Source organism: Colwellia ponticola (assembly GCF_005885605.1).
In the GTDB taxonomy this organism is placed as follows: Bacteria; Pseudomonadota; Gammaproteobacteria; order Enterobacterales; family Alteromonadaceae; genus Colwellia; species Colwellia ponticola.
This window is the reverse complement of sequence record NZ_SZVP01000009.1, coordinates 1-115,343: the sequence shown is the minus strand read 5'-3', so window position 1 is coordinate 115,343 and position 115,343 is coordinate 1. Positions and strand designations below refer to the sequence as shown.

At 38.7% G+C, this 115,343-nt stretch carries 101 protein-coding genes (1 of these 101 running past the window's edge); 76 read left to right on the top strand and 25 right to left on the bottom strand.

Annotated features, from left to right (window positions below):
• The 39 genes from FCS21_RS10710 to FCS21_RS10520 all read left to right on the top strand — a co-directional run.
• A protein-coding gene (locus FCS21_RS10710) for a sensor histidine kinase (protein WP_138623211.1) crosses the window boundary here: on the top strand, positions 1-460 show its 3' portion. The gene continues 863 nt to the left of window position 1, outside the view; the window shows 460 of its 1,323 coding nt (coding positions 864-1,323); its start codon lies beyond the left edge, outside the window; its stop codon occupies positions 458-460.
• A complete protein-coding gene (locus FCS21_RS10705) occupies positions 460-1,800 on the top strand; it encodes a sigma-54-dependent transcriptional regulator (protein ID WP_138623209.1) in 1,341 nt (446 codons plus the stop codon). The genes FCS21_RS10710 and FCS21_RS10705 overlap by 1 nt, the downstream gene beginning before the upstream one ends.
• Positions 1,801-1,980: 180 nt before the next feature.
• Positions 1,981-2,349, top strand: a complete 369-nt coding sequence (gene fliE, locus FCS21_RS10700) for a flagellar hook-basal body complex protein FliE (protein ID WP_138623207.1) — start codon at positions 1,981-1,983, stop codon at positions 2,347-2,349.
• 193 nt (positions 2,350-2,542) lie between these two features.
• A complete protein-coding gene (gene fliF / locus FCS21_RS10695; RefSeq protein ID WP_138623253.1) occupies positions 2,543-4,234 on the top strand; it encodes a flagellar basal-body MS-ring/collar protein FliF in 1,692 nt (563 codons plus the stop codon).
• Complete coding sequence (gene fliG, locus FCS21_RS10690) at positions 4,227-5,285, top strand: flagellar motor switch protein FliG (protein ID WP_138623205.1); 1,059 nt, start codon at positions 4,227-4,229, stop codon at positions 5,283-5,285. Before fliF ends, fliG begins: the two co-directional genes overlap by 8 nt.
• Before the next feature lie 142 nt (positions 5,286-5,427).
• Entirely contained in the window at positions 5,428-6,219 is a 792-nt protein-coding gene (gene fliH / locus FCS21_RS10685; protein ID WP_138623203.1) for a flagellar assembly protein FliH, read from the top strand.
• A gap of 141 nt (positions 6,220-6,360) precedes the next feature.
• Positions 6,361-7,710, top strand: coding sequence for a flagellar protein export ATPase FliI (gene fliI, locus FCS21_RS10680; protein ID WP_138623201.1), 1,350 nt, complete (start codon positions 6,361-6,363; stop codon positions 7,708-7,710).
• A gap of 79 nt (positions 7,711-7,789) precedes the next feature.
• Positions 7,790-8,233 (top strand): flagellar export protein FliJ, encoded by a 444-nt coding sequence (gene fliJ / locus FCS21_RS10675; protein ID WP_138623199.1) that lies wholly within the window; start codon positions 7,790-7,792, stop codon positions 8,231-8,233.
• 206 nt (positions 8,234-8,439) lie between these two features.
• Complete coding sequence (locus FCS21_RS10670; protein WP_138623197.1) at positions 8,440-10,509, top strand: flagellar hook-length control protein FliK; 2,070 nt, start codon at positions 8,440-8,442, stop codon at positions 10,507-10,509.
• A 135-nt stretch (positions 10,510-10,644) separates the two neighbouring features.
• Complete coding sequence (gene fliL / locus FCS21_RS10665; RefSeq protein ID WP_138623195.1) at positions 10,645-11,193, top strand: flagellar basal body-associated protein FliL; 549 nt, start codon at positions 10,645-10,647, stop codon at positions 11,191-11,193.
• A gap of 144 nt (positions 11,194-11,337) precedes the next feature.
• On the top strand, positions 11,338-12,402 hold the full coding sequence (gene fliM / locus FCS21_RS10660) for a flagellar motor switch protein FliM (protein ID WP_138623193.1): 1,065 nt from the start codon (positions 11,338-11,340) through the stop codon (positions 12,400-12,402).
• Positions 12,403-12,452: 50 nt separating this feature from the next.
• Positions 12,453-12,848, top strand: coding sequence for a flagellar motor switch protein FliN (fliN, locus tag FCS21_RS10655; RefSeq protein WP_138623191.1), 396 nt, complete (start codon positions 12,453-12,455; stop codon positions 12,846-12,848).
• Between the two features lie 52 nt (positions 12,849-12,900).
• On the top strand, positions 12,901-13,521 hold the full coding sequence (fliO, locus tag FCS21_RS10650; protein WP_138623189.1) for a flagellar biosynthetic protein FliO: 621 nt from the start codon (positions 12,901-12,903) through the stop codon (positions 13,519-13,521).
• Between the two features lie 129 nt (positions 13,522-13,650).
• Positions 13,651-14,409: a flagellar type III secretion system pore protein FliP gene (gene fliP, locus FCS21_RS10645; RefSeq protein WP_138623187.1), complete on the top strand. Its 759-nt coding sequence runs from the start codon at positions 13,651-13,653 to the stop codon at positions 14,407-14,409.
• Between the two features lie 95 nt (positions 14,410-14,504).
• Positions 14,505-14,774, top strand: a complete 270-nt coding sequence (gene fliQ, locus FCS21_RS10640; RefSeq protein WP_138623185.1) for a flagellar biosynthesis protein FliQ — start codon at positions 14,505-14,507, stop codon at positions 14,772-14,774.
• A 33-nt stretch (positions 14,775-14,807) separates the two neighbouring features.
• On the top strand, positions 14,808-15,590 hold the full coding sequence (fliR, locus tag FCS21_RS10635; RefSeq protein WP_138623183.1) for a flagellar biosynthetic protein FliR: 783 nt from the start codon (positions 14,808-14,810) through the stop codon (positions 15,588-15,590).
• On the top strand, positions 15,591-16,721 hold the full coding sequence (flhB, locus tag FCS21_RS10630; RefSeq protein WP_138623181.1) for a flagellar biosynthesis protein FlhB: 1,131 nt from the start codon (positions 15,591-15,593) through the stop codon (positions 16,719-16,721). It abuts the gene before it with no gap.
• A 192-nt stretch (positions 16,722-16,913) separates the two neighbouring features.
• Positions 16,914-19,016, top strand: a complete 2,103-nt coding sequence (gene flhA / locus FCS21_RS10625; protein ID WP_138623179.1) for a flagellar biosynthesis protein FlhA — start codon at positions 16,914-16,916, stop codon at positions 19,014-19,016.
• Positions 19,017-19,075: 59 nt separating this feature from the next.
• Positions 19,076-20,641, top strand: coding sequence for a flagellar biosynthesis GTPase FlhF (gene flhF, locus FCS21_RS10620; RefSeq protein ID WP_138623177.1), 1,566 nt, complete (start codon positions 19,076-19,078; stop codon positions 20,639-20,641).
• A gap of 46 nt (positions 20,642-20,687) precedes the next feature.
• The gene (locus FCS21_RS10615) at positions 20,688-21,530 is read left to right on the top strand and encodes a MinD/ParA family ATP-binding protein (protein ID WP_138623175.1); all 843 of its coding nucleotides are present in this window, start codon (positions 20,688-20,690) and stop codon (positions 21,528-21,530) included.
• 51 nt (positions 21,531-21,581) lie between these two features.
• Positions 21,582-22,301, top strand: a complete 720-nt coding sequence (locus tag FCS21_RS10610) for an RNA polymerase sigma factor FliA (RefSeq protein WP_138623174.1) — start codon at positions 21,582-21,584, stop codon at positions 22,299-22,301.
• A gap of 163 nt (positions 22,302-22,464) precedes the next feature.
• Complete coding sequence (gene cheY, locus FCS21_RS10605) at positions 22,465-22,848, top strand: chemotaxis response regulator CheY (RefSeq protein WP_118056182.1); 384 nt, start codon at positions 22,465-22,467, stop codon at positions 22,846-22,848.
• Positions 22,849-22,923: 75 nt separating this feature from the next.
• Complete coding sequence (locus FCS21_RS10600; protein ID WP_138623172.1) at positions 22,924-23,667, top strand: protein phosphatase CheZ; 744 nt, start codon at positions 22,924-22,926, stop codon at positions 23,665-23,667.
• Between the two features lie 13 nt (positions 23,668-23,680).
• Positions 23,681-25,843, top strand: a complete 2,163-nt coding sequence (locus tag FCS21_RS10595; protein ID WP_138623170.1) for a chemotaxis protein CheA — start codon at positions 23,681-23,683, stop codon at positions 25,841-25,843.
• 136 nt (positions 25,844-25,979) lie between these two features.
• A complete protein-coding gene (locus tag FCS21_RS10590) occupies positions 25,980-27,107 on the top strand; it encodes a protein-glutamate methylesterase/protein-glutamine glutaminase (protein ID WP_138623168.1) in 1,128 nt (375 codons plus the stop codon).
• Positions 27,100-27,846, top strand: coding sequence for a flagellar motor protein (locus tag FCS21_RS10585; RefSeq protein ID WP_138623166.1), 747 nt, complete (start codon positions 27,100-27,102; stop codon positions 27,844-27,846). The genes FCS21_RS10590 and FCS21_RS10585 overlap by 8 nt, the downstream gene beginning before the upstream one ends.
• Entirely contained in the window at positions 27,843-28,880 is a 1,038-nt protein-coding gene (locus tag FCS21_RS10580; RefSeq protein ID WP_138623164.1) for a flagellar motor protein MotB, read from the top strand. Before FCS21_RS10585 ends, FCS21_RS10580 begins: the two co-directional genes overlap by 4 nt.
• 46 nt (positions 28,881-28,926) lie before the next feature.
• Entirely contained in the window at positions 28,927-29,718 is a 792-nt protein-coding gene (locus tag FCS21_RS10575; RefSeq protein WP_138623162.1) for a ParA family protein, read from the top strand.
• On the top strand, positions 29,715-30,464 hold the full coding sequence (locus FCS21_RS10570; protein ID WP_246047169.1) for a chemotaxis protein CheW: 750 nt from the start codon (positions 29,715-29,717) through the stop codon (positions 30,462-30,464). The genes FCS21_RS10575 and FCS21_RS10570 overlap by 4 nt, the downstream gene beginning before the upstream one ends.
• 57 nt (positions 30,465-30,521) lie before the next feature.
• Complete coding sequence (locus tag FCS21_RS10565; protein ID WP_138623159.1) at positions 30,522-31,016, top strand: chemotaxis protein CheW; 495 nt, start codon at positions 30,522-30,524, stop codon at positions 31,014-31,016.
• Between the two features lie 192 nt (positions 31,017-31,208).
• Positions 31,209-31,676, top strand: coding sequence for a DUF2802 domain-containing protein (locus FCS21_RS10560; protein ID WP_138623157.1), 468 nt, complete (start codon positions 31,209-31,211; stop codon positions 31,674-31,676).
• Positions 31,677-31,877: 201 nt separating this feature from the next.
• Positions 31,878-32,675, top strand: coding sequence for an MlaA family lipoprotein (locus FCS21_RS10555; RefSeq protein WP_138623155.1), 798 nt, complete (start codon positions 31,878-31,880; stop codon positions 32,673-32,675).
• A gap of 84 nt (positions 32,676-32,759) precedes the next feature.
• A complete protein-coding gene (ribH, locus tag FCS21_RS10550) occupies positions 32,760-33,224 on the top strand; it encodes a 6,7-dimethyl-8-ribityllumazine synthase (RefSeq protein WP_138623153.1) in 465 nt (154 codons plus the stop codon).
• 72 nt (positions 33,225-33,296) lie between these two features.
• Complete coding sequence (nusB, locus tag FCS21_RS10545) at positions 33,297-33,713, top strand: transcription antitermination factor NusB (RefSeq protein WP_138623151.1); 417 nt, start codon at positions 33,297-33,299, stop codon at positions 33,711-33,713.
• A gap of 38 nt (positions 33,714-33,751) precedes the next feature.
• Complete coding sequence (gene thiL, locus FCS21_RS10540) at positions 33,752-34,714, top strand: thiamine-phosphate kinase (RefSeq protein ID WP_138623149.1); 963 nt, start codon at positions 33,752-33,754, stop codon at positions 34,712-34,714.
• A gap of 37 nt (positions 34,715-34,751) precedes the next feature.
• Complete coding sequence (locus tag FCS21_RS10535; protein ID WP_138623147.1) at positions 34,752-35,225, top strand: phosphatidylglycerophosphatase A family protein; 474 nt, start codon at positions 34,752-34,754, stop codon at positions 35,223-35,225.
• Positions 35,226-35,818: 593 nt separating this feature from the next.
• Entirely contained in the window at positions 35,819-36,181 is a 363-nt protein-coding gene (gene hpf / locus FCS21_RS10530; RefSeq protein ID WP_113667266.1) for a ribosome hibernation-promoting factor, HPF/YfiA family, read from the top strand.
• Between the two features lie 505 nt (positions 36,182-36,686).
• Entirely contained in the window at positions 36,687-37,949 is a 1,263-nt protein-coding gene (locus FCS21_RS10525; protein ID WP_138623145.1) for an efflux RND transporter periplasmic adaptor subunit, read from the top strand.
• A 14-nt stretch (positions 37,950-37,963) separates the two neighbouring features.
• A complete protein-coding gene (locus FCS21_RS10520) occupies positions 37,964-41,077 on the top strand; it encodes an efflux RND transporter permease subunit (protein WP_138623143.1) in 3,114 nt (1,037 codons plus the stop codon).
• Between the two features lie 87 nt (positions 41,078-41,164).
• Here the strand turns inward: FCS21_RS10520 and FCS21_RS10515 are convergent, their stop codons facing one another.
• Together FCS21_RS10515 and FCS21_RS10510 are read right to left on the bottom strand one after the other, a co-directional pair.
• Complete coding sequence (locus FCS21_RS10515) at positions 41,165-41,314, bottom strand: DUF2986 domain-containing protein (protein ID WP_118056094.1); 150 nt, start codon at positions 41,312-41,314, stop codon at positions 41,165-41,167.
• 58 nt (positions 41,315-41,372) lie between these two features.
• Positions 41,373-41,807 carry a hypothetical protein gene (locus FCS21_RS10510; protein WP_138623141.1) on the bottom strand — a complete coding sequence of 145 codons (435 nt, stop codon included), beginning with the start codon at positions 41,805-41,807 and terminating at the stop codon, positions 41,373-41,375.
• Between the two features lie 176 nt (positions 41,808-41,983).
• Between FCS21_RS10510 and dbpA the strand changes: the two genes are divergently transcribed.
• The 4 genes from dbpA to FCS21_RS10490 all read left to right on the top strand — a co-directional run bounded on the left by dbpA (position 41,984) and on the right by FCS21_RS10490 (position 46,604).
• The gene (gene dbpA, locus FCS21_RS10505) at positions 41,984-43,390 is read left to right on the top strand and encodes an ATP-dependent RNA helicase DbpA (protein ID WP_138623139.1); all 1,407 of its coding nucleotides are present in this window, start codon (positions 41,984-41,986) and stop codon (positions 43,388-43,390) included.
• Positions 43,391-43,481: 91 nt separating this feature from the next.
• On the top strand, positions 43,482-44,615 hold the full coding sequence (zapE, locus tag FCS21_RS10500; RefSeq protein WP_138623137.1) for a cell division protein ZapE: 1,134 nt from the start codon (positions 43,482-43,484) through the stop codon (positions 44,613-44,615).
• Between the two features lie 266 nt (positions 44,616-44,881).
• Positions 44,882-45,673, top strand: coding sequence for a DUF2884 family protein (locus FCS21_RS10495; RefSeq protein ID WP_138623135.1), 792 nt, complete (start codon positions 44,882-44,884; stop codon positions 45,671-45,673).
• 130 nt (positions 45,674-45,803) lie between these two features.
• Positions 45,804-46,604 (top strand): tRNA-uridine aminocarboxypropyltransferase, encoded by an 801-nt coding sequence (locus tag FCS21_RS10490; RefSeq protein WP_138623133.1) that lies wholly within the window; start codon positions 45,804-45,806, stop codon positions 46,602-46,604.
• 144 nt (positions 46,605-46,748) lie between these two features.
• On the opposite strand, the gene serA is transcribed toward FCS21_RS10490, so the two are convergent.
• From serA to FCS21_RS10460, 6 genes are all read right to left on the bottom strand, one after another.
• Positions 46,749-48,002 (bottom strand): phosphoglycerate dehydrogenase, encoded by a 1,254-nt coding sequence (gene serA / locus FCS21_RS10485; RefSeq protein WP_138623131.1) that lies wholly within the window; start codon positions 48,000-48,002, stop codon positions 46,749-46,751.
• A 448-nt stretch (positions 48,003-48,450) separates the two neighbouring features.
• A complete protein-coding gene (gene rpiA / locus FCS21_RS10480) occupies positions 48,451-49,107 on the bottom strand; it encodes a ribose-5-phosphate isomerase RpiA (protein ID WP_138623129.1) in 657 nt (218 codons plus the stop codon).
• A 233-nt stretch (positions 49,108-49,340) separates the two neighbouring features.
• Positions 49,341-50,180, bottom strand: a complete 840-nt coding sequence (gene dapD / locus FCS21_RS10475; protein ID WP_138623126.1) for a 2,3,4,5-tetrahydropyridine-2,6-dicarboxylate N-succinyltransferase — start codon at positions 50,178-50,180, stop codon at positions 49,341-49,343.
• A 79-nt stretch (positions 50,181-50,259) separates the two neighbouring features.
• Positions 50,260-52,896 carry a [protein-PII] uridylyltransferase gene (glnD, locus tag FCS21_RS10470; protein ID WP_138623124.1) on the bottom strand — a complete coding sequence of 879 codons (2,637 nt, stop codon included), beginning with the start codon at positions 52,894-52,896 and terminating at the stop codon, positions 50,260-50,262.
• Positions 52,897-53,013: 117 nt separating this feature from the next.
• The gene (map, locus tag FCS21_RS10465; RefSeq protein WP_138623122.1) at positions 53,014-53,802 is read right to left on the bottom strand and encodes a type I methionyl aminopeptidase; all 789 of its coding nucleotides are present in this window, start codon (positions 53,800-53,802) and stop codon (positions 53,014-53,016) included.
• A 242-nt stretch (positions 53,803-54,044) separates the two neighbouring features.
• The gene (locus FCS21_RS10460; protein WP_138623120.1) at positions 54,045-54,665 is read right to left on the bottom strand and encodes a DsbA family protein; all 621 of its coding nucleotides are present in this window, start codon (positions 54,663-54,665) and stop codon (positions 54,045-54,047) included.
• 513 nt (positions 54,666-55,178) lie between these two features.
• On the opposite strand from FCS21_RS10460, the gene rpsB reads away from it, so the two are divergent.
• The 18 genes from rpsB (at position 55,179) to tilS (ending at position 77,535) form a co-directional block, all read left to right on the top strand.
• Positions 55,179-55,907, top strand: coding sequence for a 30S ribosomal protein S2 (gene rpsB, locus FCS21_RS10455; RefSeq protein WP_138623118.1), 729 nt, complete (start codon positions 55,179-55,181; stop codon positions 55,905-55,907).
• A gap of 132 nt (positions 55,908-56,039) precedes the next feature.
• Entirely contained in the window at positions 56,040-56,888 is an 849-nt protein-coding gene (gene tsf, locus FCS21_RS10450) for a translation elongation factor Ts (protein ID WP_138623116.1), read from the top strand.
• Positions 56,889-57,178: 290 nt separating this feature from the next.
• Positions 57,179-57,922: a UMP kinase gene (gene pyrH / locus FCS21_RS10445; RefSeq protein ID WP_138623114.1), complete on the top strand. Its 744-nt coding sequence runs from the start codon at positions 57,179-57,181 to the stop codon at positions 57,920-57,922.
• A 77-nt stretch (positions 57,923-57,999) separates the two neighbouring features.
• Positions 58,000-58,557 carry a ribosome recycling factor gene (gene frr / locus FCS21_RS10440; RefSeq protein WP_138623113.1) on the top strand — a complete coding sequence of 186 codons (558 nt, stop codon included), beginning with the start codon at positions 58,000-58,002 and terminating at the stop codon, positions 58,555-58,557.
• A gap of 112 nt (positions 58,558-58,669) precedes the next feature.
• A complete protein-coding gene (gene uppS, locus FCS21_RS10435; protein WP_138623111.1) occupies positions 58,670-59,437 on the top strand; it encodes a polyprenyl diphosphate synthase in 768 nt (255 codons plus the stop codon).
• Positions 59,438-59,619: 182 nt separating this feature from the next.
• A complete protein-coding gene (locus FCS21_RS10430; protein WP_138623109.1) occupies positions 59,620-60,483 on the top strand; it encodes a phosphatidate cytidylyltransferase in 864 nt (287 codons plus the stop codon).
• A gap of 48 nt (positions 60,484-60,531) precedes the next feature.
• Positions 60,532-61,779 carry a 1-deoxy-D-xylulose-5-phosphate reductoisomerase gene (gene ispC / locus FCS21_RS10425; protein ID WP_138623107.1) on the top strand — a complete coding sequence of 416 codons (1,248 nt, stop codon included), beginning with the start codon at positions 60,532-60,534 and terminating at the stop codon, positions 61,777-61,779.
• Between the two features lies 1 nt (position 61,780).
• A complete protein-coding gene (rseP, locus tag FCS21_RS10420; protein WP_138623105.1) occupies positions 61,781-63,139 on the top strand; it encodes a sigma E protease regulator RseP in 1,359 nt (452 codons plus the stop codon).
• Positions 63,140-63,458: 319 nt separating this feature from the next.
• Positions 63,459-65,915 (top strand): outer membrane protein assembly factor BamA, encoded by a 2,457-nt coding sequence (gene bamA, locus FCS21_RS10415; RefSeq protein WP_138623103.1) that lies wholly within the window; start codon positions 63,459-63,461, stop codon positions 65,913-65,915.
• A 129-nt stretch (positions 65,916-66,044) separates the two neighbouring features.
• Positions 66,045-66,563: an OmpH/Skp family outer membrane protein gene (locus FCS21_RS10410; protein ID WP_138623101.1), complete on the top strand. Its 519-nt coding sequence runs from the start codon at positions 66,045-66,047 to the stop codon at positions 66,561-66,563.
• An 86-nt stretch (positions 66,564-66,649) separates the two neighbouring features.
• Positions 66,650-67,693 carry a UDP-3-O-(3-hydroxymyristoyl)glucosamine N-acyltransferase gene (lpxD, locus tag FCS21_RS10405; RefSeq protein WP_138623099.1) on the top strand — a complete coding sequence of 348 codons (1,044 nt, stop codon included), beginning with the start codon at positions 66,650-66,652 and terminating at the stop codon, positions 67,691-67,693.
• Positions 67,694-67,863: 170 nt separating this feature from the next.
• Entirely contained in the window at positions 67,864-68,316 is a 453-nt protein-coding gene (gene fabZ / locus FCS21_RS10400) for a 3-hydroxyacyl-ACP dehydratase FabZ (protein WP_138623097.1), read from the top strand.
• A 114-nt stretch (positions 68,317-68,430) separates the two neighbouring features.
• Positions 68,431-69,201, top strand: coding sequence for an acyl-ACP--UDP-N-acetylglucosamine O-acyltransferase (gene lpxA, locus FCS21_RS10395; protein WP_138623095.1), 771 nt, complete (start codon positions 68,431-68,433; stop codon positions 69,199-69,201).
• A 111-nt stretch (positions 69,202-69,312) separates the two neighbouring features.
• Complete coding sequence (gene lpxB, locus FCS21_RS10390) at positions 69,313-70,485, top strand: lipid-A-disaccharide synthase (RefSeq protein WP_138623093.1); 1,173 nt, start codon at positions 69,313-69,315, stop codon at positions 70,483-70,485.
• Positions 70,486-70,668: 183 nt separating this feature from the next.
• On the top strand, positions 70,669-71,346 hold the full coding sequence (gene rnhB / locus FCS21_RS10385; protein WP_138623091.1) for a ribonuclease HII: 678 nt from the start codon (positions 70,669-70,671) through the stop codon (positions 71,344-71,346).
• Positions 71,339-74,905, top strand: a complete 3,567-nt coding sequence (dnaE, locus tag FCS21_RS10380) for a DNA polymerase III subunit alpha (protein ID WP_171035684.1) — start codon at positions 71,339-71,341, stop codon at positions 74,903-74,905. The genes rnhB and dnaE overlap by 8 nt, the downstream gene beginning before the upstream one ends.
• Positions 74,906-75,013: 108 nt before the next feature.
• Entirely contained in the window at positions 75,014-75,970 is a 957-nt protein-coding gene (accA, locus tag FCS21_RS10375) for an acetyl-CoA carboxylase carboxyl transferase subunit alpha (RefSeq protein ID WP_138623089.1), read from the top strand.
• 137 nt (positions 75,971-76,107) lie between these two features.
• Positions 76,108-77,535, top strand: a complete 1,428-nt coding sequence (tilS, locus tag FCS21_RS10370; protein ID WP_138623087.1) for a tRNA lysidine(34) synthetase TilS — start codon at positions 76,108-76,110, stop codon at positions 77,533-77,535.
• Between the two features lie 101 nt (positions 77,536-77,636).
• On the opposite strand, the gene sstT is transcribed toward tilS, so the two are convergent.
• On the bottom strand, positions 77,637-78,863 hold the full coding sequence (sstT, locus tag FCS21_RS10365) for a serine/threonine transporter SstT (RefSeq protein WP_138623085.1): 1,227 nt from the start codon (positions 78,861-78,863) through the stop codon (positions 77,637-77,639).
• Between the two features lie 241 nt (positions 78,864-79,104).
• On the opposite strand from sstT, the gene FCS21_RS10360 reads away from it, so the two are divergent.
• A complete protein-coding gene (locus tag FCS21_RS10360; protein ID WP_138623083.1) occupies positions 79,105-79,674 on the top strand; it encodes a PhnA domain-containing protein in 570 nt (189 codons plus the stop codon).
• Positions 79,675-79,797: 123 nt separating this feature from the next.
• On the opposite strand, the gene fur is transcribed toward FCS21_RS10360, so the two are convergent.
• From fur to FCS21_RS10335, 5 genes are all read right to left on the bottom strand, one after another.
• The gene (gene fur / locus FCS21_RS10355; protein WP_138623081.1) at positions 79,798-80,241 is read right to left on the bottom strand and encodes a ferric iron uptake transcriptional regulator; all 444 of its coding nucleotides are present in this window, start codon (positions 80,239-80,241) and stop codon (positions 79,798-79,800) included.
• A 200-nt stretch (positions 80,242-80,441) separates the two neighbouring features.
• Positions 80,442-80,966 carry a flavodoxin FldA gene (gene fldA, locus FCS21_RS10350; protein WP_138623079.1) on the bottom strand — a complete coding sequence of 175 codons (525 nt, stop codon included), beginning with the start codon at positions 80,964-80,966 and terminating at the stop codon, positions 80,442-80,444.
• Positions 80,967-80,996: 30 nt separating this feature from the next.
• Complete coding sequence (gene ybfE / locus FCS21_RS10345) at positions 80,997-81,278, bottom strand: LexA regulated protein (RefSeq protein WP_138623077.1); 282 nt, start codon at positions 81,276-81,278, stop codon at positions 80,997-80,999.
• A gap of 3 nt (positions 81,279-81,281) precedes the next feature.
• On the bottom strand, positions 81,282-81,503 hold the full coding sequence (locus FCS21_RS10340) for a DUF2788 domain-containing protein (protein ID WP_138623075.1): 222 nt from the start codon (positions 81,501-81,503) through the stop codon (positions 81,282-81,284).
• Positions 81,504-81,772: 269 nt separating this feature from the next.
• Positions 81,773-82,567 (bottom strand): alpha/beta fold hydrolase, encoded by a 795-nt coding sequence (locus FCS21_RS10335; protein ID WP_138623073.1) that lies wholly within the window; start codon positions 82,565-82,567, stop codon positions 81,773-81,775.
• 254 nt (positions 82,568-82,821) lie between these two features.
• On the opposite strand from FCS21_RS10335, the gene seqA reads away from it, so the two are divergent.
• The 5 genes from seqA (at position 82,822) to FCS21_RS10310 (ending at position 89,872) form a co-directional block, all read left to right on the top strand.
• Complete coding sequence (gene seqA, locus FCS21_RS10330) at positions 82,822-83,586, top strand: replication initiation negative regulator SeqA (protein ID WP_138623071.1); 765 nt, start codon at positions 82,822-82,824, stop codon at positions 83,584-83,586.
• 142 nt (positions 83,587-83,728) lie between these two features.
• Positions 83,729-85,390 carry a phosphoglucomutase (alpha-D-glucose-1,6-bisphosphate-dependent) gene (gene pgm / locus FCS21_RS10325; RefSeq protein WP_138623069.1) on the top strand — a complete coding sequence of 554 codons (1,662 nt, stop codon included), beginning with the start codon at positions 83,729-83,731 and terminating at the stop codon, positions 85,388-85,390.
• Positions 85,391-86,311: 921 nt separating this feature from the next.
• Positions 86,312-87,493: a thiamine pyrophosphate-dependent dehydrogenase E1 component subunit alpha gene (locus FCS21_RS10320; RefSeq protein WP_138623067.1), complete on the top strand. Its 1,182-nt coding sequence runs from the start codon at positions 86,312-86,314 to the stop codon at positions 87,491-87,493.
• A 121-nt stretch (positions 87,494-87,614) separates the two neighbouring features.
• Positions 87,615-88,592 (top strand): alpha-ketoacid dehydrogenase subunit beta, encoded by a 978-nt coding sequence (locus tag FCS21_RS10315; RefSeq protein ID WP_138623065.1) that lies wholly within the window; start codon positions 87,615-87,617, stop codon positions 88,590-88,592.
• 29 nt (positions 88,593-88,621) lie between these two features.
• Positions 88,622-89,872 carry a 2-oxo acid dehydrogenase subunit E2 gene (locus FCS21_RS10310; RefSeq protein WP_138623063.1) on the top strand — a complete coding sequence of 417 codons (1,251 nt, stop codon included), beginning with the start codon at positions 88,622-88,624 and terminating at the stop codon, positions 89,870-89,872.
• A 105-nt stretch (positions 89,873-89,977) separates the two neighbouring features.
• Here FCS21_RS10310 and FCS21_RS10305 read toward each other — a convergent pair whose 3' ends face one another.
• Positions 89,978-91,837 (bottom strand): M2 family metallopeptidase, encoded by a 1,860-nt coding sequence (locus tag FCS21_RS10305; RefSeq protein WP_138623061.1) that lies wholly within the window; start codon positions 91,835-91,837, stop codon positions 89,978-89,980.
• Positions 91,838-92,374: 537 nt separating this feature from the next.
• Between FCS21_RS10305 and psrA the strand changes: the two genes are divergently transcribed.
• The 3 genes from psrA (at position 92,375) to FCS21_RS10290 (ending at position 95,377) form a co-directional block, all read left to right on the top strand.
• Positions 92,375-93,007, top strand: coding sequence for a TetR family transcriptional repressor PsrA (psrA, locus tag FCS21_RS10300; protein ID WP_138623059.1), 633 nt, complete (start codon positions 92,375-92,377; stop codon positions 93,005-93,007).
• A gap of 178 nt (positions 93,008-93,185) precedes the next feature.
• On the top strand, positions 93,186-94,568 hold the full coding sequence (locus FCS21_RS10295; RefSeq protein ID WP_138623057.1) for a DEAD/DEAH box helicase: 1,383 nt from the start codon (positions 93,186-93,188) through the stop codon (positions 94,566-94,568).
• A gap of 71 nt (positions 94,569-94,639) precedes the next feature.
• The gene (locus FCS21_RS10290; protein WP_246047168.1) at positions 94,640-95,377 is read left to right on the top strand and encodes a hypothetical protein; all 738 of its coding nucleotides are present in this window, start codon (positions 94,640-94,642) and stop codon (positions 95,375-95,377) included.
• 27 nt (positions 95,378-95,404) lie between these two features.
• On the opposite strand, the gene FCS21_RS10285 is transcribed toward FCS21_RS10290, so the two are convergent.
• A complete protein-coding gene (locus FCS21_RS10285; protein ID WP_138623055.1) occupies positions 95,405-96,319 on the bottom strand; it encodes a diguanylate cyclase in 915 nt (304 codons plus the stop codon).
• Positions 96,320-96,729: 410 nt separating this feature from the next.
• Here FCS21_RS10285 and FCS21_RS10280 point away from each other — a divergent pair, with 410 nt between their 5' ends.
• Positions 96,730-98,697, top strand: a complete 1,968-nt coding sequence (locus FCS21_RS10280; RefSeq protein WP_138623053.1) for a monovalent cation:proton antiporter family protein — start codon at positions 96,730-96,732, stop codon at positions 98,695-98,697.
• Between the two features lie 60 nt (positions 98,698-98,757).
• Here the strand turns inward: FCS21_RS10280 and FCS21_RS10275 are convergent, their stop codons facing one another.
• The 9 genes from FCS21_RS10275 to FCS21_RS10235 form a co-directional block, all read right to left on the bottom strand.
• Complete coding sequence (locus tag FCS21_RS10275; RefSeq protein ID WP_138623051.1) at positions 98,758-99,909, bottom strand: patatin-like phospholipase family protein; 1,152 nt, start codon at positions 99,907-99,909, stop codon at positions 98,758-98,760.
• Between the two features lie 280 nt (positions 99,910-100,189).
• Positions 100,190-100,846, bottom strand: a complete 657-nt coding sequence (locus FCS21_RS10270) for a 3-oxoacid CoA-transferase subunit B (RefSeq protein ID WP_138623049.1) — start codon at positions 100,844-100,846, stop codon at positions 100,190-100,192.
• Positions 100,846-101,574 carry a CoA transferase subunit A gene (locus FCS21_RS10265; RefSeq protein ID WP_138623047.1) on the bottom strand — a complete coding sequence of 243 codons (729 nt, stop codon included), beginning with the start codon at positions 101,572-101,574 and terminating at the stop codon, positions 100,846-100,848. The genes FCS21_RS10270 and FCS21_RS10265 overlap by 1 nt, the downstream gene beginning before the upstream one ends.
• Positions 101,575-101,656: 82 nt before the next feature.
• A complete protein-coding gene (locus tag FCS21_RS10260; protein ID WP_171035683.1) occupies positions 101,657-102,649 on the bottom strand; it encodes a hydroxymethylglutaryl-CoA lyase in 993 nt (330 codons plus the stop codon).
• Entirely contained in the window at positions 102,649-104,709 is a 2,061-nt protein-coding gene (locus FCS21_RS10255; RefSeq protein WP_138623045.1) for an acetyl/propionyl/methylcrotonyl-CoA carboxylase subunit alpha, read from the bottom strand. The genes FCS21_RS10260 and FCS21_RS10255 overlap by 1 nt, the downstream gene beginning before the upstream one ends.
• A 4-nt stretch (positions 104,710-104,713) precedes the next feature.
• On the bottom strand, positions 104,714-105,574 hold the full coding sequence (locus tag FCS21_RS10250; protein WP_138623043.1) for an enoyl-CoA hydratase/isomerase family protein: 861 nt from the start codon (positions 105,572-105,574) through the stop codon (positions 104,714-104,716).
• A 92-nt stretch (positions 105,575-105,666) separates the two neighbouring features.
• The gene (locus FCS21_RS10245; RefSeq protein ID WP_138623041.1) at positions 105,667-107,274 is read right to left on the bottom strand and encodes a carboxyl transferase domain-containing protein; all 1,608 of its coding nucleotides are present in this window, start codon (positions 107,272-107,274) and stop codon (positions 105,667-105,669) included.
• 220 nt (positions 107,275-107,494) lie between these two features.
• Complete coding sequence (locus tag FCS21_RS10240; RefSeq protein WP_138623039.1) at positions 107,495-108,676, bottom strand: isovaleryl-CoA dehydrogenase; 1,182 nt, start codon at positions 108,674-108,676, stop codon at positions 107,495-107,497.
• Between the two features lie 116 nt (positions 108,677-108,792).
• Positions 108,793-109,194, bottom strand: coding sequence for a MerR family transcriptional regulator (locus tag FCS21_RS10235; protein ID WP_138623037.1), 402 nt, complete (start codon positions 109,192-109,194; stop codon positions 108,793-108,795).
• 282 nt (positions 109,195-109,476) lie between these two features.
• Here FCS21_RS10235 and FCS21_RS10230 point away from each other — a divergent pair, with 282 nt between their 5' ends.
• The 5 genes from FCS21_RS10230 (at position 109,477) to FCS21_RS10210 (ending at position 114,990) form a co-directional block, all read left to right on the top strand.
• Complete coding sequence (locus FCS21_RS10230) at positions 109,477-110,676, top strand: acetyl-CoA C-acyltransferase (protein WP_138623036.1); 1,200 nt, start codon at positions 109,477-109,479, stop codon at positions 110,674-110,676.
• A gap of 90 nt (positions 110,677-110,766) precedes the next feature.
• The gene (locus FCS21_RS10225) at positions 110,767-111,924 is read left to right on the top strand and encodes an acyl-CoA dehydrogenase family protein (RefSeq protein ID WP_138623034.1); all 1,158 of its coding nucleotides are present in this window, start codon (positions 110,767-110,769) and stop codon (positions 111,922-111,924) included.
• 163 nt (positions 111,925-112,087) lie between these two features.
• Positions 112,088-112,876 (top strand): enoyl-CoA hydratase, encoded by a 789-nt coding sequence (locus FCS21_RS10220; protein WP_138623032.1) that lies wholly within the window; start codon positions 112,088-112,090, stop codon positions 112,874-112,876.
• Between the two features lie 70 nt (positions 112,877-112,946).
• On the top strand, positions 112,947-114,143 hold the full coding sequence (locus tag FCS21_RS10215; protein WP_138623030.1) for an enoyl-CoA hydratase/isomerase family protein: 1,197 nt from the start codon (positions 112,947-112,949) through the stop codon (positions 114,141-114,143).
• Between the two features lie 76 nt (positions 114,144-114,219).
• A complete protein-coding gene (locus FCS21_RS10210; protein WP_138623028.1) occupies positions 114,220-114,990 on the top strand; it encodes an SDR family oxidoreductase in 771 nt (256 codons plus the stop codon).
• Positions 114,991-115,343 lie beyond the last annotated feature (353 nt).

The window sequence follows — 115,343 nt, the reverse complement described above, 5'->3', positions numbered from 1 at the left end:
CGTACAATTACCGGACAACGAACTGTATATTTTAGGCAATAAGAATGCTTTGTCAGGCGCTATTCAAAACTTATTACATAATTCATTGCAAGCAATGAGTAGTTTAGCTGCAAGCAATACCAATAAAGTGTTTGAGCCACAAATAAATATTCAAGTATATAGCCAAGCCTCATACCTCTATTTAAGCTTTAAAGATAATGGTCCAGGTATTGACGTTAATGTTACTGATAAAATTTTCCAACCTTTTTATACCTCAAGTAGTAAGGGGACAGGTCTTGGTTTAGCCGTAGTTAAGTCAGTAGTGAATGCTCACCAAGGTGAGGTGTCTTTATTAAATGAATCGAGCCATACGGCACAAAAAAATGCTCATCAAGCTAACCCAGGCGCACATTTTGTTATCAAGTTGCCTTTGTTAGAGCAAGGTAATGCAAGGAAGCGCAGTCGAGTAGGAGAGTGCTAATGAGTGAACATAAAATACTGGTTGTTGAAGATGATGCCGATTTACGTGAAGCCTTGGTTGATACCTTATCACTAGCTGATTATCACTGTATTGAAGCTGACTCAGGCGAAGCGGCTTTGATTGCTTTAAAAAAACATCAGGTTGATATTGTCATCAGTGATGTACAAATGGGTGGCATGAGTGGCTTATCTTTACTCAACAGCATTAAAAGTCAGTATGCAAATTTACCGGTATTATTGATGACGGCTTATGGCACCATAGATGACGCGGTACAAGCGATGAAAGATGGCGCGTGCAACTATATTGCCAAACCATTTGCCCCACAAGTATTGCTTAATATGGTTAGCCAATATATTCCGCTAGCGCTGGTTAATACTAACGATCCTATTGTTGCCGATAAGCGCTCATTAGAGCTTCTTGTCTTAGCTAAAAAAGTGGCTAGCACTGATGCCTCTGTTATGATCCTTGGTCCTAGTGGTTCAGGTAAAGAAGTGTTAGCACAGTACGTGCACAATCACTCTAAACGAAGCAGCCAGCCATTTATTGCCATTAACTGCGCTGCCATTCCTGAAAACATGCTTGAAGCAACATTATTTGGTTATGAAAAAGGCGCGTTTACCGGTGCTATTCAAGCCTGTCCAGGTAAATTTGAACAAGCTCAAGGGGGGACTATCTTACTTGATGAAATAACCGAAATGGACTTGAGTTTACAAGCAAAAATTTTACGCGTATTACAAGAACGTGAAGTAGAGCGCTTGGGCGGCAGAAAAGTAATAAGCCTTGATGTCCGTGTTATTGCCACCAGTAACCGAGACTTAAAAACAGCGGTTAATGAAGGTATATTTAGAGAAGATCTTTACTATCGCCTTAATGTATTTCCGCTCAGCTGGTTGCCATTAGCAGAACGAGTTGATGATATATTTGTTTTAGCGCAATACTTAGTTTCTCGTCACTGTCAAAATAATGGCGAACAAATACCTGAATTTTCAGGTGCAGCACGCAGTAAACTTAACGCCTATCATTGGCCAGGTAATGTGCGTGAACTTGATAATGTTATTCAAAGAGCCTTAATTTTACATACGAATCAACTGATTGATGCTAACGATTTACTGATTGAAAATTTTGATACTGCCTTGGTTACAGAAGCTGATACGAGTATTAGTAGTGAAGATAAACTCGGCAGTGAACTTAAACTGCAAGAACATCAAATTATTTTAGATACCTTGCTCGCCTGTCAAGGAAGCAGAAAAGACGTAGCGGATCGTTTAGGCATAAGCCCTCGAACATTACGCTATAAAATTGCCAAAATGCGTGATTCAGGTATTCAAATCCCTGCTTAGTTACTTTTCTAATATTAACTGCTCATTATTCACGATAAAGCTCAGGTTATTATAATCTGAGCTTTATCGTCACAGTGATATCACTCCACTCCCCATGTAAATTATTTCTTTGGCACTATGCTTGCAAGAGCACTGTTATATATTATTTAATGTTAAAATATTGACAAAAGTGAGCGCCTTATGGATATCAAAAGTAATTCTCTTTATAGCCAAATGCAAAGTATGTCATTACAGGCCATGGGTAATAAGCCACCGGCAATTGATGTTGACGCGATTGGTATCAATGGTACGGCTAGTAATACTGTTGGCAAAATTAATGAATCTAGCAGTAATTTTGGCGATATGCTTACTCAAGCACTTAATAGCGTTAATGATTTACAAAAAGACTCTGGTGATAAGAAGAGAGCTTTTGAAATGGGTGACAGTAGTGTTACGCTTGGCGAGGTTATGATTGCGTCGTCTAAATCAGGTATTGCCTTAGATGCAACGGTACAAATACGTAATAAATTTGTTGAAGCATATAAAGAAATAATGAGCATGCCAGTCTAATTTTAGCGGATTAAATAATCAATAGCGGCGTTGCTTTCAATCGCAATAGGCCAGCTATTACTCATTCAAGCGCCTTGCTCTTGGTGATTTACTCTCACTTCAATGTGAGTATAAAAAAATAAATAGCAGTAGTAAGTGGAGAAGTAAAGTGTCTGATACAAACGCAATGATTGCAGCTGATAGTAATGGCGATATGATCGCCAGTGAAGCTGATGGTGCGGGTATAGGAGAGCAAAAATCGGGCTTCTCTGCCTCATTAGGTAATATTGATATTTTACGCCAAATTACCATCGTGGTCGCGTTAGCTATTTGTTTAGCGATTGCGATATTTGTGATCATGCTGGCGAATGAACCTGAATATCGTGTGCTGTCAAAATTACCGACTAAGCAATTAATTACCACCATGGATTTTCTTGATGCCAATCAAGTGAATTACCGTCAAGAAAACAACATTATTTCTGTGCCTATCGATGAGTACCAAGATATAAAATTGTTATTGGCCCGTGAAGGATTAACAGAAGAGCCTTCACAAGGCGAAGATATTCTAATGCAAGATATGGGCTTTGGTGTAAGCCAACGTCTTGAACGAGAAAGATTAAAGTTTGGCAGAGAAAATCAAATAGCTAAAACGATAGAGCAGTTACAAAGCATAAGCCGCGCTAAAGTATTATTGGCTATACCTCGTGAAAATATATTTGCGCGCCGAGAAAAAAGCCCATCAGCAACCGCAGTACTTACTATGCAGCGCGGTAAACTGCTTTCAGAAGAAGAAGTGGATGCGGTTGTCGATATTATCGCCTCTTCAGTTCAAGGTTTAAGTCCTAATCGCGTCACGGTTACAGATCAAAATGGACGATTACTCAATTCTGGCTCACAAGACTCTATTTCATCTCGTTCAAGAAAAGAATTTGAAATAGAACAAAAGCGTGAACAAGAGTACATGGAAAAAATTGACCGTATTTTAATCCCTGTAGTGGGCTTAGGAAATTATACTGCGCAAGTTGATATCACCATGGATTTTACTAATGTTGAAGAAACACAGCGTCGTTATAATTCTGATTTACCGGCGTTGCGTAGTGAAATGAATGTTGAAACTAGCAATGTCGGTGGTGCTTTAGGTGGTATTCCAGGAGCGTTAACCAATCAACCACCTATGGAATCTGCTATTCCTGAAGATGCAACGGGCGGCCAGCAAAAAAGTATACCCAGTAGAAAACATTCTGAGTCAACCAAAAACTATGAACTTGATGAAGCAATAAGCCATACTAAACAGCAAGCCGGTGTTGTGAGACGTGTTAGTGTTTCTGTTGCGCTTGATTATGTCGCTGGAGCTAGCTCAGCACCGGTTGAAGGAGCTCTTGATGGAACAAGCACAAGCTTAGTACCGCGTTCAGCTGCTGAAACCGCTAGTATTCGTCGCTTACTACAAGGTAGTATTGGTTTTGATTTACAACGTGGTGATGTATTAGAAGTGGTCACTATACCTTTTAATCGCCCCGATTTAGGTGCTGACATAGTGTTACCTATCTGGCAACAACCTTGGTTTATTAAAGTACTTAAATTAGTATTAGGTGCCTTAGTTATCATAGTCTTAATTTTAGCTGTGGTTCGTCCTATGCTTAAACGTTTAATTTACCCAGATCAAACGCCTGATGATTACGGTGATAAATCACTTGATGGTCATATTGATTTAGGTGATGAAACCATGGATATGTTAACGTCTGATTTTGATGCCGGTGCAGTAGGTTTTGCACCTGATGGCAGTTTACAGTTACCTGATCTTCATCGAGATGAAGATATATTAAAAGCGGTTCGAGCGTTAGTTGCCAATGAGCCAGAATTATCATCGCAAGTAGTGAAAAGTTGGTTGAACGAAGATGAGTGATGAAAAAAAAGAAGTCGGTGAGTTAGCCGCAGCGCCTGCAGGCTTTGATGTAGAAAAATTAGAAGGTGCTGAAAAAGCGGCCATACTATTACTGAGCTTATCAGAAGAAGATGCGGCACAAATTCTAAAACACCTTGAGCCAAAGCAAGTGCAACAAGTGGGCACCGTAATGGCCGGTATGCAAGATTTTACTCAAGAAAAAATAACCGCTGTGCATAAGTTATTTATTCAAGAAATACAAAACTTCTCTACGATAGGCTTTCAAAGTGAAGAGTTTGTTCGTAGAGCCCTAACCGCAGCACTAGGTGAGGACAAAGCCGGCAACTTAATTGACCAAATAGTGATGGGGGGCGGCGCGAAAGGCTTAGATTCATTAAAATGGATGGACTCTAAGCAAGTGGCTAATATTATTCGTAATGAGCATCCTCAAATTCAAACGATTGTACTTTCTTATCTTGACCCTGAACAATCGGCAGAGATTGTTGGTCAGTTTCCCGATAAAGTACGCTTAGATTTAATGATGCGTATTGCTAACTTAGAAGAAGTACAACCTGCAGCGTTGCAAGAATTAAATGAAATAATGGAAAAACAATTTGCCGGACAAGCGGGCGCGCAAGCAGCTAAAATGGGAGGTTTAAAAGCAGCAGCAGACATCATGAACTATCTAGAATCGAATGTTGAAGGTTTGTTGATGGATTCGATCAGAGAAAACGATGAAGAAATGAGTCAGCAAATTCAAGACTTAATGTTTGTCTTTGAAAACTTAGTTGATGTTGATGATCGCGGTATGCAGGCGATTCTACGTGAAGTGCAGCAAGATGTGTTAATGAAAGCGATTAAAGGTACTGATGAAGTATTGAAAGAAAAAATAATGAGTAATATGTCAAAACGTGCGGCTGAAATGATGATGGATGATTTAGAAGCAATGGGCCCTGTACGTATTAGTGAAGTAGAAACCGCTCAAAAAGAAATTTTATCCATTGCTCGACGACTTTCTGACGCGGGTGAAATCATGCTTGGCGGCGGCGGCGGCGGTGACGAGTTTTTATAGTATAGCGTTAGTTTATGCTAAGCGCTTATCTAGTAAGCCTAGCATTAAACGCTATAATCTAGTCTAACCATTGAGTCTAAACAGTTAAGCTAACGATTGAACTGTAATCATTTGTGTCATTTAAGGTAATAAAGGTATTTTAATGAATAAGCCACCTATTCGCATCATCAAAGGGTCGACAGAAGAGCAAACCGATGTTTGGTCGCTACCTAATGTGCAACATGAGCCCAGCGCGGATGATAAAGAAAAGACAAATGCCTTAGGTAAAAAAAATAATTGGGTATATGAACCGCCTGAACAAGAAGAAGCCGATCCTGTGCCGTTAACGGCACAGGATATCGAAGATATTCGTCAGGCAGCAAGTGAAGAAGGTTTTACCCAAGGCAAAGAAGAAGGCTTTGCTAAAGGTTATGAGGAAGGCAAAGCAAAAGGGTTAGAAGAAGGGCAGGCCGAAGGTATTAAAGTAGGTAATGAAGAAGGCTTAGCACTAGGAAAAGAGCAAATAGAACAACAAAGTGCCCAGTGGCAACAGTTAATTGACCAATTACATCAGCCGCTGGCAAGTGTCGAAAAAAATGTTGAAGAGCAGTTGCTTAACTTAGTTTTGCAGTTAACGGAAGCCGTAGTGTTACATGAAGCAAAAACTAACCCTGACATTTTAATGGCAGCTATTGCTGAGGGGATAAAAAGTTTACCAAGTGGTGATGCTCAAACACAAATATGTTTACACCCAAGTGATATTAAACTGGTTGAAGCACAATTTGGCGCAGAGCACATTGCTGAGCAAGGATGGCGTTTATTACCGGCCCCCCAATTAGCGCAAGGCAGCTGTCAAATCGAAAACAGTACCTCAAATATTGACTTACAAATGAAAGCAAGGTTAAAACAAGTGTTGGAACCTTTCTTGCAGGATGCTTTACATCAACCGGACTAACAAGTTAATAGTTTAGGTACTTATTTGGCTTTATATGTTGGCTTTTATACTTTTGGGTTTACACAATTAAGTCTTATTTTATCGTCTGCTATTTTATCGTCGTATTCTATGGCGTCTCCTACTCTAAGGTAAATAAACACTATGGTTGATAGCTCACGCTTAACCGAACGTTTTAAAAAAAAACAACAATATATTCACGATTTTAAAGCGCCTGTTGCTGGGCGGTTAGTGCGCGTTGTTGGTTTAACGCTTGAGGCTGTTGGTGTTAAAGCGCATGTTGGTAGTCAATGTCTAGTTGAAACGGCACATGGCGATTTACTGGCAGAAGTAGTTGGTTTTGCTCAAGATATTACTTATCTTATGCCAGAAGAAAGTTTACGTGGTGTTATGCCAGGGGCGCGGGTATTACCTATTTCAAGTAAAGCCAGAGTGCCTTTATCAATGGCGTTACTTGGTCGTGTTATTAATGGTGTCGGTAAGCCTCTTGACGGTAAAGGACCTATTAAAGCCGATGAAAATTATCACCACGATAGTAAACCCATGAATCCGTTATCACGACGCGCTATTAGCGAAGTACTTGATGTTGGCGTGCGCTCTATTAATAGCTTTATTAGTATTGGTAAAGGGCAGCGTATGGGACTTTTTGCCGGCTCAGGAGTCGGTAAAAGTGTTTTAATGGGGATGATGACCCGCGGTACAACCGCTGATGTGGTTGTGGTTGGTTTAGTGGGCGAACGTGGTCGAGAAGTAAAAGAATTTATTGAAGAAATTTTAGGTGAAGAAGGACTTAAACGAGCAGTTGTTGTTGCAGCCCCTGCTGATAACTCTCCGCTTATGCGTCTTAAGGGCTGTGAAACAGCCGTGCAAATTAGTGAGTATTTTCGCGATCAAGGTTTAAATGTGTTGTTATTACTCGACTCGTTAACGCGTTACGCACAAGCACAGCGTGAAATTGCCCTAGCCGTAGGCGAGCCACCAGCAACAAAAGGTTACCCACCGTCGGTTTTCTCTAAATTACCTCAACTGGTTGAACGTGCCGGTAATGGTGGTGAAGGGCAAGGCTCTATTACTGCTTTTTATACGGTATTGACAGAGGGAGATGACTTACAAGACCCTGTGGCTGATGCCGCTCGCGCTATTTTAGATGGTCATGTTGTTTTATCACGAGAGTTAGCTGATGCGGGACACTATCCGGCAGTAAATATTGAAGGCTCTATCTCGCGGGTAATGCCGATGGTAACAACCAGTGAACATCAAGAATTAGCAAAACAGTTAAAGCAAATGTATGCCTTGTATCAGCAAAATAAAGATCTTATTGCCATAGGGGCTTATACCAAAGGTAATGACCCTCGCATTGACCAGGCTATAAATGTACTACCGGTAATCAATTTCTTTCTACAACAAAAAATTAATGAAGTGATCCCTTATGAGCAAAGTATTGCGCAACTGCAAGAAATTATTGCCGCTGCACATGCCCACAATAATCGGTGATAACGAGAAACAACTATAACAAGAACCAGGTGTAGTGTTTTTTATAAAACGGTATGAAATCGACTAAAGAGAATGTCCTATGGCAATGAAACAACTTGATACCATTTTAAAATACGAACAAGACAATGAACAACGTTGTGCTGATCAATTAAAAGTTGCTGAAAATGAATATCAACAAAATGTGAACCGGCTGCAAGGCGTGGCCGATTATCGTTTAGAGTACATGAAGCGCCTAAGTCAACGAGCAGAGCAAGGCTTAGACAGCGCTACTTACAGTCATTATCATGCATTTATTGCTAAGCTTGATACCGCCTCTGCACAAGTTGAACTTGCCATGCGACAAGCAAAAGCATTAGTAGAACAAAGTAAAAACATTTGGCTCAAACAACGACAGAAAGTCAAAGCTGTAGAATTATTGCGCGATAAACGTTTGAAAAAAATTGCCGTTGCAGAAGACAAGGCAGAACAGAAAATGTTTGATGAAATTGCGACTCAACAATATATCCGTCGACCATCGCGTTAATAGATTAACTATTGATTAGGTGCTCATAGCACTTGTAAACATGGAACGTTTATTGCTTGATATCATAGTGTTTATTAATATTGCCACCTCTCAGTTGTACCTACAAGTAATGGCGTGGCTGTCGTTTACTATTTTATTTGTTGTATTAATTATATGCAGATTATTTTTCTTATTAAGACTAAATTGATTAAGTTATTGGGGTTATTATGCCATCAGTGAGTGTTCTACCTACTTTTGTATCAAAAGATGCTGATTTAAAAGCAGATTTAACTAGTAAAGAATTATCAGCTAGGTTAACTGATAACAATAAAGGTGCTAATTTTTCTCGTTTAGTTGCTCAGCATCAACTTGAGAAAAATAAAGACCATCAACATAAAGATAGTCAAGGTAAAGATCCTGCAGCGCAAGACAACAAAACGGCGGCAATCGATAGTGCGAATATTACCGCTAGCGGCAAAACCCAGGTTAGTGAACTGAGTGATGAAGAATTTATCGCCAGTCAAGAAGCTGACGAGAACAAATCACTTATTGCCAGTGAGGAAGGTGCTAAACTAAACTCTGGTAATAATGAAGACGCTAGATTAAGTACGAACAATAGCGTCGATAAACAAGAGCTCTTAGCAGATAAAGATAAAGTACTTGCTGAAAAAAATGCTAATGACTTAAGTGGTAAAAGCTCTTTAGCTGAATCAGAAAAGTTTATGTCATTGCTTTATCAAAGCGATAAAGCGTTATCTGTTGATGCAGCTAAAACCAGTAAAGACCTCTTAAATAGTCATTCTGAGCAAACTGTTAACACAGCGTCCCTTAATAGCAAACAAAAAACAGTTGAACCTGCTTTGCTTAATACAGACAATGAAACTGAAAAACTAAAAGCAACAAGCGAGCAGAAGTTAACCGCATTGGCTAAAGACGAGCGCTTAGCAGCGAACCAGTTAACCAATAACACAGCATTAACGTCACAATTAAGTGGTCAAACGTTAAAGGACTATCAGCTGTCATTGCAATCCCCCCAAGGCGCTATCAACAATGGCAGTGAAACAAACGAACAATTAACGACTGCTCCGTTAAACAGTAAAATGACAGAGGTTGCCGCTGGTGTGTCACTCGCCAGTAAAAGTCAACTGACTGAAAATGTTAACTCGGGCTTATATCAACGTCCTGTCGATGCTATTGGTAAAACAAACCTTACCGCCAGTGAGATCCTTGCTGAAGTAGTCAAAACTGAAGGCGCTACAACGAAAAACCCTAATGATAAAATATTAGCAGCCAATAATGAAGCGAATATAAATAAAGTCGGGGAGCCGCTTAAGCCTGATGCAGATGTAACCAAAGAGTCTCTTGCTAAAGTATTAGCAGGCAATAGTGATACGAATATAAATAAAGCAAGTGAGTTGCTCAAACCTGAAGTAAATACAGAGCTTGATAAAACACAGTTAAGTAAAGCGAATATAGACAAGGCTTTAGCCGAGCGCACTTCCTCAGTTTTACAACAATCGCAGGCGCAGCAAGCTCAATTACAAAAAGGCCAAAGCCAACAAGACATATTATCGTCAAGCAGCGAACAACATGTGCCTGACGGAAACAGTGAAGAGTTTATTGATGCTAAATTATTAGCTGGTGACAAACCAAGCGATCAAAATGTGAAAACAGTTGGTCCAGTTGTTGATAATATCACCATGCGCTCAGCGTCTGAATTACAAGCGCAAGCTATACAAAATACGCAAGCAAAACAAAGTAATGAGGCTTATTTTGAGCATCAATCCACTGAAGTACTCAAGCATAATATTGCTAGTGATACCGCACAGATACAAAAAAACAATAGTCAACTTCAACAAGAAACTATCTCTATTTTCAGAAAAGACTTTGCTGAGGCGGTCAAAGAAAAAGTGCTAGTCACTATTAATCAGAAGTTGCAGCGATTTGATATTACTTTAGACCCGCCAGAGTTTGGTAATATGCAAGTGCGTGTTAACTTACAAGGTGAACAGGCGTCGGTTAACTTTATCGTGCAAAATCAACAAGCAAAAGAAGCACTAGAGCAGAATATGCATAAACTAAGAGATATGTTGTCAGAACAAGGTGTTGATGTTGGTGGGGCAAATGTTGAGCAGCAAGGCCAACAGCAAAGTAATAATGAACAAAACTTGACCTCGAAGCAGGGTAATAGCTCATCGTTAACCAATGATCCTGACAACAACGAGCATAACATAGAGCATATTTTATCGACACCGTTGTTTAATTCTTCTGCAACAGGCGTAGATTACTACGCGTAATTAACTAAAATAAAGCGAAGACGATGAAAACACATTGGCTCAAAGCCTATTCAAGGATATAGTCTACCCATAAATACTATATCCTTGTTGGTCGATTTTATCAGTGATTAACGGTTATAAATATAAAGGACCCCCATGGCAGACGAAAAACAAAACGAGTTAGCGCTAGATAGCTCAGGTAAAAAGAAAAAACTGATCATCATTATTGTTGCCGTCGTCATTTTACTTGGCGGTGGTGCAGGCGCTTACTTTTTTTTAATGGGTGGAGAAGACAATAGTACTGCGCAAACACAAGAGAGCGCCGATCCAAATGCTCCCGCAGGTGACACTAAAACCGCTGAAGTAGATCCAGGCGCAAAAGTCGGGACGGCTCGATATGTCGCCATGCCAAGACCTTTTCGCTTTAATGTACCAGGCATTACACGAGATCGTTTTGTTGAAATACGGGTGCAACTGCTGGTTCGCGGCGGTAACAATGAAGAAAATGCTAAAATGCATATACCTTTAATAGAAAGTACCTTACTCAATATTTTTTCGCAAACTAATGCTGATGATTTGGCAACGAGTGTTGGTAAAGTGTCTTTAAAACAGCAATCATTAGCCGCTGTACAGAAAATAATGACAGATGTTGAAGGTGATAAAACGGTAGAAAAAGTACTTTTTACCGGCTTCGTTATGCAATAAATCATTAATTCTATTAGGTTTATATTCACAAAGTACAGCCAAATAAATACAGTATTTAAGTGGATGAGTTCAGAAACAATTGATTGGTCAACACGACACAGATTAACCGTAAACCAAACAAAGTAGATAAGAAGAGATTATCGAGTGAGTGATTTATTATCCCAAGACGAGATTGATGCGCTATTACATGGTGTTGATGATGTTGATGAAGAAGAAGTCGTTGAAGATGTTGCCCAATCAGCGGATGGTAGCTCTGATTATGATTTTTCTTCACAAGATCGTATTGTGCGTGGCCGCATGCCAACCTTGGAGATGGTTAATGAACGCTTTGCTCGGCATATGCGCATTAGTTTATTTAATATGATGCGTCGCACCGCTGAAGTCTCTATCAATGGTATTCAAATGATAAAATTTGGTGAGTACATACATACCCTGTTTGTACCTACCAGTTTGAATATGGTGCGTTTTCGTCCGTTAAAAGGTACAGCGCTAATTACTATGGAAGCGCGGCTAGTTTTTATTCTCGTAGATAACTTCTTTGGTGGAGATGGTAGATATCACGCCAAAATAGAAGGCCGTGAATTTACGCCAACCGAGCGCCGCATTATTCAAATGCTATTAAAGCTTATTTTTGAAGACTATAAAGAAGCTTGGTCACCCGTGATGGATGTTTCTTTTGAATATTTAGATTCAGAAGTGAACCCGTCAATGGCAAATATTGTCAGCCCAACCGAAGTGGTGGTTATTAGCTCTTTTCATATTGAGTTAGACGGCGGTGGCGGTGATTTTCATATAGCACTACCTTACTCTATGCTTGAACCCATTCGAGAGCTGCTTGACGCCGGCGTGCAAAGTGACAAAGAAGATACTGACATGCGCTGGTCTAAGGCGCTACGTGATGAAATTATGGATGTGTCAGTTGCCATCAATACTAAATTTATTGAAGTGGACATCTCCTTAAGTCAATTAATGGAGTTACGAGCCGGTGATATTATCCCCATTGAAATGCCCGATAATATCACAGTGCTTATTGAAGATTTACCAACCTTTAGAGCTAAGTTAGGTCGCAGTAGAGATAATTTAGCATTAAAAATTGAATCTAAAATTAAGAGGCCAGAATCAGCTAAATCTGAATTAACTATTTTAACTAAAGGTGGTAAACGCCTTGATAGTGATGCAGAACTTCATCTGCTAGAAGACGACTTATAAACAAACTAAGTTGCACTATTTGAACAACATTATAAATTGAGGCCAGTGGTATGAGTGACGATAAAGACGAAGATTTAAGTATGTGGGATGAAGCGCTCGATGAGCAAGCCGAAGCAAAAAAGAATGCCGAAACTATTGAGTTAGAAGAACTAACCCCTGATGACGCGCCTATTACCGGCGAAGAAAAGCGAAAACTTGATGCTATTTTGGATATTCCTGTGACTATCTCTATGGAAGTAGGGCGTAGCAATATCAGTATCAGAAATTTACTACAATTAAACCAAGGCTCCGTTGTTGAATTAGACCGAGTAGCTGGTGAGTCACTTGACGTGCTTGTTAATGGTACATTAATAGCTCACGGAGAAGTGGTAGTGGTTAACGATAAGTTTGGTATTCGCCTAACTGATGTTGTTAGTCAAGTTGAACGTATTAAAAAGTTAAAATAACGTTATTTGAATGGGTGCATAAGCATTAAGTCAGTCGAGATATGAAAGCAATATGATAATAAAAAAGATGCGCATATTACAGGTTATGAGTTATTGCTTAGTCTCTTTATTGCTTTCTTTAACGGCTTCAGCACAGGGTAATACTTCTAAAGAAGCGTTTGTTGACAGCGTCCCCGTTACTAGTGCTGTTACCGACAAGGTTAATAGCACTAACAAGCCACCAAGCTTCGCACAAGACGCAACCTACAGCCCAGATAAGTCAGGTGAAATAAAGCCTTTGCTGGATAAAAAAGAGCAAGTAGTTACGCCACCAGCCCTTAATCGTGATAGCCCAGAAGTAGGTAAGCATGTGATGGCTAATATGAATGCTGGCAGTATGATTTTATCGTTATTAATGGTGCTAGCGTTAATTATTATTTGTGCGTTCATACTGAAACGTTTTAATTTCACTCAACAAAGTGCTAGCCAACTAAAAGTAGTGACTAGTTTATCGTTAGGCGCTAAAGAGCGTATAGTGGTTATACAGGCAGGCGAACAACAACTCTTATTAGGCGTTACTGCGCAACAAGTGACCTTGCTTGAGCGTTTAGCAGAGCCGTTAGGCGATCAAACTATAACGACCGCAGCCTTACCTAAAAGTGTGTTGTCTTTTTTCTCGGCTAAGCAGTCTTAAGTTCGAATAAAACGCATGTTAACCTTCATGTAATGTTCGTTTAAAGTTAATTGCTTTGTCTATCAATATTATCAACACATCGTCACAATGACTTTATCTAGGGTTGTTTTTAGGGAATACCAAAGAGCCATGAAAAGATTTTCGTTATTTACTATTATTATTGTTGCACTGTGTAGTATCAGTTTTGGTGCGTTTGCAGAAGACTTATCTCTCTCTGCGTTAACGCTCACCACTAATCCTGATGGCTCACAAGAGTATTCGGTTAACTTACAAATATTGATTTTTATGACGGCGCTGAGTTTTATACCAGCGGCGGTTATTATGATGACTTCGTTTACCCGTATTGTCGTCGTTATGGCTATTTTACGACAAGCGTTTGGACTTCAGCAAACGCCCTCTAACCAAGTTATTATTGGTTTAACGCTCTTTATGACATTGTTTATTATGACGCCGGTTTATAATCAAATAGATAAAAGTGCCATTCAACCTTATTTATCAGAAGAGTTAACTTCCTCGCAAGCAATTAATATTGCCAAGGTGCCACTACGCGCTTTTATGTTAGAGCAAACCCGCATTAAAGATTTAGATACCTTAGCAGCAATGGCAGGTATTGATGTCGTTGATAAAGCTACCGACTTACCGATGACAGTTATTATTCCTGCTTTTATTATTAGCGAATTAAAAACAGCTTTTCAAATTGGCTTTATACTTTTCATTCCTTTTTTAATTATTGATTTAGTCGTGGCAAGTATTTTAATGGCGATGGGGATGATGATGTTATCACCCATGATAGTATCACTGCCGTTTAAGTTGATGTTGTTTGTGTTAGTAGACGGTTGGAATTTAGTCATTGGTACGATCGCCACCAGTTACGGATTAGGCACTTAACCTTTATAAGCGGTAAGTTTACATTAGTCGTTAAAAGTGTAACGTTAAATCAATAATCGAGTTAATAGTAAATAAATAATAAAGGGGAGTAGTTTATGGGACCAGAAATTTATATAGATATGCTAGGTGATGCATTATTCCTTGTTATTATTTTAGTCTGCGCGATTATTTTACCTAGCTTAGCTGTTGGTTTAATGGTGGCAGTTTTTCAAGCCGCTACATCCATTAATGAACAAACATTAAGTTTTCTACCTAGGTTAATTGTTACTTTACTGGCGTTAATCATCGGCGGCCATTGGTTAGTACAAAAAGTCATGGACTATACCATACGTTTGATCTCGAGTATTCCCAGCGTCATTATTTAACATGACTACCTATTCTTTTAGCAGAGCAGCTTAATGGAACTTACTGAGGCTATTATCAATCAATATTTGGCAGATTTTATTTTGCCATTTAGTCGTATATCGGCGTTGATAATGACCATGATAGGTTTTAGTGCTAAAACTATCCCAGGTCGAGTCAAAGTCTTTCTCTGCATTAGTATTACCATTGCGGTAATGCCAGCAATTCCACCAGCAAGAGTCGATAGTTTAGTGTCACTTAACACGGCTATTCTCTTGGGACAACAAATGATTATTGGCGTTATGCTAGGCTTTGTTACTGTGATGGTGGTCAATACCTTTACTCTTGCGGGGCAAATTATTGCGATGCAATCAGGTTTAGGTTTTGCTTCATTAGTTGACCCTGCCAGTGGCATGAACGTACCTGCTATTGGTCAGTTTTTTCTCATTTTATCTTCATTATTATTTTGGGTCATGGATGGTCATCTCGCTTATTTACAATTTGTTGTGGCGAGCTTTGAAACCCTACCAATCCCTACAGAGCATTTATCTAGTATTAAATATCGTGAAGTGGTTGAATGGGGCGGCTGGATGTTTGCAACCGCGTTATCACTTTCTTTAGCGCCAATAACGGCGATGTTATTGATCAACTTCTCTTTTGGTGTGATGACCAGAGCAGCGCCACAATTAAATATTTTTGCTATTGGTTTTCCTATCACTATGATGGCAGGTCTACTTATTATGTGGTTAACCTTTGGTAACTTCTTTACTCACTTCGAATTGCAGTGGCAACGAGCACTGGATTTTAGTTGCTACCTTATTGATTGTCAGGCGACATAGATGGCTGATTCTGATAGCGGTGAAAAAACTGAAGAGCCCACGGCAAAAAAACTCACCGATGCCCGTAAAAAAGGCCAAATTGCCCGCTCTAAAGATTTAGGTACTCTTTTTGTCTTAGTAGGGAGTGCTTGTGCCATGTTATTAATGGGCAAAGCTTTAGCAACTTCCATGGCTAATATGATGAGCCATATGTTTACTTTAAGTCGTACAGAGGCTATGGATGTCAATGCATTATTTAAGGTGATCAATGATGGTATTTATCAAGTTGTTGCACCATTACTGTGGATTTTTTTTATTGTGATGCTAGCGGCCTTTATTGGTAATACCCTATTGGGAGGCATGAGCTTTTCATGGGATGCGACTATGCCCAAAGCGAGTAAACTTTCCCCGCTTGCTGGCTTTAAACGTATGTTTGGTGTACAAGCTGCAGTTGAATTGGTTAAATCTATTTTAAAGTTTTTTGTGGTTTTTATTGTCGCCTTTTTATTACTCAATGGTTTGTTTGAAGAAATTCTTGGGTTAAGTCGCGAAACCCTACCGACTAACTTTGAGCATGCTATTACTATGCTGTTGTGGATGTTTTTAGTACTAGCGTTATCCATAGGAATTATTGTGGTTATTGATGCCCCTTATCAAGTATGGAATCATAATCGCCAGTTAAAAATGACTAAACAGGAAATTAAAGATGAATATAAAGGTACAGAAGGTAGCCCAGAAATAAAAGGTCGAATTCGTCGAGCCCAATATGAAATCTCACAACGACGTATGATGCAAGACGTACCTGAATCGGATGTGGTGATCACCAACCCGACGCATTTTTCTATTGCACTTAAATATGATGCAACCTTAGGTGGGGCGCCGGTATTATCAGCGAAGGGTGTTGATGAAATGGCGTTGCATATTCGTACCATTGCCAAAGAGCACCAGGTAGAAATAATTCAATCACCAGCGTTAGCTCGCTCCCTATATTATACCGCTGAGGTTGGTGAAGATATTCCAGAAGAGCTGTTTGCTGCAGTAGCACAAGTACTAGCCTTTATTTTTCAACTTAATGAACATAAAAAAGGTAATGCTAAAAAGCCGACACCGGTAGCTAAAGAGCTACCTATTCCGGATGAGTTTAGGTATTGATTTAGGTGCTGATTTAGGTATAAGATATTAGATATTCTCGAAATTTCACGGTAAACTCCCTCCTAATTTCCACCTTACTTTGCACAGTTAGCGTTAATCGCTAATTTCATCCCAAGCATTAGTGCTAACTATTCCTTTTGGTATAGTAATTGCTAAATCAGGGTACTGTCAAAAAAACGTCATGAAGTAGTAATGCAATTACCCGCTTATTTTAATAAATTCGATAAATCACACTTACGCCACCTCACTGGCTTAGGTACCCCTATCTTAGTGATGGCCGCCTTAGGGATGATTATTTTACCCATGCCTGCATGGTTGTTAGATATTTTATTTTCTTTCAATATAGCCCTTTCCCTTGTGGTATTACTTATTACCGTTTATACCTTAAAACCGCTTGATTTTGGCTCTTTTCCTGCCGTGTTATTAGTAGCGACTATTTTAAGGTTAGCACTAAATGTCGCCAGTACCCGTGTGGTTTTACTTGAAGGTCACGAAGGTCCTGAAGCAGCAGGTAAGGTTATTGAAGCGTTTGGCTCTGTCGTCATTGGCGGTAACTATGCCGTTGGTTTAGTGGTATTTCTTATCTTAATTATTATCAACTTTGTTGTGGTAACAAAAGGTGCAGGGCGAATCGCCGAAGTAACAGCTCGCTTTACCTTAGATGCTATGCCAGGTAAACAAATGGCAATTGATGCCGATTTAAATGCTGGTTTTATTACCCAAGAGCAAGCGAAAGAGCGACGCACTGAAGTGACTAGCGAAGCCGATTTTTATGGCTCGATGGACGGTGCCAGTAAATTTGTTAAAGGTGATGCGATTGCCGGTATTCTAATTTTATTTATTAATATTATTGGTGGTTTAATTATAGGTATGGTGCAACATGATTTATCATTTGAACGCGCTGTTGAAATATATACCTTATTGACCATTGGTGATGGGCTAGTTGCGCAAATACCTGGCTTATTATTATCAATTGGTACTGCTATTGTTGTTACACGCCAAAATACTTCACAAGATATGGGCGAGCAAGTTAGTAGTCAACTCGGTCAAGAGCGGTCACTTTATATTGCCGCGGGTGTTATGTTTATAATGGGCGTTATCCCCGGTATGCCACACTTTGTATTTTTACTGTTTGCAGCCGTTATTGCCGGCAGTGCTTTTATCGGTGCAAGAAACAAAGTGAATAAAACTAACGAGTTAGCTCAAATAGCCCAAGATGAACAAATTCAACATCAACAAAAAGAAGATGAAGTAAAAGAACTTGGCTGGGACGATGTTAACCATGTTGATGTCATAGGATTAGAAATTGGCTATCGTTTAATCCCTTTGGTAGATAAAGCTCAAGGTGGTGAGTTACTGAGTCGTATTAAAGGCGTACGTAAAAAGCTTTCACAAGAGTTTGGTTTTTTAGTACCAGCAGTGCATATTCGAGATAATTTAGATTTAGACCCGAATAGCTATCAAATATCACTGATGGGCGTTGTTATAGGTAGTGCTCAGATTAGACATGATCAAGAGTTAGCGATTAACCCTGGGCAAGTATTTGGTCAACTTGATGGCGTACCGACGAAAGACCCTGCTTTTGGCCTTGAAGCAACGTGGATTAATCAAAATCAACGTGAACAAGCACAAACCTTAGGTTATACCGTCGTTGATTCTGCAACGGTACTTGCGACACATTTAAGTCAGGTATTAACTAATAATGCTGCGCAACTATTGGGTCATGAGGAGGTGCAAAACCTATTGGACCTACTTGCTAAAAATTACCCTAAATTGGTTGAGGGCTTTGTGCCAGATATATTACCCCTTGGCACTGTGGTTAAAGTATTACAAAGTTTGATGAATGAAGGTGTTGCAGTGCGTGATATGCGCTCGATAGTACAAACTCTGGTAGAGTATGGGCCTAAAAGCCAAGACGCTGAAATTCTTACTGCAGCAGTACGTATTAGCTTGCGTAAGTTTATTGTGCAAGATCTTGTTGGCGGTGCTCAAGAAGTGCCTGTCATAACTTTGGCTCCTGAGTTGGAACAAATGTTGCATCAATCAATGCAAATGGCAGGAGATGATGGCGCCGGTATTGAACCAGGTTTAGCAGAGCGTTTACAAAAATCATTAACTGACGGAGCTAATCAGCAAGAAATGGCTGGTGATACACCAATATTATTAACATCAGGTATATTACGTCACGTATTGGCTAAGTTTGTTAAATACACTATTCCAAGTTTACGTGTTATTTCCTATCAAGAAATACCTGATGATAAGCAAATTAAAATCGTTAGTGCTATTGGGCAGTAACTGTTAATTGAAAGTATAGGGTACATGGCTGTAACTTATAACAAAAATAGAGGCTGGATATGAAAATTAGACGTTTTGTTGCCAAAGATATGCGTACAGCATTAGCACTTATAAAAGAAGAACTTGGCGTTGATGCGGTTATTATGTCCAATAAAAAGATCCCTGAAGGTGTCGAGTTAATGGCCGCTGTTGATTACAATCAAGCCGTGCCTGCAGCCAAAGAAAACAGGGCACGTGATATGGCACAAGATCGTGGGCAAAACGCGACAGCAACCACAGCTCAAACGGCTCAATCAAGATTTGATAGCGCTCATGAGCGAGAGGTAAGTAATGATGTTGTTAGTCTTGGCCAGCAAACACAAGCTTATTCAGCTCCAATGAATGATACGAATAATGTCACGGCGCCAGCTGATAGTTTGTCGGCACTACTTAATCGTCAAGTCCAACAAGTACCTCCCCATCAAGTACCTGTTCAACAAGCGCCACAACAGCACCCTGAGCATTTAGCTGAGGTAAGTATCGAGCAGCAGTTAAAGGATTTTACCGATAGGTTAAGCCATTCAGCTGCTGACGCATCGAGTAATGTAGCTAATGAACAGCATGATAGTGACGATATCACGGCTAATATAACGCATAATATCTCCTCTTCAAATTCGTTCGCTACAAATGCTAATGGCGATGCTCCAGTTTCATCACAAGACTTTGCTAGAATGCAACAAGAGATGTCTTCTATTCGTTCTTTGTTAGAACATCAAGTTTCTGGACTCATGTGGCAAGATATGGCACAAAAAGATCCGCAACGGGCAGTGTTAGTTAATCGTTTATTGGCATTAGGTTTAACCGAACAGATTGCTGATCAAATAGCAGGTTATGTACCTGAACAAGCTGATGGCAAACAAGCTTGGCAACAAGCAACACAACTGATTGCTCAACAAATTAATACAACGCAAAATGACATAATTAATCGTGGCGGCGTTGTCGCTCTAGTAGGGCCTACAGGGGTAGGAAAAACCACTACTATTGCAAAGCTGGCTGCAGGTTTTTCACAAGTACATGGTAGCGATCAAATCGCACTTATTTCAACAGACACCTTTCGTATCGCAGGCTTTGAGCAGTTAGCAACCTATGGTAAAATTATTGGCTGTCAAGTAAGTCTGGCTAAAGATAGCCAAGCACTCGATGTGTTATTACAACAATACGCCAAGAAAAAGCTCATATTAATTGATACTGCAGGTATGGGGCAGCGTGATATTCGTTTAGCCGAACAACTGACTGCCTTAGTGTCCAATGTTCGTGTAAGAATTAGAAGTTATTTAGTGTTAGCTGCTAACGCCCAGCAAGGTGTTATGCAAGAAAATGTAGATCGCTTTAAAAAAGTCCCCTTGTCTGGTTGTATCTATACTAAACTTGATGAAAGTATTAGTATTGGTGAAATAATTACCACATCAATTCAAAATGGCTTACCAATAGGTTATCTTACTGATGGGCAAAGGGTTCCTGAAGATATTAAGGTTGCAAATGCTGAGAAATTAGTTATTCTTGCAGATAAGATGGCAACTAAGTCAATCAATAACAATACACGTGTTTCACGACCTATGCCTGTAGCATCTGCTGCAACCGCATAAAATGTCACCTAATAGCTAAATAGATACAATTAGAAGTAATCAATCAATGATAGATCAAGCGAGCGGCTTAAGAAAAATGCAAGACTTACAACAAGTAAAGGTAGTAGCTGTTTCTGGCGGTAAAGGTGGTGTTGGTAAAACCAATACTTCATTAAATACAGCTATTGCTTTAGGGCAACAAGGCAAACGTGTGTTAGTGCTCGATGCTGATTTAGGCCTTGCTAATGTTGATGTCATGTTGGGGTTAAGAGTTAAGCGTAACCTTTCTCATGTCTTATCAGGTGAATGTGAGCTTGATGATATTATTATTGATGGACCTGCTGGTATTAAGATAATTCCTGCAACGTCAGGCTCTCAATCTATGGTCGACTTAACGCCCTCTGAACATGCGGGTCTTATTCGAGCTTTTAGTGAAATGCGTACCCCGTTTGATGTGATGATTGTCGATACTGCTGCTGGTATTTCTGATATGGTTTTGAGTTTTACCCGTGCTGCTCAAGATGTGATTTTAGTGGTGTGTGATGAGCCTACCTCTATTACCGATTGTTATGCACTAATGAAATTGTTAAGTCGTGATCACGGTGTATTCAAGTTTAAAGTGGTTGCTAATATGGTACGTAGTCCTAAAGAGGGACAGCAATTATTTGCTAAACTAACTAAAGTCACCGATAGGTTTTTAGAAGTAGCACTAGAGCTAGTGGCTGTCATTCCCTTTGATGAAAATGTTAGAAAAGCGGTTCGTAAACAAAAAGTTGTCGTTGAGGCTTATCCTCAGTCTCCTGCCTCCTTAGCTTATGTTGACCTAGCAAGAAAAGTTAGTCAATGGCCTATCCCTAAACAAGCTTCGGGACATTTAGAGTTTTTTATTGAGCAGTTACTCGCCAATTAACAGCACAAACTAACTGACCAGTTTAGTATGACTTAGTGAGAGTAATATTACGTGGTAAAAGCTAACAGCTATAATAATCAAATAGATAAAAACGCTTTGCTTGAACAACAAACTGTTTTAGTTAAACGTATTGCTTATCACCTTTTAGCAAGACTACCAGCAAGCGTACAAGTAGATGACCTAATACAATCAGGTATGATTGGTTTATTTGAAGCAGCAAATAATTTTGATAATAGCAAAGGTGCTAGCTTTGAAACATTTGCTGGTATTCGAATACGTGGCGCTATGTTAGATGAAATGCGCCGTGGCGATTGGACGCCTCGTTCTGTTCATAAAAATAGCCGTATGATAAGTGCCGCTATAAAAGAACTTGAGGGGGAACTTGGTCGAGAGGTGTCTGATATTGAGGTCGCTGAAAAGCTCAATATTTCCCTTCATGACTATCATCAAATATTAAGTGAAGTAAGTAGCGGGAAAATACTGGGTATTGATGACCTAGGTATCGATGAAGATGCTATTAAATTCAGTGATGATTGTCTTGAAAATGATCCATATCAAAGTATAGAGCATAATGCTTTTAAAAAAGGCCTAGCACAGTGCATTAAGGCTTTACCCGAGAGAGAAGCTCTTGTACTGTCTTTATATTATGATGAGGAGCTCAATTTACGTGAAATAGGGCAAGTACTCGACGTTAGTGAATCTCGAGTAAGTCAAATCCATAGCCAAGCAATGCATCGCTTAAAAGCACGTATGCAATCTTGGCAAAATTAGCTAAACTGATAAAATATTAGTAGTAGTATTAGCGAAAAATCAATACTGTTAGTAATGCTTTAATTAAAAATAGCCTAAGCTAATGAAAAAATAAACGCCCTGTAGGGTAAAATAATAAATAGACAGAAAACTAATTAATTTTGAATGTTTGCCGGAGGGTGCCTTGGATAAAAATATGAAAGTGCTGGTTGTTGATGATTTCTCAACAATGAGACGTATAGTGAAAAACTTGTTACGCGATTTAGGGTTTACCAACATTCAAGAAGCTGATGATGGCAGTACCGCTTTACCTATGCTACAAGGCGGTGATTTTGATTTTGTAGTCACTGACTGGAATATGCCTGGTATGCAGGGTATTGATTTACTTAAAGCAATCCGAGCTGATGCTAAGTTATCACATATACCTGTGTTACTTATTACAGCAGAAGCTAAAAAAGAGCAAATCGTGATGGCTGCCCAAGCAGGAGTAAATGGTTATATTGTTAAGCCTTTTACTGCCGCAACGTTAAAAAATAAGTTAGATAAAATTTTTGAACGCTTAGCTTAAATGTAGATGTCTTAACTAACTAAGGTATTTGTTAGTTAAGTAAGATGTTGATAAGTATTCTATTAAGGACTTTCCATGAGTATACCTATGACAGGTCGCATCTCATTAGAGCAAGCAAAATTATTAGTTGAATTGTTAGAGTCTGGGCAGCAAGCACAAGCTGATGCTGTTTTTGCTGAGATTCAAAGTCCAATTAATTCAGAGCTATTTGCTGAAATTGGTAAATTAACTCGCCAACTTCATGACTCGTTAACTAACTTTCAACTAGATTCTAGGTTAAATGACTTAGCGACTGCTGATATCCCAGATGCCAAAGAGCGGTTAAACTATGTTATTACTAGAACAGAAGAAGCCGCAAACAAAACCATGGATGCAGTTGAGGCAATTTTTCCTGTCGTTGACACCATTGCTGGACAAGTAGCTGCCGTTAATCCTTCATGGACTAAATTAATGAATAATGAATTAGATTTAAAAGAGTTTAAATCATTATGTCTTGATATTGACACCTTGTTAAAAAATACTGGTAAAGAAACACATAATATTCATCGTTTAATGACCGATGTATTAATGGCACAAGATTTTCAAGATTTAACTGGTCAGGTTATTCGAAAAGTAATTGATTTAGTTATAGAAGTTGAAGACAGTTTAATCAATATGTTAACAGCTTTTGGTATATCTGCAGACAGCGCGCAAGCACAAGTCAATCCTAAAGTAGGTGAAAACCTTGTTGAAGGACCGATTGTTAATGCCGCTAAAAGAGATGATGTAGTAGAAGATCAAGATGATGTTGATGATCTTTTATCAAGTTTAGGATTTTAATGGGAGTTACTGCATGTCTTTTGAAGCAGATGAAGAAATTTTACAGGACTTTTTAGTTGAAGCGGGTGAAATCTTAGAGTCACTTTCAGAGGAGCTAGTCGAGCTCGAAAATGACGTAGATAATGCTGAATTATTAAATTCAATCTTTCGTGGTTTTCATACCGTTAAAGGCGGAGCTGGTTTCTTAGCCCTAGGCCATCTAGTTGACGTTTGTCATGGCGCTGAAAATATATTTGACTTATTACGTACCGGTAAGCGTTCAGTTAATGCTGAGCTGATGGATACTATTTTATCCGCACTAGATACTGTCAATGATATGTTTGTCTTGGTGCAAAATAAAGAGCCTCTAGAGCCTGCGGACGCTACTTTACTGGCTGAGCTTGCTCGACTAAGTAAGCCTGAAGGTGCAACGACAGTAAAAACTGATGAGTATACTGCCCCTGCAGAAGTGATTGAACCATCAAATACGATACCTGAAGTGAGTAGTCATGAAGATGCTAGTTCAAGTGATGAAATGAGTGAAGATGAGTTTGAACGATTACTAGACGAGTTACATGGATCTAGTAATGCTGGAGCAACCGCTAGTGTTGGTAACACTACTGATGCCTCAATTGATACTAGTAGCAGTGAGACGAGTGATGAAATTTCAGATGACGAATTTGAGTCATTATTAGATGAACTGCATGGCCAAGGTGCTTTTTCAGCACATGCTTCGGGGAGCGCTAATAGTGAAAGTAACTCAAGTGATGATATTGATGACCTTGAATTTGAAAAGTTATTAGATGAACTTCATGGTAAAGGTAATGCGCCAAAAACGACAGCTCACCAGAACAATAATAGCGATGTAACTGTTGATAATAAAGTACAGGCAACGCCAGAAATACCTAAAATGGCAGAGCCAAAACCCATTTCTATAAAAGCGCCAGAAGCTGCTGCACCGGCAAAAGCGACTATAAAAAAAGCGCCTCCGGCTGCTGCCCCTCAAGCAGAAACAACCGTTCGTGTTGATACTAAACGCCTTGATCAAATAATGAATATGGTAGGTGAATTAGTGCTGGTGAGGAACCGTCTTACGAGTTTGGGGCTTGTTTCTGATGATGAAGACTTAACTAAAGCGGTTACTAATTTAGATGCAGTAACTACCGACCTTCAAGGTGCTGTTATGCAAACGCGCATGCAGCCTATTAAAAAGGTTTTTGGTCGCTTCCCTCGCGTAGTACGTGATTTAGCGCGTAGCTTACAAAAAGAAATCGCGTTAATCTTAGAAGGTGAAGAAACAGATTTAGATAAAAACTTAGTAGAAGCGTTAGCCGATCCTCTAGTACATTTGGTGAGAAACTCGGTAGATCATGGTATCGAAGCTCCCGATGTGCGAGAAGCAATGGGTAAGCCTAGAGAAGGTACAGTGCTACTTTCAGCCTCACAAGAAGGTGACCATATACTGCTAACCATCAAAGATGATGGCGCGGGTATGGATGCAGAAAAATTAAAAAGTATTGCAATAGAACGAGGTGTACTTGATATTGACTCTGCAGCTCGTATGCCTGATAAAGAAGCCTATAGCCTTATTTTTGCCCCTGGTTTTTCAACTAAAACTGAAATTTCAGAAGTGTCTGGGCGTGGTGTTGGCATGGACGTAGTCAAAACTAAGATCACTCAGTTAAATGGTACAGTTAGTATTGATTCTGAGTTAGGGGTGGGCACAATACTTGAGATAAAAGTGCCATTAACATTAGCTATTTTACCCACGTTGATGGTTGTTGTTGGTAAGCAAACTTTTGCGTTACCGTTGGCCTCTGTTAATGAAATATTTCATTTAGACTTATCGAATACTAATAATGTCGATGGCCAGTTAACTATCATTGTTCGAGAAAAAGCTATTCCATTGTTTTATTTAGATAAATGGTTAATACGTAATTTTGTCAAAAAATCGGATAATAAAGGGCATGTCGTCATAGTACAGCTTGGCAATCAACAAGTAGGTTTTGTTGTTGATAGCTTAATAGGGCAAGAAGAAGTGGTCATAAAACCACTTGATAGATTATTACACGGCACACCAGGTATGGCTGGTGCAACGATTACCAGTGATGGTGGTATTGCTTTGATTTTAGATATTGCCAATATGTTAAAGTTTTATGCAAAAAAATCGCCCGTTAACATGAAGTTACGAAATTAATGTTGTTAACTATTAAAGCTGATAATACCTATTTATAAGTAATGATGTTGCACTAAAAATGTTTAAGCGTAGTACACTTTGTGTATTAAAATTATGATGTTATAGCGTTTATTTAAAGCGTTATCAGAGAGGTTAAATGGCCTACAAAGTACTTGTTGTTGATGATTCGAGTTTTTTTAGACGTCGAGTCACTGACATTCTTAATAAAGATCCAAAGTTAGATGTGATTGATGTAGCTGTTAATGGACAAGAGGCCGTTGAAAAAGCCATTTTGTTAAAACCTGACATTATCACTATGGATATTGAGATGCCTGTGTTAAACGGAATTGACGCAGTGAAGCAAATTATGGCGAAATCTCCTACGGCAATATTGATGTTTTCCTCTTTAACACATCAAGGGGCTAACGCAACCATTGAAGCGCTTGAAGCGGGCGCTGTAGATTTTTTACCGAAAAAATTTAGTGAAATAGCACAAAATAGTGACGAAGCGGGTAGCTTACTACGTCAACGCGTTATTGAAATAGCGCGAAAGCCAGGCTTTATTAAATCAAGAACCACGGTGCGCCCCTTACCTTCAAACTCAATATTAGCAAAGGAAAGGTTGACTAGTAATACTAGTAAAATTACTCCATCCTCTGCATCTATAACGAAAGAAAAAAGAGTACTTACTCGTAGTTCAGGCAAAGAATATAAGCTTATGGCTATTGGTACCTCAACAGGCGGCCCTGTAGCACTGCAAAATATACTCGTTCAACTTGAACAGAATTTTCCCTTACCTATTATCATCGTTCAGCACATGCCCGCTGCTTTTACCGCGGCTTTTGCTAGTCGTTTAAATACCCTTTGTAAAATAACAGTCAAAGAAGCTGAAAATGGCGATGTGCTCAAACCTGGCCATGCTTATTTAGCACCCGGCGGACGCCAAATGCTTATTACTGGTAGTGAATCATCAGCAAAAATTAAAATTTTAGATGATGATTCTCCCAAAATCACTTTTAAGCCGAGTGTCGATATTAGTTTTGGTTCAGCTGCCAAAACATTTGGCGGGAAAGTACTTGCTGTCATACTGACCGGTATGGGGTCTGATGGTAAAGAGGGCGCTAGAATGTTAAAGGCGAAAGGTGCAAGTGTTTGGTCGCAAGATGAACAATCATGTGTTGTCTATGGCATGCCTCAAGCTATTGATAAAGCAGGCTTATCAGATTTATCTGTACCATTAGATATGATGGCGGCTTCTATGGTTAAGGAAGTAAGCCGTGGATAAATTGAGTTTGGCAGGGCTATTTGTTGCTATTTTTGCCGTTTACGCAGGCTTCGCCCTTGATGGCGGTCACCTTTCGGCTTTATTTGAACTGCCAGCTTTTATCATTGTCGTTGGCGGCACTTTAGGTGCGGTTATGTTGCAATCGTCAATGGTACAGTTTCGCCATGCTATTTCTCTACTTAAGTGGGTGATTTATCCTCCAAAATATGACATGGATCGAGGCATTAATGAAATGGTATCGTGGGCTACTAAAGCTAGAGAGTCAGGCTATTTAGCGCTAGAAGATACCGCACTAGAAATTGAAGATACTTACACCCAAAAAGGTTTGAATTTATTAGTAGACGGTGTTGAACTTGACCATTTTAGAGACGCGTTGGAATTAGATTTAGATATTTATCGAGAGCATAATTTACGCTCTGCTAATGTATACGAAGCAATGGGGGGTTATAGCCCAACGATTGGTATATTAGGTGCGGTACTGGGGTTGATTCATGCGATGAGTAACTTAACAGAACCCGCTTTGTTAGGGCAGGGTATAGCAACGGCTTTCATTGCTACTATTTATGGGGTTGGTTTTGCTAACTTACTGTATTTACCCATAGCCAATAAAATCAGAACCATTGTTCATCACCAAACAATGTATCGTGAAATGGTCTGTGAGGGTTTAGTCTCAATTGCTCATGGTGAAAACCCGCATGCTATTGAAAATAAATTGTCGGCATTTAGGTTAAGACAATGAACCGTCAGCGTAAAAGAAGACACACGATAGAGCATGATAATGTTCATCGTTGGCTTGTCTCTTATGCTGATTATATGACGTTAATGTTTGCTTTGTTTGTTGTGCTATATGCGATGGCTATGGTAAATGAAAAGCCTTTTGAAAGTATTACTGAGTCTTTTGGACGAGTGTTTCAAGCTTACGAAGATAAGACTAAAAATCGTGGTCATGGTGATAGTGTTTTAATGGTTAATACCAGTAAAACTAATAAAAAATTGTATGGTAATGGAATTTTAGAGGTTGCAGGTCCTGAACTGCTAGATAATGAAAAGAGTCTTTCTAATATTTCTGATGCGCAAGTGGGCAGTAACCTTAGTTCACTAGAGCAAGAGTTACAGACGGCGCTATTTGATCTGATTGAATCAGGTTTTGCACAATTACAAGTTGATGGTGACTGGTTAGAAATAGAACTAAATAGTGGTTTGCTATTTCCTAGTGGTTCTTCTTCGGCAACCTTATCAGCTGAGAGGGTTATTACAACCATTTATCAGGTTATTGGTCAGGTAAATAACTATATTCGGGTGCGAGGTTATACGGATAATCAAACAATAAACAATGAAATTTATTCCTCAAACTGGGAGTTGTCAATTTTTAGAGCAACGGCTATTTTGAGAGTTTTAGAAAACTTAGGTTTAAACCCTGCCCGTATGGCTATCGAAGGCTATGGTCAATATTATCCAAGCGCGACTAACTTAACCGAGCAAGGTAGAGCTAAAAATAGAAAAGTTGTTGTTGCTATTTCTAAATATGGTTTAGCAAAAGAAAATCAGTTGGTGACTCCTACAATAGATTTAAAAAAAATAACGACAATGACCGAAGATAGTATTGAACAAGATGAAAGTGTTGAGCAGACAAACAATATTAAGGTTCTACAATTAGATAATGGTGGTATTCGTATTACAACCAGAGATAATAATGAGGCAAGCGAATTACCGTCAGAGACTGCCCCCTTAATCAACAAACAACGTAATGATATAGAGCCAAAAGACCAATAAGATAGGTCGCTTAGCAACTTAATTAAAAAGTAAGTGAGTAATATCCTTGATAGTGTGGACTGTAGCAAACCAAAAAGGTGGTGTTGGTAAAACCACCACAACTATTGCTCTGGCTGGGGTATTAGCCGAGCAAGGTCATAGAGTCTTATTAATTGATACAGATCCCCATGCTTCATTAAGTTACTATTTTGGTATTGAATCAGAAGATTTAGACCTTAGTGTTTATGATTTATTCACCCAAGTTTCATCACAAGAGCAAATTTTACAAAGTCTATGCCCAACTAAGTACCCTAATATTGATATACTACCTGCAACCATGGGACTTGCTACACTTGATCGCTCTTTAGGAACGAAAGGCGGTATGGGCTTAGTCTTAAAAAAAGCTATTCACACCTTAACAGACAGTTATGATTATGTGTTGATTGACTGTCCGCCTGTGTTAGGTGTACTTATGGTCAATGCTTTAGCTGCAGCAGATCATATAGTAATACCCGTACAAACAGAGTTTTTAGCCCTTAAAGGCTTAGACCGTATGATTAAAACAATAGAGATTATGCAAGGAGAGCAAAAATCTTCTTTTAAGTATACTATAGTGCCAACTATGTTTGATAAACGAACTAAAGCTTCAATTTTGGCCTTTAAAAAGCTGCAAGAAGTCTATACTGATAATATATGGCCAGGGGTGATCCCTATTGATACTAATTTGAGAAATGCGAGTTCAGCTCAGAAAGTCCCTTCAGATTACGCCGCTAATTCTCGAGGAACACTAGCTTATAAAAGCCTTTTAAACTTCTTAATCAAACACAAAATAAGCATAATGAGGTTGAACCCCACATGAGTAAATCATTAACCGCTAGTAATCGTTTAATGAAAAATTATTTGTCAGAGTTATTAACAGACCCTAACAAACCAGAAGTATTATTAGAGCAAAAAATTAATAGCAGTACTACTAAACCATTAGCACATAAAGATAATCAGTCGTTAGAGCAGCTATTAAAAACAGTTAATAAGCCTAAAGAGAGTGTGATTAATCCAAGTAATAAAGAAGGCCGGGGCGGTATTGATTTATTACCTATTGCTAGTGATAAAAGTGGTACTGAACTGACTGATAAGAAGAATAAAAATTATCGTAAAGGTGATTTTCAAGTGATGTTTTTTGATGTCGCAGGTTTAATTATTGCAGTACCTTTAATTGAGTTAGGCGGTATTTATAAAGTAGGTAAAACGACTAAGTTAATGGGCAAACCCAATTGGTTTAAAGGCGTTATGATTCATCGGGATGAAAAGATTAATGTCGTGGATACCGCGTTATGGGTTATGCCTGAAAAATGTGACGAAAAATTAAAAGAATCATTAAACTATCAATATATTATTATGCTAAATGATAGTTCTTGGGGGCTTATGGCTGAAAACTTAATCGATACGGTTATATTATCTCAAGATGAAGTTAAATGGCTAGATAGTAATAATAAACGACCTTGGTTAGCGGGGTTAGTTAAAAAGAAAATGTGTGCATTGCTTGATGTAACTGCTTTGATTCAATTGTTGGATAAAGGTAATGATATTTCTCAAGTAAGGTCCTAAATTATTATTGTCTAGGTAATCGACAATGCAAAGGGTGTAATTTAAGAGGCGAAGAATATGTCTAATATGAGACGAAGTGCAAGTGATAAAGTTGAAGCAAATGATGAAGTGTTGCAGTGGGTAACCTTTAAACTAGAAAATGAAACCTATGGTATTAATGTGATGCAAGTACAAGAGGTTTTGCGTTACAGTGAAATAGCTCCAGTACCTGGCGCACCACTTTATGTACTTGGTATCATTAATTTACGCGGCAATGTCGTAACGGTTATAGATACGCGCTCTCGTTTTGGTTTAGAGCCCTGTGATATCACTGATAACACGCGCGTTGTTGTTATTGAATCAGAAAAACAAGTGATCGGTATCCTTGTTGATAGTGTTGCTGAAGTTGTTTATTTGAAATCATCAGAGATTGATGTTGCGCCAAACGTTGGTAACGAAGAAAGCGCCCAGTTTATTCAGGGGGTGTCTAATCGTGAAGGCGAATTACTTATTTTAGTCGACTTAGATAAGTTACTGTCTGATGATGAATGGGATGAGCTTAAACAGTTTTAAGTTAAACCTACACTGTTTAAATCTGAACTATGTTAATTTAATAATGGATAATATAATCGTTATTAAATGAACATAGTACTGCTATCTCTTACTCGCTGTAATTTTTAAAAAGTCTGTAATTACAGGCTTTTTTATTTTTATATATGGGTAATAATACATAGGTGTATTTAGTTTTATTCAAGGCAAATTTTTATGTCACTATTAGCTGTTCCTATGGTTGCCGTATTGGCACTATTTCTGGTCTTATTTATCAGTAGTATCTTATTTTTCTATATGAGTAGGCTAAAAAATAAAATAAAAATACTTAACATGGAAATACAAAGTATTTCTTTACAAGTTAATGAGTTAACTGCGTCAAACCATAAGATGCAACAAGCATATCAAGTGATGGCAGACAATAACGAACAGTTAACCACTGAAAATATACAAGTATCAAAGCAGTTAGAGCACCGTATTAAGTTGTTGCAGCAGCAGCAGGTTGAGCAACAACAGTTACTAACACAATGGCAAGAAAGCCAAGGACAGGATAAGTTTTATAGTAGGGCTTTTAAGTTGGCAGAAAAAGGCGCTGATATTGAAGAGATTATAAGTGAGTGTGAATTACCACGGGCAGAAGTTGAAATGTTATTGTCAGTTTATCAACAACGCGTGCGCTCTTAGTACAGATTTTATCAGTTTGATGTAATGCAGATAATCAATCACAGGCAGTCGTTATGATACTCAATAAAAATTAGCCCCATATCCACTAAAACCTTATTCACGCAACTCTTTATTTTATGCTAAACTGCCGTTTTTTTAATTCATCCCCTTCTAATATACCCGTTTAAAATATGATTAGTATAACGGCAAGGACCTAAGCCATTGAATTCAAACATAACACTTCCCATTAGATTTTTTATTTTTGTTTTAGTTATCGTTATTGCAGGGTGTTCAACAACACCCGAACAACAAAATCAAGTAAAGGCAGAGCCAGTTTCTGTTAGCGATCCTAGAGATCCTTTAGAGGTTATCAATAGACCTTTTTGGACCTTTACTTGGGATTATGTTGATAAATATCTAGCCAAACCTGCATCCGAAGTTTATACAACCTATACAGCGCCATTTTTACGTACAGGCCTTTATAATATGGCGTTAAACTTAAATGAGCCTGCTAGTATTATTAATAACTTGTTACAGCTGAAATTTACTGCTGCAGCAAAAAATACCGGTAGGTTCGTGCTTAACTCCACCATCGGCTTATTGGGCTTTTATGATCCTGCGAGTGATTTTGATTGGTCTGCAGAGCAAGAAGAGTTTGGTGAAGTCTTGGGCTTTTATGGTGTTGGTAACGGTCCCTATATTGTTATCCCCGGTATGGGGCCAAGCTCTGTACGAGAAGAAGTTGGTGATTACGTTGATAATCTTTATTGGCCTATGGTTGTTATTGATTTTTGGCCTAATATGATCCGTTTAGGTGTATTAGGGCTGGAGAAAAGAGCAGCTGTTCGAGATCAAGAACAATTATTAGTGGAGTCTGAAGATCCGTACGTGTTTATTAAGAATGCTTATTTTCAAAACATGAACTATAAACTTTATGATGGTCAACCTCCTATTGTTATTAATGAAGCACAAGAAGCAGAAATAGATGCATTACTCGACGATTTTTATGATTTAGAGTAATTTTAGAATAAACGAGTACCTATGCCGATAACTATTTGTTAGAATTACGGCAAATTTTATATACACCCTAATTGGAATGAGTTAATGAATATTATTGAAGGTTCGTTTGAAGCGAAAGGTAAGAAGTTTGCTATTGTAGTATCACGATTTAATCACTTTATCGTTGACAGCTTATTAGAAGGTGCTATCGATGCACTTAAACGCCATGGCAATGTAAATGACGATGATATCACTGTAGTTCGTGTCCCAGGTGCCTATGAGTTACCGTTAGCGGCTAAAAAAGTGGCAGGTAAAGGTGGTTTTGATGCCATTATTGCTATCGGCGCCGTGATTCGTGGCGGTACGCCGCATTTTGATTTTGTTGCTGGTGAGTGTAATAAAGGTTTAGCGCAAGTTTGTTTAGATGCTGAAATTCCAGTGTCGTTTGGTGTTATTACCACTGACTCAATTGAGCAAGCTATTGAACGAGCAGGTACTAAAGCAGGCAATAAAGGTGCTGAAGCAGCGCTTAGTGCATTAGAAATGGTTAATGTATTAGCTAACATTTAATTTTACCAACGTTTATTTCTAAACGCTATTTTTAAACGTTATTTCTAAAATTAAGAAAAATGGAAACATATTGTGAAACCTTCTCCTAGAAGAAAAGCACGTGAGTTAGCCGTACAAGCAACTTACTCGTGGCAAGTTAGTCATAACTCAGTAAAAGATGTTGAAGTAAACTTTATTAGCGAGAACAGTAAACGTCGTTTTGATATTGAATATTTTCAATTATTACTACGTGGTGTAACGGCTAATGTTACTGAAATTGATGCGCTTATCTCTCCTTATGTAGATCGCCCGCTTGATGATATTGATCAAGTAGAAAAAGCGATATTACGTGTTGCGGTATTTGAGCTAAAAGATTGTGCTGACGTACCTTATCGTGTGGTTATTAATGAAGCTATCGAATTAGCTAAATTATTTGCCGCTGACGATAGTCATAAGTTTGTTAACGGTGTGCTAGATAAAACCGTTAAACTAATTCGCCCTGAAGAATAAATGACTAGTATGTTACGACTAGTTATTAAAGGCTTAGCATGAAAGAGTTCGAGTTAATTAAGCATTTCTTCACCAAGCAGACAGTGAAGCGTAAAGATGTTGTGTTTGGTATTGGTGATGACTGCGCAGTATTAGCGCCCATTGAAAATCAAAATTTAGTGGTAACAACAGATACATTAGTTGCAGGCGTACATTTTCCTTTTGAAACTAGCCCTAGAGCCATTGGTCATAAAGCCGTTGCCGTTAATTTATCGGACATTGCTGCAATGGGGGCTAAGCCAAGTTGGTTATCTTTAGCTATTACCTTACCTGACATAGACGAAGCTTGGTTACTTGAATTTAGTCAAGGTGTGTTTGAATTATGTGAATTCTATAACGTAGAACTCATTGGCGGAGACACCACGCAAGGCCCTTTAAGTATAACGATTACTGCACAAGGCTTTACGCCTAAAGATACTTACTTATCTCGATCGGGTGCTAAATCGGGCGATTGGCTTTATGTCACCGGTGATCTTGGTGATGCTGCTTTAGCATTACAGCAAATTACCGGTAAAGTTGAACTGCAACCACAGTATATTGATACTATCAGGAACAAACTTGATTACCCTAGACCAAGAGTATTAGCGGGGCAAACAATCCGAGAATACGCTTCTTCGGCTATTGACCTTTCTGATGGCTTAATTGCTGACTTGGGACATCTATGCCAAGCCTCTAATGTTGGAGCTAATGTAGTACTTGATGCATTACCATTGTCTAACATAATGCGTGATAGCTTACTTGCTGAAGATGCTATTGCCTTAGCATTATCAGGTGGTGATGATTACGAGTTATTGTTTACTGTTTCTGAAGACAATAAGGTAGGTATGGAAACAGCAATGTCTCATGCTGCTACCTCTGTAACTTGCATTGGGCAAATCAATGCTTCCCAGACAATATCAACGACGTTAAACAATAAACCTATTTCAATCAAGACGGTTGGTTTTGAGCATTTTAGCGAATAATTTATAAAAATGATCAACAACATAGGCCTTGATTTATATGTCAGGTAAAAATACCCAAGTTAAGTTTGACCTTACAAACCCGATTCAATTTTTAGCGTTAGGTTTTGGTAGTGGCTTAGCCCCTAAAGCGCCAGGAACTTTCGGCACACTGGCTGCTGTACCGTTATTTTTATTGATGAGTGGTTTAACACCGTTAATTTATGCCTTAGTCGTGATCGTTGTTTGTGTCGCAGGTGTTTATATCTGTGGTAAAGCGGCTAGTGATGTTGGCGTTCATGATCATGGTGCCATTGTTTGGGATGAGTTTGCTGGCTTTTTTATAACGATGTTTATGGTACCTGTCTCTTGGCAGAGTGTTTTAGTGGGCTTTATTCTTTTTAGAGTTTTTGATATTGCTAAACCTTGGCCTATTTCCATCGCAGATAAAAAATTAACCGGAGGTTTTGGTATTATGTTTGATGATGTACTCGCAGGCTTATTCGCACTGATTATCATGCACCTTATTTTCTGATTTATTCTAGTCATTATTCATCCAGCTTTAACCTTTTATTATTTTATCTAATCTACTCTATATCCACTCATTCCTTATTTTAGAACAATAAGCTCCCTTAATATTTACGCTATTTTACTATGGTTTAATATCACGAATTTTGTGATTGTTTATATTAGTAAAATGCCCAAAAAGTGCTGCCCGAAGCATCCGGCTAAAAGTTTTTTATTTTTGTTGAATTGTATATGTACACAATAACTAGGCTATATAGTATCCGCCGTGACTAAAGCGCTTTGAGCTAGAAGAAATTTAATCTCGAAAGCGTAATAGCCCTAATAAAGTCGTTACTCATTAATAACATTGTAGCGAGTGTTGCTAAATAAAATATTTAGCAGTGTTACTTGTTTTAGCTGAATTAGCCCTAAGGTCTATTAGTAACCTTAAGTCACTGAAGTTACTTAAGTCAGTTGTTAACAGAGACAATGTAAAATAATAAAGTTGTGAAACAGTTAAGTTAATGAGATATTGTTATGGTAAGCGATGATAATGACAATATCATGTAGATAAGTTAGTCTTTAAGTAAGACTTTAAGTAATAGTAAAAAAGGAATACCTATGAAAATAAATCTTTCTGGTCATCATGTAGAAGTAAATGACTCAATCAAAGAGCATATCGAAGAAAAATTCTCTAAAATAGCTAGCCACTTTCCTACACTGATCGCCTTAGATGTTATTATTTCTAAAGATCATCACCAACACCAAGTGGAGTTAACAACAAGTTATGAAGGTGGCCGTATTTCTGCTTCAGGGTCTAATGAGGTGATGTACCCGGCTATCGCTAATGCAGCTAAGAAGCTAGATGCCGCATTAAAGCATAGAAAAGGTCAATTAAAAGCTAATTTGCATAATAAGCCTGACCCTACTACCCCTGAAATTGCCTATGAAAAAGTACAAGAGATGAATTTAGCCTCTGAGTAAAGTGATGTTTTTGTCACTAATTATCGCTAGGTAGTCAGTCGCTATAAGGTAATTATAAAGCCGTGAACATTGTTCACGGCTTTTTTATAATTACAGGTACAAATAATTACTGCATTATTTGTCGCTTGTGTAATAATTAACTAACGACAATAAAAGCATAATACTAAACGAATTAATTAAATAATTACCCTAGATTGCTACTCACAAGCTCAGAATTAAAATAAGGCTTATATATAACGGTTTATATTTGCTCATTTTGATAGGATACTTTTACTAATAAGTGCTTAAGGGTGCTTTGCCTAATAAAATTGTAACAGGTTATACAGGTCTTTATTAATGTTGAAATGTTGAGCAGGGCGCTACAGCAATGTAGTCGTTTAGCAGAGGTCGTAATATGACTGCTGAGCTAACTATTCTCATCAAGGAGCACCTAGCCTTTAAAACTTTTACTTGTCGCTCAGTGATTAATTAATTTAATTGGTATAATTTTACAAGGAATAATTTGATGCTCAAGCGCTTTTTAAAACAACCCCACCGTTCTACCTCAGCCTTTAATTTATCGCTTAGCTTAGTGAAGAATAACTTTGTATTACTTGGGCTTATCTCATTAACACTTACCGCATGTGGTAAAGAAGACGGGGCGGTTAAACCTCCAGCACCGGCAGTATCCGTTTATTCGATAAAATCACAACCCGTTGGTGGTTATCGAGAATTTGTTGCACGCACTGAAGCGTTTAAAGAAGCTAACCTACGTGCTCGTGTTGAAGGGGAGTTAACGGAACGTCACTTTAAAGAAGGCAGTTTCGTTGAAAAAGGTCAAGTGCTGCTAAGAATTGATCCCGCAGCTTACCAAGCGGCTTTGTCATCAGCAAAAGCTGATTTAAGCTCACGAGTTTCAGGTGAAGAAAACGCTAAGCGTAACTTGAAACGCGCCCATGAACTTATTAATGACGGTTATATCTCACAATCTGATTTTGATCGATTAACCACGGAAGAGTCACAAGCTACCTCTGCTGTGAAGGCAGCACAAGCGGCGCTGGAAAAAGCTGAACTGGATTTAAGTTATACCACAATAAGAGCACCTTTTACTGGCCGGATCGGTAAAGTCAATTACAATGTGGGTAACATTGTTAGTCCAGCAAGCAATACCTTAGCCACGCTTATTATTACTGATCCCATCTATGTGAGCTTCCAATTAGAAGAAAGCCTTTATATTTCATACCAACAATCACATCAAGGGGTCAATCAAAGTGAAAGCTTTGAGTTTGATATCTCATTGCGTTTGCCAAATAACTCAGAGTACCCAGAAAAAGGAAAATTAGATTTTGCGGATACTAAAATCTCTCAAGGTATGGGTACTGTTGGGTTGAGAACGCTATTTCCAAACCCTGAAAATATTATTTTACCGGGCTTATTTGTTACGCTTATTCTTGATAGTCAAAAGAAAGAAGAAATGGCGTTAATTCCTCAAGCAGCTGTACAAGAAAACCAACAAGGAAAGTTTGTACTGATTGTTGATAACAGTAATAAAGTTGTGCAACGCCAAGTTACTTTAGGTCGAAGAATTAATGCCATGTGGGTTGTGGAAAAAGGTGTTGATATGGGCGAAAAAGTGATTATCGAAGGCTTGCAAAAAGTGCGTTCAGGTATTGAAGTGAAAGGTATTGAAAAACAAGTTGATCCACTGATTGGTACTATCACAGATATTGATGATTCTTCAGCTGTTACTGAAGAAAAAATTAGCCCTAATGCTAACACTGATAAGTAATTAAGGACGATTTTATGATCAGTAAAACTTTTATCAATCGGCCTAAATTTGCCTTTGTTATCTCAATTGTTATCACGCTTGCTGGCTTAATAGCCATGAGCCTCTTACCGATAAATATGTACCCTGAAATTACGCCGCCTCAGGTACAAATTTCTGCAGTTTATCCAGGAGCGAGTGCCCAAGTTGTAGAAGAGTCTGTTATTCGCCCCATCGAAGAGCAAATTAATGGTGTGGAAGATATGATGTACATTGAATCTTCAGCGTCTAACAATGGTAGTGCTGTTATCACGGTATATTTTAAAGTAGGTACCGATGGTGATATTGCCCAGGTTAACGTACAAAATAGAGTCGCGTTAGCAACGAGTTCATTACCATCAGAGGTAACAAGACAAGGGGTAAATGTTAAGAAAAGATCAAGTGCTATGCTCTTAGGCATTAACTTGTTTTCTGAACAACAAGGTATCGACCAACTCTTTTTAAGTAACTATGCGACGAATTACCTAACTGAACCGCTAGGGCGTATTAAAGGGGTTGCTTCTGCAGAAGTGATGGGGGAAATGACCTACAGCATGCGTGCTTGGTTAAATCCAGAACGTATGGCTTCACTAGGTATTACGGTTACTGAAGTACAGCAAGCTTTACAAGAGCAAAACATGATTGTTGCTGCGGGTAAGTTAGGTGCTAGTCCTACCTTGCCTAATCAACAATTTGAATACTCTATTCAGGCTAAAGGTCGTTTAAAAACACCGGAAGAATTTGGTCAAACAATTATTAGAGCGCAACGTAACGGTAATTTTATTCATTTAAGTGATATTGCCCGTTTAGAACTAGGCGCTGAAGATTACGCTACTCAAGCACGATTAAATGGTAAAGAAACAGCCTTTCTTGTTATTTATCAGCTTCCTGATGCTAACGCAACAGAGGTTGCTTCGTTAGTAAAAGCTGAAATGGACAAACTATCGCAACGTTTTCCTGATGGTCTAGAGTATGTCATTCCTTACGACACCACCAAATTTATTGACCGCTCTATTGAAGAGGTGGTGGTTACCTTATTACAAGCCATTGCTTTAGTTATTTTAGTGGTTTTCTTATTTTTACAAAATTGGCGTGCAACCATTATCCCCACTTTAGCAATTCCCGTCTCACTGATTGGTACTTTTGCTTTTATGATTTTAATGGGCTATTCAATTAACACTATTACCCTCTTTGGTTTAGTACTTGCTATTGGTATTGTTGTTGATGACGCCATTATTGTGATTGAAAACGTTGAGCGTATCTTAAAAGAAGATAAGTTACCCATTAAAGAAGCGGTAACTAAAGCAATGGAGCAAGTCTCAGGTCCTATCATCGCGACTACCTTAGTATTACTGGCGGTTTTTGTACCTGTTGCTTTTATGCCGGGCATCACGGGTGAATTATATAAACAATTCTCAGTTACTATTTCTTTTGCGGTACTTATTTCTTCAGTTAATGCCTTAACATTAAGCCCAGCATTATGTTCCGTGCTGTTAAGTGCTGAAAAAATGAAACCAGTTACCTGGTTATTACCGTTTGAGCGCCTTATTACTAAAGCGACCGGTGGTTATACTAATATGGTTGGCTTTTTATTGAAGCGTGTAATGCGTGTTGGGCTCTTTGTTGGTTTACTTTTTATCGCGGCAGGTTGGTTAACAACATCGGTGCCAACGGCATTTTTACCTGCTGAAGACCAAGGTTATCTTTTTGTCGATGTACAGTTACCAGATGCTGCATCAAGTAATCGTACCAAAGCCGTTTTAGATAAAATAACGCCTACCATTTTAAATGATGATGCTGTTGTTGATATTATTACGGTCTCAGGCTATTCACTTTTAGGTGGTGCTGGATCAAATAATGGTCTTGCGATTATTCTACTTAAAGATTGGGAAGAACGTATCACACCTGAGTTAGGCTTAAATCAAGTGATCCCTCGCTTAATGGGGCAATTATGGGCGATGCCAGATGCGCAAATTATGGTATTTAATCCACCACCTATTCCTGGTTTAGGTAATAGTTCAGGTTTTGATTTTAAATTACAAGATAGTGAAGGGCGCGATCCTGGTGAGTTAGCACAAGTGATGAATGGTCTTATTTATGAGGCTAACCAACGACCAGAGTTATCGCGTGTTTTTAGTACTTACCGTGCTAATGTACCGCAATATTTTTTAGAAGTTGATCGTAATAAAGCTAAAGCTCAAGGTGTGGCATTAACTGATATTTTCTCTACCTTACAAGCACAGTTAGGCTCTTTATACATTAACGACTTTAGCCAATTTGGTCGTACTTATCGAGTGACTATTCAAGCAGAAAGTCAATACCGTAAAGATCCCTCGGATCTGCGTTATTACTTTGTTCGAAATAAAGATGATGAAATGGTACCGTTAACAACATTAGCAACGGTTAAACCTATTTTAGGTGCAACGACTCTTAGTCATTTCAATTTGTATCGTAGCGCAAGTATTACTGGTAATGCGTCTCCAGGCTATTCTTCAGGTCAATCTATTGCAATAATGGAAGAACTCGCTAGTGCATTGCCTCAAGGTTATACCTATGAATGGTCAGGTCAGTCTAAACAAGAGTTAGAAGCGGGTAACTTAGCGCCTATCTTATTTGGTTTAGCGATTGTTTTTGTTTATTTATTCTTAGTTGCACAATATGAAAGTTGGACTATTCCATTCTCGGTGATAGCGGCGGTACCATTAGCTTTATTTGGTGCTATGTTAGCGCTGTACACGTTAGGGATGTCGAATAACATTTATGCACAGGTTGGCTTAGTATTGCTTATTGGTCTTTCGACTAAAACAGCTATTTTGATTGTTGAATTTGCGATGGAGCAAAGGGCAGCAGGAGAAACTATACTAAATGCTGCACTTAATGCGGCAAGAATGCGTTTTAGAGCGGTGTTGATGACAGCCTTCTCATTTATATTAGGTGTATTACCACTGGTTTTTGCAACGGGCGCTGGTGCTGGTAGTCGTGTATCTTTGGGTGTCACTGTACTGGCTGGTATGATAGCAGCAACGCTATTTGGTACCTTACTGGTGCCTTACTTCTATTTGTTGATCCAACGTATGCGAGAAAAGCTAAAAGGACAAACAGATCTGACATAACGCTATGTTTACACAGAAAAGGGCACTCATTGAGTGCCCTTTTTTATTGGCTTAGTACAGGCACATAAGCCTCTGATTGGCTAGGAACTATTCTTGCTCTTGACTATTTTCTTCTTCAGCAAGCTTAGCTCTTTGTGCTTTAGATATATACTTAGGCTTATTACTTGTTTGAAGCTTTAAATTAGATTTTTTAATTTTCTTCTTCAAAATATTATTCATTTTCTTTTTTCTGTTCATTGTTTTGTCTCTACATAAAACTAAAATTATCTGATATTTTACGACTTGTTGCTTGCGATTAAAAAATAACGACGACAAGCATCAAAGGAAAATATGGATATAATACGGTTGGTTTTAAGGCATTTTGTATATACTCAGCAATGAGCGCTGTTGAATTAGGGCGGTTAGCTTGCCACTGTGTATAAACCAAATGGGCCTTAGTTAACTCATTTTTTTGTTCAAGTTGCTCAAGTTGAGTTGGCGCTAACTTATCTTCAATGGCTATTATCGCACTTACTGCTCTTTGCTGATAGGTCTTCCAAATACCTTCTTGCATCCAAAGCGTGGCTAATATTAATAATAGTGTCAGTGTATTTATTGAAAAGGCTAGCGCCAATACTGTCATTACAATTGTTACAAGCTTGATTATTAACGCATAATGTTCATAATTTTCATGGCTATTATGCAAAGTTTGCCATTGCGCTATTAATAACTGTTTTGAATCTGTGTTCATCGCTTTGAATCTGCTGGGGTTGTACAAAAATTACTGTTATTATGCGCGCATTAGCTATCTCATGAAAGCACTCTTGTCTTTGTATTGATAGTTTTATTAACTTTCGACCACTTTTTATTTTTTGATAATTATTTGGCTTAGCTTTACTGAGCCGCTTTAACCCAGAGGCGTTTATTTTGAGTACTACGACAACTACATCACCGTTAGCTTTCACATCATTAGGCTTAAAACAGGATTTAGTTAGCAACTTATCGTCGCTTGGCTATGAGCAAATGACACCCATTCAAGCGAAAACATTACCTGAAATGCTTAAAGGTAAAGATGTTATTGGTGAAGGACAAACTGGCTCAGGTAAAACCGCGGCTTTTGGTTTAGCATTACTGAACAAACTTGAAGTCAAACGCTTTCGCATTCAATCTTTGGTTATTTGTCCAACACGCGAACTCGCTGATCAAGTAGCTAAAGAGTTACGTAAGCTTGCTCGTGGTATTCACAATATTAAAATATTAACGCTGTGCGGTGGCACACCTTTTGGTCCTCAAATTGGTTCGTTAGAGCATGGCGCACATATTATTGTTGGTACACCGGGTCGTCTTGAAGAACATGTTATTAAAGGAACTTTATCTTTAGAAAATGTAGATTTACTGGTACTTGATGAAGCCGATCGTATGTTAGAAATGGGCTTTCAAGCAGCACTTGATAACATCGTAAGACGTACGCCACTTGATCGTCAAACCTTACTTTTTAGTGCTACCTTCCCAGAGCAGATCAAGTCGATTAGTGAAAGTATCATGACAGATCCAATCATGGTTAAAGTTGCGTCAAGTGAAAACAAATCAACCATCAGCCAGACGTTTTTCAAAATTGGTAATGATGAAGAGCGTCTTGATGCACTGCGCTTATTATTGTTAGACACGCAAGTTGAGTCGACTGTTATCTTTTGTAATACCAAAAAAGACGTTAAACAAGTTGCCGATAGCTTACATTTTGACGGTTTTAGTGTCTTAGCCTTGCATGGTGATTTAGAGCAGCGAGACAGAGATCAAACTTTACTACGCTTTGCGAATAAAAGTGCCTCCATTCTTGTTGCTACCGATGTGGCTGCACGTGGTTTAGACATAGACAGCTTAGACTTGGTGATTAATTTTCATATTGCCCGCGATAGTGAAGTACATGTTCATCGAATTGGTCGCACAGGACGAGCAGGCAGCACAGGCTTAGCGTATTCATTGTACAGTGACAAAGAAAGTTACAAGGTTGGTTTACTTGAAGATTATTTGGAAGCAGTTATTGCACCTGAGCCGTTACCTTCATTGTCAGTACTTGCGCATCAGCGCCCACAAGCAAAAATGGCAACCATTCAAATTGATGGTGGTAAAAAGCAAAAAGTACGTCCGGGAGACATATTAGGTGCACTAACCGGAGATAATGGTATCCAAGGGTCACAAGTTGGAAAAATATCTGTACTTGATAATAAAGCCTATGTTGCGGTGACTAAATCCGCGTTAAATTTAGCGTTAAAAAAACTCGCTAAAGGTAAAATGAAAGGTCGTACGTTTAATGCGCGTCATCTAACTAATTAATGCTAACCAAAAGTAACTAAGTACTAGATCACTCAATGATCACATTACCTATGATTGAGTGATCTAGTAAAGAATAAAAAAATAAAACACTATGGAACAAGCTTACCAAGCGCTACTGGCGAATAAGCAGCTCAACGTTGATGTCGCGCAAACTCAAGCAGTTACCGCTTTAGTACAGTTGTCCGAGCAATTAGTGGCTCAACAACATCAAACAGCTTGTAAAGCTAAAAAGGCTAAAGCCAATATTACAGGGTTATATTTTCACGGCAGAGTTGGCCGTGGCAAAACGATGTTGATGGATCTTTTCTATCAGCATGTTGCCATCAATAATAAAAAGCGTATTCATTTTCATCATTTTATGGAAAGCATTCACCTGCAGTTGGCGCAATTAACGGGACAATCAGAGCCGCTCAATACTATTGCTAAAAACTGGGCGCAAGATATTGATTTACTTTGTTTTGATGAGTTTTTTGTTAATGACATTGGTGATGCTATGTTACTTTCAGGTTTGTTCTCAGCGCTATTTAGCCAAGGTGTAACACTGGTCGCTACATCAAACTGTAAGCCAGAGCAGTTGTATCGTAATGGCTTACAGCGCGAACGTTTTTTACCTACCATTACTTTAATTAATCAATATTGTCAGATTATCTCTATTGATGGTGACATAGATCATCGCCGTAATAATCTTGCTAATAACGCTACAGGCGTTAGTGAGTATAATAATTACTTTCTAGTAGCACATCAGGGTAATGAAAAATTAACAGAGCGTTTTCTGCAATTAACTAACACTAGGCAACTAACGGCTGGTGAAATAGAGATTAACCATCGCAAGCTTAGTTATTTAGCTAAAAGTGATAAGACTATTTTTTTTGATTTTTTTGCCCTATGTTCAGGTCCACGTAGTCAACGTGATTATATGGTGTTAGCGCAAAAATTTACCAGCGTATTTATTGCTAATGTTCCTAAATTCTCTGGCGCCTTAGTACCTGCTGTTTTCTCGGGAGTGGAAGATAGTTACCAACGCAGCGGTGTTTTACTAGGAGAGTTACAGCAACTTGATGATGAAGCGAGAAGATTTATTGCTTTAGTTGATGAATTTTATGACCAACAAGTTAAGTTAATTGTGAGTGCGCAAGTCGATATATTTGAGCTTTATCAAGGTCAACAACTTGCCTTTGAATTTGAACGCTGTCAATCTCGGTTAATTGAGATGCAACATGGCTAACTTTTTTATCCTATAACGTTAACGCTAATAACTCGTCAATTTAATTAAAAAATTCAGGTTTAACGTGCTATTTTATATTAATTTACATGACAGCTAACTGATATTTAAATAAAAATAAAGTGGGCACTATGCCTGTTTTCCTTTACAAGTAATAATAACGAATAGACTATAATAGCGCTTAGTAATACTCGTCACTTACCTGTATTAAATTGTATTGTATTGAATTGAATTGAATTGAACTGAACCCAATTGGCAAGGAATGTACCATGACTTATCTTCACGCGACATTAATGGCTAGCGCACTAGCCGTATCATCGTCTGCTTACGCTTACCAATCGTGTAACGTTAATCTATCTGCAGGTTTTACTATTAACACCACTGCAATTGAGTTTATCGCCGACGGTGAAAGTAGCGACAATAAGCGTAGTTTGTATAAAATTGTTGAAGGGAAAAAGCTCTATATTGCAGAGCAAGTATTTATACTTTCTCATAGTCAACAAGCGCTGGTAAAAGAATATGATGCAAAAATTCGCCATTTAGTACCCCAAGTAAAAACTGTTGCTATTGAAGGTATTGATTTAGCCGTTGATGGGGTAAATGTTGCGTTTAATGACTTACTAGGTGAGGGCAATAGTGTTGCAGCAGATTTAACTAAAGAGTTAACGTTAATTCGCCAGCAAGTAGCCGCTAACTTATCGATTGAAAAGGGGATTTCTATCGGCGTAGAAGGGTTAGAAAGCGAGAGTTTGTTGGGGAAAGATTTTGAACAACGTATTGAATCTGTTGTTCAAAAAGCAGTGGTAAACTCCATGGGCAGTATTTTAATGTCTATGGGACAACAAATGATGGCCGCTGAAGGCAGCGGTGAAAGCTTTGAAACACGTATGGAAAAATTTGCTCAACGCATTGAAGATGAAATGAACATGAGAACATCGATAATAGCAAAAGATTCGCAGGCGTTATGTGAAAGTATTACTCAGCTTGATGGTTTAGAAGAGCAACTTAAAAGCAATATCAAACCTCTTTCAACAATTAATGTTTTTACGGTGACAAAATAACTTGATCATAAGTCTGTCAATAGCAGCTTTTAACCGATACCCGTTAGCTATCAAAGGACATGTTTGCTGCACTTTGTTTGTTAACGGGTATATAATTAGCTGGTCTTTTCTATTTTATATTTAGTGAAATATGCACGCTGTTCATCAACTACACAAATACCGTAAAAGTATCAGTACAACCGTTTATAAATCAAGAGGACAACGGGTGATCCGTTGTCCGTATTGCCAACTAGCGACGCAATTTTGTATTTGTGATATATCACCAATGAATGAAAAAATTCAGACCACCGCTGGATTTTTACTATTAATGTATGACACCGAAGTATTAAAGCCAAGTAACACCGGTAAGCTTATTGCTGATGTTATCCCAGATACCTTTGCATTTTTATGGTCTAGAACCGAAGTAAATTCAGAGCTACTCGCGGTCATTAATGATGAAAAATGGTTTCCACTGGTCGTTTTTCCACAAGAATATGCTGATGACGAGCGTCAGGTGTTTTCTAACAAGGTTACTTGTCCAAAAGGTAAAAGACCGTTATTTATTATGCTTGATGGTAGTTGGCGTGAAGCAAAAAAAATGTTTCGTAAGAGCCCATATCTTGAGGGTTTTCCAATGGTTTCATTTGATGCAAAAACGGCTATGCAAGCCGTCACTGGCCATTGTAAAATCGACAATGATAGTCAATTGTCACCAGTAGGACAGGACTCTCGCTACACAGTTAGGAAAACCACGCTTGAACATCAATTCTCAACGGCTGAGGTTGCCGCTAGAGTATTAGATATGCATGGTGAAGCGAATAATGCTCATATACTTGATTTATGGTTTGATGTCTTTAACTTTCAATACCAAAAAAGTGTTTGTCAGCGTAATAAAGGTAATGTTAATGCCATTGAAAACTACCATCGTTTTCTTAATGATATTTACAGGTGAGAGTGTCGGTAATAGTTTAGCTGTATAGTGAAATATCAGGAAGTTAGTTGATCGTTCTTGTTTATCCACGCTAAATAAAAGCCCGGTTTATCAATAGATAAACCGGGCTTTTATGTAAACAATGTAAACTTAAAGAAGCTAAGGTTAATGCAATATTCTAGCGCGTATCGTGCCGTTAATTTGCTTCAACTCTTTTAATGCTAACTTACTATCTTCAGAGTCAATATCAATAACCACGTAGCCAATTTTATCATCGGTTTGTAAGTATTGTGCGGCAATATTAATATTGTGCTCAGCAAATGCTTGGTTAATTTTTGTTAATACGCCTGGTTGGTTATGGTGAATATGCAATAAACGACTGGTATTACCATGACCTAAGTTGGCGTATTCAGGTAAAGATACCTCAGGGAAGTTAACCGCTGATAAACTTGAACCATTATCAGAGTATTTTGCCAGCTTTGTTGCAACTTCTAAACCAATGTTTGCTTGCGCTTCTTTTGTGCTACCACCAATATGTGGTGTTAAAATAACATTGTCAAAACCACGCAACGGTGACACAAACTCTTCATCATTACTTTTTGGCTCAATAGGGAATACATCAATGGCGGCCCCTGCTATTTTTTTACTGTCTAACGCTGCTGCTAATGCATCAATATCAACAACAGTACCACGCGAGGCATTAATTAAAATAGCGCCATCCTTCATTGCAGCAAGTTGCGTTTTTGCAATCATGTTATGGGTTTGTGCTGTTTCCGGCACATGTAAACTAACTACGTCAGACTCACCAAGTAATGCTTTTAATGACGGCGATTGGCTTGCATTACCTAGCGGTAGTTTGGTTTCTATATCATAAAAGCGTACTTGCATGCCTAAGGTTTCTGCCAAAATACCTAATTGCATACCAATATGACCGTAACCTATAATACCTAACACTTTCCCGCGAGCTTCTACTGAGCCTACTGCTGATTTAAGCCATTGACCACGATGAGCTTTTGCACTTTTTTCAGGAATACCACGTAATAATAGTAATATTTCACCCAGTACTAATTCCGCTACTGAACGGGTATTAGAAAAAGGAGCATTAAAAACAGGAATACCGCGTGTTTGTGCTGCTTTTAAATCTACTTGGTTAGTACCAATACAGAAACAGCCAATAGCAACGAGTTTCTTTGCATGACTTAGTACTTTATCAGTTAATTGAGTACGTGAACGAATACCAATAAAATGAACATCGGCAATTTTTTTAATTAATTCACTTTCAGAAAGTGATGTTTTAAGCGATTCAATATTGGAATAGCCTTTTAACTTTAATTCTTCAAGAGAGCTTGGGTGTAATCCCTCAAGTAATAAAATTTTAATCTTGTCTTTTGCTAATGAATTCTTGTTGACTATGGTCATAAATTGGCTTCACTTATTCAACGTTAAACGGGTAAATATATTAGGGGCTGTTGAACTTTCGAGATTTTTTTGCAGCGACTTGTTAGGTCTTTATACAAGGCAGAGTCTTTTCCAGTGGTTTTCCACATAAAAAGGCGATAACGCTGTAAAAAATACCGAACAAACCCTGTCCGAAGTATCCGGCTAAAAGCATTTTACTCATTGTTGAGTAGCATTTGCTTAGCATAACTAGGCTACACACGACTCGACGCGATTAAAACGCTTTTTCTCGAACAAAATTTAACCGCGAAAGTTCAACAGGCCCTAGTGTTTATTTTATTTTTAGATGGCTAGATATCTAAATTAGGCGAGATTAACATATCATATAGTGTATAAACTCTAAAGCGTTTTTTAAGTGCTTTGTATAAATATTCTTAATAAACGATTTTTTATTTAGATTTGTTATGGGTTATTGAATAACCTCTACACCTTTAGCACTACTTAACAAAAGTATATCAGCGCCACGAAGTGCAAACAGGCCATTAGTGACTACACCGACAATAGCGTTAATTTGAGTTTCTAGTGCTTTTGGATCGATAATGTCAAGGTTGTATATATCAAGAATAACATTACCGTTATCTGTGATTACGCCTTGACGATAAACAGGGTCGCCGCCTAATTTCACTAATTCGCGCGCGACATAACTACGCGCCATAGGAATAACTTCAATAGGTAACGGGAATTTCCCTAGTACACTTACTTTTTTTGAGTTATCAGCGATACAAATAAACTTTTTGGCTACCGCGGCAACAATTTTTTCACGGGTTAATGCCGCGCCACCCCCTTTGATCATAGCCATGTCTTGAGTAATTTCATCAGCACCGTCAACATAAATATCCAATACAGCAACACTATTTAAATCAAAGACCTCAATACCGTGTGCTTTTAAACGCTTGGTTGACTCTTCTGAGCTTGAAACAGCTCCTGTTATACTATCTTTTAATGAGGCAAGTGCATCAATGAAAAAATTAACGGTTGAGCCTGAACCAACGCCTACTATGGTGTTTTCTTCAATAAATTCTAATGCCTTGTTGGCGGCTGCTTTTTTCATTTCATCTTGAGTCATGTTCTATGCCTTTAGTAAAAAATTGCGGTGTAAAGTGAGTTTAGAAGCCTGTTAAAGGCTATACGCTAAGGATTATAACACTAAATAATTAGCTAGCTATAACTTGATAATTAATAAGCCGCTCTAATATTGAGAGGATAAAAATTAAAGGCAATAAAAAATCCACTATGCGCATTAAGTAATATAACGCCATGGTGGATTTTATTTTTACCCAAGCTTAGACGACTACAGCGCTACTCTTCAGTTACAGAGCGTAGCAGTTCATTAATGCCTACTTTAGCTAATGTTTTAGCGTCAACTTTTTTAACGATAATCGCCGCATATAAGCTGTATTTACCACAAGCTGACGGTAAGTTACCTGGAACAACGACTGATCCTGCAGGAACACGTCCGTAATGTACTTCACCGGTTTCTCTATCAAAAATACGTGTGCTTTGACCAATATAAACACCCATAGAAATTACCGCTCCGGCTTCAACCACAACCCCTTCAACAATTTCAGAGCGTGCGCCAATAAAACAATTATCTTCAATAATCGTAGGTCCAGCTTGTAAGGGCTCTAACACGCCGCCAATGCCTACACCACCAGATAAGTGCACATTTTTACCAATCTGTGCACAAGAGCCAACGGTTGCCCAAGTGTCAATCATACAGCCTTCATCAACAAACGCGCCAATATTAATAAAACTAGGCATAACCACCACATTCTTACCAATAAAACTACCCGTGCGTACACTTGCTCCTGGCACAACACGAACGCCATCGGCTTCAAACATGGCCTGCGTGTAGCCTTGATACTTCATTGGCACCTTGTCAAAAAAAGTACTTTCTGCACCATCGATTACTTGATTATCCCAAATACGAAAAGACAGCAATACTGCTTTTTTAAGCCATTGATTTACCTGCCAGTTGTTATCTGTTTTTTGAGCTACTCGTGCACTACCATTATTGAGTGCGGCTAAGGCATCAAGTACAGCATTTTTAATTTCACTTGAAACGGTTGCTGGCGTAATGTTGGCTCTGTCATCAAAAGCTTGCTCAATTATGCGGGCTAAATGTGTTAAATCTGTCATTAGGCGTTCCTGTTTAAAAGGTTGTTGGTGTTATTTAAATTGTGTCGCTTATTTATATCGTATAATTACCTGTCACTGGTTAATCAATCTCTTCTTTTAACCGTTTGGCTAGGGCTTTTTGTTCTTGAGGGTTTAATGCCTCGTTAGCCATAGTTGACACGGTAAATACATCATCAGCCTTTTCACCAAAGGTGGTTATTTTAGCAGAATGGATACTAATTCTTTCTTTTTGAAATACCTGACCAATATTGGCTAATAAGCCAGGTCTGTCTAAGGCGATTATTTCGATCATGGTTCGATTTTTTGTATGACCTTGAATAAAGTTCACCCGCAGCGGTACTTTAAACTTCTGCATGTGTTTTGATACTCTTAGCTCAGGTAACTCAAAACTATTTTCTTGCGCTAACCTATCAACGAGCCCTTGACTAATTTCTTTCGTGTAGAAGCGCTCCCTTAAGGGTTTATTGCGACTGTCGAGCACGATAAAAGTATTGACTGTGTAGCCAGTTTTAGTCGAAATGATTTTTGCATCATGAATAGAGAGTTTTTTAGTCACTAAAAACGAAACGATGCTGGCAAAGGTGTCTTTTTTTTCTTTGGTAAAAATAAAGACTTCTGTGCCTCCTCTGTAAGGCGTAGGGCTAATTAACACCAGAGGCTTTTCTCGACCGTGCTTGATTATGTGCTGACATTGCCTCGCTATTTGTTTTGGCGAATAACGTAAAAAATAGTCTACGCTAAATTCACGCCATAAAGCTTTAATACTTTTTTCATCGACCTTTTTTTCGGTTAATAGCGCTAAGGCTTGTTGTTGGTTTTCACGGATCTTAGAGCGTGTTTCTACGGGTTTTTCTAAACCATGACGAAAGGCACTTAAGGTATTAAAGTAAAGCTCTTCTAGTAAATTTGCTTTCCAATTATTCCATAAGCTTTCATTAGTGCCACGCATATCAGCAACGGTTAAACAATAAAGATGATTTAAGTGGGTTTCATCTCTAACAATTTCACCAAAAGAACGAATAACGTTTTCATCGTTAATATCACGTCGCTGCGCAGTAACCGACATAAGTAAATGATACTCTACGAGCCAAGCGACTAAGTTACTATCGTGTTTACTCATTTGGTGTGACAAACAAAAGTGTAATGCATCAACCGCACCTAACTTAGCATGATCACCACCACGTCCTTTGCCTATATCATGAAAAAAACCGGCCAAATAGAGTACTTCTGGTTTACGAATCTTTTGGGTAATATTACTACATAGCGGAAATTTATGATTATGTTCTTTTTGACTGAACTGATGTAAGTTCTTAATCACGCGATAAGTGTGTTCATCTACTGAGTAGGCATGGAAAAGGTCGAATTGCATTTGACCAACAATATTACGCCATAAAGGTAAGTAGGAACCAATAATACCGTGCCTGTGCATTAAAGTTAATGCTAGCCCCAAGCCACGTGGATGACGAAGAATCGCCATAAACATGCGTCGGCATTCAGCATAATCAATTAAGCCTGAAATAAGTCGTCTGCGGGCATTGCGCATTAATCTCATGGTGTGAGAATGTATACCTTTGATACCTGGTTTTTGCGCAATGATTAAAAACATTTCTATCATTTTTACCGGACGCATAAAAATTCTGTCATTGCGCGTATTAATCAATTTATCAACCAGTTCAAAATCCTGATTGATAATACTGACGTTACTTTGCTCTGGTTTTTTTATGATAGCTTGCTCAAAATGCTGTAATAGCATGGTATTTAATTCAGCGACTCGTGCAATGATCCGAAAAAAGCGTTTCATCATGCGCTCTACGGGCGCTTTACCTTCATCACCAAAGCCCATCATTTTGGCAACATCAGCTTGATAATCAAATAAAAGTCGGTTTTCATTGCGTCCAGCAACAAAGTGTAAGGCAAAGCGCATGCGCCATAAATAATCTTGTGATTCTAGTAGTTCAAAAAACTCATTGGGGTAGAGGTAATTATGTTCAACAAGTTCTTCAAAAGAGTCCGCGGAAAAGTGCCGTTTAGCGACCCAAGCGATAGTTTGTATATCACGTAAGCCACCGGGGTTAGCTTTTAAGTTAGGTTCAAGCGTATATGCAGCACCGCGATATTGTTGGTGTCTGGCGTCTTGTTCTTTACATTTTGCAATAAAGAATTTTTCAGACGTCCAAAAAACCTCTTCATTTAATAACGGCATTAATTGTTGGGTAAGGGTTTTATTACCTGAGACTTGTCGCATTTCTAATAAGTTGGTTGCTACCGTAACTTCTTTAATAGCTTGGTTTAAGCATTCTTTAATAGAACGAACGCTGTGACCAATATCAAGCTTTATATCCCATAACTGGGTAATAAAGTTTGATATTTTTTCTTCTAATGCTAGGTCAACGTGTTCTTGTGTTAATAATAAAATATCAACGTCAGAGTGGGGATGTAATTCACTTCTACCATAGCCACCTACTGCAATTAAGCTAATTTGATATTCATCAAGGTGGTGCTGACTCCATAGTTTGTTTAATATAGCATCAACAAAAACAGCGCGGGCAGTTAATAAATCACTGATATCATGTTCAATAAAAGCATCTTTTAACCATAAGGTAAAAGACTGGCTTAATTGAGCTATATCTTTAGTAGACAAAAAGTCAGCGTTAATAGCCAACTTATCAATAAAGTGCGGTGGAACTATATGTGCGAAGACGAGAGTATTAGTCAAAAGCTTACCTTTTTATCTACAATAATTAACCTAAATGGCTGTTGTTTTTAGTGGTAACTAATAAAAATAGCCTTGAATAACGTTATCATTTAATGCCGCTATTTAGTGTTGTCATATTTAGTTATGTAAAATACGCGCAATAGTTTCTTCTTCACGTAAGGTTAAAATCTCACAACCCGTTTTAGTCACTACAATAGTATGTTCCCATTGCGCAGACTTTTTACCATCAGCGGTATAAACAGTCCAGTTATCGGTTTTATCTAAACTGGTGCCTGCGCGACCTAAATTAATCATAGGCTCAATGGTAAAGCACATACCCACTTCCATTTTAGTGCTATCGTTATTTTTATAATGCATAATTTGTGGTTCTTCATGGAACTCTTTACCGATACCATGACCACAATAATCTTTAACAATTGAATAACGCCCAGACTTTTTAATAAATTTTTGAATGGTTGCGCCAATTTCACCAAAGGTAGCACCGGGCTTTACTTTTTTCAGGGCTAAATAAAGTGACTCTTGAGTAATACGACATAATCTATTGTCTTCAGCTGAAGCTTCTCCAATAATAAACATTTTACTGGTATCACCGTGGTAGCCATCTTTTATGACAGTAATATCTATATTAATAATATCACCATCAACGAGCATCGTATCATCAGGGATACCGTGACACACAACATGGTTAACTGACGTACATATAGATTTAGGGAAATGATGATAATTAAGTGGCGCTGAAATAGCATTTTGCTCTTTCTCTGTGTACTCAGCACATAACGTATTGAGTTCATCAGTCGTGACGCCAGCCTTTACATAAGGGGCTATCATTTCTAATACTTGTGCGGCTAACTTACCGGCAATGCGCATTTTTTCAATTTCATCTTGGCTTTTTATCGTGATGGCCATTTGTTATATCTCTTTAGGTTTGGCTAGTGATATTGTTCTATCACTTGCTATTTAATGTCTGTAACGTTATTTAGGTAGCGCCCTTGATACACAGCAGTATATATTCGCTGCTGTGTATCAAGGCTGCATTACAGTTCACAGAATGTTGTGAGCGTTTACGCTAATATATCGAGTTAGTATGTGTATGTTGATATTCTTAAGTAATTCTTTTATCCATTACACTTTAAGAGCTGTTAAACCACTTAAACGTACTTATCAAGCTCTACTTGTATTGCCTCAATAATAGTATTGGGCTCCTGTAAGTAGAGATTATGGTTAAGTAAAATAAGATCATCATCTATTGCTAATAACAATGCCGGTATTGCTTGTGTCCCTATAATGTCCTGTAGTGCATAAATTTCATGCACTTGAGCCATGGCATCATTAGTTAATTTACTTTTGTTAAAAACTTTTGCAGGAACAGATAATTTAAAGTCATCAACAATAGTCTCTAAATCAGTTTGTTCACTTAGCGCTTTACCTTTTGAAAAATGCTCCGCTTGTAAAGCATTTAATAAGGCTAATGCTTGTTGAGGTGTTTTTTCTGCAGCCCACGTCATTAAGTTAGCGCATAGGGTTGAGTCTTTTCCTGCTGATAACATAGTCATGTAATCAGGTGAGAAGTTGACTGTAGATAGTTCTTTTACTTGTGCTATTTGTTGTTTAGTAATGCCATTGTTATTGTCAGCATCTGAAAAATAAGCACAGTGCCATAAGTTAAGGGCTACTTCGGGTAACGATTGGTGTACTGCATTGATTAACGGAGTTGCTGCATAACTCCAAGGACAGTGACTGTCATAAATAAAAAATAATTCTGCTGCCATTTATTTACCCTACAAAAAATTAGTTGTTTTGTTATAACCGACTGACACATAAAACCAGCGCTAGCATTAAAAAAAACGAGTCTAGCTTGTTTAAATGTCAGTTAATTTTAACTTGTCTAGCGCCATTATACCAAGTTGTTTCACGAGCCTAAATCCCTAAATTGTCTTTTGAGGTAAAATCATTTTTAACTCGCTAAAGTTGCTATATTATGGTATAAAGTGCGGCGCTAAATTTTTAGTGAGCTATTTTTGTCTCAAATATTATTGGTACAAAACGTTTTATTTAATACAAAAAAGCTTGGCTTGGTTTGGTGACAATTTAAATCGACCATTTGCACACAAAACTTCAGTTTATAAACCTAAACTCAGTTTTGGCTTATGAGTCATTATTATAAACTCACATACATTTATTAAAGGTATACCGGGGTGCTCAGTTTTTGACGACAAGGTCAAAACAGAAGAGTCGTGTATATTTGGGTGTATGAACGCTTAACCCCATAAAGGAAAGAAAAAATGTCAAACGTTTCAATGCGCGATATGCTTAAAGCTGGTGTTCACTTCGGTCACAAAACTCGTTACTGGAATCCTAAAATGAAGCAATTCATTTTCGGTGCTCGCGATAAAGTTCATATCATCAACCTTGAACAAACAGTTCCAATGTTCAATGAAGCACTTGCTTTTGTAAACAATGTTTCATCGAAAAAAGGTAAAGTATTATTTGTTGGTACTAAACGTGCTGCAAGTGATGCAATCAAAGATGCAGCTATTAAATCTGACCAATTCTACGTTAACCACCGCTGGTTAGGTGGTATGTTGACTAACTGGAAAACAGTACGTCAATCAATCAAACGTCTAAAAGATTTAGAAGCTCAAAGCAGCGACGGCACTTTCGAAGCGTTAACTAAGAAAGAAGCGTTAATGCGTACTCGTGAAATGGAAAAACTTGATAAAAGTTTAGGCGGAATCAAAAACATGGGTGGTTTACCTGATGTTTTATTTATCGTTGATGCTGATCACGAGCACATTGCTATTAAAGAAGCAAACAATCTTGGTATCCCAGTAATCTCTGTTGTTGATACTAACTCAAACCCTGATGGTGTTGATTACATCATTCCAGGTAACGATGATGCAATCCGTGCTGTAACTTTATACTGTGACGCCGTTGCTAACTCAGTGATCAGTGGTCGTGAGCAAAACATCGTAGTACAAGCTGAAAAAGACGGTTTTGTTGAAGCTGAATAATCTCAGTTAACAATACGTTTATTTTCTATTGCCACAAGAGTTCGCTTTTGTGGCAACTTATTTAATACTTATGCCCACGGTTGATTTTATTAAGTCAATGTTGGGGATAACTGCAAACCGAGGAATAAACCCATGGCAATTACTGCTGCAATGGTTAAAGAACTACGTGAACGCACAGCTGCGGGCATGATGGATTGTAAAAACGCTTTAGTCGAAGCTGATGGCGACATGGAACTTGCGATTGAAAACATGCGTAAGAACGGTCAAGCTAAAGCGGCTAAAAAATCAGGTAACATCGCTGCTGAAGGCGCTATTTTAATTAAAACAGCTGAAGGCGTTGCTGCGCTAGTTGAAGTTAACTGTCAAACAGACTTCGTTGCAAAAGATGCTAACTTCTTAGCTTTTGCTAACGAAGTTGCTGATGCTGCTATTGCTTTACCGGTAAGCATTGCTGAACTACAAGCACAATTTGAAGAAAAGCGTATTACGCTTGTGACAAAAATTGGTGAAAACATCAATATTCGTCGTGTAGAATACATTAATGGTACTACCTTAGCATCGTATAGCCATGGCGCTACTATTGGTGTTGTTGTTGCTGGTGAAGGCGATGTAGAATCTCTTAAGCATATTGCTATGCATGTTGCGGCAAGTAAACCAGAATTCTTAACACCTGATGACGTTCCAGCTGATGTTGTTGCTAATGAAAAACGCATTCAAATTGAAATGGCGATGAACGAAGGCAAGCCTCAAGAAATCGCTGAAAAAATGGTTACAGGCCGCATGAAGAAGTTTACTGGTGAAGTTTCTTTAACTGGTCAAGCTTTCATCATGGAGCCTAAGAAAACTGTTGGTGAAATTTTGAAAGAAAAATCGATCACTGTTACTAACTTCATACGTTTAGAAGTGGGTGAAGGTATCGAGAAGAAAGAAGAAGACTTTGCCGCTGAAGTAGAAGCACAAATTGCGGCTGCTAAAGCTTAATTAGTGTGAATTACTATTCTTCATAGTTACTCTGCTAGCGTTATAGCTAGTCATGATAAGCTAATGAGAATTTATTATAAAAACGTCTACCTTGTATTAGCAAGTTAGGCGTTTTTTTATGCCAATTTTTAATATCTAGCTAAATAATGCATCATTAATAAATAATTAAAGGCAGATTTTACAGTTTATACTATCGTGTATCGGCTAAAAGTATTAAAATAGTCGAGGTCTTTTTGTTAGGACTATTTTGCTTACATTTTATTACTTTAACCGCGACAGGAACTTTCCCTATGACAACTAATCCAAAACCTGCTTATCGACGCATTTTATTAAAACTTAGTGGCGAAGCACTAATGGGAGACGAGGGTTTTGGAATTGACCCTAAAGTGCTTGATCGTATGGCCCAAGAAATAAAAGAATTGGTAGAAATGGGTATCCAAGTGGGTCTAGTTATCGGTGGTGGTAATTTGTTTCGTGGTGCTGGTTTAGCTGAAGCCGGCATGAACCGTGTAGTAGGTGACCAAATGGGTATGCTTGCTACTGTCATGAATGGCTTAGCTATGCGAGATGCATTACACCGCGCCTTTGTAAATACCCGTTTAATGTCTGCTATTGATTTAGCAGGTGTGTGTGAGCGTTATAATTGGGCAAACGCTATTAGTTTGTTAAAATCAGGACGTGTCGTTATATTTTCTGCTGGCACAGGTAATCCATTTTTTACTACTGACTCGGCTGCGTGTTTACGTGGTATTGAAATTGAAGCCGACGCTGTGTTAAAAGCAACAAAAGTTGACGGCGTTTATTCTGAAGACCCAGCAAAAAATCCAGAGGCTGAACTTTATAGCGAACTAAGCTATGATGCGGTGCTTGATAAAGAATTAAAAGTAATGGACTTGGCTGCGTTTACGCTAGCACGGGATCATAATATCCCTATTCTTGTGTTTAATATGAACAAGCCTGGTGCGTTAAAATCTGTCATCATGGGTAACAGTGAAGGTACCGTGATTTCACATGCAAAACGTGTTGAGACTTAAGTCAAAACTAAGGTGATTAAGTTAGGGAACATATAAGCCTAACTTTACTTAACTTATTAATATCTAGGAAAATTAACGTGATAAATGAAATAATTGAAGATGCTCAAGATCGTATGGGTAAAAGTATTGAATCTTTAAGAATTAGTTTAAATAAAATCAGAACAGGGCGTGCACATGCCTCGTTACTCGATAATATAGTCGTTGAATATTACGGTATGGATACACCGTTAAATCAAGTGGGTAATATCTCGGTTCCCGATGCACGTAACTTATCAATCACAGTGTTTGATAAAGGTATGATTAGTGCCGTTGAAAAAGCTATCTTAAAATCAGATTTAGGTCTTAATCCACAGTCTAATGGCACATTAATTCGTATTCCATTACCACCACTAACAGAAGAACGTCGTAAAGACCTTGTTAAAGTGGTTCGCGGTGAAGCTGAAGGTGGTAAAGTCGCTATTCGTAATATTCGTCGTGATGCTAATTCTGATTTTAAAAGCTTATTAAAAGATAAAGATATTAGTGAAGATGAACATCACCAAGCGGAAGAGTCAATTCAAAAAATTACTGATAATTTTGTTAAGCAAGTTGATGAAGTGTTAGTGAAAAAAGAAGCTGAATTAATGGAAATATAAGTTCGCTATATAAAGAACGCCAGGTTGCAGCTCTTTAGGCAACTGGCGTTTTTTATTAATAGCGCTCAATAGCGTAGATAATTAATGCATAATTGTTAAGTGGAAACTGCTAGTGGATAATTTAGAAGCCTTAGTTACCCAGCGTGAAAGTAAAAACATTCCAGAGCATATTGCTATCATTATGGATGGTAATGGCCGTTGGGCACAGTTACAAGGAAAAGGTCGAGTAGCCGGGCACAAAGCTGGTGTTGAATCAGTACGTGCTGTTGTCGCTAGTGCTCGAAAATCAAAAGTAAAAGCGTTAACGCTGTTTGCTTTTAGTAGTGAAAATTGGCAACGTCCAGCAAAGGAAGTAAGCGTGCTAATGGACTTGTTTATGTATGTACTTACTAAAGAAGTAAAGCGTTTGCATAAACATAATATTCGTTTTCAAGTGGTGGGTGATTTAAGCCGTTTTTCTGATAAATTACAAAAAAATATTGCTAAATCAGAGCTGCTTACCGCAAAAAATACTGGTTTAGTACTCTCAATTGCGGCAAATTATGGTGGCCGTTGGGATATAACCCAAGCCGCTAAAAAGCTTGCTAGTGATGTTAAGCAAGGGATAATGTCGCTTGCTGATATCAATGAAACTACACTAAATGAGCAAACCTGCTTAGCTAACTTGCCTACGTTAGACCTGCTTATTCGTACTGGTGGTGACTGTCGCATTAGTAATTTTCTTTTATGGCAAGCCGCTTATGCGGAGCTCTATTTCACTGATACTCTATGGCCTGATTTTAATGAGATACAGTTTGAAAAAGCAATAAACTGTTTTGATCAACGAGAACGTCGATTTGGTAAAACGGGCGAACAAGCAAGAAATGAACAAGTAGAGTAAAGCATAGTACAGCTGCACAAGTTAACAAAAAGCGACATTAACTAAAACAACCAATAATAACTAAAACAAACCAAAACGTACTATTAAAAAATAACAATAACATCATTATTAGCAGCAAGTCGTGTGGCATTATTATACGCTTGTCTGACTAGTGTATAGTCGATTACTAAAAAGGGTAGCCCTTGTTAAAACAACGCATTATAACGGCTTTAATATTAGCTCCAGCTGCAATTGCAGCTATTTTTTATTTACCCATTAACCTTTTTGCCGGGCTTTTAATGGCAATAGTCGCTATTGGCGCATGGGAATGGGCTCGTTTTATGGGCCTGGTTAAACCATTTCATCGAATTAGCTATGCTATTACTACCAGTGCTTTAACCGCACTGTTATGGTTTTTATTTCCTGTAGATGAAACGTGGTTAGTGATGACCGGCGTAACACATCAAATAACATCGATACTATGGTTAAGTGTTTTATGGTGGATTTTAGCGGCGTTATTTATGTTTTCATACCCTAAATCTAGTGGTTTTTGGGCTAATAATAAAGTCATTATCGCGTTGTTTGGTTGGTTAACGCTAGTACCTACTTGGCTCGCCTTTATGGTGCTGCGCACTAATAACTACTTGTTAGATGATTTTCAAGGCGCGCAGCTGTTAATGTATTTATTTATGCTGGTGTGGAGCGCTGATGTAGGCGCCTACTTTGTTGGTAAGTCTTTTGGTAAAAATAAGTTAATGCCCAATGTAAGCCCTGGAAAAACTATTGAAGGTTTTTTAGGGGGCGTTGCTTGCGCGGCTATATTAACGGTAGTTGTGGGCACCTCATTACAGTGGTCTACAAATGAATATATACTGGCTTTGTTAGTGACTTTGTTAATTACCTCAGTATCTGTGTTAGGTGATCTAACGGAGAGTATGTTTAAACGCCAAGCTGGCGTTAAAGACAGTGGCACTATATTACCAGGCCACGGCGGCATTTTAGATAGAATCGATAGCTTAACGGCAACTGCACCTGTGTTTGCACTTTGTTACCTGCTACTTGCTTGATAGTTTTTAATAATTAAGCATTTTTGATAAATAAATTGAGGTAAACACGTGTCTAAACGCCAATTATGTATTTTAGGATCAACCGGCTCTATCGGCTGCAGTACGCTCGATGTGGTAAGGCTTCATCCTACTCGGTTTAACGTGGTTAGTTTAGCCGCACATACCAGTGTTGATGAAATTTTTGCACAATGTATTGAATTTAAACCCCAACAAGTGGTTGTCGTTTCTCAAAAGCATGCGGACTTATTGTCAGCAAAACTCGCGAGTGTTGAGATTAGCGCTGGTGTTAGTCATATTACTGTTTTGTCAGGTGAGCAAGCGTTAATTGATATAGCCAAAAGTACGGCATCTGATACTGTCATGGCTTCTATCGTTGGCGCGTCAGGTTTGTTACCCACCCTTGCAGCAGTTAATGCAGGTAAACGCGTATTACTAGCAAATAAAGAAGCTTTGGTAACATCGGGTGCTATTTTTATGGCAGCAGTAAAAGCATCAGGTGCTACGCTTTTGCCTATTGATAGTGAACACAATGCTATTTTTCAATGTTTACCATGGCACCAACAAGATGACATTGGTGAATGCCAATTGATTGCTAATGGTATTAATAAAATATTATTAACTGGCTCTGGCGGTCCTTTTAGAACCAGAGCAATTGAAACGCTAGCGTCGGTAACTCCCTCAGAAGCTTGTTTACACCCTAATTGGGATATGGGCCGAAAAATCTCGGTAGACTCTGCCACTATGATGAATAAGGGGCTTGAGTTTATCGAAGCTAAATGGCTTTTCAATGTGCAGGCTGATGATATTCAAGTGGTCTTACACCCACAAAGCACTATACACTCAATGGTACAATATAAAGATGGCTCTGTTATTGCTCAAATGGGTAACCCTGATATGCGTACCCCTATCGCCCATGCCTTAAGTTTTCCTGAGCGTATTGAGTCGGGGGTTGCTCCGTTAGATTTTTTCAATACACCATCGTTTGAATTTCAAGCTGTTGACTTTGCTAGATACCCTAATCTTAAGCTCGCTATAGAAGCGTGTAAGCAAGGGCAAGCTGCTTGTACTGCGCTTAATGCAGCTAATGAAATAGCGGTTGCCGCCTTTCTCGACGAAAAAATAAAATTTACCGATATATTTAAAATAAATGAAACTTCTGTGAAAAAATTTGTCTCACAAGAGGTAGAGAATATTAACGATGTTATTGTTCTAGATAAAAAAGCGCGTTTATTTGCTCAATCATTACTGCATAATTTTTTGCCTCGCACTGCACTAACTCCACAGGATAGTAAGTAGCATGATGGACTTTTTATGGAACCTCGGGTCTTTTGTGCTTGCGTTAGGTATTTTAGTAACGGTACACGAGTACGGGCATTTTTGGGTTGCTAGAAAAAACGGTGTTAAAGTTGAGCGTTTTTCTGTTGGCTTTGGTCGGGCCATATGGCAAAAAACAGCCAAAGATGGCACAGAATATGTTTTAGCCATGATACCGTTAGGTGGTTATGTCAAAATGCTCGACGAGCGTGTTGATGAGGTTAAACCTGAAGATAAAGATAAAACTTTTAACGGGAAATCGGTTTATCAACGTATAGCCATAGTGGCAGCAGGACCCGTTGCTAACTTTATATTTGCCTTATTTGCCCTATATATTATGTTTTTAATTGGGGTACCGAGCGTTAAGCCCTTAATAGGTGCTATTGAACCAGGCTCAATAGCCGCACAAGCTAAGCTAAGCCAAGAGAGTGAAATTGTCAGTGTTGCCGGTTATAACACCCGAGATTGGCAAGAGGTAAACCTTGCGTTAATAGCCCAAATAGGCAATAAAAGTTTTGAAATTAAAACCAAGCAAGCCGATAGCCAATATATCTCTACCTTTACTTTAGATACCCAGAAATGGCAATTCTCACCAGATAAAGAATCGCCATTAACCAGTTTAGGTATTAGCCCTTATCGCCCTAAGGTACATAACGAGCTAGCTGTGATTGCCGATAACAGCCCAGCAGCATTAGCAGGGTTATTAGTAGGTGATAAACTTATTGCGCTAGGAAGCACTAAAACAAACGACTGGTTAACATTTGCGAATGAAATAAAGCACTTTCCGGGGCAAGAGGTCTTGATTACCATTAACCGCAATAACAGCATAATCACCTTACCCGTGACGCCAGATAGTATTGAAAGAGCAGGTATAACTGTTGGTTATATTGGTGTTGCGCCTAAAGTAGATGCTTGGCCAAGCGAGTTATTAATTGAATTAAGTTATGGTCCTATTGAGGCAATAAAAGAAAGTGCTCAGCGTACCTGGAATTTAACCAGTTTAACTTTCTCTATGATTGGAAAGTTGATTACTGGCGATGTTTCAGTCAAAAATTTAAGCGGCCCTATTGGTATAGCACAAGGCGCAGGTAATAGTGCAGGGCATGGTTTTGTTTACTTTTTAAGCTTTTTAGCGTTAATTAGTATTAATTTAGGAATAATTAACCTTTTACCACTTCCAGTACTTGATGGCGGACACTTACTCTATTATCTTATAGAGCTTTTCACTGGTAAAGAAGTACCAGAGAAAGTGCAAGAGGTCGGTTTTAAGTTTGGTGCAATAGCACTACTTATACTGATGGCTTTAGGATTATTTAACGATTTTAGCCGAGTTTTAGGTTAAGGCTAAAAAATTAGCCGTATTGCTTACATCGCTAATGCTTCTAGTTATCACGTTCATGTAAAGTGGCGTCAGTGATTAATGTAAAAACTAGCATTAAAGTTATAGGCTAAAAGTTGAAATTATACCTTGTGCATGAGTTATCGTCTTATAAGCTCGTTTTATAGGATAATGAACAAGAAGTAGAGAGGGCTAATAAAAAGCCTTTACGCTTACTAAGGTAGACTTTGAATTATTTGTTCGTCGAGTGTTAGAGTTACTGCAACATACTAGGTGTGTCGCTATCCGTTTTTATAAAAAGAAATAACGAAGTTTATACTATATGATGATGAAAAGAATTGCCTTCGCCCTACTCATGGGTACGCTAGGAACATCAGTACCTTATGCGCAAGCGGCATCAAGCTTTCAAGTTGAAGATATTGAAGTTAAAGGTCTACAGCGCGTTGCGTTAGGAGCTGCCTTAACACACCTTTCTTTTAATGTGGGTGATAACCTCAACGACTTTAGAATTTCACAGTCAATTAAGGCCTTATACCAATCAGGTCACTTTAATGATATTCGTGTTTACCGAGATGGTAACCGTTTGGTTTATCGCGTTAGAGAGCGAGAAACCATTAGCGAAATTATCTTTGATGGTAACAGTGACATTAAAGATGAGCAGCTAACTGAAAGTCTTGACGGTAGTAATATCCGTGTTGGCGAAACACTTGATAGAACGGTTATCTCGGGCATCGAAATGGGTCTAGAAAACTTTTATCACAGCGTTGGTAAATACAATGCCAAAGTAACCGCTAAAATTACTCACTTACCAAGAAACCGAGTTAATTTAGAATTTCGTTTTGTTGAGGGTGATTCTGCTTCGATTAAACAAATCAATATTGTTGGTAACGAGGTTTTCTCAGATACCGAAATATTAGATAAAATAGCGCTGACTTATGACTCGCCATGGTGGAATTTCATGGCCCAAGATCGTTACCAAAAAGAAGCACTGCAAGGTGATATGGAAACGATTAATAGTTATTACCTTAATCGAGGCTATTTACGCTTTAAAGTTGATTCGACGCAAGTGTCAATGACGCCTAATAAAGAATCAGTATATATTGCTTTAAATGTCAGCGAAGGTGAAACCTACAGAGTTAGCGAAGTTGACTTTATTGGTGATATGGCTGGATTTGAGAAAACTATCCGCGCCATTAACCCTCTACAAGCTGATGAACTTTATAACGGTGCAGAAGTTACTTACACCGAAGAAGTCATCAGTAAATTTTTAGGCCGTTATGGTTACGCTTATCCTAAAGTGAGAACCATTCCTGAAGTGAATGATGAAAATCATACCGTTAAATTATCTATATCAATTGACCCAGGTAAACGGGTCTATGTTAACCGTATTAACTTTACCGGTAACCATGTTACTGCTGATAACGTACTGCGTCGTGAAATGCGTCAAATGGAAGGTGCGTGGTTGTCTAATAGTGTTGTTGAGTCGTCTAAATCTTGGTTAATGCGTTTGCCTTATATGGAAACGGTTGAGTTTGAAACTAAGCAGATAGAAGGTGAAGATGATCTGGTTGATATCGACTTCACGGTAAAAGAGCAACCATCGGGCTCTTTTAATGCTGGTATTGGTTATGGCTCTGAAACTAAATTAAGTCTTAACGCCGGCGTACAACAAAACAACTTTTTAGGCACAGGTAATCAACTCGGCTTTAGTGTTGCAAAAAATTATTACCAAAAGAACGCCACCATCTCTTATACTGACCCTTACTTTACTGTTGATGCGGTTTCGTTAGGTGGTCAAGTGTATTACAGCGAGTATGATGCGGGTAATGCCAACATGGTTGAATACAACAATAAGACCTTTGGCTTGGGTCTTAACTGGGGCTTTCCCGTTAATGAATATTTACGTTTAAACTTTGGTATTGGCTGGAAGTATAACCAAATTTCTCAATTACAAGCTTACGATCAAATTCAAAGCTTTTATGATATTTACGTAGATCCCGATGATCCCGATGGACAACTTGCCTTTAAAACAGTTGATTTAAACGCAGGGTTATCACGTAGCACTTTAAATAGAGGCACTTTCCCTACGGCCGGTTCTCAACAAAGACTTAATGTTAAAATGACCTCACCTAAGTCAGATTTGCAGTATTTTAAGTTAAATTATGATGCTAAATTTTACTTTCCGTTAACGCGTAGTCAAAAGTGGTCGGTATTAACACGTATCCAATTAGGTTACGCTAATGGTTATGGGTCTATTGACGGTAACGACCAATTATTACCTTTCTGGGAAAATTTTAGTGCCGGTGGTGCAGATACCTTGCGCGGCTTTGAAAGCAATACTGTTGGTCCTCGTGCTATTTATCGTAGCCCACAACAAATACCAGGTGGCTGTTGTTTAGGCCCAGACAATGACTCTATTTATGTATCAACTCGTTCAGTCGGTGGTAATGCCATGGCACTTGCCGGTTTAGAGCTTATTGTACCCACTCCATTTTTAGATGAAAGCTATGCAAATAGTGTCCGAACCAGTATTTTTTGGGATGCGGGTAGTGTTTGGGATACAGAGTTTAACCTAGAGAGTTATGAAAACTTATCACCTGTGGAGTATGATAAAATTGATGACTTCTCTGACCCAAGTCGCTTTCGTAGTTCAGCAGGTATATCATTCCAATGGTTATCGCCAATGGGACCGATGATCTTTAGTTTTGCTAAATCGGTGAGAGCAGAAGACGGCGATGACACCTCATTTTTTAGCTTTAACATTGGGCAAACATTTTAGATAACGGTTTCATCAATTACGCTTATCGCCATTGTTGAAAAGTGAGTTAAGCGAGAGTCAAACAAGTTAAGTACAATAATATTTTGTCACTACATGACATAATCACATAATCAATAAAGGGGAACAACGTTGAATAAAATTATTAAAACTATGGTTATGGGCGCAGCTGCATCAGGTATGTTACTAGCAAGTTCAGTAATGGCAGCGGATCAAAAAATAGCGGTAGTAAACTTTCAAGAAATCATGAGTAAAATTCCACAAACAGCAGCATTAATGCAAAGCTTAGAAGCAGAATTTAAAGATGATAAAGCGATGATTACTCAGCTTGAAAAAGATATTAAGTATTATCAAGAAAAGCTTAAGCGTGACGGTTCATTAATGAGTGAAAAAGAAAAAGAAGAACTAGACGGTAAAGTGAAGTCTTTATTTCAAGAATACCAAGTAAAAGGTAAGGCATTGCAACAAAAAGCCACGCAACGTCAAAATGAAGAGACCAATAAAATTATCGCTTTAGTCCGTCAAGCAGTCGATAACATTGCCGTTAAGAAAGATTATGACTTTGTCCTTTCTCAACAAGCGGTAGTGTACACCAAACCCGATGCTGATATTACCGATGTAGTGGTTGAGCGTGTAAGTAAGCTTAAGTAAGCGGTTTGATCAAAGACTTTTTTATTTTTAATCCTTAAAGTTTGTCGTATGTATTTTAAAGTAACAATAACAGTAAAGGCACTGATATGACTTATACCTTAGCTGATATAGCTAATAAGCTAAATGCCAAGTTGGTAGTGCCAGCAGCGCTAGATGCATCAAGTGAAGCAGCGGTTAATATAACTAGCTTAGCAACCTTAGCTAAAGCAACCACAGGCCAAGTTGCTTTCTTAGCTAATAGTAAATATATACCACAGCTTAATGATACTAAAGCGTCTGCTGTTATTGTCTCTCCCAATGCGGCTAAGTCATGTCCGGTAAGTGCGCTGGTGATGGATAACCCTTACATGGGGTATGCCATCTTAGCGAATTTATTGGATACTACGCCTAAACCGGCCAGTGGGATTCACCCAAGTGCAGTCATCGCTGAAAATGTTGTTATTGGCGAGAATGTTAACATTGGCGCTAATGCGGTTATTGAGTCGGGTGTGCACTTAGCTAATAACGTCAGTATTGGCGCTGGTTGCTTTATTGGTCATGACGTGACCATTGGTGAGGCGACTTCGCTTTGGGCGAATATCACTGTTTATCATAACGTTGTTATAGGTCATCATTGTTTAATTCAAGCCAATACGGTTATCGGCGCTGACGGCTTTGGTTACGCACCAGTAGCAGGTCAGTATAAGTGGCATAAAATACCACAGCTTGGTGGTGTTGTTATTGGTAACCATGTTGAAATAGGTGCTAGTACTACTATTGATCGAGGAGCATTGGATAATACCGAAATAAAAGACGGTGTTATTTTAGATAACCAAATTCAAATTGCCCATAATGCTATTATTGGCGAAAATACTGCTATAGCAGGTTGTAGTGTTGTTGCCGGTAGTGCCGTGATCGGAAAAAATTGTACTATTGCCGGCCTTGTTGCTATCAATGGCCATATTTCTATTGCTGATAATACTGTCTTTACAGGTATGTCGATGGTAACTAAAACGATTACCCAAGCGGGCGTGTATTCATCAGGTATGCCAGTAGCGCCAAATAAAGAGTGGCATAAAACCAACGCGAGAATTAAACGACTTGATAGTTTAACCGCACGGGTAAAAGCGTTAGAAAAAATTACGCGCTAATAACTAGCTATTCATTCTACCAATGCGTAAAATGCTCCAACGTTTTTATGTCATGTAAAGCTTATCAGTCTTTAACCATAACCTTTTGCACGTAAATACCAGTGACATAAATAGAACAAACGATTAACTTATTTACTCGTTAACCGTGCTAGCTAACAAGGAACACTCATTTGGATACTGTAAAAAAACCTATCGACCTTAACGAAATTAAAACTTTGATCCCACACAGGTATCCTATGTTATTAGTTGATAGAGTGCTTGATCACGAGCCAGGTAAAACGTTACATGCGATTAAAAATGTAACCATCAATGAACCTGTATTTACCGGTCACTTTCCTGAAGTAGCTATTTTTCCAGGCGTATTAATTTTAGAAGCGCTAGCACAGGCAACCGGCATTCTGGGTTTTAAAAGTACAGAAGGTCGAGAAGAAAAAGAGATGTATTTATTTGCCTCAATAGATAAAGCAAAGTTTAAAAAGCCGGTACTACCTGGCGATACTATGCATTTACATGTTGAATTCATTAAAGAGCGTCGTGGTATGTGGAAATTTTATGGTGAAGCGAGAGTTGATGGTAAAGTAGTCTGCTCTGCTGATCTTATGTGTGCACGTCGACCTTTATAATTTTCATAGCCTTTTATGACCTTTTATAGTCTTCTTTGCTGCTATTGCTAAAGACATATAAGAGATTAATAACGCTAAATAAAACGTCTACTTACCTATTAGAAGATTTAATATATGATTCATTCCCAAGCTATTATTGAGCCAGGCGCTATTATTGGTAACAATGTTTCCATAGGTCCTTGGACTTATATCGCCAGTAACGTTGTTATTGGCGATAACTGTGAGATTAGCTCGCATGTTGTTATTAATGGCCCAACACGTATTGGTAACGGTAACCGTATTTTTCAATTCGCCAGTATTGGTGAAGACTGTCAAGATCTTAAGTATGCAGGTGAGCCTACCGAATTGATCATTGGTGATAACAATATCTTTCGAGAATCTTGTACTGTCCATCGTGGTACCGTACAAGATAATAGTGTTACCCAAATTGGCAGTAATAATTTATTTATGGCTTATACCCATGTTGCCCATGATTGTCTTGTCGGTAGCCATTGTATTTTTGCAAACAACGCTTCTATTGCTGGTCATGTTCATGTGGGTGACCATGCCATTATTGGCGGCATGGTTGGCGTACATCAATTTTGCCATATTGGCGCGCACAGTTTTATTGCCGGTAATGCCTTAATACTTAAAGATGTGCCAGCTTATGTCATGGCATCAGGGCAGCCAGCCAAACCTTTTGGTCTAAATAGTGAAGGTTTAAAACGTCGAGGTTTTGATAAAGAAACCGTTTTAACAATAAAACGAGCCTATAAAGCGATTTACCGCCAAGGACTTTCTGTTGAAGACGCGTTAAAAACCATCGGTGAAATGCCAGCACAATCCCCAGAATTACAGGTTTTTTGTAATTCAATCAAAGACTCTAATCGCGGCATTATACGTTAAATATGTGCCGTTACTGCTTGTCTTAACTCAAGCAGTAAACGCAGCATTAAGTGCTCTGTTTACTGTTCAGATTAAGACAAGCAACGCTAACACTAAGTACCTTTAACGCCTATGACTTCTCAAGTTCTATCTCAAACTAAACACGCTAACTCAGCAACCGTCTTTGCCATTGTTGTTGGCGAACATTCAGGTGACACATTAGGCGCAGGTTTGATGATCTCGTTACGCCAAACTCACCCCGATGCAACCTTTATCGGTATTGGCGGTCCGAAAATGCAAGCGCTAGGTTTTAACAGCTTATTTGAAATGGATGAATTGTCGGTCATGGGCTTAGTGGAAGTTCTTGGTCGTATTCGTCGATTATTACATGTTCGCAAAAGCTTAGTAGACTTTTTCACTAGCAATAAACCTGATGTGTTTATCGGTATTGATGCCCCCGACTTTACTATTGGCTTAGAATTAAAACTTAAAAACCAAGGCGTTAAAACCGTGCATTATGTTAGTCCATCAGTATGGGCGTGGCGTGAAAAACGTATTTTTAAAATTGCTAAAGCGACCAATATGGTACTAGCATTATTACCTTTTGAAAAAGCTTTTTACGATAAGCATAATGTCCCTTGCACTTTTGTCGGTCATCCACTTGCTGATGATATTCCAATGCAAAGTGATAAAGCATCAGCAAGAAAAGAGTTAGGTTTACCTGCGAATAAAAAGATTTTAGCGCTTATGCCGGGCAGTCGCAGTGGTGAATTAGCACGTTTACTTGAAGATTTTTTCGAGAGTGCTAAACAATTACAAGCACAAGATAGTGAACTACTTTTTGTTGCGCCTATGATCAGTGAACAACGTGTAGCGCAATTTAATGCCCTTAAAGCAGAGTTTGCTCCGGCGTTAAAGGTTGAGGTTATTCTTAATAAAACACAAACAGTAATGGCAGCGAGTGATTGCTTATTAACCGCCTCGGGTACAGTCACCTTAGAAGCGGCATTAATTAAGCGTCCTATGGTTATTTGTTATAAGTTTAGCCCTATCACTTTTTTATTGGGTCGTTGGTTAGTTAAGTTAAAGTGGTTCTCACTGCCTAACTTATTGGCTAATAAAACCTTAGTACCTGAATTATTGCAAAAAGCAGTATGCCCAGAAAATATTGTACCGTTAATTAAAGAACGCTTATATCAAGATCAAAGCCAGCTTAATGACAGCTACACTAACATCCATCAACAGTTAAAGTGTGATGCGAGTAAACAAGCTGCTAAAGCAGTACTTGATGTTTTATCTAGTTAGTTTTAGTTAGCAACCTTTAGCTAGTAACCCTTAACGAGTAATATTAACTACTAACATTAAGTATTAAAGCTTAATGATCAGTCTAAAGCATTACTCTCAAGCATTAACTGATGAACCATTAACAGCAACCAACAAAAATACCGATTAGTAACTCAACCCACAGTAAGAATATAAGATTAATTTATGGCAAGTAAACACACTTTTCCTGATTTTGAATACCCTATCGCCTACTGCATTGCAGGTGTTGATGAAGTAGGTCGTGGTCCTTTGGTGGGTGATGTGGTCACAGCGGCGGTTATTTTAGATCCCGATAACCCTATTGAAGGATTAATGGACTCAAAAAAACTATCAGAAAAAAAACGTAACTTACTGGCTATTGAAATAAAAGAAAAAGCACTCGCTTGGTCGCTAGGTCGGGCAAGCCCACAAGAAATAGATACCTTAAATATTTTACATGCGACCATGCTTGCTATGCAGCGCGCTGTTGCTGGACTCACGGTTGAACCTGACTTTGTGCTTGTTGATGGTAATCGTTGTCCAACTTTTTTGGCGTGTAGTAATGATAACGAACAATACAGTAATCAATACAGCCAACAAGACCGCTTAAAAATTGCCAGTCAAGCGGTAGTAAAAGGTGATGCCCGAGTGGTAGAAATAAGCGCCGCCTCAATTTTAGCGAAAGTTACCCGCGACGATGAGATGATCGCGTTAGATAAACTATACCCTCAATACGGTTTTGCTAAGCACAAAGGCTACCCAACTAAGTTACATTTAGAAAAAATTATTGAGCATGGCGTGCTTGACTGTTATCGACAAAGCTTTAAACCGGTGGCAAAAGTGTTAGGTACTTTCCATGAGTGAAAGCATGACCAATCTTCCTGAGGATGTAGCAGCCAACACCTTTGTTGAACCTAAGTTTGTGCACTTACGTGTACACAGCGATTATTCAATGTGCGATGGTCTAAAAAAAGTTAAGCCAATTATAGCGAAAGCCGCTGAATTAAATATGCCAGCGCTCGCCTTGACCGATCAAACCAATTTATGTGGTCTTGTTAAATATTATCATGCTGCTCATAACGCCGGTATAAAGCCTATTATTGGCTGTGATTTTTGGGTTAAAAGTGACGCGTTAGAAAATGAGCTGTCGCGTATTGTGGTGTTAACAACTAACAACGCTGGCTATAAAAACATTACCGAACTTATCTCTAAAGCTTACTTACGCGGACATATTCAAAACAAAGCGGTTATCGATAAATCGTGGTTAGTTGAGTTTAAAGAAGGCTTAATTATACTCTCGGGCGGCCGTGAAGGTGATATTGGTAAAGCACTGTTAAAAGGCAATACTGCACTTGTTAACGATATGGTGGCTTTTTATCAACAACACTTTGAACGTTGCTTTTTTTTAGAGCTCATTAGAACCGGTCGTAACGACGAAGAAAACTATATTCATTTAGCGGTTGAACTTGCTGGGCAATATGATTTACCTGTTGTTGCCACTAACGAAGTGATGTTTCTTTCTCCCGATGACTTTGATGCTCATGAAATTCGCGTTGCTATTCATGATGGTTACACACTCGATGATAAAAGGCGCCCTAAGCGTTACAGCCCAGATCAGTATTTACGCAGTGAAGCTGAAATGTGTGAGCTTTTTAGTGACATTCCTGAAGCTTTAGCTAATAGTGTCGAAATTGCTAAACGTTGTAATGTTACCGTTACCTTAGGTGAGTATGTTTTACCCGACTTTCCTACTGAAGGGTTAGAAATAAATGACTATTTTATTAAGGTGTCTGAAAAAGGTCTAGAAAAGCGTTTGGATCAATTATTTGATCGCCAAGCTGATAACTTTGCCGAAATAAGAGCGCCGTATGATGAACGCTTAAAAGTAGAGCTTGAAGTTGTCAATAATATGGGCTTTCCCGGTTATTTTTTAATCGTAATGGAATTTATTCAGTGGAGTAAAGATAACAATATTCCGGTTGGACCAGGTCGTGGTTCAGGGGCCGGCTCGCTGGTCGCTTATGCCTTGGACATTACCGATCTTGATCCGCTGCAATATGATTTACTTTTTGAGCGCTTCTTAAACCCTGAACGGGTATCTATGCCAGATTTCGATATCGATTTTTGTATGGATAGACGTGATGAAGTGATTGACCATGTTGCTGAGCTCTATGGTCGTGATGCGGTATCGCAAATAATTACCTTTGGCACCATGGCGGCAAAAGCGGTTATTCGTGATGTTGGTCGTGTATTGGGGCATCCTTATGGTTTTGTTGATCGTATATCAAAGCTTATTCCACCAACGCCAGGTATGACGCTCGCAAAAGCCTTTGAAGAAGAACCTAAGCTGCCTGAAGTCTACGCACAAGATAGTGACGTAAAAGACTTAATTGACATGTGTCGTATCCTAGAAGGCACTACACGTAATGCCGGTAAACATGCTGGTGGTGTGGTTATATCACCAACGACTATTACTGACTTTGCGCCACTTTATTGTGATGATGAAGGTAAAAACCCAGTAACACAGTTTGATAAAAATGATGTGGAAGATGCCGGCTTAGTTAAATTCGATTTTCTAGGTCTTAGAACGCTCACTATCTTGCAATGGGCTATTGAAATAGCCGATGAAAAGCTGCTTAAAGCAGGTAAAGCGCCTATTGATATCAGCAAGATTGATCTTGAAGATAAAGCCAGTTTTAAGTTGTTACTTGCGTCACAAACCACGGCGGTATTTCAGTTAGAATCTAGCGGCATGAAGTCGTTAATCGATAAGTTAAAACCCGATTGCTTTGAAGATATTATTGCACTGGTGGCTTTATTTAGACCTGGGCCATTACAATCAGGCATGGTTGACAACTTTATTGAACGTAAACATGGTCGTGAAGAGGTCAGTTACCCGGATGCTACTTGGCAACATATTGACTTAAAACCAGTACTTGAACCTACCTACGGTATTATTTTATATCAAGAGCAAGTGATGCAAATTGCTCAGGTTTTAGCGGGTTACTCACTTGGTGGCGCCGATATGCTACGCCGTGCTATGGGTAAGAAAAAACCTGAAGAAATGGCTAAACAGCGTGCGGGTTTTGAAAAAGGTGCGATAGATCGTGGTGTTGATGGCGAGCTGGCGATAAAAATATTTGATTTAGTGGAAAAGTTTGCCGGTTATGGCTTTAACAAATCCCACTCAGCTGCTTATGCGTTAGTCTCTTATCAAACACTATGGATGAAGACACACTTTCCCGCGCCGTTTATGGCGGCTGTTATGTCGGCTGATATGGATAACACTGAAAAAATTGTTACCTTAGTGGATGAATGTAGCAATATGGGGATTATGTTATTACCACCTGATGTTAACAGCGGTCAATACAAATTCACGGTAAATGACGATGACCATATAGTATATGGTATTGGTGCGATTAAAGGCGTGGGCGAAGGTCCTATCGAAGCCATTATTGCTGCGCGTCTTAATGGTGGCCCCTTTACCGACCTTTTTGATTTTTGTGCCCGTCTTGACCTTAAAAAAACTAATAAGCGCATTTTAGAGAAATTAATTAAATCAGGTGCGATGGATAATTTAGGCCCTAAATCGCAGGTCGGCTCAACAAAAGAGCAGGGCGCTAATCGCGCAGCACTTTTTGCTACCTTACCTGAGGCTATTAAAGCGGCAGAGCAACACGCCAAAGCGGAGTCTTTAGGTCAAAATGATTTATTTGGCTTAATTAACGACGAACAAACCGACTCTAGACAAAGCTTTAAAGAAGTAAAACCTTGGGCTGAAGAAGTATGGTTAGATGGTGAAAAAGAAACGTTAGGGCTTTATTTAACCGGTCATCCCATTAATCGTTATTTAAGTGAAATAAAAAAATATTCATCAAGTCGACTCGTTGCCATGCAACCAACCGGGCGAGATAAGCAAGGTGTTGCCGTAGGTTTAGTTATTGGCGTACGCGTCTTAGTCAATAAGCGCGGGCGTCGCTGGGCATTAGTGACCTTAGATGATAAGAGTGCTCGCATGGACATCCGCCTCTTTCCAGATGACTATGATCGCTTTGCAGAGTTGCTTGTTAATGATGCTATTTTGGTTTGTAGCGGACAGGTCAGCTTTGATGATTATTCAGGTGGTAATACAATGACCGCTCGGGATATAATGTCAATCACTGACGCGCGAGCAAATTATCTTAGTTCTATCGATATTCAAGTTGATAAAAGCTTGATTGCAGATGATTTTATCGAACAGTTTACTCAGGTATTAACGCCTTTTAAAGAAGGCACCTGCCCAGTGAGAGTCTTTTATCAGCGCGAAGAAGCTCAAGCTATGCTTGAATTAGGCGTGCAATGGCGAGTAACGCCAACTGATATGTTACTGTACGAATTAAAAACATTGCTTGGTGAAGAACGTGTCGCCATGGAATTTAAATAATACTCGTTTCATGAGTGAAATGGGTATAATTACAGCTTAGCTCAAGGTACTTTGGTTAAGTCTTTAACTATTTTAAAAAATTAACTAGATTTATTAGGTAAAATAAACATGTCATTAAACTTTTTAGATTTCGAGCAGCCTATCGCTGAACTTGATGCAAAAATAGAAGAGCTACAGTTAGTTAACAACGGTCAAGAGCTTGATCTTGATATTGAAGATCAAATAACGCAATTGCGTGAAAAGAATAAAGACCAAACTAAGAAAATATTCGCTAATTTAGAGCCATGGCAAACTGCACGCGTAGCTCGCCACCCACAACGCCCTTACACGCTAGATTACATACCACGTATCTTCACCGAATTTGATGAGTTAGCAGGTGATCGAGCTTATGCTAATGACAATGCTATTGTTGGTGGTACCGCGCGCTTAGACGGCAGACCGGTAATGATCATTGGTCACCAAAAAGGTCGTTCAACGGCTGAAAAAGTTAAACGTAACTTTGGTATGCCTCGCCCTGAAGGTTACCGCAAAGCACTGCGTTTAATGGAAATGGCAGAACGCTTTAATATGCCAATCATTACTTTTATTGACACTCCAGGGGCTTACCCTGGTATTGGCGCAGAAGAGCGTGGTCAAAGTGAAGCGATTGCCCGTAACTTAAAAGTCATGGCGCGTTTAACGGTTCCTATTGTTTGTACCGTTATTGGTGAAGGCGGCTCAGGTGGTGCATTAGCCATTGGTGTTGGCGACAGAGTAAACATGCTGCAATATTCAACTTACTCAGTTATCTCCCCTGAAGGTTGTGCCTCTATTTTATGGAAAACAGCCGAAAAAGCATCAACAGCAGCTGAAGCTATGGGTATTACGGCAAAACGTATTAAAGAGCTTGATCTCATTGACAGTATCGTTGAAGAGCCATTAGGCGGCGCACATCGTGATATGGATATTATGGCGGCGCATCTTAAACAAGCCATCAATAAAGATCTTACTGACTTAGAGAATTTAAGTAAAGAAGAGCTTATTGAAAAACGTTACGATAGATTAATGTCTTTTGGTTACTGCTAGTCGCTAAGCATTTTTTGCTGATGTTTTATAGGCAAGCATAAAAAACTCTTTAGAAGTATTCTAAAGAGTTTTTCGTTTTTTAAAGCCCTCTATTTTAGCAACGATTATGACACTCTTGATAGCAGTTGATAATTTTTATGAATAAACACATCACAGCCCTTCATACTACCCTCAGACCTCTTATTGAACTCGATGAGAATATTGAGTTAATTATTGCTTACAGCGGTGGTGTCGACTCACAAGTACTGTTACATGCGCTAATACAGTTACAGCAAAAAATACGTTTTACTAACACCATCACGGTTTGTCATGTTAACCACGGTTTGAGTCAAAATGCACAAGCTTGGCAAAATTTTGCCGAGCAAGAGTGCGCGAAGCTCTTGGTTAACTTGGTTATTAAAAAAGTAAACTTACAGCCTAAACCTCAACAATCACTTGAAGCATTGGCGCGTGACGCTCGATATGACGCACTTAAATCATTGCGTGATAAAAAATGTTTAGTGCTAACAGGTCATCATAGTGATGATCAAAGTGAAACTTTTTTATTAGCCTTAAAGCGTGGCGCAGGCTTGAAAGGGTTGTCTGCTATGGCAGTGCAATCAGAGCTTGGTCAACATCTACTCGTTCGTCCATTATTAAGTATTTCTCGCCAAGAAATTGAAGATTATGCCAATAGCCATCAGTTAACCTGGGTCGAAGACGAGTCAAATACGGATAACTGTTTTGACCGTAATTTTATTAGACAGCAAATCATGCCTAGTTTACGTAAGCGCTGGCCTAGTATTAGCCAAACCATTAACCGTAGCGCTAGCCATTGTTTAGCTGGACAAGAATTATTAGATGAGCTAGCTGAGCAAGACTTAGCCGTTTGTAAAGCTGAGACTACTGGGTTACAGGTAGAACCATTAAAACTACTATCACCAGCACGTTTTAATAATCTATTGCGCTTTTTTATGGCTCAGCAGGGGTGCTTAATGCCAAGTACTGAGCAAGTAAAGCAAGTGAGACAACAACTAGCTGCCGATGCTGATAAAATGCCACAAATTAAAGTTGGGCAGTACGTTTTTAGGCGTTATAAAAACACCTTGTTTTTAACGTCTTTTTATCAAGATATTAGCGATTGGCAGGTGCAGGTCGATATCTCTTATCGCGCTCTTACGCTTGGTGATATTGTTGTTAACTTACCTGATAATGTCGGCACTTTGGTTTTTAATGCTAGTACGGCTCAAAAGCTCAATAGTGCCAATAAAAGCAGTCAAAATATCCCAATTGATCACTTAACAATGAATCAAAAGACATTGCCGGGTATTGCTTTACCTAAAGCAGCACAGCAGGTTACGATTCGTTTTAGCCATGACAACCCAACATGCTTACCTCACTTTAGACAACACTCACGTAGCGTTAAAAAGGTATTGCAAGAGCTTAATATAGCGCCATGGGAACGTAAACGCATTCCCTTTTTATATTATGACAATGTGTTAGTGGCGGCCATAGGGCACTTTATATGTCAGTCCTTTATTGAGCACGACTCTACACTAGGTATCAAAATAGTACTGTTAAATTAACGAATCGAGTATAAATAAAAAGGCACACAATACTGATAGTACTCTGTGCCTTTTTATTTATATGCACGTTATTTTAGCAACGAGATGAGCTCTTAGTTACGTTAATTTTTAGTTATATGATGTGAAGCAGCAGCAGAAAAGACCACGTCGGTTGAACTGTTTAACGCGGTTTCAGCAGAGTCTTGTATAACGCCAATAATAAAGCCAATGGCAACCACTTGCATGGCAATATCGTTAGTAATACCAAATAAGCTACATGCTAAGGGGATAAGTAACAACGAGCCACCAGCAACACCTGAAGCACCACAAGCTGAAATAGCGGCAACGATTGATAATAAAATAGCGCTAGTAAAGCTGACGTTGATATTTAAGCTATTGGCCGCAGCTAACGTTAATACGGTAATGGTAATTGCCGCGCCAGCCATATTAATCGTTGCGCCAAGGGGGATAGATACTGAGTAAGTATCTTCATGCAAGTTTAATTTTTTACATAACGCCATATTTACCGGAATATTAGCGGCGGAGCTGCGAGTAAAAAAGGCGGTAATACCCGATTCTCTAAGGCATGTGAACACTAAAGGATACGGGTTTTTCTTGGTGATAATAAAAACAATCAATGGGTTAACTAACAAGGCAATAATTAACATAGCGCCAAGTAGTATCGCGACTAAGTGACTATATTCACCTAAAGCGCTAAAGCCGGTAGTGGCGATAGTATTGGCGACTAAGCCAAAAATGCCTAATGGCGCAAAGCGTATGACCAAGCGTACCATACTAGAAATAGCTTCGCTTAAATCGTGCACCATAACTTTACTTGTTTCATTAGCATGCTTTAAAGAAAACCCTAACCCTAATCCCCAAGCAAGCACGGCAATAAAGTTACCGCTTGCTACCGCGGTTACCGGGTTCTCTACAACTTTAAAAGCAAGTGTCGCTAATACTTCAGTTAACTTTTGTGGTGGGTTAGCGTTAGCGCCAATAACGTTGAGGGTAAGTTCAGTAGGGAAAGTAAAGCTTAATAATACGGCAACAAACGCAGCACTTAAGGTACCAATGAAATATAAGCCGACAATAGGTTTTAGCTCTGCGCTACTGTCTGTTTTTTGATTAGCAATAGCGGAAGTTACTAAGACTAGCACTAGAATTGGCGCGACAGCTTTTAAGGCATTAACAAATAAACTACCGAGCATACTGAAGTTTTTTGCGGACTCAGGGGATACGGTGGCGAGTAAACTCGCTAAAATAATAGCGACAATGATTTGACTGACTAAGCTTGTTGCCATGATTTTTTGAATAAACGATGTATTAGATATATTTTCACTCGTCATAGGAGGCCTGTTACAGAGGATTTTGTTGTGGGCGAGTTTTATCATTGAAGAATAGCCATTGTCTAGTGGTAATAGCTAAACAGCGCTAATTAAGGGGTAAAGCGAGTTTTTTCATAGAAATATAAGCCGATGAGGGTATAATTATGCCATAGACTTATCTCATTAAACCATGCTATGCAGTTAGATCATTAAATTATGTTATCTGGATATCATTAAAACAACGTATACCTTTGGAAAAATTATGCCTACAGAACAAGCGTTAAAAACCCGCAGTAATAATAGTTGTGAACTTTGTACCAGCACAGAAACATTGGCTGTTTACCCAGTACCACCAACAAGCGACTTAAGTGCTCAGCAATCTATTTACCTATGTCAACATTGCTTATCGCAAATAGAAGGTCAAAGTGAAATCGAGGTAAACCACTGGCGTTGCTTAAGTGATAGTATGTGGAGTCAAGAGCCGGCAGTACAAGTAATGTCTTATCGTATGCTACATAAGCTTTCTGCTGAAAGTTGGGCGCAAGATGCTTTAGAGATGATTTACTTAGAAGATGATGTTAAAACGTGGGCGGAGCAGGGCATAGCAGCAGAGCGTAGCAATGGCCCAACACGTGATAGCAACGGCGCAGAATTACAAGACGGCGATAATGTTACCTTAATTAAAGACTTAAAAGTTAAAGGGGCAAATTTTACCGCTAAGCAAGGTACTATGGTGCGTGGTATTACTCTGACCGATAACCCTGAGCATATTGAAGGTAAGGTTAATGGTACGCGTATTGTCTTAGTGTCTGCTTATTTGAAAAAAGCCTAAGCTAACGCATTAATTCAGATATAAAAAACGCTGTGATATTGCTATCACAGCGTTTTTTATTGTGCTAAATAATGGTAAGAGAAAAGCCTTACATTAATATAGTTACGATATAAGTATTATGATTTACTGAATGCTTTTTCGATAGACTTCACAAGCAACTTCATCTTCACATTCACCGTAAAGATACAAACTATGATTCGTTAGCTTGATTTTATGTGCCACTGCGATATCTTTTTGTCTCTGCTCAATGACGTTATCTTCAAATTCGACAACTTTACCACACTTTAAACAAACCAAATGATCGTGATGCGCTTTATGGGCTAACTCAAATACTGATTTACCCCCTTCAAAATGGTGACGGGTAACAATACCTGCATCATCAAATTGGTTTAATACACGGTATACTGTTGCTAAGCCAATTTCTTCATTTTGTTCTAATAGAATTTTATAAACATCTTCTGCACTGATATGCTGATTAGTTGGCTGTTGAAGAATACTAAGGATCTTTATTCTAGGTAAGGTAATTTTTAATCCAGCTCTTTTTAGCTCTTCGTTCTGTTCAGCCATATTTAACCTCTAAAGTTATTAAGTAATTGAATAGTAAAATTATAGGAGGTTATACCATAAGAGGACAGCTTTAACTGTATTCTTTAAGGTAATAGTACATTTTGACGATAAACGCCAAAAAAAAGCGCTATAAAGGTGCTTTTTTACCATCACCTATATAACGCTATAACCTGTATAACACTACGGCAATAAAAATGCTATTAAGCGAATTCCGCTAAGCACATTTCATCATTTAATTGTGCAAGCCATTTAGTTACACGCTCTTCAGTCAGCTCACTTTGTCTATCTTCATCAATACACAAGCCAATAAAGGTATTTTCATCAATAAGCGCTTTTGACGCTTCAAACTCATAACCCTCTGTAGACCAGTTACCCACGACAATTGCGCCTTTACTTTCTACGATATCGCGTAATGGCTCCATGGCGTCACAAAAATACTCAGCGTAATCTTCTTGATCACCTAAGCCATAAATAGCAACAAGTTTATCAGTAAAATCTATCGCTTCGAGTTCAGGCAAAAAATCATCCCAATCACATTGGTTTTCACCGTAATACCAGGTAGGGATACCTAAAATAAGTAAATCGAACTCAGCGATTTCTTCTTTAGTGCTTTTGGCGATGTCTTTAACATCAACCATTTGCTTGCCTAGTTTTTTCTGAATCATTTTACCAATTGCTTCAGTGTTACCTGTATCACTGCCGAAGAATAAACCTACGATTGCCATGTAATATTACCTTATGATGCTTTCTTAAAATTACTTAACTTGTGCTGCTAATGACTCGATTAACAGCGACTCTATTAATTCACTACGACTCATTTTCTGAGTTTTAGCTAATTGTTCTAATTGTTCAAATAAACTGAGATGTACTTTAAACTCTATACGTTTTAAACCGTTATTTCTATCGCGTTTAACTTGATTTCGTTTGTTGATTTTTATCTGCACACTACGTGGATTAGGGTTAGTTTTTGGACGGCCAGGGCGCCTTTCATCACTAAATAAATCGATAGTGGTTAAGTCTGTTATTTCTTTTGCCATGAGTTAACCAACGCCTTGGCTTTCCCAGATTAACTGGATAATACCTTTAGCAATAAAGCCAGCACAGCCTAAAAACAATACAAAATAAACGACTACCTTACCCATTGTTGGCACATCGTTTTTATTCATCACATCGTAAATAGAAAGCCCAATAAAACCAAAGATAAAAAGGAAAAATAAATTGAGACCAATTGTCTCAATAAGCTCTAAATGTTCTGCTAGCATAATGGTCGCTTATTTCTTGTACATTAAGGCAATGTCATACTAATCTATTACGTCTATAGTTAGTATTAAGCCCAAAAAAATTGACGATATTATAACATATCATCACTACCATACCATTAGGTTTTATCGCTATCGGGTAAATAATAACGGTTGTTGGTGGTAACGGTTTTGTTCTTTATCAATAATAGCAATAGACAAGGGGTGAACTGTTCATGTTTTTTAGCTGTTTTGAATTATGTATTCTTAGTCGTATAAAGCTAGTTATAAAATTAGCTATCAGTACTGATAAAATCAGCAACTACTTTATTAAACGCAATAGTCTTTTCAGCATGAAGCCAGTGTCCCGTACCTTGAATTATTTTTGCTTTAGCGTTTGGTAGTAGTGCGGCAATAGCCTTTTTATGTTCAGGTAAAATATAGTCTGAGTCGCCGCCTTTAATAAACAAAGTTTGTCCTGGGTAGGGCATTTTATTAGCAGCTAGTTGATTGGCTTTCATTATGTGCGCATAGCACAAACTAATATCGTCAAGACTGCATTTGAAAGCGAACTTTCCGTGTGAATCTATAGCTAAATTGCGCAATAAAAATTGTCTCATACCGACATTATCAACGTAAGCAGCTAACTGGGTATCCGCATCTTTTCGTTTGGTAACTCGTGATAAATCGATAGCCTGTAAACCTTCGATGATTTTTAAATGATGTGGCGGGTAGCTAACAGGTGCAATATCAGCCACGATTAATTTGATAACACGCTCGGGATGCTCTAAAGCCACTTGTATAGCAATTTTCCCTCCCATTGAATGACCTAATAATAGGCAAGTATCAATGTGTAAATGATCTAACAAGTTGATAATATCTTGCGCTAATTCAGGGTATTGCATTGAACTAGCATGAAATGAATCGCCATGGTTTCTAACATCAACACTGGTAACACAGTAATTTTCAGCTAACGGCTTAGCTACCATATTCAGGTTTTCTAAACTACCAAATAAACCATGTATGAGTACTATGTGCTTGCCGGTGCCAATTTGTTTATAGTGAAGTAGCGGAGTTTGCTTTGTCATTAAGGTATTCTTTTATTTTTATTTATTGGTAATATTGTCATGCTTTTAATGATTATTTGCAAACATAGTGAATAATCAATAGCTATATTAATGAGTACAGTACTGACACAACACCCGATAACGGCTTGTGTTCTATGAAAGCCTGCTTAAGTCAGGTAAATTAATGCGCGTTACATCGTTATGGGATAAATGAGTTCAACCTATTGTCATTTCCCTATATAATCTTTCGCGAATTATTTAAGTTAAGGGTAATAATGAAAAACATCGAGATAGATGAAGAGCTTTATCAATATATTGCTAGCAACACTCAGTTTATTGGTGAAAGTGCTTCTGCCATTTTACGTCGTTTACTCAAGTTGGGTGTAGAAGCCGAGGCTAAAACTGTTACCGTTAACGAATCTTCATTGCCAGTTGACGTCAATACACTTGCTGACACGCAAGTGCTAACAACGAACGGTAATACGACTAACATCATTCGCTCTTCACAGGATGCTATTCAAACGAATGACACTAAACGTAGCGTAGTTAAAAGTACTGAAGTTAAGGTGTTAACACCAGAGATGCCAGAAAATTTAGCGCCACAAACCTTATCTACAGAGGGAATAGCGCCAAATATCACAACGTTTAACGAAAAAAACCTTCATAGCAACAGTGCCATTAAAGCGGCAGCTGCTATTAGCCGTGAAACGGTTTTTAATTTTATTAATAAAGAAGAATTGGCAATGCAGCGCGGCGCTGTTGGTCGTTTTTTACTGATTCTTGCCGCATTATATCGTGCTCATCCAGCGCAATTTTCCGTGGTAACTGAAATATGTGGTCGAGACCGGTTATATTTTGCTAACAGTGAAAGTAAGTTAGCTGAAAGTGGCAGTAGTACTAAACCCCGTCAAATACCCGAAAGTCCTTTTTGGGTGATTACCAACTCAAATACCACACGTAAAAAAATGATGTTGACCAAAGCTTCAATTTCATTAGGTTACAGCGATAGCGATGTTGAAAAAATTCGTGAATTGCTTTAGTCGTTAGCGTTTGATAATTAGCCTTTAGTCAGATGCTGCTAACTTAACCGTGATGTAGGTTTCTTGAGTTTAACGAGTTAACGTGATTAACACTATGACAACAATACTTAGCGGTAATACCGATAATAATTAGGAAGATAATATGAGTATTCACCCTTTCGCAGGTAAACCCGCTCGACCAGAAGATAGCATTAACATTGCTCAGTTAGTCAGTGACTACTTTTTACAAACTCCTGATGTAACCTTACCAGCAGAGCAAGTAAGCTTTGGTACTTCGGGTCATCGAGGGAGTGCCAGTAAACGTAGCTTTAATGAACAGCATATTATTGCAATTTGTCAGGCAATTGCAGAGTACCGTCAACAGAAAAATATCACTGGACCACTTTTTTTAGGTAAAGATACCCACGCATTGTCAGAGCCAGCTTTTGCCAACGCTATTTCAGTGCTTATCGCTAACGGCGTTAATGTAATTATTCAAAGTGATGCGCTTTCAGCAAAGGGCTTTACACCAACGCCGGTTATTTCTCGTTTAATTATTAGCCACAATAAAACGGCTACTGCTCATAAGGCAGATGGTATTGTTATTACGCCTTCGCATAATCCACCTAGTGATGGCGGTATTAAATATAACCCTCCCCATGGCGGACCAGCAGAAGATGACATCACTAAAAATATTGAGCAGCGTGCTAATGAATTAATAACCGCGCATTTAATCGATGTTAGGCAATTACCTTACCAAGCAGCGTTACAATCGCCTTTACTCACTCAGAAAGATTTTATTAGTTTCTATGTTGAGCAGTTAGAGCAAGTAATTGATATGGCAGCTATAGCTCAAGCGGGTGTTACTATTGGCGTTGATCCTTTAGGGGGCTCAGGTATTGATTACTGGCCGGTTATAGCCAAAAAATATCAATTAAATATTACCGTTGTAAATGAAGTCGTTGATAGTAGCTTTGCTTTTATGCCACTTGATAAAGATGGCAAAATTCGCATGGATTGCTCGTCTAAATATGCCATGGCAGGATTAATTGCCATGAAAGATGATTTTGACATCAGTGTTGGTAATGATCCCGACTTTGACCGACATGGCATTGTGACGCCAAGCGGTGGTTTGATGAATCCTAATCATTATCTCGCCGTTGCTATTCATTACTTAATGACCCACAGAAATTGGCCAAAGCACTGTAAAATAGGTAAAACCTTGGTATCAAGTTCACTCATTGACCGTGTAGCAAAACAGTTGTCACTGCCGTTATCAGAAGTACCTGTTGGTTTTAAATGGTTTGTTGATGGTTTAGCTGATGCTAGTTATGCTTTTGGCGGTGAAGAAAGTGCTGGCGCATCATTTCTCGCACGCGATGGCAGTACTTGGACTACAGATAAAGATGGCTTTATTTTGGCGTTATTAGCAGCAGAAATTATTGCGGTTACGGGTAAGGATCCCTATCAATATTATCTTGAGCTCACTAAAACCTTAGGTCAACCCTGTTATGGTCGTGTTGAAGCGGTTGCTTCACTGGCACAAAAAAAATTACTAACCGCATTGTCTGATGAAAATGTTAAGGCAGAAACGCTTGCTGGCGACAATATTATTCAGGTGCTTTCACATGCACCCGGTAATAATGCTGCGATTGGTGGTATAAAAGTGGTGACTGATAATGGCTGGTTTGCCGCTCGGCCTTCAGGAACTGAGGATATTTATAAAATTTATGCTGAGAGCTTTATTGATGAAAACCACCTACAAACAATCATTAAAGAAGCGCAAGCTATTGTGAGTACTTCATTTAAAGCTGCTGGCTTATAACGTTATTACGATGTAGCTATGCTTGTTCCCTACATATTACTGTTATAGCAAGATTAAGGTTATCACTTAGTGACTGATAACCTTAAAAAATGAGGGTATAGTCAGGTTAATGGGTAGGAATTTCACTTATATATTGTCGCAGTGTCGACGACACCCAAAGGGCTACTACCTCTGGCAATCCTCGGAGCTGCTAATCAAGTGTTATGCTACATGCAAGATAATGCCTTTGACGTACCAGCGCTGAACGGACATCCTTTCCCTATATTGGTTTGCTTATCATCCCTGATGAGAATACGTTAATATTACCTTTCACTGTGGCATTTGATTCAAGCTGACTTGGCGCGTGTTGATAGGTTAGGGAAGCACAAGACGAGTTTTATTTTTCGGTGAAACTTATCGTGCCTCCATTATAACTTCTTGTTTAGTGATGGATCTGATCACCCAATACCATGAATGTTCCTTTATAGTTTAAATGGTTTAACCTGCTGAACTATTAGGTAATTTGTGGGAATAGCTCAGACACCTTCTTTATTTATAGGTTACCACTTATTCAGTGATCACCTATCCTCATATTAACATCTGCTATTTTCAACGCTAACGCTACTGTAAACAATATTGCTCACTTATTGTTACTTAGTAAGCGAATCATTAGCTTGCTTTATTGAATGTCATTTGACGTAAAGGTAAAGTCTTAATGGTTAAAGTTAAGTTATTAACATAAATTATTCCAAAATAAGTTACTAACATACATTGTTACCAGAGAAGTTATTACAACATGCTTAGCAAGGTATAAATTGACTATACTTAAAAGATCATAAACCTAGCTATACATTTTCAAAAAGGCCTAGCGCAATAGATTCGCGCTGAGGTAATAGCCATTTCACTCCTTAGTGACATGGCTATAAACAAAAAGAGAACGTTATGAGCACAGAACTTTATAATGAAGGCCAAATAGTTCACCAACCTACTTTTATTGATGGCAGTAGTGTTGAGATTCCTGAACTGAGGATTTTAGACCAAGATGGCGTCACTTATCCCAATGCTGATTTACCTGAAATAGATCAAGTATTAGCGACTAAAATTTATCAAACGCTTGCCTTTCATCGTGTCTTAGATGAACGTATGGTGGCGTCACAACGCCAAGGGCGTTTAAGTTTTTACATGGCTGCTTTAGGTGAAGAAGCGGCCAGTGTTGGTGGCGCTGCAGCGCTACAACCACAAGATATGATCATGATGCAGTATCGAGAACAAGGGGCATTAATGTTTCGTGGCTTTAGCCTTGAAAACTTTATGAATCAATTATTCAGTAATGCCGATGATTTAGGTAAAGGTCGTCAAATGCCAATACATTATGGCTCTAAAGCATTGAACTGTATGACAGTATCTTCAACACTTGCCACACAAATACCTCAGGCAACAGGCTATGCCTACGGGCAAAAGTTACAAGGACTTGATGCGGTTACTTTGTGCTACTTCGGTGAAGGAGCTGCATCAGAAGGTGATTTTCATGCGGGTTTAAATATGGCGGCAGTACAAGAGGCGCCAGTGATCTTTTTTTGTCGAAATAATGGCTACGCTATTTCGACACCGGCTGATGAACAATTCAGAGGTAACGGTATTGCTTCACGTGGCGTTGGTTATGGCATTAAGACCATCCGTATTGATGGTAATGATATTCTAGCGGTACTTAAAGCGACGCAAATTGCCCGTGCCTATGCGGTCAAGGAAAGTAAGCCGATTTTAATTGAAGCGATGTCTTATCGTCTTGGCGCACATTCAACCTCTGATGATCCATCAGGGTATCGCACTAAAGAAGAAGAAGCTAAATGGCAAAGTCATGATCCAATCTTGCGCATGAAAAACTGGATGTTGAAACAAAAGTGGTGGGATGAAGCACAAGAAACAGTACTCTTTGAAAAACTTAGAGAAGACGTCTTAGCAGCAGTTAAAGTCGCCGAAAAAATAGATAAACCTCACATAGATAGCATGATAACTGATGTTTATGATATCCCCCCTACGCAACTTAAAGCACAGTTAGCTGAGGTAAAAGCGCATATAAAAAAATATCCGGAAGCTTACCCATTCACTGCGGGGAAATTTTAATAATGACGCAAATTTATATTGAACAATTATTTTGTATCTACACTCACTTCAATGAAGCTTACCCAGTTGAAGCTTACCCAGTTGAAGCTTATCCAGTTACAGCAGCGGGGAAATGTTAATCATGGCAAAAATTAATTTATTACAAGCGATTAACGGCGCACTTGATATTGCTATGGCTGACAATGACCGTACAGTATGTTTTGGTGAAGATGTTGGTCACTTTGGCGGCGTGTTTCGCGCTACCAGTGGTTTGCAAGAAAAATATGGTAAAGCGCGTTGCTTTAATAGTCCGCTGGTAGAGCAGGGCATTATTGGTTTTGCCAATGGTTTAGCTGCGCAAGGTAGTGTTGCTATTGCTGAAATCCAGTTTGCTGATTATATTTTTCCAGCCTTTGATCAAATCGTCAATGAAGCGGCTAAATTCCGCTATCGCAGCGGTAATCAATTCAATGTAGGGAAACTGACTATTCGTAGCCCATACGGTGGCGGTATTGCTGGTGGTTTGTACCATAGCCAATCACCAGAAGCTTATTTTGCTCATACACCGGGCTTAAAAGTTGTTATACCACGTAATCCTTATCAAGCTAAAGGGTTACTACTTGCTTCTATTCGTGATGATAATCCGGTGATATTTTTTGAACCAAAGAGGCTTTATCGTGCCTCGGTTGGTGAAGTTCCCGAAGAAGATTATCAATTACCCTTAGGTAAGGCTGAAGTGATACAAACCGGTACCGATATCACCTTACTTGCTTGGGGAGCGCAAATGGAAATTATTGAAAAAGCCGCACAAATGGTAAGTAACGAAGGTATTTCCTGTGAAGTCATCGATTTACGCACTATTTTACCTTGGGATATCGAGACTATTAGCAATTCAGTAATGAAAACAGGGCGTTTACTTATTAGTCAGGAAGCGCCATTAACAGCAGGTTTTGCTAGTGAAATTGCAGCCACTATTCAAAGCGAATGTTTCTTACACCTTGAATCACCTATTGCACGGGTTTGTGGTTTAGATACGCCTTACCCATTAGCATTAGAAAAAGAATATGTTAGTGATCATCTAAAAGTGTATGAAGCAATTATAAAAACCGTTAACTTTTAACGATAACCCTCTATTTGCAGGAAAAAAACATGAGTATTGATTTTATATTACCTGATATAGGTGAAGGTATCGTTGAGTGTGAGCTCGTCGAATGGTTAGTTACAGAAGGTGAAGTTATTGTTGAAGATCAGCCTGTTGCTGATGTGATGACAGATAAAGCCTTAGTACAAATACCCGCTATGTATTCAGGGGTGGTGGAAAAACTTTATTATAAGCAAGGTGAAATAGCTAAAGTACATTCACCGCTTTTTTCTATGACACCAGAAGATGACACTAGCGCTAGTGAGACTGTGGTAGTTAAGGTCGAGCCTAAAGCTATTGATGAAGCTCAGTCTGACACTATAGCTCAAGTCACAGCTAAATCAGAGAAAGAGATAACACTGAAAGCAACTAGCGAAAAAGCCCTCGCCAGCCCGGCGGTTAGACGTGTTGCGCGTGAGTTAGATATTAACATTCATCACGTTACTGGCAGTGGTAAAAAAGGTCGTGTTTATAAAGATGACGTGCTTGCTCATAACGACAATGCAGAGAATAACATTAATGACAATGACAATGACAATGACAATGACAATGACAATGACAGAGTAGAGTCTATTCGTGGCATTAAAAAAATAATGGCTACAGCGATGCAAGATAGCGTCAGTACTATTCCACACTTTACTTATTGTGAAGAAATAGACCTCACTGAGCTCATTGCGCTGCGCAGTGAACTCAAAGAAGTTTACGCTAAGCAAAATATTAAGTTAACTATGATGCCGTTTTTTATGAAAGCGATGTCATTAGCGCTTAAAGAATATCCTATTGTTAATTCACAAGTTAATGATGAGTGCACCGAGCTTACTTACTTTAACGATCATAATATTGGTATGGCAGTTGATGCTAAAGCCGGCTTACTTGTCCCTAACATTAAGCAGGTACAAGCTAAGTCAATCATAACATTGGCTAACGATATTGAACGTTTAACAGAAGATGCGCGAAGTGGCCGTGTTGCTAGTGACGACTTAAAAGGTGGCACTATTACTATTTCTAATATTGGGGCAATCGGCGGTACGGTAGCCACACCCATTATCAACAAACCAGAAGTCGCTATTGTTGCTTTAGGTAAAGTACAAACATTACCGCGTTTTAATGAACAAGGTGGGGTAGAAGCACGCAGTATTATGCAAGTGAGTTGGTCTGGCGATCATCGTGTTATAGATGGCGCTACTATTGCGCGTTTTTGTAATCTATGGAAATCATTCCTAGAAAAGCCGAGTCATATGCTAGTACATATGAGTTAGATACAGCACAGTTAAATCTCTGCACTAAAAAAGCCCCGTTATCTTTAGTTAATAGCTTAAGATACGGGGCTTTTTTATAATGCTTTAATCATAAAGGATTAGTTACTAAAAGCCACATTGTTTACCCTGGTTTTTGTTTTTCAACCATACATGTAAGGGCGCGAAGTAATCTAAAATAGCACTGGCATCCATTTGTTCATTTCCGGTAATTACCTTATACGCTTGTTGCCATGGTTGGCTTGAGCCCATTTCTAACATTTTATTTAGTGCTGTACCGGCTTCTTTTGAATTGTAAATAGAACAACGATGAATGGGGGCGGTATTACCTGATATTTCACATAATGCACGATGAAATTCAAATTGTTGAATGTGTGCTAAGAAATAACGGCTATATGGTACGCCACCGGGGACGTGGTATTTAGCGCCGGGATCAAAAGCATTAATATCACGCTCTATTGGCGCGGCAACACCTTGGTATTTCTCACGTAACTCCCACCATGCGCTGTTGTAGTTTTCAGGCGTTATTTTACCTGAGTATACTTGCCAGCGCCATTGATCAACCATTAAACCAAAAGGGATAAAAGCAATTTTATCAAGTGCTTTTTTCATCAATAAGCCAATATCTTTTGACTCATCAGGAATGGTGTCAATAAGGCCTATCTCTCTTAAGTACTTAGGTGTAACTGATAAAGCAATCGTATCGCCAATGGCTTCATGAAAACCGTCATTAGCACTATTTTGGAAATATACGGGTTGGTTTTTATAAGCACGCTGATAGAAGTTATGTCCTAATTCATGATGAATTACATTAAACTCTTCCCCCGTTTTTTGAATACACATTTTGATGCGAATATCGTCTTTGGCATCAAGATCCCAAGCGCTGGCGTGACAAGTGACGTCTCTATCTGCTGGTTTAGTAAATAATGAACGTTGATAAAAGGTTTCAGGTAATGGCTCAAACCCTAATGAGGTAAAGAATTTTTCAGCGCCTTTAACCATCTCTATTTCATCGTAGTTATGTACAGCTAATTGCTGAGTGATATCATAACCAGGATCGGCATCTTCGGGTGCCACTAAATCATAAATGTTCCCCCAAGACTGCGCCCACATATTACCGAGTAAATGGGCAGGAATAGGTTGGTCTTGGGCAACTTTATCGGTGCCGTAAGTTTCGCCTAATTCGGTTCTTACATAGCAATGTAAGTCATCATATAAAGGTTTAACTTGTCCCCATAAACGATCCAGCTCTTTAGCAAAGTCATCAGCGGGCATATCATAATTTGAACGCCACATTGAGCCTAAATCTTGGTAACCAAGGCCTTTAGCGCCTTCGTTTGCAAGCTCAGCTTGTCGGGTATAAAGAGGTTTCATTTCAGGACTAATTTCACGCCAACCAGACCATAGCTCAAGTAATTCATCATAATCACGAGAGTTAGCCATTTTAGCGGTTATATCGCCTAAGCTAAGTTTCTCACCTGCTTGGGTGGTGTAGCTCCCTTTACCGTAAATACTACCTAGTTTAGCGCCAATAGTGGCTAGTTCGGCAGATTTTTGAGCATCTTGTGGTGCAGGCATAACTAAGCTTTGCTTTAAAAAGTTGAGTTGGCGTCGCTGTGTTTCGTTTACCGCTACCTTATCAAAGGTTGCTGCTTTCATGGCGAACCTAACACCAGCGTCTGTTGACTTTTGATCGGCTTGTGCAGCTAACGCAGCGGTGTCTTCGGTAATAAAATTCGCATAAATCCAAGCAGCACGTGAACCTTCTAAATTTAACGTTACCATTTCTTTGGCAACCTCATCTAAAAATTGTTGTGCATCTGCTGCGGTTAATGTTTGTTGTGTGTTAACCACTGATGTTTTTTCTGCCTGTGTTGGGGGATTTGACGCGTTATCACACCCTGTTAAGGCAGCGGCAATCATTAAGGCAAGACAGGTAAACTTAAATTTTTTCTTAACTAATTTCATATTATTATTTTTTTAAGGGTAGAAATAGGAGGTGTTATTATTATATGAAATTGTTTGATTGAAACAAGTTTATAAGGAAACTAGGCTAGCAGTACGTAAATTTTAGGCAAAAAAAAGCTCATTCAAAAATGAATGAGCAAAGAACAACATAAAAGAGGGTTGGGATATAAAACAATAACAAACAAAACAATGACATATAAAAAACACTATAGGGAAATAAGTTATTTAAATTATCGCCTGTTTGAAACTGAAATAATAATAAATGCTCACACTGTGTTTTACTGTATTAATAGCGTAACGATTTGTAATAAAGCGCGTGATATACTCTACGATTAATTATTCTTATCTAGCTGCTCTTTAAAGCTTGACCTATTTACAAAAAGTACGTTATTTTAAACAGATGTTTTAATTAGTTGTTTGGTTTATAGCCGCTAGCATATAAAGTGGACATCAAACCTGTTTATTAATGGCCATAAATGTTAACTCGTTAAATGATTAACACCACACATAACACCGCAAACAGTTAGAAGTTGAAGTATGAGTACCAAAAATAAAATATTAGATGCAGCTGATGTGCTTTTTGCCGATAAAGGCTTTAACGGTACTTCTTTAAGAGAAATTACTAGCCAAGCTAATGTCAACTTAGCTGCGGTAAATTATCACTTTGGCTCAAAAAAAGAGCTTATTAAAGCGGTTATGTCTCGCTATATGGATGAACTTTCCCCTCAATTAGAGGCGGCCTTAGCCTTAATTTGCCAAGCAGAAGAAAAACCGAGTTTACACGATGTTTTTTCTGCCTTTATAGAGCCATTACTATACCTTAATGAATTTAAGGTAAATGGTACGAGTACCTTTTTACAACTATTAGGACGTGGTTATACCGATAGCCAAGGCTTTTTACGCTGGTTTTTAACTACGCAATATCCTAATGTTTTTACTCATTTCACTCAAGCGGTAAAAATTGCTTACCCTGAATTAAGTACTGAAGAAATGTTTTGGCGTTTACATTTTACTATGGGGACTATTGTTTTCACTATGTCGTCAAGTGAAGCTTTGATTGATATTGCTCAAAATGATTTTGATAATAAGCTAGATATAGCTGGAGTTATTGAGCGCGTTATTCCTTATGTTGCTGCAGGTGTTGCTGCGCCGATAACAAAGCACAATTAATCACGTAGTTAACTTGCTTAGCTAAATTCTAAACTAACTTTCTATCACCATTGCTAACCATTAATACTGATGATAATTAATCAAGACAAGTTCTGCTTTTAACAACAATATGTATTATAATCCGCTCCAATTATGCTATTTCAGTATTTTACGAGTTTATTTAGGGTTTAGGTGACATATGAGTGTTGATGCAATTGGTTTATCAGCTGATTTATTAAAAGCGGTTAAAGCGTGTGGGTATAAAAACTTAACCCCTATTCAACAAGAAGCAATTCCGGTTATTCGCCAAGGCGTTGATTTACTCGCCAGTGCACAAACAGGTACAGGTAAAACCGCCGCATTTAGTTTACCTATTTTAGAGGCTATCGCTAAGGCTAATCATGCGGCTAATAGCTCAGTTCCTGCTAGCGATGAACAGTCTGGTGAGTTAAGTGCTGTTGAAGTAAAAAGTGCTTCAGGTCAAGCCATTCGGGCATTGATTTTGACGCCAACTCGCGAACTTGCCAATCAAGTGAGCGATAATATCAAACAGTTTAGCCAATATTTGCCGGTAAAATGTGGTGTGGTTTATGGTGGCGGTAAAATGGCATCACAAACGAACATGTTGAAACAAGGTGTTGATGTATTAGTCGCAACACCAGGTCGATTATTAGAGCATTTAGCACTACGTAATGTGGACTTAGCACAAGTAAAGTTTCTTGTTCTTGATGAAGCCGATCGTATGTTAGACATGGGTTTTTTAGCTGACATTGAAAAGTTATTATTAGCGATTAAGCATAAGCATCAAACCTTGATGTTTTCAGCAACTTTTTCAGATCGGGTTAAGTCATTAGCCAATCAACTTTTAAAATCACCTAAAACAATCAGTGTTGCTAAAGAAAACACCACCTCGGGTAAAATAAAACAAGCGGTTTACTGGGTAACTGAAGAGCGGAAACGCGAATTACTGTCAGAAATTATTGGTGTTAATAATTGGAAGCAAGTATTAGTCTTTGCAGGAACAAAAGAAAGTGCTAATACACTAGCAAAAGAATTAAAACTTGATGGTATTAAAGCAGCTTTGTGTCATGGTGACAAAACACAAGGAGCTCGAAACAAAGCGTTAGAAGATTTTAGAGAAGGCAAAGTTCGCGTATTGGTAGCAACCGATGTAGCCGCTCGCGGTTTAGACATACCTGATCTTGCTTATGTTGTAAACTTTCACTTGCCGTTTTTAGCTGAAGATTATGTGCACCGTGTTGGCCGTACAGGTAGAGCGGGTAAGTCAGGTACCGCTATTTCGTTAGTAAGTCCGAAAGATGAACGTTTCTTAGAGAATATTGAACAACTCATTCAACGAAAGTTTGAACGTATTATCGCACCAGGTTATGAATTTAATCGCTTAGAAGCAAGTGAATACCAACAAGCGACAGTCAAGCGTGATAGTAAAAATAGATATCGTGCAACACAGGAAAAAAACCAAAACTTAGCAAAAAAAGACGTAAAAGTTAAAGCGAATAATAAAAATAAAACTACGCGTAGCGAGAGTAAATACAATACTAAGATACAGAAGAAACGTTGATTTATAAAAGCGTTAAACTTTAACGCAATAATCTTCTATTATTAAGTAAATAGTAAGTAAATACTTAGTCAATGCAAAGTCATACTCAGTTAACAAAATCAGTGATAACACCTGTGATCATAACGGAAACCCCCTTTGATAAAAGGCATTGTTGCTGGTTTTGTGGTGAACCTAGCAATAATGCTTTTATTTTTCCTTCTAATGCTTCTAAAAGCGCTGCTTATGGTGATGTGACCTTATCTCACACTTGTTCATCGGCTAGCATCTCCATTCCTAGTTGCCAAGAATGCCAACAATTAGCTAATAAAGCTACAGGAAGTACGGTTTCGTCTGTTAAACGTTATGTAAAAAAACAGTTGATACAGCGCTATGCTAAAGACCTCTCTATTGGTGTTAATTGGACTAAAGAAGAATTAGCAAATAGTGAGTTTGAGCAAGGTAATTTTGCTGGTTTTGCTCGTAGTGCTTGGTTTATCTATGAAGTTGCTAAGGCCCGAGTTAGCTATTTAGGTTGGCCGTTGGTAGTAAATGGGATGGAGTTGCAAGAAATAGAGATTGACGAGATAAAGGCGCAGAGTTTTAACTTTGACGGCGTATTGTATCCCTCGTTATCTGATGCCATTCATCATTATGCAAAAATATTTTTATTAGATGAACATTACGTTATCGCTGTTTTACAACAGAGTGCAAAGGGGAATATCGACGAACAGTCATTTGCTCAAGCGGTTCGCTTTTGTCGGCTATTAGTTAATGCTAGTACAAGTGAGCGCAAGGCCGCTTTGCAAAAGCTTGCTACTCAGCATGAGTAGTCGATTTATACTAAGCTCGATTATATGCTATACCACGGTTAAACGTGCAGCTTGTACTTTACTACGATAAAGTATCTCATCAGCTCGTTTAAAAAAACTAACCTCGTTATCACCTCTATTCATAAAGGTTGACCCTAAACTACAGCCTAGGTTGTAGTTGTTCAGTAGTGCATTAGTACTTAGCGTGAAATTAATTCTACTTTCAATAATACTTAGTGCAGTATCATTCGCATTTTCAACGATAATAGCGAATTCGTCGCCGCCAAATCTAAATAAACTGTCAGAATCACGGATACACAAGCGTAATAGATTGGCAAACTCTTGTAACACTAGGTCGCCAGTAACATGACCATAAGTATCATTAATGACTTTAAATTTATTCAAGTCGCCCAATACTAAACCAACCAAACTATGATGACGATTAGCATTGTGCATGGCACGCTTTAATTGCTCGTCGAAAGACCGACGATTACCAAGCCCTGTTAATGCATCCTGCCTAGCAAGTGCTATCGCCTCATGATAAGTAATAGCATTCTTAAGTGGGTATAATAAGCACTGGTGGAGCTGTTCTAATACTTCAAAGTTTTTTCCGCTGATAGGGCTGTTAATACCATAACTTAGTGTACCAATAAAAACGTTATCAATTTTTAGCTCAAATTGACGTTCTTTTTTGGCTTTTCTACTGCCTCTAAGCACTTTGTTTAAGCCTTTACTTTGAAAGTACAGACCTGAAAAATCAATATACTTTGTTACTTCTACAGCAAAAATATCTAATAGCTTATCTATATCTAATGTGGTTTGTAATTTAGTCATCAGCGCTATTACTTGACGTTTATCAACAACACTATGGTTAAAGCTGTCAGCAACCAGCGTACCAGTGTTTAATGTACTATAGGTGTTAAATGGAGAAAACCTATTATCAAGTATGTTTAGTGTTTGCATACGACAACCTCGTTAACTTTATCTACTAGAGTCAAATAATAAAATATTGCACGTGGCGTATATTTTGACGCTATTTCTCAATTAAATAGATAAAAGCAATAAACATACCAATTATTTTTTCTGGTGATATTAGCGGTGAAGTAGTCAACTAAGCGTGGTTAACGGATTAAAACATTGGTTTTTGGCGTTAAGCCCGATAATCTCGTACTAAACGGGCAATTAATCTAATGCCATGGTTATTCGTTGCTAATAAATACTACACTGAGTAAATCCTGTGTAAGTATAGTCTGCTAGTTTAGTTGTTTATCAACGACAGTGATTAAGTTAGCGGCAATAATTTGCCACTTAGGGTATCTTTATTTTTAGGAATATTATGACTATTTAACCTAAATCAAATAGAAGGGATTTTTGTGAACGGATATTTTGAGATTCTTGCGATACTAAGTTGTGCTGTTTTTGTTGTTTGGTTATTTCGCCGAATTAAACTACCAGCAATACTTGCTTATTTAGTCGCTGGCGTCATCGTCGGCCAGCATGGTTTAAATCTTGCGCGTGATCAGGTTAATTATGAGCACTTTGCTGAATTAGGTATTGTTTTTCTATTATTTACGCTTGGACTAGAGTTTTCATTACCTCGGTTAATGGCGATGCGTCACTTAGTGATTAAAGTGGGTAGTTTACAAGTCGCTATATCATTATTGGTCTTTATGATAGCCGCGTTATTTTTTGGGTTAAGTTTGCCCGCAGCTTTTGTTATAGGTGGCATATTAACGCTTTCTTCCACCGCTATTGTTATTAGACAATTAAGTGAAAGTGGGGCGATGAAAAGAAAATCAAGTCAGTTGTCAGTGGCTATTTTACTTTTTCAAGATGTGGCCGTTGTTCCTCTACTCATTATTATTCCTATGTTAGCACTTGATAATCAAACCTCTATGGCGTTGGCATTAATACTTGCTATGGTCAAAGGCGTTGTAGTGGTAGCACTATTATTATTTGTTGGTAAGTGGTTACTTCCTAAAGTATTTAATATTATCGCGCAAGTACGCACTGATGAGCTCTTTGTTTTAACTACTTTATTAGTAACCTTATTGGCTGCTGCGTTTACACAATGGTTTGGTTTGTCTATGGCGTTAGGTGCTTTTCTTGCCGGTATGATGTTAAGTGAAAGTGAATATAAACATCAGTTAGAAGCCGACATTAGGCCATATCGCGATATTTTACTAGGATTGTTTTTTATTACCGTGGGGATGAAGTTAGACGTTATGGTACTGATTTCATCCCCCTTTAGTTTAATTGGCTTAATGATTTGCTTTATGGCCATTAAAACCATCGTGATTAAGAGCCTTGCCGTTAAGGCTGGTGAATCGAGTAAAGATGCTTGGGCTTGTGGCTTAATGTTGGCGCAAATGGGGGAATTTAGTTTTGTTTTAATTGCCTTAGCTAGTCAAAGCCAAGTGTTACCGCTTGATGTGGCTTCTATGTTACTTGGTGCAGGGGTTGTTAGCATGGCAATTACTCCTTACTTAATCAATAATGCCAGAGCTTGGGGGCTTTTTTTAAGTCAAGAAAAAGCACCAGATAAGCATCACCTCTCAAAACTACCTGAAAACCAAACACTGGAAAACCACGTAATTATTTGTGGTTTTGGTCGAGTAGGTCAAACGGTTAGCCGCTTTTTAAAACAAGATGGCATTGACTTTATTGCTATTGATGTTGATCCACTGCGTACACAAAAAGCGAGAGAGGCAGGAGAAAAAGTGCTCTTTGGTTCATCCCGTCAAGCTGAACTACTTAACGCCGCGCATTTAGCTAAGGCTAAGCTAGTAGTCATAGCTTTTGGCAGTGATAAACAATCATTAGAAGTTATTCAAAAAGTTAGAGCCATGAACCCTCAAGTGCCTATCTTAGTTAGAACGCGTAATGACGATCAGCTTAACGCTTTACAAGCAGCAGGTGCTAATGAGGTGGTTCCAGAAAGCCTAGAAGGTAGTTTGATGTTAGTGTCGCAAGTGTTGTCGTTATCAGGAGTACCGCTTGCTCAAATTATGCGTCGTGTACAAAAAGAGCGAAAAAACCACTACAATCACCTACATGGCTTTTTTCAGGGTGAACACACTGATATGAGCTCAGAGGCTATCGAACGTATTGAATTTGCTCATGCCATTTTTATTAATAGTGACTCTTTTGCGTGCGGTAAAACACTTGCCTCTTTAGCGTTAACAAAGCGCAGCATTGATGTTGTTTGCTTACGGCGCGGTGAAATTGACACACAATTGCCAGCATTAGACACTGTTTTATGCGATCAAGATACGTTAATTGTACGTGGCAAGCCTAGAAGAGTAGAGCGCGTAGAACGTTACCTACAAGAAGGTCATTAATCATAGTTGTAGAGGCTGTTAATATTTTTTTGGGTAATTACTACTCCTTGATAGCTAACGCTAAATATCAAGAAAGGCTCTGATAGCTTGTTCTTTTTCCATTGCATCAGCAAAACCTAACTTGATTAACTCCCCACAAAAGTTTTTTTCAAACAGTAAGTAGCTAAGAATACTTGATTCTGAATCATTACCTATACCAACACTACGTAACAGTATACGAATAGACAAAGGTAAGTCGTAGTAATATTGAGCGGCAATAGCATTAAAGTCATGGCTTGGGTTAATGACAAAACTGTCTATATGTTTTAAACCTTCGTTTTCTTCTCTGTTTTTAGCGGATATTAATTTAAGGGTATAGTTAATACGCGCCATTCGCTCTAAATCGCTGTTTAGGGTATCAGAAAAAATAGAATCGAGTAGGTGACCGGCAACGGTTGCTGAACTGGGGGGTTGAGGATTGTTTTCTTTGTTTTTTAAAGGGTTTTTCGGTTGATCAACACCAATAACAAATATTTTCTTTGCGCCTAAATGAATCGCCGGACTCAACGGAGAGAGTTGATGAACAGAGCCGTCACCAAAATGTTGGTTTTTAATGTTAACCGACGGAAAAACCATTGGAATTGCCGCAGAAGCCATTAAGTGTTCGGTGTTTAACTGAGATAATTCACCGCGCCTTTTACTACGTGACCAGGGTAAGTTGTTATCACCCGATTGAAAGAAACTTATTGAGTCACCACTACTATAACTTGAAGCAGTAACCGCTACCGCCGATAAGTAGCCACGCGTTATATTATTATCAATGCGAGTAAAGTCGAGTATTTGGTTAAGTAATTCTCTTAATGGAGCGTTATTGAGTAAACTACGCGGACTTTTACTCGCATAGTCGGCCTGAAAACTGGCCAGCATACCTTTACCTATATGACTAAATACATTGATAGGGTCATTATAATAAATACTTGAGATATTAAAATTCTTCCAAGCCCACTCTAGTTTTTTTACACCTAGCTGAAAACACGATGCGTAACAAGCTAACGACGTCGTATTAATTGCGCCAGCAGATGTTCCACATAGAATTGGAAAAGGAATGCCATGGTTTCGCGGTAGAAACTTTGCGATAGCTGATAAAACGCCAACTTGATAAGCTGCTCGGGCACCACCACCCGTTAATACTAAAGCATTTTTACTATTAAGGTAGTTTCGTTTTAAAGTCATATATTTGTATCGTTATTTACTGCTAGGGTATTGTTATAATAAGTGCAATGCATTAAGTCTAATGTCTTTTCATGGCGTAGGCTAGAACATTAAAAATTTAACATTAAAAATGCCAGCTAAGCTGGCATTTTTAATGTTACGGTATTATATATTTTATAACAATGTGATTAACTGCTTACACTTTAGTTAGTCGTCGCTATTAATAGCTACATTGTAGGTTTTTACAGTGAAGTGATGTGTAAAGAGCAAGGACAAGTAATCATCTTTATCACTACATTGATTAAAACTGCATTTCAGGTATCTCACCGGTTACCACCAACTCTCCTTCAGTTAATTTGACAATCTCTTCTACACAAACGCCAGGTGCGCGTTCCAGTAAATGAAATTTACCGTCTTTAATTTCAATAAATGCTAAGTCGGTTAATACTTTTTTAATACAACCTTTGCCAGTTAATGGCAGAGTGCAGTTATTGAGTAATTTTGATACACCATGCTTTGAGGCATGGGTCATGGTCACAATAATATTGTCAGCACCAGCGACTAAATCCATAGCACCGCCCATACCTTTAATTAGCTTGCCAGGGATCATGTAAGAAGCAATATTACCATTAACATCGACTTCAAAAGCGCCTAATACCGTTAAATCGACATGACCACCACGTATCATGGCAAAAGACTCTGCGGAATCAAAAATAGATGCGCCGGTTGCCATGGTGACGGTTTGTTTACCAGCATTAATGAGGTCAGCGTCAATTTCATCTTCGGTGGGAAACGGACCCATACCAAGTAAGCCATTTTCAGATTGTAGCATCACGTCAATAGTTGATGGAATATAGTTTGCTACCAGCGTAGGAATACCTATACCTAGGTTTACGTAATAACCATCTTTAAGTTCTTGGGCGACACGCTGGGCAATTTGCTCTCTTGATAAAGCCATTATAATTCTCCCTTTACTTGCTGCTTGTCTGCTGGGCGGGTAGTGCGTTGTTCAATACGTTTTTCGAAAGTCCCTTTAATAACACGATTGACATAAATGCCGGGCGTATGTATTTGATCAGGATCTAACTCACCTACCTCAACTATTTCTTCTACTTCTACCACGGTTATTTTACCTGCACTAGCCGCTAACGGATTAAAGTTACGAGCTGTTTTTCTAAAAACTAAATTACCGTACCTATCGGCTTTCCATGCTTTAACGATGGCAAAGTCACCAGTAATCGCTTCTTCTAAAATATAATCGCGACCATTAAAGCTGCGCTCTTCTTTACCAATAGCTACCGGCGTACCTACACCTGTTGCGGTATAAAAAGCGGGGATACCAGCACCACCAGCACGCATCTTTTCTGCTAGTGTGCCTTGTGGCGTTAATTCTACTTCTAATTCTCCTGCCATCATTTGGCGTTCAAATTCAGCATTTTCACCGACATATGAGGCGACAATTTTTTTAATTTGACGATTAGTTAGTAATACCCCTAAACCAAAATCATCTACGCCGCAGTTATTCGATACCACGGTTAGACCTTTAGTACCTTTACGTTTTATTTCAGCAATTAAATTTTCTGCAATACCGCATAAGCCAAAACCTCCGGCTATCACGGTCATATTATCGGTAAGTCCAGCCATGGCTTCCTCATAGCTCGATACTACTTTGTCAAATCCTGCCATTGTAACCTCCAGATTCTTATATATATTAAGTTATCAAATGTTTATTATTATGACTATGGTACTAAAGTTAGCTTTACTTTTATCAGCTTTGCTGTGTTTGCGCAGGTGATGATTGTTGTGCTAAATAAGCTTGTGATACTTTTGAAACAGGCGCTTTGCCTAACTTATGACTAATAAACCAACCCGCTTGTAGTAATTTATTGAAATTGATATTGGTGGTAATACCTAAGCCATTGAGTAGATAAACAACATCTTCTGTAGCGACGTTACCTGATGCACCTTTAGCATAGGGGCAGCCACCTAAACCAGCAATAGCAGAGTCTATTACGCTAATGCCACACTGTAATGCAGCGTAAATATTGGTTAACGCTTGTCCGTAGGTGTCATGAAAGTGCACCGCTAATTGACTACTAGGCACGCGTGCACTTACCGCTTGCAGCATTTTGATTACGCTGGCTGGCGTACCAACACCAATGGTGTCACCAAGCGATATTTCATAACAGCCCATCGTAAATAATTTTTCAGCAACTAAAGCTACTTGTTCGGGAGCAATAGCGCCTTCATAAGGACAACCAACCACACAAGAGACATAACCACGAACTTTGATATTACGCTTTTTAGCATCCGCTATAATGGGGGCAAAGCGCTCAATGCTTTCTGCTACAGAGCAATTAATATTTTTTTGACTAAAGCTTTCAGACGCAGAGGAAAATATAGCAACTTCATCGGCATTCACGGCTATTGCCGCGTTATAGCCGGTCATATTCGGCGTTAATGCGGCATAAGTTACCTTGTTATCACGTTTTATGGTGTTGAAAACCTCAGTAGAAGTAGCCATTTGTGGCACCCATTTAGGTGAAACAAAACTACCGCTTTCAATATAACTGATCCCAGCATCAGCTAACTGCTCAATTAACGCGACTTTATCAGCGGCACTAATCGTTCTGCCATTAATGAGAGCTTCATTTTGTAATCCGTCTCTTGGTCCTACTTCAACGATTTTGACCTTACTTGGTAGTAAAGGCGACAACGGTTGATTAGCTTTCTCACTTGAAGAGTGGCTTTGTTTGGTCATTATTTCTCCTCAGCATCAATTAACGCTAGCGCCGAAAAAGCTAATAATTCTGCGCCGCCATTAACCATATCGCCAGCACTGAAAAATACTTCATTTATTATGCCGTCACTTGGCGCTTTAATGGTATGTTCCATTTTCATCGCTTCCATAATAACTAATGGCTGACCTTTGTTAACGTGTTCACCTGATGCGACTAATACACTGACCATAGTGCCGTTCATTGGTGCTGTTAAACCGCCATGATTATCATCATCTTGACTTTGTCCGTAATCAGCTGAAATTTCCCTAAAATTAACAACGCCGTGCTCTTGATAAACACTGATGCTGCTATTGCTATGAGCAATAACACTTTGACTACGATGCCCCTCAATAGTCACCGTTATTTTTTCACCGGCTATTTCCCCTTGACACTCAACAGTGTGCGTTGTGCCATTTTTACTTGTTATGGTGATTATATAACTGCAAATACTGGCTTCATGTTGTTGTTCAATGATAAGAGCATATTCAATGTCCTTATAAGCTAAGGTTAGTGCATGATTATGTGCTTCATTTAATCGCCAAGCGCTAGGGATATGCCAAGGCGAATGGGGATCATTACTTAGCGCCGCTTGCGCTTTATTGTTATTTTCCAATGACAGCACTAAATATAAAGCCGCAATTGCCAATTGATTGATTAACCGCTCACCATCTTGTTGTGTAGCTGTTTTATGAAAAATAGCATCGTTATTTTTTTCAATAAAGCCAGTATCTATCTCTGCATTGATAAAAGCGTCAGTAGTCGCTAAATTGTATAAAAATTCGATATTAGTGGTGACACCTTCAATGCGATATTCACGTAATGCTTTGGCTAATCGTTGTAAGGCTTTTTCTCTACTTTCATCCCAAACAATGAGTTTGGCGATCATAGGGTCATAAAAAACGCTCACTTCATCACCTTGGCGAACACCTGTATCTATACGGACATGCTTACTTTCTATGGGGGTTTTTAACAGGTTTAATCGCCCAGTAGCAGGTAAAAAATCATTACTGGGATCTTCAGCATATATTCTTGCTTCAAAGGCATGACCATTGATGGTTAATTGTTGTTGTGTTTTCGGTAGTGTTTCACCATAAGCCACACGTAATTGCCATTCAACTAAATCTTGTCCTGAAATCATTTCGGTGACGGGATGCTCTACTTGTAAGCGAGTATTCATTTCCATAAAGTAAAATGAACCATCAATATCAAGCAAAAACTCAACCGTGCCAGCACCTTGATAACCAATTGCTTGAGCAGATTTAATTGCCGACTCACCCATTTGCGCGCGTAACGTTTCACTCATGCTAAAAGCAGGCGCTTCCTCAATCACTTTTTGATGGCGACGCTGTACTGAGCAATCGCGTTCAAATAAGTACACCGCATTTTGATGGTTATCACAAAATACTTGGATCTCTACATGACGTGGTTGGGTTAAGTATTTTTCAACTAACATGGTGTCATCACCAAAAGATGACATTGATTCACGTTTGGCCGCCGCTAAACCTTCATCAAATTCATCTTCATGCCAAATTTGGCGCATCCCTTTACCACCGCCGCCTGCGGTGGCTTTTAATAGTACGGGGTAGCCCATGTCGTCAGCAGCTTTTTTGATGATATCACGTGATTGATCTTCACCATGATAACCAGGTACTAAGGGCACTTGCGCTTTTTGCATTATGTTCTTAGCGGCGGATTTTGAGCCCATCGCTTCAATGGCTTCAACAGGCGGGCCAATAAAAATAATATCTTCTTGTTTACAAGCACGACAAAAATCAGCATTTTCAGATAAAAAGCCATAACCAGGATGGATAGCTTGTGCGCCTGTTTTTTTAGCGGCAGCAATGACTTTCTCTCCGACAAGGTAACTTTCCCGTGACGGTGAACCGCCTAAATAAATCGCTTCGTCAGCCATATGAACATGTAAAGCGTTTTGATCAGCGTCAGAATAAACAGCCACCGTTAAAATGCCCATTCTTTTAGCTGTTTTTATAATGCGGCAAGCAATTTCACCACGGTTAGCAATTAATATTTTAGTAAACATTTAATTATCCTTCACTCTTGGCTGTAGTCGGTGTAGTCGGTTGTTGCCAACTCGGGCTACGCTTGTCAAAAAAAGCGCTTAAGCCTTCTTGGCCTTCACTTGATACACGAATGCTAGCGATGCGTGCGCTGGTGTCGCTAAGTAGTTGTTCATTAATATCTTGATAAGCAACATCGAAAGCAAGTTGCTTGGCTTGCCTCATTGCTGCAGGGCTATTACTGAGTAAAGTCGCTATCATTTTCTCTACTGCTGGCGTTAACTCATCCGCGGCCACTACTTCATCAACTAAGCCAAGTTGCTGTGCTTTATCGCTAGAAAAACGCTCAGCTGTTTGAAAATAACGTCTTGAGGCTTTCAAGCCAATGGCATTAACCACATAAGGGCTAATGGTTGCAGGAATAAGCCCTAATTTTACTTCACTTAAACAAAAGCTGGCTTTATGGCTAGCAATAACAATGTCACAACAACTCGCCAGCCCAACAGCGCCACCAAAAGCTGCCCCTTGAATTTTAGCAATCGTCGCTTGTGGTAGAAAATTTAACGCGTTGAGCATTTGTGCTAAGGCATTGGCATCCTTGAGATTATCTTCATAAGAATAACCAGCCATGCGTTTCATCCAGCTTAAATCCGCACCCGCACTAAAACTTTTCCCGTTTGCAGCTAATACCATCACCTTTATGTCGTCACGCTGAGCAATATCGTGAAAAATATCGGTTAAGGTCTTAATAATAACGTCATCAAAGGCGTTATGCTTTTCGCCATTATCAAAAGTAACGGTCGCTACGCCATTGCTTGCTATCGTATAAAGCACTTTATCAGAGACTAACGTTGGCGTTAGCAGAGAAGTTGATGTGTTAATCGACATATTTTTTCCTTTACGTTGAGTGCCGCTATAAGTTGAGTACAGCCAGAAAAGTAGCTAAAAGAATAGTTGTTCGTTTAGCTAAGCAAGGCATGCTACATTCTGAAAATGCCAAACTTGGTGTCTTTAATCGGTTTGTTTAAGGCGGCAGAGATTGCTAACCCTAATACTTGACGTGTGTCAGCGGGATCGATAATACCGTCATCCCATAAACGCGCCGAGGCATAATACGGATGGCCTTGGTGTTCATAGTTGTCAATAATGGGTTGCTTGAATGCTTGCTCTTGCTCATCACTCCAGTGTTCACCTAGTTTTTCTTTTTTATCACGGGTAACTTGTGCCATTACACCTGCCGCTTGTTCGCCACCCATCACTGAAATACGAGCATTGGGCCACATAAATAAAAAACGTGGGTCATAAGCTCTACCACACATACCGTAATTACCCGCGCCAAAGCTACCACCAATTAATATGGTAAACTTAGGTACTTGTGCTGTGGCAACAGCCGTTACCATTTTAGCGCCATGTTTAGCTATACCACTAGACTCGTACTGCTTGCCTACCATAAAGCCGGTAATGTTTTGTAAAAATACTAAAGGAATTTTTCGTTGTGCACACAGTTGAATAAAGTGTGCGCCTTTTTCGGCTGACTCACCAAATAACACCCCATTATTGGCAACTATGCCAACGGGGTAGCCAAATATTCGTGCAAAGCCACAGACTAAGGTAGTACCGTAAAGGGCTTTAAACTCATCAAAATTACTGCCATCAACAATGCGAGCAATGACTTCTCGAATATCATAAGGCTGGCGAGTGTCTTTAGGAATAATGCCGTAAATATCTTTACTTGGATATTGTGGTTCAATAACTTGTTGTAAATCTATTGCTATCGGCTTGACTCTATTTAAGTTTTTAATAGCAGATCGGGCAATGTCTAGCGCGTGGTGATCATTTTGTGCGTAATGATCGGTTACCCCAGAAGTGCGGCAGTGAACATCAGCGCCGCCTAAATCTTCCGCGCTCACAACTTCACCGGTTGCTGCTTTAACAAGAGGCGGGCCCGCTAAAAATATGGTGCCTTGTTCTTTAACTATAATAGACTCATCAGCCATAGCAGGGACGTAAGCGCCGCCAGCAGTACAAGAGCCCATAACTACCGCTATTTGAGGAATATTATTAGCAGACATATTGGCTTGATTAAAGAAAATGCGACCAAAGTGTTCTTTATCGGGAAACACCTCATCTTGGTTAGGTAAATTAGCACCACCTGAATCAACTAAATAAATACAAGGTAAATTATTCTCTTGTGCTATTGCTTGTGCTCTAAGGTGTTTTTTGACGGTAAGCGGATAGTAAGTACCGCCTTTAACTGTGGCGTCATTAGCAACAATGACACACTCTTGTCCAGATACACGACCAATACCGGTAATTATGCCAGCGCAAGGGACGCTGTCATCATAGACCTTATAAGCAGCTAGTTGTGAAAACTCTAAAAAAGCAGAGCCTTTATCTAATAGGGCGTTAACTCTATCTCGTGGTAATAATTTACCGCGGCTAAGGTGGCGCTCTTGTAAACTGTCGCCGCCACCAATTTTTATTTGTTGGAGTTTATAACGCAAATCATCGACTTGTTTTTGCATATGAGCAGCATTGTCTAAAAAGTCTTGGCTGCGAGTATTTATCTTACTTATTATTTTTGCCACGGGAAAACCTTAATTTTAATTAGTAAACCTTTATTTTATTGTTATTTAGCCCAACTACTTCGTTGAAAAATACTCATTGACTAGCGTCAACTCCGTTTTTTTTCTTGTATTTGAACTAACTCGCTGCAAACTAAATTTTTACTGGTTACCTTATTCATTATTGACTATCAATGAGTACTTTTAATGCCTTAATTTGGCTATACAGCGACAAGGTGAATAGTTATTTTGATTCGTTGAACAACTCACGACCAATGAGCATGCGGCGAATTTCAGAGGTACCCGCGCCAATTTCATACAATTTAGCGTCACGTAGTAAACGACCTGCTGGAAATTCATTGATATAACCATTGCCGCCCAGTAGCTGAATAGTATCAAGCGCCATTTTAGTCGCTAATTCTGCCGCATATAAAATAACAGCGGCAGAGTCTTTACGGGTTGTTTCACCACGATCACAGGCTTGAGCAACCATATAAGCATAAGATTTGGCGGCATTCATTTGTGTGTACATGTCAGCAATTTTGCCTTGTACTAATTGGAACTCACCAATCGATTGACCAAACTGCTTTCTGTCATGTATATAAGGTATAACTAAGTCCATACAGGCGTCCATGATGCCTAAAGAACCGCCAGATAAAACAACGCGTTCGTAGTCTAATCCAGACATTAATACCTGAACGCCTTTACCTTCAGCCCCTAAAATATTGTCAGCGGGCACTTCACAATCTTGAAAAACTAATTCACAGGTATTTGAACCACGCATACCTAATTTGTCGAGCTTTTGATGGCGAGAGAAACCAGGATAATCACGCTCAACAATAAAAGCGGTAATACCTTTTGAGCCGGCATTGGTATCTGTTTTGGCATAAATAACATAAACATCAGCGTCGGGTCCGTTGGTGATCCACATTTTATTACCGTTAAGAATATACTTATCTCCTTTTTCATCAGTCACTTTTCTAGCAGAGAGTTTCATACTGACAACATCTGAGCCGGCGTTTGGTTCACTCATGGCAAGTGCGCCAATATGCTCGCCAGTACAAAGTTTTGGTAAGTATTTTAATTTTTGTTCATGAGAGCCATTTTTGCGTAATTGGTTTAAGCATAGGTTTGACATAGCGCCGTAACTCAAACCAACAGATGCGGAAGCTCTACTAATTTCTTGCATCGCTACAATATGCTCGACATAACCTAAACCAGAGCCACCATATTGCTCTTCCACGGTCATACCTAATAACCCCATATCGCCAAACTTACGCCATAAATCTTGAGGAAATTCATTATCAATATCTATTTGTGCTGCTCGAGGTGCTATTTCGTCACGAGCAAAAGCATTAACTTGATCGCGAATCATGTCGACAGTTTCACCTAAATTAAAGTTAAATGGCGTATATTTTGAAATCATGGTATTTCCTCTTTAGTCAACTCAATCCTATTTAGGAGTGGTTAATAGCAGTCTAGTGCTGTGGGTTTATAGTTAATAAGTGTGAGCGAATAAATTACGTCTTGGCTTTACTTGTATTATTCACCGGTTTTAAGTGTATCTAGTATTCTTTTACAGTTATCTTCTAAGCCATCAAGCTCAATTAATACCGCATTTATATCGTCAAGCTGCTGTTTTAAATCGTGTTTTTTATCGGTAATTAACGTCATCATGCTACTTAATTGTGTCGCGCTGGTTTTATCCACATCATAAAGCTCGAACAAACGGCCTGTTTCTGCTAATGAGAAACCAAGACGTTTACCACGTAAAATGAGCTTGAGTCGAACTTTATCCCGTTGACTATAAATCCTTGTTTGCCCTTTACGTGTCGGAGAAATTAAGCCTTGGTCTTCATAGAAGCGTATGCTGCGCGTAGTAATATCAAACTCTTTTGATAATTCACTAATGGAATATTTGGTTTGGCTAATTTTCTGGGTCATCTAGTTACTCGTCTATCATCTTGAAAACTGTTCATTGATTTATCTTATAATAAGTTTACGTTAACGTAAAGGTTACTTTGGGTTTTAAATATAAAAAGTAACCTTTATAAATGATATAGGTAGAAAGAAGCCTAACGTTTTATTTACTGGTCATAATATTAGCCCAATAAAAAAATGTTTACGTTGACGTAAACTTCTATATTGGGTTAGGCTTTAGGTAAATTATTAACGTATTATTCGAAATTATTATTTTTTGAAACCATTTATAAGCTGGAGAGCGCCATGTCATTATTAGATCCTATTGTTATTGTTTCCGCGGTAAGAACACCCATGGGTGGTTTTGGCGGTTGTTTATCATCGGTAACCGCACCTGAATTAGGTGCCTGCGCTATTAAGGCGGCAGTAACTGCAGCTAATTTAGCTAATGATCAAATTGATGAAGTTATTATGGGCTGTGTGTTACCTGCAGGCTTAAAACAAGCGCCAGCAAGACAAGCGGCCATTACGGCAGATTTAGCATTATCTACTGTATGTACCACCATTAATAAAGTCTGTGGTTCAGGGATGAAAGCGGCGATGCAAGCTCATGATTCATTACTTGCAGGATCTATTGATGTCGCTATTGCTGGTGGTATGGAAAGTATGAGTAACGCACCTTACATTTTACCAAAAGTAAGAGAAGGTCTGCGTATGGGACACGCTCAAGTAATAGATCATATGATGCTTGACGGCTTAGAAAATGCCTATGATGGTATTTCTATGGGCTGTTTTGCGCAAGATACGGCTGATGAAGCGAGCTTTACCCGTGAAGCAATGGATGAATTTGCTATCCGTTCATTAAGTCGTGCCAATCAAGCAATTGAATCTGGCGCTTTTAAAAATGAAATCACTGCGGTCACCGTAGTAAATAGACGTCAAGAAACCATAATTGATACCGACGAGCAACCTGGTAATGCACGCCCAGATAAAATACCTTCATTGCGCGCCGCGTTCAAAAAAGACGGTACGATTACCGCAGCAAATTCTAGTTCTATTTCAGATGGCGCAGCGGCACTGGTGATGATGAAATTATCAGAAGCTGAAAAGCGTGGTTTAACACCACTTTGTAAAATTGTAGCGCATGCAACTCATGCACAAGCACCAAGTGAGTTTACGGTTGCGCCGGTTGGCGCCATGACAAAAGTCTTGGCAAAAGCAAACTGGCAAACAACTGATGTTGATTTATTTGAGATAAACGAAGCATTTGCCATGGTCACTATGTTGGCGGTTAAAAATATGTCGTTAGATATCAATAAAGTTAATGTTCATGGTGGTGCCTGTGCGTTAGGTCATCCGTTAGGGGCAAGTGGAGCACGTATTATGGTGACCTTAATACACGCACTAAAAAATAAAGGTTTAACTGATGGTAGTAAACCAAAAGGTATTGCTTCGCTTTGTATTGGCGGCGGAGAAGCAACAGCCATAGCGTTAGAAATTTTGTAATTAATAGACCCTAATACCAATACCCAAATAGCCGCATCAAGCTATAGAGCCAAAGCATCAATGTATGCTTTATTAAGGAAGGAATTACAGATGAATTTTGACTTAACCGAAGACCAACAAATGTTTGCCGATACGGCTAAGCAATTTAGTGATAGTGAATTATTACCCAATGCTGCCAAGTGGGATATAGCGCACACCTTTCCTAAAGAAATTATTACTAAAGCGGGTGAACTTGGCTTTTGTGGATTATATGCACCAGAAGATGCTGGGGGTTTAGGTTTGAGTCGATTAGATTCATCAATCATATTTGAACAGCTTGCGATGGGTTGTACTACCACAACAGCTATGATGACCATTCATAATATGGCTACATGGATGATCGCCACTTGGGGAACACAATCAATAAAAGATACTTGGTGCCCAACGCTTGTTACCGGTGAAAAGCTAGCCTCTTATTGTTTAACCGAACCAGGATCAGGTTCAGATGCTGCTTCACTTAGCACCCGCGCAAAAAAAGACGGTGATCATTATATTATTAATGGTTCTAAAGTCTTTATTTCAGGCGCTGGCGAAACCGATGTATTGGTGGTGATGGTACGTACTGGAGAAGCAGGGCCTAAAGGTATTTCAGCCCTTGTTATTCCTGCTGATCTTGACGGGATTATTTATGGTAAAGCAGAAGATAAGCTTGGCTGGAACGCTCAACCTACGCGTCAGATCACTTTTGAAAATGTCAAAGTACCTGTTGAAAACCTACTTGCTAGTGAAGGTGAAGGATTTTCACTGGCGATGAAGGGATTAGATGGCGGGCGTATTAACATCGCGACTTGCTCAATAGGTACAGCGCAACAAGCGTTAAATACTGCGATGATCTACATGCAAGAACGAGAACAATTTGGTAAACCTATTGCTGCCTTTCAAGGTTTACAATTTAAATTGGCCGATATGGCAACAGAGCTTGTTGCTGCCAGACAGTTAGTACGTTTAGCGGCATTTAAACTCGATCAAAATGATCCTGAAAAAACCGCCTATTGCGCCATGGCAAAACGCTTTGCTACTGATATTGGTTTTCAAGTGTGTGATGCGGCACTGCAAATTCATGGTGGCTATGGTTACATTAAAGAGTACCCATTAGAGCGCCATTTTAGAGATGTACGTGTTCATCAAATTCTTGAAGGAACGAATGAAATTATGCGCGTTATTATTGCTCGTCGGTTATTAACTGAAGGGGCAGGACAGTTACTTTAATTAGGACTGTTGATCTTTTTAGCTAAAGTTTTTGTTCGAGCTAAAATACTTTTAGCTCGAACCTTCGACAGTGTTTTCAAAAGCCCTAGCAAGTATTTCCACTATTATAAAAATCCATACTAAAAGCGCTTTACTGAAAATAGTTAACTGAGGAAGAAAAAGAATGCCTGATTATTCATCACAATATTTACATGTCAAGGTGATTGACCATACCGCCGTTGTGACCTTTAATAATCCCCCTGCGCATACCTGGACAGTGCAAAGTTTAGTTGATTTTCGAGACTTGGTTTTAGTCTTAAATAACGATAAAAATATTTACGCTCTGGTATTAACCGGTGACGGTACTAAGTTTTTTTCTGCAGGAGCGGATCTGAATGTTTTTGCTGAGAGTGATAAAAAAGTCGCCACCGATATGAGTGATATTTTTGGTCAAGCCTTTGAAACCTTAGCAGCATTTCGTGGTGTTTCTATCTCAGCGATTAATGGCTATGCTATGGGCGGAGGTTTAGAAGTCGCTTTAGCATGCGATATTCGTATTGCAGAAGAGCATGCTGTATTGGCGTTACCTGAAGCGAGTGTCGGGTTACTTCCTTGTGCTGGCGGCACACAAAACCTCGCGTTACTGGTAGGCGAAGGTTGGGCTAAACGGATGATTTTATGTGGTGAACGCATTAATGCACAAAAAGCATTAACCATTAATTTAGTCGAGGAGGTTGTTGCTCAAGGTGAGGCAAAAAGCACAGCAATAGCATTGGCAGAAAAAGTAGCTAAGCAAAGTCCTGTCGCAGTAACCGCTTGTAAAATATTAATTCAAAAAAATCGTCTTATGCCCATTGAACAAGCACTACCACAAGAGCGTTTAGCTTTTGTTGAGCTATTCAACTCACTCGATCAAAAAGAAGGGGTACAAGCTTTTCTTGAAAAACGTAAACCCGTTTGGTTAAATCAGTAGTCTCGCTACATTTACCTTTAACAGCGCTAAAAGAAGACAAAAAAAACGATAATAATGTATAGGAAATATTATGACAGATGTAATTATCTTTCAGGAAGTTAATTGTAATAATGGTAAAAAAATTGGCGTGATAACGCTTAACTCCCCTAAATCACTTAATGCGTTAAGTGGTGACATGGCGGCATTACTTTACCCAAAACTAATCACATGGCAACAGCAAAAAGATATTGCCGCGGTATTTTTGCAAGGTGAGGGCGAAAAGGCCTTTTGTGCTGGTGGTGATATTGTACATTTACATGGTGCAATGAAAAAAAGCGTAATGAAAAATAATGATGCGCAAGTAAATAACAGTACTGGCAGTATTATTGATAAACTAAAAACAGAAAATAACTTTGCATCAGAGATTGAAGATTACTTCACCTTAGAATACCAATTAGATTTTTTAATACATACTTTTAATAAACCCTTCATTGTTTGGGGGAGTGGTATTGTTATGGGCGGTGGTGTTGGTATGCTTGTTGGCGCTAGCCATAGAATAGTTACCGAAACCTCACGTATTGCTATGCCAGAAGTGGGGATTGGTTTATTTCCTGATGTCGGAGCTAGTTATTTTCTCAATAAAATGCCAACAGGTTGTGGCTTATTTCTAGCCCTAACTGGTGCATCAATCAACGCAGCAGATGCTAAGTATTGTCAGCTTGGTGATTACTTTGTTGAACAGCGCCATAAAGATGATTTACTGACACAACTTACGGCGATTAATTGGGGAGAAACTATCCCCTTAAATCATGAGAAAGCCTCACAACTGTTACAAGCGTTTGAAATAACCTCAGCAAGTAAATTACCCAACTCACCGTTAAAAGATCATCAAAAATTAATCAGTCACTTGGTTAACAATAATGACGTATCAGAAATTTTAGCCGCTATATTAAGTGTTGAAACTGACGACATATGGTTTAGCAGAGCGCAAAAGTCATTACGAAGAGGTAGTCCTTTAAGTGCACACATAGCCTACGTGCAAATAAACAGAGCTAAAGGCATGTCACTCGCCGACTGTTTTCGTATGGAATTAAACTTAGCTGTTAAAAGTGGTTATTTTGGTGAATTTCTTGAGGGAGTCCGAGCATTATTAATTGATAAAGATAATAAACCACAATGGCATTATTCATCGGTTGAGTTAATTGAACCTGAAGTTATTGATTGGTTTTTTGAAGCAATTTGGTCAAAGCAACAGCACCCACTAGCTAACATATGTCCGTTAAGTTGATAGCTATAGCTGAAAAGGTTTATTAATAACCTATTTAGGTTAAATTACTTAAATTAAATAAAATGAAGTAAATAAAATGAAATTACAAAATAAAAATATTGTCATAACCGGCGGTGGCCAAGGCTTAGGATTGACTATGGCAATTAGCTTTGCTCAATCCGGCGCTAACATTGCGTTAATTGACTTAAATGAAGAACAATTAAAAGAAAGCGTTCAACAAGTTAAGTTAGCGGGTATTGACGGAGCTAGGGTTGATTATTACCTTGCCAATGTCAGTAAAGAAAGTGAAGTAGAAAAAGTATTTCAACAAATTAATACTGACTTTAACGGCATTGATGGTTTGGTTAATAATGCCGGTATATTAAGAGATGGTATGTTCGTTAAAGCAAAAGATGGTGTGGTGACTAAAAAAATGTCGCTAGAAAACTTTCAATCCGTTATCGATGTAAACCTCACCGGTGTCTTTTTATGTGGTCGAGAAGCCGCGGTGCATATGATTGAAGGTGGCAAAAAAGGCGTTATTATCAATATGTCTTCCATTGCTCGTGGCGGCAATATGGGACAAACCAATTATTCTGCGGCAAAAGCAGGCGTAGTTGCAATGACAACAACGTGGGCTAGAGAGCTTGGCCGTCATGGAATACGAGTGGGCGCTATTGCACCAGGTGTTATACGTACCGCCATGACTGATGCAATGAAACCAGAAATGCGAGATAGGTTAGAAAAAATGAAACCTGTAGGTCGTTTAGGTGAAGCAGAAGAAATCGCTCATACCGCTAAATATATTTTTGAAAATGAATTCTTCACTGGCCGCGTGGTTGAAATTGATGGCGGACTCTGTATGTAGTACTTTGTTGTGCTAGGGGTGCTAAAGTGAGTTTGAACATCAATAACCATCAAAATATGACTAATCTAGTTTATATACGTAAGCTGTTTTTTCTTTTTGGTGATTTAATATCCTTTTTGAGAGGTAATTAAGCAATTAAATAATAAAATCAAAAAGAATAGAAAAAGACTTGACCAGAATTCAAAGCTCTCTATAATGCGCTCCAGTTCCAAGGGGTTCACGCAAAATGAACCATCAACGAACTGTTTTGATAAGTTATCTCTTACCTTTTAAGGTAAATCTGTTAACTTAACGTGAACTTTTAAAATGTTTTTAAAATACTTTAAAATAAACGTTGACATCAAAACTCGGAA

Excerpts from the sequence above, each read along its gene's own strand:
- FCS21_RS10260 (WP_171035683.1), bottom strand. The coding sequence starts at position 102,649 with ATGACCAAACAAAGCCACTCTTCAAGTGAGAAAGCTAATCAACCGTTG.
- fliE (WP_138623207.1), top strand. The coding sequence starts at position 1,981 with ATGGATATCAAAAGTAATTCTCTTTATAGCCAAATGCAAAGTATGTCA.
- dnaE (WP_171035684.1), top strand. The coding sequence starts at position 71,339 with ATGAGTGAAAGCATGACCAATCTTCCTGAGGATGTAGCAGCCAACACC.
- tsf (WP_138623116.1), top strand. The coding sequence starts at position 56,040 with ATGGCAATTACTGCTGCAATGGTTAAAGAACTACGTGAACGCACAGCT.
- psrA (WP_138623059.1), top strand. The coding sequence starts at position 92,375 with ATGAGTACCAAAAATAAAATATTAGATGCAGCTGATGTGCTTTTTGCC.
- FCS21_RS10265 (WP_138623047.1), bottom strand. The coding sequence starts at position 101,574 with ATGGCAGGATTTGACAAAGTAGTATCGAGCTATGAGGAAGCCATGGCT.
- FCS21_RS10705 (WP_138623209.1), top strand. The coding sequence starts at position 460 with ATGAGTGAACATAAAATACTGGTTGTTGAAGATGATGCCGATTTACGT.
- map (WP_138623122.1), bottom strand. The coding sequence starts at position 53,802 with ATGGCCATCACGATAAAAAGCCAAGATGAAATTGAAAAAATGCGCATT.
- flhF (WP_138623177.1), top strand. The coding sequence starts at position 19,076 with ATGAAAATTAGACGTTTTGTTGCCAAAGATATGCGTACAGCATTAGCA.
- FCS21_RS10565 (WP_138623159.1), top strand. The coding sequence starts at position 30,522 with ATGTCTAATATGAGACGAAGTGCAAGTGATAAAGTTGAAGCAAATGAT.
- FCS21_RS10670 (WP_138623197.1), top strand. The coding sequence starts at position 8,440 with ATGCCATCAGTGAGTGTTCTACCTACTTTTGTATCAAAAGATGCTGAT.
- FCS21_RS10615 (WP_138623175.1), top strand. The coding sequence starts at position 20,688 with ATGATAGATCAAGCGAGCGGCTTAAGAAAAATGCAAGACTTACAACAA.
- FCS21_RS10360 (WP_138623083.1), top strand. The coding sequence starts at position 79,105 with ATGCCTACAGAACAAGCGTTAAAAACCCGCAGTAATAATAGTTGTGAA.
- FCS21_RS10315 (WP_138623065.1), top strand. The coding sequence starts at position 87,615 with ATGGCAAAAATTAATTTATTACAAGCGATTAACGGCGCACTTGATATT.
- lpxA (WP_138623095.1), top strand. The coding sequence starts at position 68,431 with ATGATTCATTCCCAAGCTATTATTGAGCCAGGCGCTATTATTGGTAAC.
- fliP (WP_138623187.1), top strand. The coding sequence starts at position 13,651 with ATGAAAAGATTTTCGTTATTTACTATTATTATTGTTGCACTGTGTAGT.
- flhB (WP_138623181.1), top strand. The coding sequence starts at position 15,591 with ATGGCTGATTCTGATAGCGGTGAAAAAACTGAAGAGCCCACGGCAAAA.
- fldA (WP_138623079.1), bottom strand. The coding sequence starts at position 80,966 with ATGGCAATCGTAGGTTTATTCTTCGGCAGTGATACAGGTAACACTGAA.
- seqA (WP_138623071.1), top strand. The coding sequence starts at position 82,822 with ATGAAAAACATCGAGATAGATGAAGAGCTTTATCAATATATTGCTAGC.
- FCS21_RS10295 (WP_138623057.1), top strand. The coding sequence starts at position 93,186 with ATGAGTGTTGATGCAATTGGTTTATCAGCTGATTTATTAAAAGCGGTT.
- FCS21_RS10305 (WP_138623061.1), bottom strand. The coding sequence starts at position 91,837 with ATGAAATTAGTTAAGAAAAAATTTAAGTTTACCTGTCTTGCCTTAATG.
- FCS21_RS10340 (WP_138623075.1), bottom strand. The coding sequence starts at position 81,503 with ATGCTAGCAGAACATTTAGAGCTTATTGAGACAATTGGTCTCAATTTA.
- rpiA (WP_138623129.1), bottom strand. The coding sequence starts at position 49,107 with ATGACTCAAGATGAAATGAAAAAAGCAGCCGCCAACAAGGCATTAGAA.
- lpxD (WP_138623099.1), top strand. The coding sequence starts at position 66,650 with ATGACTTATACCTTAGCTGATATAGCTAATAAGCTAAATGCCAAGTTG.
- FCS21_RS10590 (WP_138623168.1), top strand. The coding sequence starts at position 25,980 with ATGGCCTACAAAGTACTTGTTGTTGATGATTCGAGTTTTTTTAGACGT.
- rpsB (WP_138623118.1), top strand. The coding sequence starts at position 55,179 with ATGTCAAACGTTTCAATGCGCGATATGCTTAAAGCTGGTGTTCACTTC.
- FCS21_RS10235 (WP_138623037.1), bottom strand. The coding sequence starts at position 109,194 with ATGACCCAGAAAATTAGCCAAACCAAATATTCCATTAGTGAATTATCA.
- FCS21_RS10570 (WP_246047169.1), top strand. The coding sequence starts at position 29,715 with ATGAGTAAATCATTAACCGCTAGTAATCGTTTAATGAAAAATTATTTG.
- FCS21_RS10290 (WP_246047168.1), top strand. The coding sequence starts at position 94,640 with ATGCAAAGTCATACTCAGTTAACAAAATCAGTGATAACACCTGTGATC.
- rseP (WP_138623105.1), top strand. The coding sequence starts at position 61,781 with ATGATGGACTTTTTATGGAACCTCGGGTCTTTTGTGCTTGCGTTAGGT.
- FCS21_RS10335 (WP_138623073.1), bottom strand. The coding sequence starts at position 82,567 with ATGACAAAGCAAACTCCGCTACTTCACTATAAACAAATTGGCACCGGC.
- FCS21_RS10220 (WP_138623032.1), top strand. The coding sequence starts at position 112,088 with ATGCCTGATTATTCATCACAATATTTACATGTCAAGGTGATTGACCAT.
- sstT (WP_138623085.1), bottom strand. The coding sequence starts at position 78,863 with ATGACGAGTGAAAATATATCTAATACATCGTTTATTCAAAAAATCATG.
- FCS21_RS10250 (WP_138623043.1), bottom strand. The coding sequence starts at position 105,574 with ATGTCGATTAACACATCAACTTCTCTGCTAACGCCAACGTTAGTCTCT.
- FCS21_RS10595 (WP_138623170.1), top strand. The coding sequence starts at position 23,681 with ATGTCTTTTGAAGCAGATGAAGAAATTTTACAGGACTTTTTAGTTGAA.
- thiL (WP_138623149.1), top strand. The coding sequence starts at position 33,752 with ATGAAAGAGTTCGAGTTAATTAAGCATTTCTTCACCAAGCAGACAGTG.
- bamA (WP_138623103.1), top strand. The coding sequence starts at position 63,459 with ATGATGATGAAAAGAATTGCCTTCGCCCTACTCATGGGTACGCTAGGA.
- FCS21_RS10535 (WP_138623147.1), top strand. The coding sequence starts at position 34,752 with ATGTCAGGTAAAAATACCCAAGTTAAGTTTGACCTTACAAACCCGATT.
- FCS21_RS10215 (WP_138623030.1), top strand. The coding sequence starts at position 112,947 with ATGACAGATGTAATTATCTTTCAGGAAGTTAATTGTAATAATGGTAAA.
- fliJ (WP_138623199.1), top strand. The coding sequence starts at position 7,790 with ATGGCAATGAAACAACTTGATACCATTTTAAAATACGAACAAGACAAT.
- hpf (WP_113667266.1), top strand. The coding sequence starts at position 35,819 with ATGAAAATAAATCTTTCTGGTCATCATGTAGAAGTAAATGACTCAATC.
- FCS21_RS10230 (WP_138623036.1), top strand. The coding sequence starts at position 109,477 with ATGTCATTATTAGATCCTATTGTTATTGTTTCCGCGGTAAGAACACCC.
- zapE (WP_138623137.1), top strand. The coding sequence starts at position 43,482 with ATGGAACAAGCTTACCAAGCGCTACTGGCGAATAAGCAGCTCAACGTT.
- lpxB (WP_138623093.1), top strand. The coding sequence starts at position 69,313 with ATGACTTCTCAAGTTCTATCTCAAACTAAACACGCTAACTCAGCAACC.
- FCS21_RS10255 (WP_138623045.1), bottom strand. The coding sequence starts at position 104,709 with ATGTTTACTAAAATATTAATTGCTAACCGTGGTGAAATTGCTTGCCGC.
- fur (WP_138623081.1), bottom strand. The coding sequence starts at position 80,241 with ATGGCTGAACAGAACGAAGAGCTAAAAAGAGCTGGATTAAAAATTACC.
- pyrH (WP_138623114.1), top strand. The coding sequence starts at position 57,179 with ATGACAACTAATCCAAAACCTGCTTATCGACGCATTTTATTAAAACTT.
- fliO (WP_138623189.1), top strand. The coding sequence starts at position 12,901 with ATGATAATAAAAAAGATGCGCATATTACAGGTTATGAGTTATTGCTTA.
- FCS21_RS10515 (WP_118056094.1), bottom strand. The coding sequence starts at position 41,314 with ATGAACAGAAAAAAGAAAATGAATAATATTTTGAAGAAGAAAATTAAA.
- FCS21_RS10600 (WP_138623172.1), top strand. The coding sequence starts at position 22,924 with ATGAGTATACCTATGACAGGTCGCATCTCATTAGAGCAAGCAAAATTA.
- fliF (WP_138623253.1), top strand. The coding sequence starts at position 2,543 with ATGATCGCCAGTGAAGCTGATGGTGCGGGTATAGGAGAGCAAAAATCG.
- dapD (WP_138623126.1), bottom strand. The coding sequence starts at position 50,180 with ATGACAGATTTAACACATTTAGCCCGCATAATTGAGCAAGCTTTTGAT.
- serA (WP_138623131.1), bottom strand. The coding sequence starts at position 48,002 with ATGACCATAGTCAACAAGAATTCATTAGCAAAAGACAAGATTAAAATT.
- fliG (WP_138623205.1), top strand. The coding sequence starts at position 4,227 with ATGAGTGATGAAAAAAAAGAAGTCGGTGAGTTAGCCGCAGCGCCTGCA.
- flhA (WP_138623179.1), top strand. The coding sequence starts at position 16,914 with ATGCAATTACCCGCTTATTTTAATAAATTCGATAAATCACACTTACGC.
- FCS21_RS10270 (WP_138623049.1), bottom strand. The coding sequence starts at position 100,846 with ATGGCTTTATCAAGAGAGCAAATTGCCCAGCGTGTCGCCCAAGAACTT.
- fliL (WP_138623195.1), top strand. The coding sequence starts at position 10,645 with ATGGCAGACGAAAAACAAAACGAGTTAGCGCTAGATAGCTCAGGTAAA.
- FCS21_RS10310 (WP_138623063.1), top strand. The coding sequence starts at position 88,622 with ATGAGTATTGATTTTATATTACCTGATATAGGTGAAGGTATCGTTGAG.
- FCS21_RS10525 (WP_138623145.1), top strand. The coding sequence starts at position 36,687 with ATGCTCAAGCGCTTTTTAAAACAACCCCACCGTTCTACCTCAGCCTTT.
- tilS (WP_138623087.1), top strand. The coding sequence starts at position 76,108 with ATGAATAAACACATCACAGCCCTTCATACTACCCTCAGACCTCTTATT.
- FCS21_RS10520 (WP_138623143.1), top strand. The coding sequence starts at position 37,964 with ATGATCAGTAAAACTTTTATCAATCGGCCTAAATTTGCCTTTGTTATC.
- fliR (WP_138623183.1), top strand. The coding sequence starts at position 14,808 with ATGGAACTTACTGAGGCTATTATCAATCAATATTTGGCAGATTTTATT.
- FCS21_RS10560 (WP_138623157.1), top strand. The coding sequence starts at position 31,209 with ATGTCACTATTAGCTGTTCCTATGGTTGCCGTATTGGCACTATTTCTG.
- fliN (WP_138623191.1), top strand. The coding sequence starts at position 12,453 with ATGAGTGACGATAAAGACGAAGATTTAAGTATGTGGGATGAAGCGCTC.
- FCS21_RS10320 (WP_138623067.1), top strand. The coding sequence starts at position 86,312 with ATGAGCACAGAACTTTATAATGAAGGCCAAATAGTTCACCAACCTACT.
- FCS21_RS10495 (WP_138623135.1), top strand. The coding sequence starts at position 44,882 with ATGACTTATCTTCACGCGACATTAATGGCTAGCGCACTAGCCGTATCA.
- rnhB (WP_138623091.1), top strand. The coding sequence starts at position 70,669 with ATGGCAAGTAAACACACTTTTCCTGATTTTGAATACCCTATCGCCTAC.
- pgm (WP_138623069.1), top strand. The coding sequence starts at position 83,729 with ATGAGTATTCACCCTTTCGCAGGTAAACCCGCTCGACCAGAAGATAGC.
- accA (WP_138623089.1), top strand. The coding sequence starts at position 75,014 with ATGTCATTAAACTTTTTAGATTTCGAGCAGCCTATCGCTGAACTTGAT.
- FCS21_RS10285 (WP_138623055.1), bottom strand. The coding sequence starts at position 96,319 with ATGCAAACACTAAACATACTTGATAATAGGTTTTCTCCATTTAACACC.
- FCS21_RS10580 (WP_138623164.1), top strand. The coding sequence starts at position 27,843 with ATGAACCGTCAGCGTAAAAGAAGACACACGATAGAGCATGATAATGTT.
- FCS21_RS10510 (WP_138623141.1), bottom strand. The coding sequence starts at position 41,807 with ATGAACACAGATTCAAAACAGTTATTAATAGCGCAATGGCAAACTTTG.
- fliQ (WP_138623185.1), top strand. The coding sequence starts at position 14,505 with ATGGGACCAGAAATTTATATAGATATGCTAGGTGATGCATTATTCCTT.
- FCS21_RS10225 (WP_138623034.1), top strand. The coding sequence starts at position 110,767 with ATGAATTTTGACTTAACCGAAGACCAACAAATGTTTGCCGATACGGCT.
- FCS21_RS10490 (WP_138623133.1), top strand. The coding sequence starts at position 45,804 with ATGCACGCTGTTCATCAACTACACAAATACCGTAAAAGTATCAGTACA.
- fliH (WP_138623203.1), top strand. The coding sequence starts at position 5,428 with ATGAATAAGCCACCTATTCGCATCATCAAAGGGTCGACAGAAGAGCAA.
- ribH (WP_138623153.1), top strand. The coding sequence starts at position 32,760 with ATGAATATTATTGAAGGTTCGTTTGAAGCGAAAGGTAAGAAGTTTGCT.
- fliI (WP_138623201.1), top strand. The coding sequence starts at position 6,361 with ATGGTTGATAGCTCACGCTTAACCGAACGTTTTAAAAAAAAACAACAA.
- ybfE (WP_138623077.1), bottom strand. The coding sequence starts at position 81,278 with ATGGCAAAAGAAATAACAGACTTAACCACTATCGATTTATTTAGTGAT.
- FCS21_RS10275 (WP_138623051.1), bottom strand. The coding sequence starts at position 99,909 with ATGACTTTAAAACGAAACTACCTTAATAGTAAAAATGCTTTAGTATTA.
- FCS21_RS10210 (WP_138623028.1), top strand. The coding sequence starts at position 114,220 with ATGAAATTACAAAATAAAAATATTGTCATAACCGGCGGTGGCCAAGGC.
- FCS21_RS10460 (WP_138623120.1), bottom strand. The coding sequence starts at position 54,665 with ATGGCAGCAGAATTATTTTTTATTTATGACAGTCACTGTCCTTGGAGT.
- FCS21_RS10240 (WP_138623039.1), bottom strand. The coding sequence starts at position 108,676 with ATGATTTCAAAATATACGCCATTTAACTTTAATTTAGGTGAAACTGTC.